The organism is Blastococcus sp. VKM Ac-2987, assembly GCF_026967805.1.
Lineage (GTDB): Bacteria > Actinomycetota > Actinomycetes > Mycobacteriales > Geodermatophilaceae > Blastococcus.
In genome coordinates this window covers 1,295,589-1,408,132 of record NZ_JAPVBG010000001.1, presented here as the reverse complement: position 1 = coordinate 1,408,132, position 112,544 = coordinate 1,295,589, and the positions used below count along the sequence as shown (strand labels likewise).

Annotated in this window: 112 protein-coding genes, 2 tRNA genes, 1 pseudogene and 1 riboswitch (2 of these 116 cut by a window edge); of the genes and pseudogenes, 64 read left to right on the top strand and 51 right to left on the bottom strand. The window is 75.1% G+C overall.

Features of this window, described 5'->3' with window-relative positions:
• Positions 1–22, top strand: the 3' end of a protein-coding gene (locus O2W17_RS07000) for a DUF6779 domain-containing protein (RefSeq protein WP_269191681.1). 1,427 nt of this gene lie to the left of the window's left edge; only the last 22 of its 1,449 coding nucleotides appear in the window; the start codon falls outside the window, past its left edge; its stop codon occupies positions 20–22.
• Positions 23–28: 6 nt separating this feature from the next.
• Here O2W17_RS07000 and O2W17_RS06995 read toward each other — a convergent pair whose 3' ends face one another.
• Positions 29–781, bottom strand: coding sequence for an SDR family oxidoreductase (locus O2W17_RS06995; RefSeq protein WP_269191680.1), 753 nt, complete (start codon positions 779–781; stop codon positions 29–31).
• A gap of 284 nt (positions 782–1,065) precedes the next feature.
• Here O2W17_RS06995 and O2W17_RS06990 point away from each other — a divergent pair, with 284 nt between their 5' ends.
• From O2W17_RS06990 to O2W17_RS06960, 7 genes are all read left to right on the top strand, one after another.
• The gene (locus O2W17_RS06990) at positions 1,066–2,025 is read left to right on the top strand and encodes a Rossmann-like and DUF2520 domain-containing protein (RefSeq protein ID WP_269191679.1); all 960 of its coding nucleotides are present in this window, start codon (positions 1,066–1,068) and stop codon (positions 2,023–2,025) included.
• Positions 2,022–2,903 (top strand): pantoate--beta-alanine ligase, encoded by an 882-nt coding sequence (gene panC / locus O2W17_RS06985; protein ID WP_269191678.1) that lies wholly within the window; start codon positions 2,022–2,024, stop codon positions 2,901–2,903. Before O2W17_RS06990 ends, panC begins: the two co-directional genes overlap by 4 nt.
• Positions 2,900–3,325: an aspartate 1-decarboxylase gene (gene panD, locus O2W17_RS06980; RefSeq protein ID WP_269191677.1), complete on the top strand. Its 426-nt coding sequence runs from the start codon at positions 2,900–2,902 to the stop codon at positions 3,323–3,325. Before panC ends, panD begins: the two co-directional genes overlap by 4 nt.
• Before the next feature lie 16 nt (positions 3,326–3,341).
• Positions 3,342–4,148 (top strand): type III pantothenate kinase, encoded by an 807-nt coding sequence (locus O2W17_RS06975; RefSeq protein ID WP_269191676.1) that lies wholly within the window; start codon positions 3,342–3,344, stop codon positions 4,146–4,148.
• Between the two features lie 11 nt (positions 4,149–4,159).
• The gene (gene lysS, locus O2W17_RS06970; protein WP_269191675.1) at positions 4,160–5,686 is read left to right on the top strand and encodes a lysine--tRNA ligase; all 1,527 of its coding nucleotides are present in this window, start codon (positions 4,160–4,162) and stop codon (positions 5,684–5,686) included.
• A 141-nt stretch (positions 5,687–5,827) separates the two neighbouring features.
• The gene (locus tag O2W17_RS06965; protein WP_269191674.1) at positions 5,828–6,181 is read left to right on the top strand and encodes a histone-like nucleoid-structuring protein Lsr2; all 354 of its coding nucleotides are present in this window, start codon (positions 5,828–5,830) and stop codon (positions 6,179–6,181) included.
• 296 nt (positions 6,182–6,477) lie between these two features.
• Positions 6,478–9,015: an ATP-dependent Clp protease ATP-binding subunit gene (locus O2W17_RS06960; RefSeq protein WP_269191673.1), complete on the top strand. Its 2,538-nt coding sequence runs from the start codon at positions 6,478–6,480 to the stop codon at positions 9,013–9,015.
• 186 nt (positions 9,016–9,201) lie between these two features.
• Here O2W17_RS06960 and O2W17_RS06955 read toward each other — a convergent pair whose 3' ends face one another.
• Positions 9,202–10,095, bottom strand: coding sequence for an A/G-specific adenine glycosylase (locus O2W17_RS06955; protein ID WP_269191672.1), 894 nt, complete (start codon positions 10,093–10,095; stop codon positions 9,202–9,204).
• 77 nt (positions 10,096–10,172) lie between these two features.
• On the opposite strand from O2W17_RS06955, the gene O2W17_RS06950 reads away from it, so the two are divergent.
• Positions 10,173–10,856: a MucR family transcriptional regulator gene (locus tag O2W17_RS06950; RefSeq protein WP_269191671.1), complete on the top strand. Its 684-nt coding sequence runs from the start codon at positions 10,173–10,175 to the stop codon at positions 10,854–10,856.
• Positions 10,857–10,886: 30 nt separating this feature from the next.
• Here O2W17_RS06950 and disA read toward each other — a convergent pair whose 3' ends face one another.
• The 4 genes from disA to O2W17_RS06930 form a co-directional block, all read right to left on the bottom strand.
• On the bottom strand, positions 10,887–11,972 hold the full coding sequence (gene disA, locus O2W17_RS06945) for a DNA integrity scanning diadenylate cyclase DisA (protein WP_269191670.1): 1,086 nt from the start codon (positions 11,970–11,972) through the stop codon (positions 10,887–10,889).
• Between the two features lie 116 nt (positions 11,973–12,088).
• Positions 12,089–13,456 (bottom strand): DNA repair protein RadA, encoded by a 1,368-nt coding sequence (radA, locus tag O2W17_RS06940; protein ID WP_269191669.1) that lies wholly within the window; start codon positions 13,454–13,456, stop codon positions 12,089–12,091.
• A gap of 99 nt (positions 13,457–13,555) precedes the next feature.
• A complete protein-coding gene (locus O2W17_RS06935; RefSeq protein ID WP_269191668.1) occupies positions 13,556–14,191 on the bottom strand; it encodes a copper chaperone PCu(A)C in 636 nt (211 codons plus the stop codon).
• A 149-nt stretch (positions 14,192–14,340) separates the two neighbouring features.
• Positions 14,341–15,192 (bottom strand): UbiA family prenyltransferase, encoded by an 852-nt coding sequence (locus O2W17_RS06930; protein WP_269191667.1) that lies wholly within the window; start codon positions 15,190–15,192, stop codon positions 14,341–14,343.
• A gap of 130 nt (positions 15,193–15,322) precedes the next feature.
• On the opposite strand from O2W17_RS06930, the gene O2W17_RS06925 reads away from it, so the two are divergent.
• From O2W17_RS06925 to O2W17_RS06900, 6 genes are read left to right on the top strand one after another with little or no spacing between them, the layout of a single operon-like run.
• Positions 15,323–15,805, top strand: a complete 483-nt coding sequence (locus tag O2W17_RS06925; RefSeq protein WP_269191666.1) for a CarD family transcriptional regulator — start codon at positions 15,323–15,325, stop codon at positions 15,803–15,805.
• Positions 15,806–15,843: 38 nt separating this feature from the next.
• The gene (ispD, locus tag O2W17_RS06920; RefSeq protein ID WP_269191665.1) at positions 15,844–16,533 is read left to right on the top strand and encodes a 2-C-methyl-D-erythritol 4-phosphate cytidylyltransferase; all 690 of its coding nucleotides are present in this window, start codon (positions 15,844–15,846) and stop codon (positions 16,531–16,533) included.
• Entirely contained in the window at positions 16,530–17,042 is a 513-nt protein-coding gene (gene ispF, locus O2W17_RS06915; protein ID WP_269191664.1) for a 2-C-methyl-D-erythritol 2,4-cyclodiphosphate synthase, read from the top strand. The genes ispD and ispF overlap by 4 nt, the downstream gene beginning before the upstream one ends.
• 25 nt (positions 17,043–17,067) lie before the next feature.
• Positions 17,068–18,474, top strand: a complete 1,407-nt coding sequence (gene cysS / locus O2W17_RS06910; RefSeq protein WP_269191663.1) for a cysteine--tRNA ligase — start codon at positions 17,068–17,070, stop codon at positions 18,472–18,474.
• Positions 18,456–19,451, top strand: a complete 996-nt coding sequence (gene rlmB / locus O2W17_RS06905) for a 23S rRNA (guanosine(2251)-2'-O)-methyltransferase RlmB (RefSeq protein WP_269191662.1) — start codon at positions 18,456–18,458, stop codon at positions 19,449–19,451. Before cysS ends, rlmB begins: the two co-directional genes overlap by 19 nt.
• A 40-nt stretch (positions 19,452–19,491) precedes the next feature.
• A complete protein-coding gene (locus O2W17_RS06900; RefSeq protein ID WP_269191661.1) occupies positions 19,492–19,959 on the top strand; it encodes a CBS domain-containing protein in 468 nt (155 codons plus the stop codon).
• Between the two features lie 12 nt (positions 19,960–19,971).
• Here the strand turns inward: O2W17_RS06900 and O2W17_RS06895 are convergent, their stop codons facing one another.
• Together O2W17_RS06895 and O2W17_RS06890 are read right to left on the bottom strand one after the other, a co-directional pair.
• Positions 19,972–21,252, bottom strand: a complete 1,281-nt coding sequence (locus O2W17_RS06895) for a DUF445 domain-containing protein (protein ID WP_269191660.1) — start codon at positions 21,250–21,252, stop codon at positions 19,972–19,974.
• Positions 21,253–21,295: 43 nt separating this feature from the next.
• Positions 21,296–22,552, bottom strand: a complete 1,257-nt coding sequence (locus O2W17_RS06890; protein ID WP_269191659.1) for a S1C family serine protease — start codon at positions 22,550–22,552, stop codon at positions 21,296–21,298.
• Positions 22,553–22,852: 300 nt separating this feature from the next.
• Here O2W17_RS06890 and O2W17_RS06885 point away from each other — a divergent pair, with 300 nt between their 5' ends.
• From O2W17_RS06885 to O2W17_RS06875, 3 genes are all read left to right on the top strand, one after another.
• A complete protein-coding gene (locus tag O2W17_RS06885; protein ID WP_269191658.1) occupies positions 22,853–23,533 on the top strand; it encodes a hypothetical protein in 681 nt (226 codons plus the stop codon).
• Positions 23,534–23,907: 374 nt separating this feature from the next.
• Positions 23,908–25,071 carry an MFS transporter gene (locus O2W17_RS06880; protein WP_269191657.1) on the top strand — a complete coding sequence of 388 codons (1,164 nt, stop codon included), beginning with the start codon at positions 23,908–23,910 and terminating at the stop codon, positions 25,069–25,071.
• A 93-nt stretch (positions 25,072–25,164) separates the two neighbouring features.
• Positions 25,165–25,237, top strand: a tRNA-Thr gene (locus tag O2W17_RS06875).
• Here O2W17_RS06875 and O2W17_RS06870 read toward each other — a convergent pair.
• Complete coding sequence (locus tag O2W17_RS06870; protein WP_269191656.1) at positions 25,237–25,635, bottom strand: DUF5313 family protein; 399 nt, start codon at positions 25,633–25,635, stop codon at positions 25,237–25,239. The genes O2W17_RS06875 and O2W17_RS06870 overlap by 1 nt on opposite strands.
• A 74-nt stretch (positions 25,636–25,709) precedes the next feature.
• Between O2W17_RS06870 and rarD the strand changes: the two genes are divergently transcribed.
• The 5 genes from rarD (at position 25,710) to O2W17_RS06845 (ending at position 32,377) form a co-directional block, all read left to right on the top strand.
• On the top strand, positions 25,710–26,627 hold the full coding sequence (gene rarD, locus O2W17_RS06865) for an EamA family transporter RarD (protein WP_269191655.1): 918 nt from the start codon (positions 25,710–25,712) through the stop codon (positions 26,625–26,627).
• Positions 26,628–26,743: 116 nt separating this feature from the next.
• Positions 26,744–27,082 (top strand): DUF3263 domain-containing protein, encoded by a 339-nt coding sequence (locus O2W17_RS06860; protein WP_269191654.1) that lies wholly within the window; start codon positions 26,744–26,746, stop codon positions 27,080–27,082.
• 11 nt (positions 27,083–27,093) lie between these two features.
• Complete coding sequence (locus O2W17_RS06855; RefSeq protein WP_269191653.1) at positions 27,094–28,548, top strand: LytR C-terminal domain-containing protein; 1,455 nt, start codon at positions 27,094–27,096, stop codon at positions 28,546–28,548.
• A gap of 77 nt (positions 28,549–28,625) precedes the next feature.
• The gene (locus O2W17_RS06850) at positions 28,626–31,493 is read left to right on the top strand and encodes an alpha/beta fold hydrolase (RefSeq protein WP_269191652.1); all 2,868 of its coding nucleotides are present in this window, start codon (positions 28,626–28,628) and stop codon (positions 31,491–31,493) included.
• Entirely contained in the window at positions 31,490–32,377 is an 888-nt protein-coding gene (locus O2W17_RS06845) for an ABC transporter permease (protein ID WP_269191651.1), read from the top strand. Before O2W17_RS06850 ends, O2W17_RS06845 begins: the two co-directional genes overlap by 4 nt.
• 152 nt (positions 32,378–32,529) lie before the next feature.
• On the opposite strand, the gene O2W17_RS06840 is transcribed toward O2W17_RS06845, so the two are convergent.
• Complete coding sequence (locus O2W17_RS06840) at positions 32,530–33,351, bottom strand: HAD family hydrolase (protein WP_269191650.1); 822 nt, start codon at positions 33,349–33,351, stop codon at positions 32,530–32,532.
• 57 nt (positions 33,352–33,408) lie between these two features.
• Positions 33,409–33,538: riboswitch (SAM riboswitch) on the top strand.
• Positions 33,539–33,550: 12 nt separating this feature from the next.
• Here O2W17_RS06840 and thrC point away from each other — a divergent pair.
• The 3 genes from thrC (at position 33,551) to groL (ending at position 37,107) form a co-directional block, all read left to right on the top strand.
• Entirely contained in the window at positions 33,551–34,852 is a 1,302-nt protein-coding gene (thrC, locus tag O2W17_RS06835; protein ID WP_269191649.1) for a threonine synthase, read from the top strand.
• A 178-nt stretch (positions 34,853–35,030) separates the two neighbouring features.
• Complete coding sequence (locus tag O2W17_RS06830; protein WP_269191648.1) at positions 35,031–35,231, top strand: cold-shock protein; 201 nt, start codon at positions 35,031–35,033, stop codon at positions 35,229–35,231.
• Between the two features lie 250 nt (positions 35,232–35,481).
• Positions 35,482–37,107 (top strand): chaperonin GroEL, encoded by a 1,626-nt coding sequence (gene groL, locus O2W17_RS06825; protein WP_269191647.1) that lies wholly within the window; start codon positions 35,482–35,484, stop codon positions 37,105–37,107.
• An 80-nt stretch (positions 37,108–37,187) separates the two neighbouring features.
• Here the strand turns inward: groL and O2W17_RS06820 are convergent, their stop codons facing one another.
• Both O2W17_RS06820 and O2W17_RS06815 read right to left on the bottom strand, forming a co-directional pair.
• Positions 37,188–37,556, bottom strand: a complete 369-nt coding sequence (locus O2W17_RS06820; RefSeq protein ID WP_269191646.1) for a VOC family protein — start codon at positions 37,554–37,556, stop codon at positions 37,188–37,190.
• A 73-nt stretch (positions 37,557–37,629) separates the two neighbouring features.
• On the bottom strand, positions 37,630–39,696 hold the full coding sequence (locus O2W17_RS06815; RefSeq protein WP_269191645.1) for a fibronectin type III domain-containing protein: 2,067 nt from the start codon (positions 39,694–39,696) through the stop codon (positions 37,630–37,632).
• Between the two features lie 231 nt (positions 39,697–39,927).
• Here O2W17_RS06815 and O2W17_RS06810 point away from each other — a divergent pair, with 231 nt between their 5' ends.
• The gene (locus O2W17_RS06810; RefSeq protein ID WP_269191644.1) at positions 39,928–40,710 is read left to right on the top strand and encodes a DUF72 domain-containing protein; all 783 of its coding nucleotides are present in this window, start codon (positions 39,928–39,930) and stop codon (positions 40,708–40,710) included.
• 46 nt (positions 40,711–40,756) lie between these two features.
• Here O2W17_RS06810 and O2W17_RS06805 read toward each other — a convergent pair whose 3' ends face one another.
• The 3 genes from O2W17_RS06805 to O2W17_RS06795 form a co-directional block, all read right to left on the bottom strand.
• The gene (locus tag O2W17_RS06805; protein ID WP_269191643.1) at positions 40,757–41,440 is read right to left on the bottom strand and encodes a hypothetical protein; all 684 of its coding nucleotides are present in this window, start codon (positions 41,438–41,440) and stop codon (positions 40,757–40,759) included.
• A 108-nt stretch (positions 41,441–41,548) separates the two neighbouring features.
• Entirely contained in the window at positions 41,549–42,379 is an 831-nt protein-coding gene (locus O2W17_RS06800) for an SDR family oxidoreductase (RefSeq protein ID WP_269191642.1), read from the bottom strand.
• Positions 42,376–43,371 carry a Gfo/Idh/MocA family protein gene (locus O2W17_RS06795; protein WP_269191641.1) on the bottom strand — a complete coding sequence of 332 codons (996 nt, stop codon included), beginning with the start codon at positions 43,369–43,371 and terminating at the stop codon, positions 42,376–42,378. The genes O2W17_RS06800 and O2W17_RS06795 overlap by 4 nt, the downstream gene beginning before the upstream one ends.
• Before the next feature lie 38 nt (positions 43,372–43,409).
• On the opposite strand from O2W17_RS06795, the gene O2W17_RS06790 reads away from it, so the two are divergent.
• Positions 43,410–43,694 (top strand): DUF4031 domain-containing protein, encoded by a 285-nt coding sequence (locus tag O2W17_RS06790; protein WP_269191640.1) that lies wholly within the window; start codon positions 43,410–43,412, stop codon positions 43,692–43,694.
• Here the strand turns inward: O2W17_RS06790 and O2W17_RS06785 are convergent.
• Both O2W17_RS06785 and O2W17_RS06780 read right to left on the bottom strand, forming a co-directional pair.
• Complete coding sequence (locus O2W17_RS06785; protein WP_269191639.1) at positions 43,651–44,292, bottom strand: HD domain-containing protein; 642 nt, start codon at positions 44,290–44,292, stop codon at positions 43,651–43,653. The genes O2W17_RS06790 and O2W17_RS06785 overlap by 44 nt on opposite strands.
• Positions 44,289–45,560: an ArgE/DapE family deacylase gene (locus O2W17_RS06780; RefSeq protein ID WP_269191638.1), complete on the bottom strand. Its 1,272-nt coding sequence runs from the start codon at positions 45,558–45,560 to the stop codon at positions 44,289–44,291. Before O2W17_RS06780 ends, O2W17_RS06785 begins: the two co-directional genes overlap by 4 nt.
• Positions 45,561–45,623: 63 nt before the next feature.
• On the opposite strand from O2W17_RS06780, the gene O2W17_RS06775 reads away from it, so the two are divergent.
• A complete protein-coding gene (locus tag O2W17_RS06775; RefSeq protein ID WP_269191637.1) occupies positions 45,624–46,349 on the top strand; it encodes a phospholipid scramblase-related protein in 726 nt (241 codons plus the stop codon).
• A 333-nt stretch (positions 46,350–46,682) separates the two neighbouring features.
• Here O2W17_RS06775 and O2W17_RS06770 read toward each other — a convergent pair whose 3' ends face one another.
• Entirely contained in the window at positions 46,683–46,928 is a 246-nt protein-coding gene (locus O2W17_RS06770; protein ID WP_269191636.1) for a DUF6458 family protein, read from the bottom strand.
• A 237-nt stretch (positions 46,929–47,165) separates the two neighbouring features.
• On the opposite strand from O2W17_RS06770, the gene O2W17_RS06765 reads away from it, so the two are divergent.
• Together O2W17_RS06765 and O2W17_RS06760 are read left to right on the top strand one after the other, a co-directional pair.
• Entirely contained in the window at positions 47,166–47,297 is a 132-nt protein-coding gene (locus tag O2W17_RS06765; protein ID WP_269191635.1) for a hypothetical protein, read from the top strand.
• Positions 47,298–47,359: 62 nt separating this feature from the next.
• Positions 47,360–50,353 (top strand): helix-turn-helix transcriptional regulator, encoded by a 2,994-nt coding sequence (locus O2W17_RS06760; RefSeq protein ID WP_269191634.1) that lies wholly within the window; start codon positions 47,360–47,362, stop codon positions 50,351–50,353.
• A 19-nt stretch (positions 50,354–50,372) separates the two neighbouring features.
• Here the strand turns inward: O2W17_RS06760 and O2W17_RS06755 are convergent, their stop codons facing one another.
• Positions 50,373–52,145: a DEAD/DEAH box helicase gene (locus O2W17_RS06755; RefSeq protein ID WP_269191633.1), complete on the bottom strand. Its 1,773-nt coding sequence runs from the start codon at positions 52,143–52,145 to the stop codon at positions 50,373–50,375.
• Between the two features lie 236 nt (positions 52,146–52,381).
• Between O2W17_RS06755 and O2W17_RS06750 the strand changes: the two genes are divergently transcribed.
• On the top strand, positions 52,382–54,571 hold the full coding sequence (locus tag O2W17_RS06750; RefSeq protein WP_269191632.1) for an HNH endonuclease signature motif containing protein: 2,190 nt from the start codon (positions 52,382–52,384) through the stop codon (positions 54,569–54,571).
• A gap of 28 nt (positions 54,572–54,599) precedes the next feature.
• A complete protein-coding gene (locus O2W17_RS06745) occupies positions 54,600–55,001 on the top strand; it encodes a hypothetical protein (protein ID WP_269191631.1) in 402 nt (133 codons plus the stop codon).
• On the opposite strand, the gene O2W17_RS06740 is transcribed toward O2W17_RS06745, so the two are convergent.
• Positions 55,002–56,687, bottom strand: coding sequence for a DNA repair helicase XPB (locus O2W17_RS06740; RefSeq protein ID WP_269191630.1), 1,686 nt, complete (start codon positions 56,685–56,687; stop codon positions 55,002–55,004). It abuts the gene before it with no gap.
• Between the two features lie 106 nt (positions 56,688–56,793).
• On the opposite strand from O2W17_RS06740, the gene O2W17_RS06735 reads away from it, so the two are divergent.
• Positions 56,794–57,294, top strand: a complete 501-nt coding sequence (locus tag O2W17_RS06735; protein ID WP_269191629.1) for a DUF1648 domain-containing protein — start codon at positions 56,794–56,796, stop codon at positions 57,292–57,294.
• A gap of 6 nt (positions 57,295–57,300) precedes the next feature.
• Here the strand turns inward: O2W17_RS06735 and O2W17_RS06730 are convergent, their stop codons facing one another.
• Together O2W17_RS06730 and O2W17_RS06725 are read right to left on the bottom strand one after the other, a co-directional pair.
• A complete protein-coding gene (locus tag O2W17_RS06730; protein WP_269191628.1) occupies positions 57,301–57,621 on the bottom strand; it encodes a DUF1905 domain-containing protein in 321 nt (106 codons plus the stop codon).
• 56 nt (positions 57,622–57,677) lie between these two features.
• Positions 57,678–59,927, bottom strand: coding sequence for a helicase C-terminal domain-containing protein (locus O2W17_RS06725; RefSeq protein ID WP_269191627.1), 2,250 nt, complete (start codon positions 59,925–59,927; stop codon positions 57,678–57,680).
• Between the two features lie 52 nt (positions 59,928–59,979).
• Between O2W17_RS06725 and O2W17_RS06720 the strand changes: the two genes are divergently transcribed.
• From O2W17_RS06720 to O2W17_RS06710, 3 genes are all read left to right on the top strand, one after another.
• Complete coding sequence (locus O2W17_RS06720; RefSeq protein WP_269191626.1) at positions 59,980–60,504, top strand: hypothetical protein; 525 nt, start codon at positions 59,980–59,982, stop codon at positions 60,502–60,504.
• Positions 60,505–60,621: 117 nt separating this feature from the next.
• Positions 60,622–60,852 (top strand): hypothetical protein, encoded by a 231-nt coding sequence (locus tag O2W17_RS06715; protein WP_269191625.1) that lies wholly within the window; start codon positions 60,622–60,624, stop codon positions 60,850–60,852.
• Entirely contained in the window at positions 60,849–62,501 is a 1,653-nt protein-coding gene (locus O2W17_RS06710) for an AMP-binding protein (RefSeq protein WP_269191624.1), read from the top strand. The genes O2W17_RS06715 and O2W17_RS06710 overlap by 4 nt, the downstream gene beginning before the upstream one ends.
• A gap of 2 nt (positions 62,502–62,503) precedes the next feature.
• Here O2W17_RS06710 and O2W17_RS06705 read toward each other — a convergent pair whose 3' ends face one another.
• Positions 62,504–63,271, bottom strand: a complete 768-nt coding sequence (locus tag O2W17_RS06705; RefSeq protein WP_269191623.1) for an endonuclease/exonuclease/phosphatase family protein — start codon at positions 63,269–63,271, stop codon at positions 62,504–62,506.
• Between the two features lie 77 nt (positions 63,272–63,348).
• Here O2W17_RS06705 and O2W17_RS06700 point away from each other — a divergent pair, with 77 nt between their 5' ends.
• Both O2W17_RS06700 and O2W17_RS06695 read left to right on the top strand, forming a co-directional pair.
• On the top strand, positions 63,349–63,915 hold the full coding sequence (locus tag O2W17_RS06700; RefSeq protein WP_269191622.1) for a hypothetical protein: 567 nt from the start codon (positions 63,349–63,351) through the stop codon (positions 63,913–63,915).
• Positions 63,912–64,520, top strand: coding sequence for a maleylpyruvate isomerase family mycothiol-dependent enzyme (locus O2W17_RS06695; protein WP_269191621.1), 609 nt, complete (start codon positions 63,912–63,914; stop codon positions 64,518–64,520). Before O2W17_RS06700 ends, O2W17_RS06695 begins: the two co-directional genes overlap by 4 nt.
• Before the next feature lie 9 nt (positions 64,521–64,529).
• Here the strand turns inward: O2W17_RS06695 and O2W17_RS06690 are convergent, their stop codons facing one another.
• On the bottom strand, positions 64,530–64,847 hold the full coding sequence (locus O2W17_RS06690) for a DUF202 domain-containing protein (RefSeq protein ID WP_269191620.1): 318 nt from the start codon (positions 64,845–64,847) through the stop codon (positions 64,530–64,532).
• A complete protein-coding gene (locus O2W17_RS06685; protein ID WP_269191619.1) occupies positions 64,844–65,203 on the bottom strand; it encodes a YidH family protein in 360 nt (119 codons plus the stop codon). The genes O2W17_RS06690 and O2W17_RS06685 overlap by 4 nt, the downstream gene beginning before the upstream one ends.
• Positions 65,204–65,346: 143 nt before the next feature.
• On the opposite strand from O2W17_RS06685, the gene O2W17_RS22290 reads away from it, so the two are divergent.
• Positions 65,347–65,742, top strand: coding sequence for a cold-shock protein (locus O2W17_RS22290; RefSeq protein WP_442864520.1), 396 nt, complete (start codon positions 65,347–65,349; stop codon positions 65,740–65,742).
• Between the two features lie 6 nt (positions 65,743–65,748).
• Here O2W17_RS22290 and O2W17_RS06675 read toward each other — a convergent pair whose 3' ends face one another.
• A complete protein-coding gene (locus O2W17_RS06675) occupies positions 65,749–66,213 on the bottom strand; it encodes a DUF2771 family protein (protein ID WP_269191618.1) in 465 nt (154 codons plus the stop codon).
• Entirely contained in the window at positions 66,210–67,736 is a 1,527-nt protein-coding gene (locus tag O2W17_RS06670) for an MFS transporter (RefSeq protein WP_269191617.1), read from the bottom strand. Before O2W17_RS06670 ends, O2W17_RS06675 begins: the two co-directional genes overlap by 4 nt.
• Before the next feature lie 65 nt (positions 67,737–67,801).
• On the opposite strand from O2W17_RS06670, the gene O2W17_RS06665 reads away from it, so the two are divergent.
• The gene (locus O2W17_RS06665) at positions 67,802–68,614 is read left to right on the top strand and encodes a DUF3027 domain-containing protein (RefSeq protein WP_269191616.1); all 813 of its coding nucleotides are present in this window, start codon (positions 67,802–67,804) and stop codon (positions 68,612–68,614) included.
• A gap of 7 nt (positions 68,615–68,621) precedes the next feature.
• Here O2W17_RS06665 and O2W17_RS06660 read toward each other — a convergent pair whose 3' ends face one another.
• A complete protein-coding gene (locus O2W17_RS06660; RefSeq protein WP_269191615.1) occupies positions 68,622–68,849 on the bottom strand; it encodes a DUF2530 domain-containing protein in 228 nt (75 codons plus the stop codon).
• Between the two features lie 105 nt (positions 68,850–68,954).
• Here O2W17_RS06660 and O2W17_RS06655 point away from each other — a divergent pair, with 105 nt between their 5' ends.
• The 5 genes from O2W17_RS06655 to thpR are packed head-to-tail and all read left to right on the top strand — an operon-like array spanning position 68,955 to position 73,364.
• Positions 68,955–70,523, top strand: a complete 1,569-nt coding sequence (locus O2W17_RS06655) for an NCS2 family permease (RefSeq protein ID WP_269191614.1) — start codon at positions 68,955–68,957, stop codon at positions 70,521–70,523.
• A gap of 27 nt (positions 70,524–70,550) precedes the next feature.
• Positions 70,551–70,985, top strand: coding sequence for a MarR family winged helix-turn-helix transcriptional regulator (locus O2W17_RS06650; RefSeq protein WP_269191613.1), 435 nt, complete (start codon positions 70,551–70,553; stop codon positions 70,983–70,985).
• Positions 70,982–72,367, top strand: a complete 1,386-nt coding sequence (locus tag O2W17_RS06645; RefSeq protein WP_269191612.1) for an MFS transporter — start codon at positions 70,982–70,984, stop codon at positions 72,365–72,367. The genes O2W17_RS06650 and O2W17_RS06645 overlap by 4 nt, the downstream gene beginning before the upstream one ends.
• 59 nt (positions 72,368–72,426) lie before the next feature.
• Complete coding sequence (locus O2W17_RS06640; RefSeq protein WP_269191611.1) at positions 72,427–72,810, top strand: hypothetical protein; 384 nt, start codon at positions 72,427–72,429, stop codon at positions 72,808–72,810.
• The gene (thpR, locus tag O2W17_RS06635; RefSeq protein ID WP_331254278.1) at positions 72,771–73,364 is read left to right on the top strand and encodes an RNA 2',3'-cyclic phosphodiesterase; all 594 of its coding nucleotides are present in this window, start codon (positions 72,771–72,773) and stop codon (positions 73,362–73,364) included. The genes O2W17_RS06640 and thpR overlap by 40 nt, the downstream gene beginning before the upstream one ends.
• A gap of 1 nt (position 73,365) precedes the next feature.
• On the opposite strand, the gene O2W17_RS06630 is transcribed toward thpR, so the two are convergent.
• Positions 73,366–74,334 (bottom strand): aldo/keto reductase, encoded by a 969-nt coding sequence (locus O2W17_RS06630; protein WP_269191610.1) that lies wholly within the window; start codon positions 74,332–74,334, stop codon positions 73,366–73,368.
• Positions 74,335–74,361: 27 nt separating this feature from the next.
• Between O2W17_RS06630 and O2W17_RS06625 the strand changes: the two genes are divergently transcribed.
• On the top strand, positions 74,362–75,198 hold the full coding sequence (locus O2W17_RS06625) for a thioesterase family protein (protein WP_269191609.1): 837 nt from the start codon (positions 74,362–74,364) through the stop codon (positions 75,196–75,198).
• A gap of 1 nt (position 75,199) precedes the next feature.
• Here the strand turns inward: O2W17_RS06625 and O2W17_RS06620 are convergent, their stop codons facing one another.
• From O2W17_RS06620 to O2W17_RS06605, 4 genes are all read right to left on the bottom strand, one after another.
• Positions 75,200–75,907, bottom strand: a complete 708-nt coding sequence (locus O2W17_RS06620) for a TetR/AcrR family transcriptional regulator (RefSeq protein ID WP_269191608.1) — start codon at positions 75,905–75,907, stop codon at positions 75,200–75,202.
• Positions 75,823–76,614 carry an ABC transporter permease gene (locus O2W17_RS06615; RefSeq protein WP_269191607.1) on the bottom strand — a complete coding sequence of 264 codons (792 nt, stop codon included), beginning with the start codon at positions 76,612–76,614 and terminating at the stop codon, positions 75,823–75,825. The genes O2W17_RS06620 and O2W17_RS06615 overlap by 85 nt, the downstream gene beginning before the upstream one ends.
• Positions 76,611–77,330: an ABC transporter ATP-binding protein gene (locus O2W17_RS06610; protein ID WP_269191606.1), complete on the bottom strand. Its 720-nt coding sequence runs from the start codon at positions 77,328–77,330 to the stop codon at positions 76,611–76,613. Before O2W17_RS06610 ends, O2W17_RS06615 begins: the two co-directional genes overlap by 4 nt.
• Before the next feature lie 61 nt (positions 77,331–77,391).
• Positions 77,392–78,345 (bottom strand): NAD(P)/FAD-dependent oxidoreductase, encoded by a 954-nt coding sequence (locus tag O2W17_RS06605; RefSeq protein WP_269191605.1) that lies wholly within the window; start codon positions 78,343–78,345, stop codon positions 77,392–77,394.
• Between the two features lie 54 nt (positions 78,346–78,399).
• Between O2W17_RS06605 and O2W17_RS06600 the strand changes: the two genes are divergently transcribed.
• Complete coding sequence (locus tag O2W17_RS06600; protein WP_269191604.1) at positions 78,400–79,206, top strand: TrmH family RNA methyltransferase; 807 nt, start codon at positions 78,400–78,402, stop codon at positions 79,204–79,206.
• A gap of 45 nt (positions 79,207–79,251) precedes the next feature.
• Here the strand turns inward: O2W17_RS06600 and O2W17_RS06595 are convergent, their stop codons facing one another.
• Complete coding sequence (locus O2W17_RS06595; RefSeq protein ID WP_269191603.1) at positions 79,252–79,725, bottom strand: general stress protein; 474 nt, start codon at positions 79,723–79,725, stop codon at positions 79,252–79,254.
• A gap of 70 nt (positions 79,726–79,795) precedes the next feature.
• Complete coding sequence (sepH, locus tag O2W17_RS06590) at positions 79,796–80,713, bottom strand: septation protein SepH (RefSeq protein ID WP_269191602.1); 918 nt, start codon at positions 80,711–80,713, stop codon at positions 79,796–79,798.
• Between the two features lie 244 nt (positions 80,714–80,957).
• Between sepH and O2W17_RS06585 the strand changes: the two genes are divergently transcribed.
• Positions 80,958–82,859, top strand: a complete 1,902-nt coding sequence (locus O2W17_RS06585; protein WP_269191601.1) for a S9 family peptidase — start codon at positions 80,958–80,960, stop codon at positions 82,857–82,859.
• Positions 82,856–84,325, top strand: coding sequence for a circularly permuted type 2 ATP-grasp protein (locus O2W17_RS06580; protein ID WP_269191600.1), 1,470 nt, complete (start codon positions 82,856–82,858; stop codon positions 84,323–84,325). Before O2W17_RS06585 ends, O2W17_RS06580 begins: the two co-directional genes overlap by 4 nt.
• Before the next feature lie 10 nt (positions 84,326–84,335).
• Here the strand turns inward: O2W17_RS06580 and O2W17_RS06575 are convergent, their stop codons facing one another.
• From O2W17_RS06575 to O2W17_RS06565, 3 genes are all read right to left on the bottom strand, one after another.
• Positions 84,336–87,008, bottom strand: coding sequence for an ATP-binding protein (locus O2W17_RS06575; RefSeq protein ID WP_269191599.1), 2,673 nt, complete (start codon positions 87,006–87,008; stop codon positions 84,336–84,338).
• 32 nt (positions 87,009–87,040) lie between these two features.
• Positions 87,041–88,153 (bottom strand): phosphoserine transaminase, encoded by a 1,113-nt coding sequence (serC, locus tag O2W17_RS06570; RefSeq protein WP_269191598.1) that lies wholly within the window; start codon positions 88,151–88,153, stop codon positions 87,041–87,043.
• A gap of 103 nt (positions 88,154–88,256) precedes the next feature.
• Complete coding sequence (locus O2W17_RS06565; RefSeq protein WP_269191597.1) at positions 88,257–89,375, bottom strand: citrate synthase 2; 1,119 nt, start codon at positions 89,373–89,375, stop codon at positions 88,257–88,259.
• A 147-nt stretch (positions 89,376–89,522) separates the two neighbouring features.
• Here O2W17_RS06565 and pdxH point away from each other — a divergent pair, with 147 nt between their 5' ends.
• The gene (pdxH, locus tag O2W17_RS06560) at positions 89,523–90,170 is read left to right on the top strand and encodes a pyridoxamine 5'-phosphate oxidase (protein ID WP_269191596.1); all 648 of its coding nucleotides are present in this window, start codon (positions 89,523–89,525) and stop codon (positions 90,168–90,170) included.
• 162 nt (positions 90,171–90,332) lie between these two features.
• The gene (locus O2W17_RS06555; protein WP_269191595.1) at positions 90,333–91,658 is read left to right on the top strand and encodes an MFS transporter; all 1,326 of its coding nucleotides are present in this window, start codon (positions 90,333–90,335) and stop codon (positions 91,656–91,658) included.
• Positions 91,659–91,774: 116 nt separating this feature from the next.
• Here O2W17_RS06555 and O2W17_RS06550 read toward each other — a convergent pair whose 3' ends face one another.
• Complete coding sequence (locus O2W17_RS06550) at positions 91,775–92,443, bottom strand: UdgX family uracil-DNA binding protein (RefSeq protein ID WP_269191594.1); 669 nt, start codon at positions 92,441–92,443, stop codon at positions 91,775–91,777.
• Positions 92,444–92,586: 143 nt separating this feature from the next.
• On the opposite strand from O2W17_RS06550, the gene O2W17_RS06545 reads away from it, so the two are divergent.
• From O2W17_RS06545 to O2W17_RS06520, 6 genes are all read left to right on the top strand, one after another.
• The gene (locus O2W17_RS06545; protein WP_269191593.1) at positions 92,587–93,504 is read left to right on the top strand and encodes an ABC transporter ATP-binding protein; all 918 of its coding nucleotides are present in this window, start codon (positions 92,587–92,589) and stop codon (positions 93,502–93,504) included.
• A complete protein-coding gene (locus O2W17_RS06540) occupies positions 93,501–94,703 on the top strand; it encodes an ABC transporter permease (RefSeq protein WP_269191592.1) in 1,203 nt (400 codons plus the stop codon). The genes O2W17_RS06545 and O2W17_RS06540 overlap by 4 nt, the downstream gene beginning before the upstream one ends.
• Positions 94,704–94,741: 38 nt before the next feature.
• Entirely contained in the window at positions 94,742–95,722 is a 981-nt protein-coding gene (locus tag O2W17_RS06535; protein ID WP_269191591.1) for a TIGR03557 family F420-dependent LLM class oxidoreductase, read from the top strand.
• Positions 95,723–95,837: 115 nt separating this feature from the next.
• A complete protein-coding gene (locus O2W17_RS06530; RefSeq protein ID WP_269191590.1) occupies positions 95,838–96,698 on the top strand; it encodes a tetratricopeptide repeat protein in 861 nt (286 codons plus the stop codon).
• Positions 96,699–96,758: 60 nt separating this feature from the next.
• Positions 96,759–99,563, top strand: a complete 2,805-nt coding sequence (ppc, locus tag O2W17_RS06525; RefSeq protein WP_269191589.1) for a phosphoenolpyruvate carboxylase — start codon at positions 96,759–96,761, stop codon at positions 99,561–99,563.
• A complete protein-coding gene (locus O2W17_RS06520) occupies positions 99,556–100,662 on the top strand; it encodes an inositol monophosphatase family protein (protein WP_269191588.1) in 1,107 nt (368 codons plus the stop codon). Before ppc ends, O2W17_RS06520 begins: the two co-directional genes overlap by 8 nt.
• A 117-nt stretch (positions 100,663–100,779) precedes the next feature.
• Here O2W17_RS06520 and O2W17_RS06515 read toward each other — a convergent pair whose 3' ends face one another.
• Complete coding sequence (locus O2W17_RS06515) at positions 100,780–102,192, bottom strand: NADP oxidoreductase (RefSeq protein ID WP_269191587.1); 1,413 nt, start codon at positions 102,190–102,192, stop codon at positions 100,780–100,782.
• 74 nt (positions 102,193–102,266) lie between these two features.
• On the opposite strand from O2W17_RS06515, the gene O2W17_RS06510 reads away from it, so the two are divergent.
• Entirely contained in the window at positions 102,267–102,575 is a 309-nt protein-coding gene (locus O2W17_RS06510; RefSeq protein ID WP_269191586.1) for a putative quinol monooxygenase, read from the top strand.
• Positions 102,576–102,588: 13 nt separating this feature from the next.
• On the opposite strand, the gene O2W17_RS06505 is transcribed toward O2W17_RS06510, so the two are convergent.
• The 3 genes from O2W17_RS06505 to O2W17_RS06495 are packed head-to-tail and all read right to left on the bottom strand — an operon-like array spanning position 102,589 to position 104,632.
• Complete coding sequence (locus O2W17_RS06505) at positions 102,589–103,419, bottom strand: hypothetical protein (protein WP_269191585.1); 831 nt, start codon at positions 103,417–103,419, stop codon at positions 102,589–102,591.
• Between the two features lie 48 nt (positions 103,420–103,467).
• Positions 103,468–104,277 (bottom strand): Fpg/Nei family DNA glycosylase, encoded by an 810-nt coding sequence (locus tag O2W17_RS06500; RefSeq protein WP_269191584.1) that lies wholly within the window; start codon positions 104,275–104,277, stop codon positions 103,468–103,470.
• 34 nt (positions 104,278–104,311) lie between these two features.
• Entirely contained in the window at positions 104,312–104,632 is a 321-nt protein-coding gene (locus O2W17_RS06495; RefSeq protein ID WP_269191583.1) for a GNAT family N-acetyltransferase, read from the bottom strand.
• A gap of 184 nt (positions 104,633–104,816) precedes the next feature.
• Between O2W17_RS06495 and O2W17_RS06490 the strand changes: the two genes are divergently transcribed.
• Positions 104,817–104,889 (top strand) — tRNA-Arg (locus tag O2W17_RS06490).
• A 16-nt stretch (positions 104,890–104,905) separates the two neighbouring features.
• Complete coding sequence (locus O2W17_RS06485; RefSeq protein WP_269191582.1) at positions 104,906–105,082, top strand: hypothetical protein; 177 nt, start codon at positions 104,906–104,908, stop codon at positions 105,080–105,082.
• Here the strand turns inward: O2W17_RS06485 and O2W17_RS06480 are convergent.
• Entirely contained in the window at positions 105,066–105,344 is a 279-nt protein-coding gene (locus tag O2W17_RS06480) for a hypothetical protein (protein WP_269191581.1), read from the bottom strand. The genes O2W17_RS06485 and O2W17_RS06480 overlap by 17 nt on opposite strands.
• 127 nt (positions 105,345–105,471) lie before the next feature.
• On the opposite strand from O2W17_RS06480, the gene O2W17_RS06475 reads away from it, so the two are divergent.
• Both O2W17_RS06475 and O2W17_RS22285 read left to right on the top strand, forming a co-directional pair.
• The gene (locus O2W17_RS06475) at positions 105,472–105,738 is read left to right on the top strand and encodes a TetR/AcrR family transcriptional regulator (RefSeq protein ID WP_269191580.1); all 267 of its coding nucleotides are present in this window, start codon (positions 105,472–105,474) and stop codon (positions 105,736–105,738) included.
• Positions 105,739–105,753: 15 nt separating this feature from the next.
• A pseudogene (locus O2W17_RS22285) lies at positions 105,754–105,969 on the top strand (SbtR family transcriptional regulator); the annotation flags it as partial.
• Positions 105,970–106,103: 134 nt separating this feature from the next.
• Here the strand turns inward: O2W17_RS22285 and O2W17_RS06470 are convergent.
• The 4 genes from O2W17_RS06470 to O2W17_RS06455 all read right to left on the bottom strand — a co-directional run bounded on the left by O2W17_RS06470 (position 106,104) and on the right by O2W17_RS06455 (position 110,151).
• Positions 106,104–106,553 carry a WD40/YVTN/BNR-like repeat-containing protein gene (locus O2W17_RS06470; RefSeq protein ID WP_269191579.1) on the bottom strand — a complete coding sequence of 150 codons (450 nt, stop codon included), beginning with the start codon at positions 106,551–106,553 and terminating at the stop codon, positions 106,104–106,106.
• 192 nt (positions 106,554–106,745) lie between these two features.
• Complete coding sequence (locus O2W17_RS06465) at positions 106,746–107,390, bottom strand: DUF305 domain-containing protein (RefSeq protein WP_269191578.1); 645 nt, start codon at positions 107,388–107,390, stop codon at positions 106,746–106,748.
• Between the two features lie 99 nt (positions 107,391–107,489).
• Positions 107,490–107,963, bottom strand: a complete 474-nt coding sequence (locus O2W17_RS06460; protein ID WP_269191577.1) for a hypothetical protein — start codon at positions 107,961–107,963, stop codon at positions 107,490–107,492.
• A 79-nt stretch (positions 107,964–108,042) separates the two neighbouring features.
• Complete coding sequence (locus O2W17_RS06455; protein ID WP_269191576.1) at positions 108,043–110,151, bottom strand: heavy metal translocating P-type ATPase; 2,109 nt, start codon at positions 110,149–110,151, stop codon at positions 108,043–108,045.
• Positions 110,152–110,530: 379 nt separating this feature from the next.
• Here O2W17_RS06455 and O2W17_RS06450 point away from each other — a divergent pair, with 379 nt between their 5' ends.
• Positions 110,531–110,809 (top strand): hypothetical protein, encoded by a 279-nt coding sequence (locus tag O2W17_RS06450; protein WP_269191575.1) that lies wholly within the window; start codon positions 110,531–110,533, stop codon positions 110,807–110,809.
• Positions 110,810–110,833: 24 nt separating this feature from the next.
• Here O2W17_RS06450 and O2W17_RS06445 read toward each other — a convergent pair whose 3' ends face one another.
• From O2W17_RS06445 to O2W17_RS06435, 3 genes are all read right to left on the bottom strand, one after another.
• Positions 110,834–111,094: an SHOCT domain-containing protein gene (locus tag O2W17_RS06445; RefSeq protein ID WP_269191574.1), complete on the bottom strand. Its 261-nt coding sequence runs from the start codon at positions 111,092–111,094 to the stop codon at positions 110,834–110,836.
• A 306-nt stretch (positions 111,095–111,400) separates the two neighbouring features.
• Positions 111,401–111,679 carry a hypothetical protein gene (locus tag O2W17_RS06440; RefSeq protein WP_269191573.1) on the bottom strand — a complete coding sequence of 93 codons (279 nt, stop codon included), beginning with the start codon at positions 111,677–111,679 and terminating at the stop codon, positions 111,401–111,403.
• Positions 111,680–111,973: 294 nt separating this feature from the next.
• On the bottom strand, positions 111,974–112,544 hold the 3' portion of the coding sequence (locus O2W17_RS06435) for a sulfite exporter TauE/SafE family protein (RefSeq protein WP_269191572.1). Its footprint extends 203 nt past the window's final position; the window shows 571 of its 774 coding nt (coding positions 204–774); its start codon lies off the right edge, out of view; it ends in the stop codon at positions 111,974–111,976.

Sequence of the window (112,544 nt, the reverse complement as noted above, 5' to 3'; positions counted from 1 at the left end):
GGCCCGGGTGCTCGGGCGCTGAGCCGGGTCAGCGCGGGCCGCGCGAGAGCCCGCCGCCGTCGATCACCAGGGTCTGGCCGGTGACCCAGCCGGCGCCGTCGCCCAGGAGGTAGGCCGCGGCCTCGCCGATGTCCTCGGGGGTGCCCAGCCGGGCCATCGGGTAGACCTTCGCGGCCTCCGCCTCGCGGCCCTCGTACAGGGCCCCGGCGAACCGGGTCTTCACCACCGCCGGCGCCACCGCGTTCACCCGCACCTTCGGCGCGAGCTCCACGGCCAGCTGGGTGGTCAGGTTGATCAGCGCCGCCTTGCTCACGCCGTAGGCGCCGATCTCCTGCGAGGACCGGAGCCCCGCCACGGAGGCGACGAACAGCACCGACCCGCCGTGCTCGGACATCCAGGCCCGCCAGGCCTCCTGCACGAGGCCCAGTGCCCCGACCACGTTGGTGTCGAGGATCTTCCGGCAGGCGTCGAGATCCAGGTCCATGAGCGGCCCGTAGGCCGGGTTGATGCCGACGTTGCCGACCAGCACGTCGAGGCTGCCGAACGTCTCCACCGCCGTGCGGACGGCGGTCGCCCGGTGCTCCGGGTCGCCGGCGTTGCCGGCCACCGCCACGGCCACCTCCGGGCCGCCCAGCGCCTCGACCGCCTCGGCCAGCGCGTCCGGCTTGCGGGCGGTGAGCACCACCTTCGCCCCGCGGTCGACCAGGCTCCGGGCGATGCCCAGGCCGATGCCCCGGCTGCCGCCGGTGACCAGTGCGGTGCGTCCCTCGAACGTGTGCACGCTGCCTCCTTCGCCGATGTGCCGGCCGTCACGGTAGGGGGACGGGTGCGCCCGCCGCCCGCCGGGGGCTCCCGAGGGGCGTGAGCCACGACACAGCAGTCAGGCGTTGCGACGGGCGCACACTGGACAGAGACTCGCCACCGGCAGGTCGCCCGCGTGACACAGACGGTTGCAGCGGACGCCGGCCGGCACGACCGGCACCACCAGCACGACCGCGATCCCCGACCGCGGAGATCGCGCCCGACGTCCGGTACCCGCCAGGGACTGGAACGAGAGGTGCACCGATGCCTGCTGCTCGCAGGACCGCCCGTCCGGTGCGGGGCCCGGCCCCCGCGCCCGCCCGCCCCTCCGACGCGCCCGCCCGCCTCCGCGTGGGCGTCATCGGCGCCGGCCGCGTCGGCGCCGTCCTCGGCGGCGCGCTCGCCGCCGCCGGCCACGACGTCGTCGCCGCCTCCGGTCTCTCCGCCGCCTCCGCCGAGCGCGCCGCCCGGCTGCTGCCCGGGGTCCCGCTGCTCCCGGCCGACGCGGTGGTCGCCGCCGCCGACCTGGTGGTCCTCGCCGTGCCGGACGACACCCTCCCCGGCCTCGTCGCCGGCCTCGCCGAGACCGGTGCCTGGCGGGCCGGTCAGCTGGCCTTCCACACCTCCGGCGCCCACGGGCTGGCCGTCCTCGCGCCCGCCGAGCAGGCCGGGGTGCTCCCGCTCGCGCTGCACCCGGCGATGACCTTCACCGGCGCACCCGAGGACGCCGACCGCCTCACCCTCGCCCCCTTCGGCGTCACCAGCCGCCCGGAGCACCGCCCCGTGGCCGAGACGCTGGTCCTGGAGATGGGTGGCGAGCCGTTCTTCGTCGCCGAGGGCGACCGCGCGCTGTACCACGCGGCGCTGGTCACCGGCGCCAACCACCTGGTCACCCTGGTCGCCGAGGCCGCCGCGCTACTGCGCACCGCCGGCGTCACCGAGCCGGCCCGGGTGCTGGCCCCGCTGCTCGGCGCCGCCCTCGACAACGGCCTGCGCCGGGGCGACCGCGGGCTCACCGGGCCGGTCAGCCGGGGCGACGCCGGCACCGTCGCCCACCACCTGGCGACCCTCGCCGAGCGCGCCCCGGACTCGGTGGCCGCCTACGTCGCGATGGCCCGGCGCACCGCGGAGCGGACGCTCGCCGCCGGCCGGCTGAAGCCGCACGAGGCCGCGCCGGTGCTCGAGGCCCTGGCCGCAGCCCGGCACGGGACCCCCCTCCGATGAGCGTCGTCGGCACGCAGCCGCCGGCCCGCCCCGCCACCGCCCCCGCCGTCGCCGAGTCGGTCGCCGAGCTACGCCGCGTGGTGGCCGGGCTACCCGGCCCGGTCGCCCTGGTGCCGACCATGGGCGCGCTGCACGAGGGGCACCGCACCCTGGTCCGGCACGCCCGGGCGCGCGCCGGCAGCGTCGTCGTCTCCGTGTTCGTCAACCCCACCCAGTTCGGGCCCGGTGAGGACTTCGACCGCTACCCCCGCACCTGGGACGCCGACCTCGCGGCGCTGGCCGAGGAGGGCGCGGACGTGGTCTTCCACCCGCCGGTGGCGGAGGTCTACCCGCCCGGCGCCGTGGGCGTCACCGTCGACCCCGGTCCGCTCGGCTCGGTGCTGGAGGGTGCGGTCCGCCCGGGGCACTTCGCCGGCGTGCTCACCGTCGTCGCCAAGCTCTTCGGCCTGGTCCGCCCCGACCTCGCGCTGTTCGGCGAGAAGGACTACCAGCAGCTGACCCTGATCAGGGCGTTGGCCCGGGAGCTGGCGCTGGGGGTGGAGGTCGTCGGCGTGCCGACCGTCCGCGAGGACGACGGGATGGCGCTGTCCAGCCGCAACCGGTACCTCGACCCGGAGCAGCGCCGCACGGCGGCGGTGGTGAACCGGGCGCTGCGGGCCGGCGCCGCCGCCGGTCCGCAGGGGCCCGGCGCCGTCCTCGCCGCCGCCCGGACCGTGCTCGCCGAGGCGCCGCAGCTGGTTCAGGACTACCTCGAACTCACCGATACCGACCTGGGGCCGTCGCCCGCCGCCGGTCCCGCCCGCCTGCTGGTCGCCGTCCGCGCCGGCAGCACCCGACTCCTCGACAACACCGCCGTCCAGCTGGGAGAGCCCCGATGATGCGCACGATGCTCAAGTCCAAGATCCACCGCGCCACGGTCACCCAGGCCGACCTGCACTACGTGGGTTCGGTGACCGTCGACGAGGACCTCCTCGACGCCGCGGACCTGCTGCCCGGTGAGCAGGTCGCGATCGTCGACATCACCAACGGCGCCCGGCTGGAGACCTACGTCATCCCCGGTGAGCGGGGCACCGGCGTGATCGGCATCAACGGCGCGGCCGCGCACCTGGTGCACCCCGGCGACATGGTCATCCTGATCAGCTACGGCCTGATGGACGAGACCGAGGCCAAGAGCTACATCCCCAAGGTGGTGCACGTCGACGGCGCCAACCGCGTCGTCGAGCTCGGCGGGGACCCGTCGGCCCCGGTGCCGGGCGCTCCGGACCAGCGGCGCAGCGACCTCGGCGTGCCGGTCCGGTGACCGGGCGGGTGCTCCCGTGCTGCTGACCGTCGACGTCGGCAACAGCCAGACCGTCCTCGCCACCTTCGACGGCGACCGGCGGGTCGGCTCCTGGCGGGTGACCACCGCGCCGCGGGCCACCGCCGACGAGCTGCGCATGCTCTGGCGCGGGCTGCTGCGTGACACCGAGGTCACCGGCGTCGCCGCCTGCTCCACGGTGCCCGCGCTGCTGCCGGCCCTGCGGCAGCTGCTGGACTCCCTCGAGGTGCCGGTGGTGCTGATCGGCCCCGGCGTGCGCACCGGCGTCCCGCTGCACGTGGACAACCCCCGCGAGGTGGGCGCCGACCGGGTCGTCACCGCCCTGGCGGCCGCCGAGCTGTTCGGCCGCGCGCCGGACGGCGGCCGTCGCCCGGTGGTCGTCGTCGACTTCGGCACCTCCACCAACGTCGACGCCGTCGGCCCCGACGGCCAGTTCCTCGGCGGCGCCCTGGCCCCGGGCGTGGAGGTGAGCCGGGACGCGCTGGCCAGCCGGGCCGCGCAGCTGCGCTCGGTCGAGCTGACCTGCCCGCCGCAGGCGATCGGCAAGAACACCGTCGCCGCCCTCCAGTCCGGGCTGGTGCTCGGCTTCGCCGGCCTGGTGGACGGGCTGGTCGCCCGGATCGCGGCGGAGATCGTCGGCCAGTTCGGCACCGCGCCGGTGGTCGTCGCCACCGGCGGGCTGGCCCCGCTGCTGGTCGACAGCTGCCGGTCGATCCAGGCGCGCGAACCGGACCTGACCGTGCACGGGCTGCGGCTGGCCTTCCAGCGGCAGCAGGCCGCCGAGCGGCGGGCGGGGGCCCCGTAGGCTCGGCCCCCGTGACGGACGTAGGACCGAACGGGCCAGGCAGCGACGACACCGGCGCCGAGGAGCTGCCGGAGCAGATGCGGGTCCGCCGCGCCAAGCTCGACCGGCTGCGCGATGCGGGCGTCGACCCCTACCCGGTCAGCGTGCCGCGCACCACCACCCTCGCCGGGGTCCGCGCCGCCCACCCCGAGCTGGAGCCGGACACCATGACCGGCGAGCGGGCCGGCGTGACCGGCCGGGTGATCTTCGTCCGCAACACCGGCAAGCTCTGCTTCGCCACCCTGCGCGAGGGCGACGCCGAGCTGCAGGTGATGCTCTCCCGCGACCGCGTCGGCGAGGAGTCGCTGGCCGCCTGGAAGTCCGACGTCGACCTCGGTGACCACGTCTTCGTCGACGGCGAGATCGGGACCTCCCGCCGCGGCGAGCTCTCGGTGTTCGCCGACTCCTGGCAGCTGACCGCCAAGGCGCTGCGCCCCCTCCCGGTGGCGCACAAGCCGATGAGCGAGGAGCTGCGGGTCCGCCGTCGCTACGTCGACCTCATCGTGCGCGACGAGGCCCGGCGCACCGTGCGCCAGCGCGCGACCGTCATGTCGACCCTGCGCGCCGGGCTGGGCTCCCGCGGCTACCTCGAGGTCGAGACGCCGATGCTGCAGACGGTGCACGGGGGAGCGGCTGCCCGGCCGTTCCGCACCCGGATGAACGCCTTCGACCTCGACCTCTACCTGCGCATCGCACCCGAGCTGTTCCTCAAGCGGTGCATCGTCGGCGGCCTGGACCGGGTGTTCGAGATCAACCGCAACTTCCGCAACGAAGGCGCCGACAGCTCGCACTCGCCGGAGTTCGCGATGCTCGAGGCCTATCAGGCCTACGCCGATTACCAGGTGATGGCGACCGTCACCCGGGAGCTGATCCAGGAGTGCTCCGCAGCACTTTTCGGTGACCACGTGGCCCGCCACCACGACGGCACCGAGGTGGACCTGTCCGGGGAATGGCCGCAGATCCCGCTGTACACGGCGGTGTCCGACGCGCTGGGCGAGGAGATCTCCCCGGAGACGCCGATCGAGCGGCTCCGGCAGCTGGCCGAGCAGCACGACGTCGGCGTCGACCCGGCGTGGATCCACGGCAAGCTGGTCGAGGAGATCTTCGAGGCACTGGTCCAGCACACGCTGGAGGCGCCGACCTTCGTCGTCGACTACCCGGTGGACACCTCGCCGCTCACCAGGGCGCACCGCTCGACGCCGGGCGTGGCCGAGAAGTGGGACCTCTACATCGGGGGGATCGAGCGGGCCACCGCCTACTCGGAGCTGGTCGACCCGGTGGTGCAGCGGGAGCGCTTCACCGCCCAGACCGCGCTGGCCGCCGCCGGCGACCCGGAGGCGATGGCGCTCGACGAGGACTTCCTGGAGGCGCTCGAGTACGGAATGCCGCCGACCGGCGGTATGGGCATGGGGATGGACCGGCTCATGATGACGCTGACCGGTCTCGGAATACGCGAGACGATCCTGTTCCCGTTGGTCCGCCCAATCAGTTCCGTATAGCCCGTATCCCCGGTGTCATCCGAATGGGCGCCATCGCCTCCGCCATTACGGAAAAGCAGTTACTCGTGCTTCAATGGACCCCGCACCCGCTGGGTGCTATTTCCGTCCGGCTCCCGGGCCGCAGCGAAAAGCGAGGAACGAATGGCGCGCAAGGTCCAGGTCATCCTGAGCGACGATCTCGACGAGAATCTCCCGGCCGACGAGACCGTGAGCTTCTCGCTCGACGGCACCTCGTACGAGATCGATCTGGCGGAGCAGAACGCCTCGGAGATGCGTGACGCCTTCGCCCGGTACGTCTCCGCGGCCCGGAAGGTCGGCCGCGGTGCCGGCCGGGCCTCCGGCGGCGGCCGGTCCCGGGCCACCGGTGGCGGCGGCCGCATGGACCGCGAGCAGGCCGGCGCCATCCGCGACTGGGCCCGCAAGAACGGCCACGCGGTCAGCGACCGCGGTCGCATCCCGGCCAGCGTCGTCGAGGCCTACGAGGCCGCGCACTGACGACGGCCTCCGCACGTCCGGCGACGGCCCGGTTCCCCACGCGGGGAACCGGGCCGTCGGCGTCCACGGGGGCGGCACGCCGTCGTCCGCTCACGGCGTAACGGGGGCGGAACACCACCTGCGCGGGGGCCGTTGCACCGAGCAGCCATCCACCGCACCGTCGCACGACGACGGGGTGACGTGGTCCGCGACTACAGTGGAAAGACCGGTGCCCCCGCGCGCCGACGGACGTCGGGTGCTCCTTCCCAGAACGGGGAGGGCAGTGCCGGACCAGCCGGTCAGAGGAGAAGCAGCAGATGTTCGAACGGTTCACCGACCGAGCCCGCCGAGTCGTCGTCCTGGCCCAAGAAGAGGCCCGGATGCTCAACCACAACTACATCGGCACCGAGCACATCCTCCTGGGCTTGATCCACGAGGGTGAGGGCGTCGCTGCCAAGGCCCTGGAGTCCCTGGGCATCTCGCTCGAGGGCGTCCGCCAGCAGGTCGAGGAGATCATCGGGCAGGGCCAGCAGGCGCCGTCCGGTCACATCCCCTTCACGCCGCGGGCGAAGAAGGTCCTCGAGCTGTCCCTGCGCGAGGCCCTCCAGCTCGGCCACAACTACATCGGCACCGAGCACATCCTGCTCGGCCTGATCCGCGAGGGCGAGGGCGTCGCCGCCCAGGTGCTCGTGAAGCTGGGCGCCGATCTCAACCGCGTCCGCCAGCAGGTCATCCAGCTGCTCTCGGGCTACCAGGGCAAGGAGCCGGCCGCGGCCGGCGGCCCCGCCGAGGGCACGCCGTCGACCTCGCTGGTCCTCGACCAGTTCGGCCGGAACCTGACCCAGGCCGCGCGCGACCAGAAGCTCGACCCGGTCATCGGGCGGGCCAAGGAGATCGAGCGGGTCATGCAGGTGCTGTCCCGCCGCACCAAGAACAACCCGGTCCTCATCGGCGAGCCCGGCGTCGGCAAGACCGCCGCCGTCGAGGGGCTGGCGCAGGCGATCGTCAAGGGCGAGGTGCCCGAGACGCTGAAGGACAAGCAGCTCTACACCCTCGACCTGGGCGCGCTCGTCGCCGGTTCCCGCTACCGCGGTGACTTCGAGGAGCGGCTGAAGAAGGTTCTCAAGGAGATCCGCACCCGCGGCGACATCATCCTGTTCATCGACGAGATCCACACCCTCGTCGGGGCGGGCGCTGCCGAGGGCGCGATCGACGCCGCGAGCATCCTCAAGCCGATGCTGGCCCGCGGTGAGCTGCAGACCATCGGCGCCACCACGCTGGACGAGTACCGCAAGCACCTGGAGAAGGACGCCGCCCTGGAGCGGCGCTTCCAGCCCATCCAGGTCAGCGAGCCGACCCTCGCCCACACCGTGGAGATCCTGAAGGGCCTGCGCGACCGGTACGAGGCGCACCACCGGATCAGCATCACCGACAGCGCCCTGGTGGCCGCTGCGACGCTGGCCGACCGGTACATCTCCGACCGCTTCCTGCCGGACAAGGCGATCGACCTGATCGACGAGGCCGGCGCCCGGATGCGGATCAAGCGGATGACCGCCCCGCCGGACCTGCGCGAGTTCGACGACAAGATCGCCGGCGTCCGCCGCGAGAAGGAGTCGGCGATCGACGCGCAGGACTTCGAGAAGGCCGCGTCCCTGCGCGACACCGAGAAGCAGCTGCTGGGCGAGAAGGCCGAGCGCGAGAAGCAGTGGAAGGCCGGCGACATGGACGTCGTCGCCGAGGTCGACGACGAGCAGATCGCCGAGGTGCTGGCCAACTGGACCGGTATCCCCGTCTTCAAGCTCACCGAGGAGGAGACCACGCGTCTGCTCCGCATGGAGGACGAGCTCCACAAGCGGATCATCGGCCAGGAAGAGGCCATCAAGAGCGTCAGCCAGGCGATCCGGCGCACGCGTGCGGGCCTCAAGGACCCGCGCCGTCCGGGTGGTTCGTTCATCTTCGCCGGCCCCTCGGGTGTCGGTAAGACCGAGCTGGCCAAGGCGCTCGCGCAGTTCCTCTTCGGTGAGGACGACGCGCTCATCCAGATCGACATGGGTGAGTTCCACGACAAGTTCACCGTGTCCCGCCTGGTCGGTGCCCCTCCCGGTTACGTCGGGTACGACGAGGGTGGCCAGCTGACCGAGAAGGTGCGGCGCAAGCCGTTCTCGGTGGTCCTCTTCGACGAGATCGAGAAGGCGCACGCGGACGTGTTCAACACGCTCCTGCAGGTGCTGGAGGACGGCCGGCTCACCGACGGTCAGGGCCGCATCGTGGACTTCAAGAACACGATCCTGATCCTCACGACCAACCTCGGTACGCGGGACATCTCCAAGGCCGTGGGTCTCGGCTTCCAGGCCGGGAACGACGACCAGTCGAACTACGACCGGATGAAGCTCAAGGTCAACGAGGAGCTCAAGCAGCACTTCCGGCCGGAGTTCCTCAACCGCATCGACGACATCGTCGTGTTCCACCAGCTGACCGAGAACGAGATCATCCACATCGTGGACCTCATGCTCGCCCGCCTCGAGACCCAGCTGAAGAACAAGGACATGGCGATCGAGGTCACCCCGGCGGCGAAGAAGCTGCTGGCGGCCCGCGGGTTCGACCCCGTCCTGGGTGCCCGGCCGCTGCGCCGGACCATCCAGCGCGAGATCGAGGACGCGCTGAGCGAGAAGATCCTCTACGGCGAGCTGACCAGCGGTCAGATCATCGTGGTCGACGTCGACGACGCCGAGGGGCCCGCGCAGAAGTTCACCTTCCGCGGTGAGGCGAAGCCGCTCGACCTGCCCGACACCCCGCCGGTGGCCCTCTCGGGCGCCGAGGGTGACGAGGAAGGTCCCGCGGCCGCGGCCGAGTAACGAGCGCAGCACCGACAGGGGCCGCTCCCACCGCGAGGTGGGGGCGGCCCCTGTCGTGTGTCGTGACATGGCGATCCTCCGGATCGCACCGCGGCCAATTGCCGTACCCCTGCTGCGACGAGCCCTTTCGTCGACCCGCGTGGAAGCCTCCGGCCCCACCCCGCAGGCCGACCCTCGCAGGGCGCCTCACGTCGGAAGGGTGAAACTTCCATCCGGTGTCTGCTCGACCAGGCCGTCGGCGAGCAGGGAGTCCAGGCAGCGGCTGCGCTGGGCCGCGTCGTCCCAGGCCGGTTCCAGGGCGGCGGGGTCCACCGGTTCCTCCGCGGCGCGCAGCACGTCGAGCAGGCGGCCGCGCACCTGCCGGTCGGTGCCGGCGAACTTCTGCACCCGGCGGGGTGGCCCGTCGTGCGCCGGCGAGCCGGCCAGCCGCCAGGCGCAGCGGTCGCGCACCGGGCACGCACCGCACCGCGGGGTGCCGGCGACGCACACCAGCGCCCCGAGCTCCATCACGGCGACGGAGAACCGCACGGCGCGGGCGTCGTCCTCCGGGGCGAGGGCCGCGATGTCCGCCAGGTCGGCGGCGCGGGCGTTCCCGGCCTCCGCACGACCGTGCACCAGCCGGGCCACCACCCGCCGGACGTTGGTGTCGACCACGGGCTGGCGACGGCCGTAGCCGAAGCAGGCCACCGCCCGGGCGGTGTACGTCCCGACGCCCGGGAGCGCCTCGAGCGCGGCGACGTCCGCCGGGACGACGCCGTCGTGCCGCTCGGCGACCGCGATCGCCGCCTCGCGCAGCCGCAGCGCCCGGCGCGGGTAGCCGAGCTTCCCCCAGGCCCGGATGACCTCCGCCGGCGGCGTGGCCGCCAGATCGGCGGGGGTGGGCCACCGCTGCATCCACGAGCGCCAGACGGGCTCCACGCGCGCGACCGGGGTCTGCTGGAGCATCACCTCGCTGACCAGCACGGCCCAGGGATCGATGCCCTCGGTGCGCCACGGGAGGTCGCGGGCAGCCGCCGCGTACCAGTCGACGATCGACTCGCCGGCCGGTGCGGAGCCGGCGGTGGAGGACTGACCGGTCACGGGTGTCCAGTGTGCCGTGCGGGCGGCGCGGCGCGGCGAGCGGACCAGTCCCGACCGGGCGCACTACCGTTCCCGGCGTGCTGCACCCGGTCGGTCCGCTGCCCGCCGCCGTCTACTGGCGGCGCCGGCTGACCGTGCTGGCCGTCCTGCTGGCCGTCCTGGCACTCCTGACCTGGCTGGTCGTGAGCCTCGTGCAGGACGACGAGGGGACCGCCACGACGCCGACCGCGGCCACCGAGCCGGTGGAGCAGCCCGCGCTCGAGCAGGTCGTCCCCTCATTCGCGCAGGTCCGGCCGCCGTCGACCGAGCGGTTGACCGCCCCGCCGCCCCCACCCCCGCCCGCCCCGGAGGTGCCGGCCGGGCCCACTCCGGGCGGCCCGTGCACCGGCGACATGCTCCGGCTGGAGGTGCGCACCCCCGGGCAGGCGGCGGTGGGCAGCAAGCCGACGTTCGAGCTGGCGGTGACCAACACCTCGACGGTGCCCTGCGTCCGGGCGCTGGACAAGCAGCTGCAGGAGCTGGTGATGGTCGACGCCGCCGGCGCCCGGGTCTGGGGCAGCAACGACTGCTTCCCGGAGAGCAGCAGCGACCAGCGCACCCTCGCGCCGGGGGAGACGGTGGTCTTCCCCGTGGTCTGGGGCGGGCTGACCAGCGAGCCGGGCTGCGCCGCCGCGCGGGTGACGCCGCCGCCGGGCAGCTACGTGCTGCGCGGCCGGCTCGACACCCTGGTCTCCGGCGACGCCCCGCTCACCCTCGGCTGACGGGCTCCGCGTCGTCGCCGGGACGAGGCGTCAGCTGTAGCGGTCGAGGATCGACGTCTCGGCCAGCCGGGACAGCCCCTCGCGGATGCCGCGGGCCCGGGCCTCCCCGACGCCCTCGACGGCCAGCAGGTCCTCGATGGTGGCCGCCAGCAGCTTCTGCAGGCCGCCGAAGTGGTCCACGAGCCGGTCGATGATGCCGGCGGGCAGCCGGGGCACCCGGGCCAGCAGCCGGTAGCCGCGCGGGCTGACGGGGGAGTCCAGCGCGTCCGGGGAGGTGGGCAGCCCGTAGCACCGGGCGACGGCGGAGAGGTCGAGGAGCTCGGTCGCAGTCAGGGCGCGCAGGTCGGTGAGGACCTGGTCGATCGTGCGGGGGCGGCGGCCGCTGGGCGGGAGGTAGTCGCGCACCAGGAGCCCACGGTCCTCCTCGACGCCGGCGAGCATCTCGTCCAGCTGGAGGGCGAGCAGCCGCCCGTCGGTGCCGAGCTCGACGACGAAGCCCTCGATCTCGTCGGCGATGCGCCGGACCATCTCCAGCCGCTGGCTGACGCTCATCGCGTCGCGCACCGTGACGAGGTCCTCGATCTCCAGCGCGGAGAGGGTGCTGGCGACCTCGTCGAGGCGCAGCTTGTAGCGCTCCAGGGCCGCCAGGGCCTGGTTCGCGCGGGCCAGGATCGTCGTGGGGTGCTCGAGGGTGTACCGCCGGCCGGCGACGTAGACGCTGATGATGTGCATCGACTGGCTCACCGAGATGACCGGGAAACCGGTCTGCACGGCGACCCGCTCCGCGGTGCGGTGGCGGGTGCCCGACTCCTCCGTGGGCACGGTCGGGTCGGGCATCAGGTGCACGCCGGCGCGCACGATGCGGGTGCCGTCGTAGGAGACGATCACCGCGCCGTCCATCTTCGCCAGCTCGCGGAGCCGGGTGGCGGAGAGGGCCACGTCGAGCGCGAACCCGCCGGTGCACAGCGACTCGACCACGCGGTCGTAGCCGAGCACGATCAGGGCGCCGGTGCGGCCCGCGAGGATGCGCTCGAGGCCGTCGCGCAGCGCCGTGCCAGGGGCGATGCGGCCGAGGAGTTCGCGCAGGGCGATCTCGGGGTCCACAGCGGCGGGCACGAGCGCTCCTGACGGTCGAGTGGTACGGCGGCTGAGTCTACGTGCCCGGAGGAGGGCCCGGGCATGCTCGGGGTGGCCCCCGACGTGGGCGCCTCCCGATACGAGACCCTATTGGCTCAGAACATCCGGTGGAAGGCCGCCCCGAGATCGGGGACCTCGATCAGCCGCATGCCGGCCGGGGCGGAGCCGGCGTCCGGGGGGACCAGGGCGACCCGGTACCCCTGGCGGGCGGCCTCGGCGAGCCGGCGCCCGGTGCCGCCCACCCGGCGGATCTCACCGGAGAGCCCGACCTCGCCCAGGGCGACCGTCCCGGCGGGCAGCGGGGTGTCCTTGGCGGCCGAGGCGATCGCCAGCGCCAGCGCCAGGTCGGCGGCCGGCTCGGCGATGCGCACTCCACCGACCGAGGCCGCGAACACGTCCGCGTCGGCGAGCTTCACGCGCCCGCGCCGTTCCACCACGGCGTTGACCATGGCCACCCGCTGGGAGTCCAGCCCGCTGACCGCGCGGCGGGGCGATCCGCCGCCACTGGTGCTCGCCACCAGGGCCTGCACCTCGGCGAGCAGCGGGCGGCTGCCCTCCAGCGTGACGGTGACGCAGCTGCCGGGTACCGGGTCGGCCCGCCGGGACACGAAGAGGGCCGACGGGTCGGGGACGCCGACGACGCCGGCGTCCCCGATCTCGAAGCAGCCGATCTCGTCGGCGGGGCCGAACCGGTTCTTGGTGGCCCGCACCATGCGCAGCGTGGAGTGCCGCTCGCCGTCGAAGGAGACGACGACGTCGACGAGGTGCTCGAGGGTGCGCGGGCCGGCGATGGCGCCGTCCTTGGTCACGTGGCCGACGAGGATCGTCGTCATCCCCCGGGTCTTCGCCACGCCGGTCAGCGCGGAGGCCACTGCGCGCACCTGGGTGGACCCGCCGTCGGTGCCCTCGACGGCGGGGGAACGGACGGTCTGGATGCTGTCGAGCACCAGGAGCGAGGGGTTGACCGCCTCGACGTGGGCGAGGACCGCGGAGAGCTCCGTCTCGGCGGCCAGGTAGAGCTGGTCGTGCAGGGCGCCGATCCGCTCGGCCCGCAGCCGCACCTGCCCGGCTGACTCCTCACCGGAGACGACCAGCGCCGGACCGTTGGCGGCGGCGACGCGCTGGGCGACCTCCAGCAGCAGGGTGGACTTGCCGACCCCCGGCTCGCCCGCGACGAGCAGCACGGCGCCGGGCACCAGCCCGCCGCCGAGCACGCGGTCGAACTCCGCGATGCCCGTGGGGACCGCGCGGGCCCCGGCCAGCTCGACCTGGGCGATCGGCCGGGCGGGGGCGCTCACCTGCCCGGCGGAGACGGCGCGGAGACCGCTCGCCGGCGCTCCGGTCTCCTGCAGCGTGCCCCAGGCCTGGCACTCGGGGCAGCGGCCGACCCACTTGGCCGAGGCGTGACCGCACTCGGTGCAGCGGTGGGCGGGGCGAGCGGACTTCACTCCGGGGGCGGGCACGCCGCCGACGCTAACCGCCGGTTCCGACACTTCCCCGCAAACGCGCGACGGCGGCTCCCGGTCGGGAGCCGCCGTCGGCGGGTGGATCAGGTGCGGAGGTCAGTTCCCCGGGTTCCCGCCGCCGGCGGACTCGGTGTCCTCGCGGTTGGCTTCCTCGGCGCCGGACTCGCCCTCTTCCTCCTCGTGGTGGAAGTCGAAGGCCTCCTCGCGCTCGATGAACTCCTCCGGGGTCGCCACCGGGGTGCCCACGGTGACCTCCCCGGCGTTCTCGAAGGTGAGGACCAGCTCGACGCTCTGGCCGGTGGTCAGCGCCTCGTCCAGCCCGGACAGGGTGATCTCCGGGCCGCCCTCGGCGCCGACGAACACCGTCGAGCGGGCCGGGATCTCCAGCTCGCCGGAGCCGGCCGTCGAGTCGGAGGCGGTCTCCCCGGCGGGCGTCATGACGGCCTCGTCGAAGCCCTCGCCGCTGACGCCGGTCAGCGTGTCGTCCTCGTTGCCGCTGTTGACGACGGCCATCCGCACCGTGGCGTCGTCACCGGCCTCGTAGGCGCCGCCGCCCTCGGGGGAGTTGACCGCCACGGCGCGCAGCGTGATGTCGCCGACCTCGGCCATCGCGCCGACCTTGTCACGCTGCTGGGAGGCGGTCTGCGTCACCTGCCCCGCGCTGCACGCGGAGAGCGCGAGCGGGGAGAGGAGCAGAACGCCCATCGTGGCGGCGCGCAGAGCGCGATTCACAGCCGTCGACCTCCAGCAGGACCGGGCCGGCCACCGCGGGATCGGTGGCACGAAGACCCCAGGAGCGTATCGGTCGCCCCCGCGCCCCGCCCGGAGGGAGCCGTCGGAGCCGCGCGTCCCGGGTTCCGGGGCCCCGCTGGACCGGGGCCTCAGGCGAGGGTCGCCCCGCCGCTGAGCAGCAGGAGCACGTCGAGGACGGTCAGCAGCAGGACGGCGGGGAAGGCCAGCCGGCGGAAGCGCGGTGCGCCGCCGGACAGGGCGGCCACGACGGCGGCGGGCGCGGCCAGCGCGAGCGCGGCCCAGCCGGCGGTCGTGGGGCGGCCCGGAGGGCCGAGGACGAGCACGAGCGACGCACCCGCGAGCAGCAGCGCCCCGGCGGCGGCCGACACCCGCGCACCGAGCCGGTGGGGGAGCCCCCGGACCCCGGTGGCCAGGTCGTCCTCCAGGTCGGGGGCGACGTTCGCCAGGTGGGCGGCGGCGCCCAGGGCGGCGCCCGCGGCGACCAGCCACCACGGGGCGGTCGCGTCGCCGGGCGCGGCGGCGACCACGCCCGCGGGCAGGGCGCCGAAACCGACGACGTAGCCGGCGACGGACCACACGGTGCGCTTGAGACCCGCGTTGTAGGCCCAGCCGCTGGCGACCAGGAGCAGCAGCAGCAGGCCGGGCACGAGGCCGAGGAGGAGGGAGAGGACGACGGCGATCCCGGCCGCCAGCAGCGCTGCCCGGCGCAGCAGCCGGGGCGTCACGTCCCCCTGCACGACCGGCTTGTCGGCCCGCGCGACGGCCCGGTCGCGGTCGGCGTCGAGCCAGTCGTTGCTCCAGCCGATGGAGGCCTGACCTGCGAGGACGGCGGCGCAGAGCAGGGCGGCCCGACCGGCCGGGACGTCGGCGGCGACCGCCAGGAGCGTCGCCACGGCGGTGACCGCCACCGCCGGTGCGGGGTGGGTGGCGAGGACCAGGGCGCGGGCCGTCGCCCCCGGTCGCGCGGCCCCCGCAGGCACATGAATCACGCTGTGTCAACCCCTCCGACTTCTCGGGTCAGGCCCCTGACCTGCATATTTACTGCCCGGGGCCGATCCGTTGGTCAGTGTGCCGTGCTAACCTTGGGGGAGCGAAAGGGGTCACATCCACATGGGCTTCACTGTCGGCGAGACCGTCGTCTACCCGCATCACGGTGCCGCGCTCATCGAGGCGATCGAGAAGCGGGTCATCAAGGGCGAAGAGAAGGCCTACCTCGTGCTGAAGGTCGCCCAGGGCGACCTGACCGTGCGCGTGCCGGCTGACAACGCGGAGATCGTCGGCGTCCGCGACGTCGTCGGTCAGGAGGGCCTCAACCGGGTCTTCGAGGTCCTGCGGGCGCCCCACACCGAGGAGCCGACCAACTGGTCGCGTCGGTACAAGGCCAACCTGGAGAAGCTCGCCTCGGGCGATGTCAACAAGGTCGCCGAGGTCGTCCGCGACCTGTGGCGTCGCGACAAGGACCGCGGTCTCTCCGCGGGCGAGAAGCGGATGCTGTCCAAGGCCCGCCAGATCCTGGTGAGCGAGCTCGCGCTCGCCGAGGGCACCAACGAGGACAAGGCCGAGATCCTGCTCGACGAGGTCCTCGCCAGCTGAGCACTCCGCGCCATCCCGGAACGAACCGAACCGCTCCCGTGCACGCTGCCGCCATCGTCGCAGCGGCCGGGAGCGGTTCGCGTCTGGGCGCCGACCGGCCCAAGGCGCTGGTCCCGCTCGCCGGGCGCCCGCTGGTCGCCTGGGCGGTCGAGGGCCTGCTGGCCGGCGGGGTCGCCGAGGTCGTCGTGACGGTGCCGGCCGCCGAGCGCGCCGCCTTCGCGGCCGCGCTGCCCGGGACGATCCGGCTGGTCGACGGCGGTCCCACCCGCACCGCGTCGGTCCGCGCCGGGCTGGCCGCCCTGACCGGCCCCGGCCGCACCGCACCCGACGTCGTCCTGGTCCACGACGCCGCGCGGCCGCTGACGCCGCCCGAGGCCGTGGCCCGGGTCCTCGCCGCCCTGGCCGCCGGTGCGCAGGCGGTCGTGCCGGTCCTCCCCGTCGTCGACACCACGGTCGTGGTCGACGACGACGGCGTGGTCACCGCGGCCGTGCCCCGTGCCCCGCTGCGCCGGGTGCAGACGCCGCAGGGCTTCGACCGGGCCACCCTCGTCGCCGCGTACGCCGCCCTGGACGACGCGGCCGAGCTCACCGACGACGCCGCCGTCGTCCGCTCGGCCGGCATCCCGGTGGGCACCGTCCCGGGGGACGAGCGGGCCGCCAAGATCACCGTTCCGCACGACCTGGCGCTGGCGGGGCTGCAGCTCGCCGACCTGCAGGTGGCGCGATGACCGCCTCGGAGCTGCCGCGCGTCGGCATCGGCACCGACGTCCACCCGATCGAGCCGGGCCGGTCCTGCTGGCTGGCCGGGCTGGAGTGGCCCGGTGCCGACGGCTGCGCCGGGCACTCGGACGGCGACGTCGTGGCGCACGCCCTCACCGACGCCGTCCTCTCCGCCGCCGGGCTCGGGGACATCGGCGGGCTGCTGGGCACCGACGACCCCCGCTGGGCCGGCGCACGCGGCGCCGACGTCCTCGCGCACGTCCGCGAGGTGCTCGACGCGGCGGGCTGGCGGGTGGGCAACGCCGCGGTGCAGCTGGTGTCCACGACGCCGAAGCTGGGGCCGCGGCGAGCCGAGGCCGAGGCGGTGCTCACCGCGGCCCTCGGCGCCCCGGTGAGCGTGACCGCCACCACCACCGACGGGCTCGGCCTCACCGGCCGCGGGGAGGGGCGGGCCGCGGTGGCCACGGCCCTCGTGGTCCGGACGGGGGAGCCGGCGGTGCGGGCGGCGCAGCCCTGACCGGGGTCTCCGTAGACTCGGCGCAGTGAGCCTCCGCCTCTTCGACACCGCCGCCCGTGCGGTCCGGGACTTCGTGCCCCTGCGTCCGGGAGAGGCGTCGGTCTACGTCTGCGGGCTCACCGTCCAGGGCCCGCCCCATGTGGGGCACGTGCGCGCCGCTCTCGCCTTCGACGTGCTGCGCCGCTGGCTGACCGCGCAGGGGCTGGACGTCACCTACGTCCGCAACGTCACCGACATCGACGACAAGATCCTGGCGAAGGCCGACGCGAACGGCGTTCCGTGGTGGGCCTGGGCCTACCGGAACGAGCGTGCCTGCACCCGCGCCTACGACGTCCTCGGTGTCCTACCGCCCACCTACGAGCCGCGCGCGACCGGGCACGTGCCCGACATGGTGGAGCTCATGGGTCGCCTGATCGAGCGCGGCCACGCCTACGCCGTCGACGGCGACGTCTACTTCGACGTCCGGTCGTTCCCGGAGTACGGCGCGCTGACCGGCCAGCGGCTGGACGCCCTCGAGCCCGCGGCCGACACCGAGACCGACGAGCGCAAGCGGGACCCGCGCGACTTCGCGCTGTGGAAGGCCGCCAAGCCCGGTGAGCCGGCGACCGCCTCGTGGCCGACGCCGTGGGGACGCGGCCGGCCGGGGTGGCACCTCGAGTGCTCGGCGATGGCCGAGCGCTACCTCGGGGCGGAGTTCGACATCCACGGCGGCGGGCTCGACCTGCGCTTCCCGCACCACGAGAACGAGCAGGCCCAGTCGCGTGCGGCCGGCGACGGTTTCGCGCAGTACTGGCTGCACAACGGCTGGGTCACCCTCGGCGGCGAGAAGATGAGCAAGTCGCTGGGCAACACCGCCCTGGTCGACGAGGTCGTGCAGCGGGTGCGGCCGGTCGAGCTGCGCTACTACCTGGTGGCGCCGCACTACCGCTCGACCATCGAGTTCACCGACTCCGCGCTGGAGGAGGCCGCGTCGGCCTACCGCCGGATCGAGTCGTTCGTGAAGCGCGCCGCCGAGCGGGTCGGCGCCGAGGCCGGGGCGCCGGTGCTCTGCGCCGACTTCAGCGCTGCGCTCGACGACGACCTCGGCACCCCCGCCGCCGTGGCCGCGATCCACGAGACGGTGCGGGAGGGCAACACCGCCCTCGCCGACGGGAACGATGCCGCCGTCGCCGGCACGCTGGGTTCGGTGCGCGCCATGCTGGGCGTGCTCGGCCTCGACCCGCTGGACCCGGGGTGGGCGGCCGGCGGCTCCGGTGACCGGCAGCTGGCCCGGGCGACCGACGGACTGGTCGCCCTCGCCCTCGAGCAGCGCCAGGCCGCTCGGGCACGCAAGGACTTCGCGGCGGCGGACGCGATCCGCGACCAGCTCGCCGCCCTCGGCGTCACCGTCGAGGACACCCCGCAGGGACCCCGATGGGAGCTGACCCACTGATGGCCGGCAACAGCCAGCGCCGCGGCCGGAGCGACGGGGCGGGCAAGAAGCGCGCCACCGCCGGCACCGGCGGCAAGAACCGCCGCTCCCTCGCCGGCCGGGGTGCCACCCCGCCGGCCGAGGCGCGGCCCGGCCACCCGGCCCAGCGCCGGGCGGCCGCCGACGCGAAGGCGCGGGCCGACCGGGCCCGTGCCCGCCAGCGCGCCGAGGAGACGCCGGAGCTGCTGCTCGGCCGCAACCCGGTCGTGGAGGCGCTGCGCGCGCAGATCCCCGCGACGGCGCTGTACGTCGTCACCGGCGACACCACGCGCGGCGGCACCGACGAGCGGATCGCCGAGGCCCTCGCGCTTGCCGCCGACCGCGGGCTGCCGCTGCTCGAGGTCGGCAAGGGCGAGTTCGACCGGATGTCGCAGGGCGCCCTGCACCAGGGCATCGGCCTGCAGGTCCCGCCCTACGACTACGCGCACCCCGAGGACCTGCTGGACATCGCGCGGGACTCCGGTCGCCCGCCGCTGGTGGTGGCCCTGGACGGCGTGACCGACCCGCGCAACCTGGGCGCCGTCGTGCGCTCGGCGGCCGCGTTCGGCGCGCACGGGGTCGTCGTCCCGCAGCGTCGCGCCGTCGGCATGACGGCGTCGGCCTGGCGGACCAGCGCTGGTGCGGCGGCGCGCCTCCGGGTGGCGCGCGCGGTGAACCTCCCGCGGGCGCTGGCCGGCTACCAGGACGCCGGGCTGCAGACGGTCGGGCTGGCCGGCGACGGCGACGTCGACCTGCACGACCACGACGGCTTCACCGACCCGGTGGCGCTCGTCGTGGGCGCCGAGGGCACCGGGCTGTCGCGGCTGGTGCGGGAGAAGTGCGACGTCGTCGTGCGCATCCCGATCGACCGCGACACCGAGTCCCTCAACGTCAGCGTCGCCGCCGGCATCGCGCTCTACCAGACCGCGCTGCTCCGCAGCGCGAACGCGGCCGGGTAGCGGCCCGCCGAGCTGACCGTTGCCCCCCGGGCCGGAGGAGGTGCACACTCCCGTCACCCCTCCCGAGGAGGTCAGCGTGCACATCAGCCAACTGCTCCGCCACAAGGGACGCGAGGTCGTCACCGTCGACGGGTCGGTCAGCATCCGCTCCGCTCTCCAGCTGCTGGCGGAGAAGGGGATCGGTGCGCTCGTCGTGTCGTCCGACGGGCGCCGGATCGACGGCATCATCTCCGAGCGGGACGTCGCTCGCGGGCTCCACGAGCGGGGGACCAACCTCCTCGCGGACCCGGTCTCCAGCGTGATGACGACCCAGGTGCACGTCTGCCCACCCGATGCCAGCGTGGACGGCCTCGCGCGGACGATGACCGACCACCGGGTCCGGCACGTCCCCGTCGTCGCCGACGGCGCCCTGGTGGGCATCGTCTCGATCGGCGACGTCGTCAAGGCGCGGTTGGACGAGCTGGAGGCCGAGCGCCAGCAGCTCGTCGACTACATCCAGACGTCCTGACGGCGCAGGGGCTCAGCCGAGCAGCTGCGCGACCGTGTAGATGACCAGGCCGGCGAGGCCGCCGACGACGGTGCCGTTGACCCGGATCCACTGCAGGTCGCGGCCCACCTGGAGCTCGATCCGGCGGCTGGTCTCGTCGGTGTCCCAGCGCGCGACGGTGCTGCTGACCAGCTCGGCCAGATCGCCGGAGAACCGCTCGACCAGGTAGCCCGCGACGCCGTGCGCGTGCCGCTGCACCAGCTCGCGCACGGTCGGGTCGGTGCGGAGCATCGTGGCGCCGTCGAGGATCAGCGCCGTGAGCCGGGTGCGCAGCTCCGAGTCGGGGTCGGCGGCGGCCGAGAGCACCGCGTTCTTGGCGTTGGTCCACAGCGAGCCCGACCATGTACGGACGGCGGGGTGCTCGAGGACCTCCCGCTTCAGCTCCTCGACGCGGGCGGCGGTGGCGGGATCGGTCCGGAGCGCGTGGACGTAGGCGCGCAGGCGGGCATCGTAGGACCGCCGCAACTCGTGCCGCGGGTCGGCGCCCACCTCGTCGAAGAAGCCCTGGAGGCCGGCGAAGACCCGGTCGAAGACGCGGTCGTCGACCCAGTCGGGCACCCAGGCGGGGGAGGCGTCGCCCAGCTGCGCCCGGAACACCAGCCGGTTCTCGTGCAGGAAGCGGGCCGTCAGGCGCAGCGCGGCCGAGAGCACCTCCTGGTGCCGGTCGCCGTCGACCACCAGCTCCAGGACCCGGGCGAGGGCCGGCGCCGCGGGGGTCTCGTGCAGCTTGCGGTCCACCAGGCCGGCGACCGCCGGCTCGAGGTCCTCGTCCCGCAGCAGCTCGGTCAGCGCCGTGACGGCGGCCGCGGCGTCCCCGGCCAGCCGCTCCGCCCGCCCCGGTGCGGCGAGCAGCCCGCCCAGGCGACCGGGGACGTCGATCGTGGTGAGCTTCTCCTCGACCACGGCGCGGGTCAGGAAGTTCTCCTGGACGAAGGCGCCGAGGCTCTCGCCGATCTGGTCCTTCTTGCGCGGGATGATCGCGGTGTGCGGGATCGGCAGCCGCAGCGGGTGCCGGAAGAGGGCGGTGACGGCGAACCAGTCGGCGAGCGCGCCCACCATGGAGGCCTCCGCCGTCGCCCGGACGTATCCGACCCAGGCGCCGGCGTCCTCGCCCACCAGCACGCACGCCAGGAAGACCACGGCGGCCAGCAGGAACAACCCGGTCGCCAGCCGCTTCATCCGGGCCAGGTCACGGGCCCGGGCCGGGTCGTCCAGCGACCCGGGGAGGGGCGCGGTCAGTCGGGGAGCGGCCACCCGGCCCAGCCTAGGGACCGGGCCCGGGGTGGCCGCCCGGGGATCAGTTGGTCTGGCCCAGGGTGACGTCGACGGAGCGGGTGTCCGAGCCGCGGCGGACGGTCAGCTCGACCGTCTCGCCGGGAGCCTGGCTGCGGATCGCCGCGGTGAGCTCCGTGGACGTGGTGACCGGGCGCTGACCGACGGCGGTGACGACGTCGCCGGCCTGCAGCCCCGCCTCCTCGGCCGCGCTGCCCGGCTCGACGGTGGCCACCTGCGCGCCCCTGCCGACCTCGCGGTTCTGGCCGTCGGCGGCGGTGCTCGCGGTCACCCCGAGGAAGGCGCGGCTCGCGGCGCCGGTCCGGATGATCTCCTGGGCGACGCGCTGCGCGGTGTTGCCCGGGATGGCGAAGCCGACGCCGATGTTGCCGCTCTGCGCCTGTCCGCCGGGGACGCCGGAGGCGACGGTGGCGATGGCGGTGTTGATGCCGATGACCTCGCCGGCGCCGTCGACCAGGGCGCCACCGGAGTTGCCGGGGTTGATCGCGGCGTCGGTCTGGATGGCGTCGAGCACGGTCGCGTCGTCCTGCGTGGAACCGGTGGCCACGGCCCGCCCGGTCGCGCTGATGATGCCGTCGGTGACCGTGTTGGACAGGCCGAGCGGGGCGCCGATCGCGACGGCGATGTCACCGATCTGCACCGCGTCGGAGTCGGCGAAGGTGGCCGGTGAGAGGTCTTCGGCGCCGTCCAGGCGCAGCACGGCGAGGTCGAAGGCGGGGTCGGTGCCGACGATCTCGGCGTCGTAGAGGGTGCCGTCGGCGGTCCGCACCTGCACGGAGCCGGAGCTCGCGCCCTCGGCGGCGACGACGTGGTTGTTGGTCAGCACGAAGCCGTCTGCGGTCAGGACGACGCCGGAGCCGCTGCCCGCGCTGGTGCCCGTGGACACGTAGACGGTGACGACGCTGGGGGCGGCCTTCGCCGCGGCGGCCGTGGCTGTGGTGGCCCGCTCCGGGTTCTCGATGGTCACGCTCTGGGCGGACGTCGAGGAACCCGCCGGGCCGGCCGGCTCGTCGAGCAGGGTGGTGACGCCGGCGCCCGCGCCGCCGCCGATGAGCGCGCCGGCGACCAGGCCGACGAGCCCGATGCGGAGCCGGCCGCTGCGCCGGGCCGGCTGCTCCGGAGCGGGCGCCGCGAGCGAGGGCAGGCCGCCGTAGCCGGGGTAGGTCGAGGGCGCCACGGGCTGCGGGGTCGTCGGCTGCTGCGGCGGCTGCCAGGCGAACTGGTGGCCCGCGCCGGGGTGCTGCTGCTGGTGCTCGCTCACTGCTACGTCCTCTCCTCGCAGCCGTCCGGCTGCTGCGTCGGTACCCACTGTCCGACTCCCCGCTGGTGCAACGCTGGAGGGACCCTGTGAGCTTCCTGGGTGCGGCACCGCCGGCGACCCGGAGCGCGGTGCCGGCCGGCCGGGGCAGCGCGCCGGGGGAGCCCAGCGGGAGGGGCCCGGCGGAGCGGGTGATCGATCCGCGACTGCGTGTGCATAGGCGCCCGCGGCGGGGTAGTGGCGCTGGCGACGGCGGGTGCTCCCCGTCGTCAGCCCCGCTCTCTCGCGCCGTGGAGACTGCCCGTGCCCGTCCGTGGTCCCTTCCTCCGCTTCCTGATCGGTCTCGGTCTGGTGTGCGCCGCCGTGGTGGCCGTCGTCGGGGGCATCGCGCTGCGCGGCCCCGGGCTGGTCGCCGTCTGCCTGTCCGGCGCGCTGGCCGGGTGCGTGGCCGCGGGGGTGGCCCGCGAGGACCCCTCGCCCGCGCGCCGCTCCGCCGTCGAGGCGGCCGGTCAGGCCGCGGCGGTGACCGTCGGGGCGCTGCTCGTCGTCAGCGGCACGGCCGTGCTCGCCGGTGGCGCGGCGGCCCTGCTGCTCGTCGGTGCCGGCGTCGCCGCCTGGGCCGTGGCGCGCTGGGCCCGCGACCGCCGGGAGGCCGCCGCCCGCCCGGCGACCGCGGCGGGCATCCACGCCGTCGCGGGCGGCTGGGCACCGCCGCCGTCCCCGGCCGTCACCGGGCTGCCCACGACGGCGCTCGGCGAGGAGTGGCTGCGCACCGGGACCGCGTTGCAGGGCTCGCTGCCTCCCGCGGCGCGGCAGCGGATCGTCTCCCGGCGAGCCCAGGTGCTCGACGAGCTGGAGCGGCGCGACCCGGCCGGCTTCGCCCGCTGGCTCGCCGCCGGGCCGCTGCACGGCGGGGACCCGGCCGGCTTCGTCCGCAGCGACCCGCCGTGCGCCGACCCGAGCACCGAGACCGAAGCCGCCTGACGGGCCGGGGCGCGGCCACTCACCGGTGCCGCCGGGCCGTCCTCCTCGGTGTCACTGGACTCAACCCGGGCCCTGTCGCACGTCCGGCCGGCGTGGCGTGGGGGGACAGCCCGGGTGACCGGCGCCTTCCGGGTGCCCGCTGCTGATTGCCAGGGTGGGTGCGGGAACGCGGACGAGCCGATCGCGGCATGGGAGTCACGGTGTCGTGGAACGCCACGCGTGACCTGTCGGTCACGTAGCACCGCCCCCGACCACCCCTGGGTAGGCCCTGATCACCGACGTGCCGGATCGTTGGGGGAGCCGGTCCACGGGGCGTCGCGTGCCCGTGAACCGGCAGAGGAGGCTGGCAGCGTATGGCGAACGAACGACCAGCCGTGAGGGTCGCCGCGTCCCCCGGTCATCTTGCGGCGGCCGGCCTCACGGCGATCGCGGTGTCGTTCGCCTTCGCCCGGTACGGGTACGGGCTCTTCCTGCCGCAGTTCCGAGAGACCTTCGGCTTGTCCACCGACACCGCGGGACTGCTCGCCGCCGGCGGCTATGCCGGCTACCTGCTGGCGTTGCTGGCCACCGGAGTGCTGGTCGCCCGGACAGGACCGCGCCTCCTCGTCCTGATCGGCACGTCGGCGGCGACCCTGGGTGCGGCCGTGATCGCCGTGGCGCCGAACACGGTGGTGCTCGCGATCGGGGTCTTCGTCGCCGCGACGAGCCCGGGTTGGTGTTGGGCGCCCTTCTCCGACGCCGTCGCCCGGCAGGTGCCTCGTGACCGGAGGCACCGCACGCTTGCGGTGATCACGTCCGGGACGACGTTCGGCGTGCTCGTCTCCGCCCCGGCGGCCTGGCTGACCACTGAGGGCTCCACCTGGCGCCTCGCGTGGGCCGCCTTCGCCGTCCTCGCCCTGGGGGCGGCGGTCTGGAACACGCTGCTGCTGGCCGGCGGACCCGACCCGCAGCGCACCGACACGTCGGTAGGCACCTCGCCGTGGCACTGGATGCGGCGCACAGGCAGCGCCCCCCTCTTCCTCGGCAGCGCTGGGTTCGGACTCACCAGCACCGTGTACTGGACCTATGCCGTCGACCGGGTCGCGAGCGCACCGGACCTGCCGGACGTCGCGGCGCCGGTGTTCTGGCTGCTCGTCGGCGGCAGCGGGATCGTGGGCACCGCCACCGGCTACCTGGTGGCCACCGGAGGGCTTCGGCGGACCTTTGCGGTCTCCTCGATGGCTCTCGGCATGGCCTCCGCGCTGCTGGTCCTACCGCCGTCCTGGCCGCTGGTGACGACCTCCGCGGTGCTCTTCGGCTCGAGCTTCATGGTGCTCTCGGCACTGCTGGTGATCTGGTCGGGCGAGGTGTTCCCGGAACGGCCGGCCACCGGTTTCAGCGCCGCGCTGTGCGCCCTGGCCCTCGGCGCGATCGCCGGGCTCTCCCTGCTCGGCGGCTACGCCGAGGCCTACGGACTGCCCCTCATGTTCGCTGTCGACGCGGCGCTGGTCATCCCGATGGTGCTGCTGCGGCCCCGGTTCGCCCGGCCGGCTGCCTGACGGTCCCCGGACGGGGGCGACGCCGTGAGCCCGGGCGCGGAGCTCGCCCGTGCGTTGTCCCTATCCTTGACCCGGGACTCGTCCCCAGGTCCCGCCGGCGTGGCGCAATTGGTAGCGCACCCGACTTGTAATCGGGCGGTTAGGGGTTCGAGTCCCCTCGTCGGCTCAGTCGAAGCTGCCCGCGCCGTCGCGCCGGTAGCGCCCCAGCCGCTCGACCCGGGTGCGCTCGACCCGCTCGGCGCGCAGCCGGGCCGCCGTCCCCGGCTCGTAGCCGGCCTTCGCCACGCGGTGCTCGATGGTCTCGACCATGTAGGCGAGGGAGAACAGCAGGCCCAGCAGCAGGCCGCCGCCCGCCGCGCTGATCCGGTACGCCAGCGGGACGGGCACCAGCAGCAGGCAGACGACGACCAGCGGCAGCAGCTGCACGAGCGCCCGCGCCAGGTGCCGCCACACCCAGGTGCTCCGCGTGGTGTCGGCCAGCACCCACGGCGCCAGTTCCCGGGGGAGCCCGCCACCGAGGGCGTACCAGACCCATTGCAGGGGGGTGGGCCGCTGTCTGCGCACGCCTCGACGGTAGGCCGCCGAGGCGTGCGGTGACGCCGTGCGGGAGCCGCGGAGCCCGGGCGTACCGTGCGCCCGTGGACGAGCGTCGCCTGGGGGTGGTCTCCGGGCTCGGCGCCTACGCGCTCTGGGGTGTCTTCCCGCTCTACTTCCCCCTCCTCGAGCCCGCCGGCGGCCTCGAGATCGTCGCGCACCGGGTGCTGTGGTCGCTGGTGTTCGTGGCGCTGCTGCTGACCGTCGTCCGCCGCTGGGGGCTCGTGCGCGCGGCGATCCGCAGCCGGCGCACGCTCCTGGTGCTGGCCGGTGCCGCGGTGCTCATCTCGGTGAACTGGCTGATCTACGTCTACGGCGTCAACTCCGGCCAGGTCGTGGAGACCTCGCTCGGCTACTTCATCAACCCGTTGGTCAGCGTCCTGCTCGGGGTCGTGGTCTTCGCCGAGCGGCTGCGCCCGCTGCAGTGGGTGGCCGTCGGCATCGCCACGGTCGCCGTGGTCGTCCTGACCGTCGACTACGGGCGCCCGCCGTGGATCGCGCTGGGACTGGCCCTCAGCTTCGGCACGTACGGCCTGATGAAGAAGGTCGTGCGGGTCGAGGCGGCGCCGGGGCTGTTCCTGGAGACGGCGCTGGTCGCCGTGCCGGCCGGCGTCGTCCTGGCCGTCCTGCACACCGGTGGGGACGGGACCTTCGCCAACGCCGGGATCGGCCACGCCCTGCTCCTGGCCAGCGCGGGGGTGGCGACGGCGGTCCCGCTGCTGCTCTTCGCGGCGGCCGCCCGGCGGATCCCGCTGTCGACCGTGGGGCTGCTGCAGTACCTGACCCCGCTGATGCAGCTGGCGATCGGCGTCTTCGTCTACGACGAGCCGATGCCGCCCGCCCGGCTGGCCGGTTTCGTGATCGTCTGGATCGCCCTCGCGGTCTTCACCGCCGACACCCTGCGACACGCCCGGGCCGGCGCTCGGAAGGCGAGCCAGGACGTCGTGGTTCCCACTCCCTGAGCGCCGGTACGACCCGGCGCGGCGCGCGGCCGGAAACGTCGGTGCCCGGCGCTACGGTCGGGCCCGAGCCTCCCGGGGGTCCCCGGGGGGCAGAGCGTGGCAGGAGATGGACCGACATGAGCAGCGACCCAACCCCCGTGGTCTCCCCACCCCGGGCCGACGGGTCAGGGGAGGGAACCGTGCAGGTCGGCGGCGCCGGGCTGTCCCGGCGCGAGCACGACATGCTCGGCTTCGAGCGGCAGTGGTGGCGGCGGGCCGGCGCCAAGGAGACGGCGATCCGCGACCTGTTCGGCACGACGCCGACCCGGTACTACCAGGCGCTCAACGCCCTGGTCGACCGTCCCGAGGCCATGGCCGCCGATCCGCTGGTGGTCCGGCGCCTCCGCCGGCTGCGCACGGCGCGGCAGCGAACCCGTTCGTCGCAGATCCTGGGCAAGGCGAATGACATGGATTAGATTCAGTCACCGTGGGCAGGCACGCCGCGTCAGGCAGTGACGAGCTGGGTCAGGGGAACGGGTCTGCGACCGCGGGGCGGCGCAGGACCGATGCCCCCGACCGTTCGTGGTCCGGTGGAGCCGCGCAGCTGAGCGACCACCCCACGGCACCCGGCCGCGAGCGCGCCGAGCGCCGCCGCGACGTCCTGCTCGACGCCTCCGCCGGCGACGGCGGCCGTCAGGTGTCGCGCTCCCGGCTCCCGCTGCCCCCGGTCCCCGTCGGGGCCCGTCCGGCCGGCGGTGCCCCCGCGCCCCGTCCGGCCCCCGCCCTCGCGCCGCAGACCAGTGCCGCCCCGTTCCTCGCGGTGCCCCACCCCGAGCCGCGGGAGGAGAGCGCGGCACCGGCCCGCGGCGCGGACGTCCTCGCTCCTGCCGCCGGCGACGCGCTGTTCGGCGCGCCCGCCGGTGCCACGGGCCGGCCCGCGTCCTCGGTGCTGGTCGACGACGGCCCCCTGGTCACCACCGGCCCGAGCGGCCTCGGCGGGCGCACTGCGGCCCCGCGCGTCCCCCGGGTGCCGCGGGTCCCGCGCCAGACCGCACCGTCGAGTGCGCCGCCGTCGTCCTACGGGGACTGGACCAAGCCCTCCCGCACCGAGGACACCGGCCGTTCGCGCATCGCAGCCGACGCCGTGGTGGACGTGCTGCGCACGCCCCTGGCCCCGGCCACCACCGCCATCCCGGAGCGGGGCACGACCACCCGCCGCGACGAGGCGCCGGCGCCCGAGGACGACCTCGACGCCGCGTACGGCGACCCCGACGACCGCGCGACCGACGACAACCTCTCCGGGACCGGTCCGGTCAAGGGCGGCCGGGCCGCCTACCGCGCCGAGCGCCAGGCCGCCGACGCCGCGCGGCGCAAGGCCGCCAAGCGCAACGGCACCCCCGAGGTCCTCTTCGACGACGAGCCGGAGCGCAAGCCCCGGCGCGTGCTCAAGGGCCTGGTGGCCATGGCCGTCGTCGCCGGAGCCGTCCTCGGCGTCTACCAGGTCACCGCCCCCGCGCCGGAGGAAGCCGCCGCTGCCCAGTCGGCGCCGGCCCCGGTCAGCACGCCGACCGTGGCCCCGCCGAGCGCCGCCCTCCCACCGCTGACCCTCGAGCCGGTGCCCGTGGAGCCGGCGGTCACCACACCCGTCCGGGTTCCCGTCACCGTGCTCAACGCGACCAGCGTGACCGGTCTGGCGGGCAAGATCTCCGGGGCCGTCGTCGCCGGGGGCTGGGAGTCGCCCGGCGTCGGCGCCTACCCGGGCACCGACGTCGCCGCCACCACGGTGTTCTTCACCGAGGGCGACGAGCAGCAGCGCCAGGCGGCGCTGCAGCTGATCGACCAGTTCCCCGAGCTCGCCGGCCCCGCGCCGCGCTTCTTCGAGGTCACCGATGTCCCGGCACCCGGCCTGGTCGTCGTCGCCACGGGCAACTGGCAGCCCTGACCCCGGCTCCCGCAGCCGTCCGGAACACGAACGGGCGCCCGGCCGTTGGGCGCTTCGTGCGCTCCCTCCGCGGGCTCGTGCGTCCTCGCCCGCGCTCCGGTGCGCGCGCGACGGCCGCTGCCCTGCTCGCCCTCGCCCTGCCCACCGGCCTGCTCGTCCTCGCTCCTCCGGCGGGCGCCGCCGAGGTGAGCACGGAGGACGCCCGGGTGCCGTCGGGCTCCGGCGAGGAGGCCGTCGAGCTCGACACCACGCTGTACCTCCCGGGCACCGGCGAGCCGGCTCCCGCGGTCGTGCTGGCGCACGGCTTCGGCGGCAGCAAGCGGTCGGTGGCCGACGATGCCGCCGATCTGGCCGACCGCGGCTACGTCGTCCTCACCTACTCGGCCCGCGGCTTCGGGGAGAGCACCGGCCGGATCGGGCTCAACGACCCGCGCTACGAGATCGCCGACCTCTCCACGCTGCTCGACCTGCTGGCCGAGCGCGAGGAGGTCGAGCTCGACGCCGACGGCGACCCGCGCGTCGGGGTCGCCGGTGGGTCCTACGGCGGGGCGCTGGCCCTGCTCGGCGCCGCCTACGACCAGCGCATCGACGCGATCGCGCCCCAGATCACCTGGCACTCGCTGACCACCGCGCTGTTCCCCGACCACACCGGCGACCTGGAGACGGGCACCGTCGCCGCCGTGCCGCCGACCGTGGACGACGGCGTCTTCAAGCAGCTGTGGGCCGGGCTGTTCTTCGGGATCGGCTCGGCAGCGGGGAGCCTGCTCGACGGGGTGGGCGGGGGACCGGCCGGAGCCCAGGGCGCCGCGGCGGCGCTCCCGCCGGAGCTGCTGGAACGTGCGGCGGCGAACCCGGAGGCGGTGGAGCAGCTGCTCACCTGCGGCCGGTTCCGGCCGGAGGTCTGCGCGGCCTACCAGTCGGCCGCGTCCACCGGCCTGCTGACGCCGGAGGTCGCCGCCGTCCTCGACCGCGGCAGCCCGGCCGGGGTGGTCGACCGGATCGAGGCACCGACCCTGCTGGTCCAGGGCACGCGGGACTCGCTCTTCGGCCTCGACCACGCCGACGCCAACGCGCGCGGGATCGCCGGCGACGGGACCCCGGTCAAGGTGGTCTGGTTCGACGGCGGCCACGACGCCTCCGCGTCGGACCGGCAGCGCGAGGAACTGCGCGAGCAGGTCGCCGGCTGGTTCGACTGGCACCTGCGGGGGGTGGGCGAGGATCCCGGCACCGGCTTCGAGTTCCCCGCGCCCACCGGCCTGGGAGCCACGGTCGGCCGCGTGCAGGGCGGCGGCCGGACCGTCGTCGCCGAGGACTACCCAGGCCTGGCCGCGGCCGAGCCCGCCGACCGGCGGCCCGTGACGCTGACCGGCCCCGTGCAGCCGGTCGTCACCCCGGCCGGGGGCACGCCCGCGGCGCTCACCACCGTCCCGGGCCTCGGCGCCCTCAGCGCGGCCCTCGGCGGCACCACCGCCGAGATCCCGGGCCAGTTCGCCGCCTTCGAGAGCGAGCCCCTCGACGCCGCGGTGGAGATCGTCGGGGCGTCGACGGTCGACCTGGTGGTCGCCTCGCCCAGCGGCTCCGCCACCCTCTTCGCCAAGCTGTACGACGTCGGGCCCGACGGTCGCACGACCCTGCCCGGCGGGCTCGTCGCCCCGCTGTCGCTCCCCGACGTCTCCACCGACCCGACGACGCCCACCCGGGTGAGCGCCACGCTGCCGGGCATCGTCCACCGGTTCGAGGCCGGCCACACCCTGCGGCTCGTGGTGTCCTCCACCGACCAGGCCTACGCGCTCCCCGACGAGGCCGCCGTGTACTCCGTCGGCCTGGCAGAGGCGGGCGCGGTCAACGGGGCGGCTGCCGGCTCGACCCAGCTGGCGGCGCCGGTGGTGGACGGCCGGAGCGAGTCCACGGGCGGCACCTCGCGCTGGTGGGTGCTGCTCGCCGTCGTCGCCGCGCTGGGTCTGCTCGGCTGGCTGGCCGCCCGCTGGTGGGGCGGCCGCAGGCGCCGGCAGATCTCCCAGGTCGAGCCGGACGGCGAGGACGTCCCGCTGCGGTTCACCGGCGTGACCAAGGCCTACAAGGACGGCTTCGTCGCCGTCCGGGACCTCTCCTTCGAGGTGCGGCGCGGGCAGGTGCTGGGCCTGCTCGGCCCCAACGGTGCCGGCAAGACGACGTCGCTGCGGATGCTGATGGGGCTGATCCGGCCGACCGAGGGGCGGATCAGCGTCTTCGGGCACGCTGCAGGCCCGGGTGCCCCGGTGCTGTCCCGGCTCGGCTCGTTCGTCGAGGGCACCGGTCTGCAGCCGCACCTGTCCGGGCGCGACAACCTCACCCTCTACTGGGCCGCCACGGGTCGGCCGGCCGAGGACGCGCACATGGACGAGGCCATCGCGGTCGCCGGCCTCGGGGCGGCCATCGACCGCCCGGTGCGCCGGTACAGCCAGGGGATGCGCCAGCGGGTCGCGATCGCCCAGGCGATGCTCGGGCTGCCCGACCTGCTGGTCCTCGACGAGCCCACCAACGGGCTCGACCCGCCGCAGATCCACGCGATGCGCGACGTGCTGCGCTCCTACGCCGCCACCGGGCGCACCGTGATCGTCTCCAGCCACCTGCTCAGCGAGATCGAGCAGACCTGCAGCCACGTGGTGGTCATGGCCAAGGGGCAGAAGATCGCGCAGGGCACGGTCGAGGAGATCGTCGGCACCGGTGGCTCGGTCCTGGTGGGCCTGGCCGACGACGCCGACACCGACCGGGCGATCGCCGTCCTCTCCGGGCTGCCGGGGGTCACGGCCGGGCGCACCGACGAGGGGCTGGTGGCCGAGCTCGACGGTGCCCGCCGGGCCGATGCCCTGCAGGCGCTCGTCGCCGCGGGGGTCGCCGTCGACGAGTTCACGCCGCGACGTCGGCTCGAGGACGCCTTCCTGGCGCTGGTGGGGGAGTCATGAGCGCGACGCGAGCGGGCGACACCGGGCACGTCCAGCCGACCGGCGCGGTCGCCGGCTACCGGCCGGAGCGGACGCTGCGGCTGTCGGTGGAGCTGCGCCGGCAGTTCAAGCGCCGGCGCACCCTCGGCGTCTTCGCGCTCATGGTCGCGCTGCCGCTGCTGCTCATCGCGGCGCTGCAGCTGGGCGCCAGCGAGGAGGCGGCGGAGAACACCCGGATCAACCTGGTCGACGTCGCGACGGCGAGCGGGCTGAACTTCACCCTCTTCGTGCTGTTCGCGACCACCGGGTTCTTCCTGGTCGTGGTGTACGCGCTGCTCTTCGGCGACACCGTGGCCGTCGAGGCCCAGTGGGGGTCGCTGCGGTACGCGCTGGCCACCCCGGTGCCGCGGATGCGGCTGCTCCGGCAGAAGTGGCTCGCCGCGCTGGTGCTGTCGGTCGCCGCGCTGCTCACCCTGGCGGCGGTGGCCGTCGTGGCCGGTGGCATCGCGTTCGGGTTCGGTGACATCCAGACGCCGGTCGGGGTCTCGATCGGCCAGGGCGAGGGGATGCTGCGGCTGGCCGGGATGCTCGGCTACCTGGCGGTGCACCTGCTGGTCGTCGGGGCGCTGGCCTTCTGGTTCTCCACGATCACCGACGCACCGCTGGCGGCGGTCGGCGGCGCGGTCTTCACCATGTTCGTCTTCGCGATCCTCGACCAGGTGGAGCAGCTGGGCTCGATCCGCGACTGGTTCCCGACGGCGGAGGAGTTCGCCTGGACCGACCTGCTGCAGACGCCGGTCGACTCCGGCGACATGTTCCGCGGCGTGATCCAGTCGCTGGTCTACATCGCGATCTTCACCGCGCTCGGCTTCCGCCACTTCTCCCGTCGCGACGTCACGAGTTGAGCTGATGCCGCGCCGAGTGGGCCCCGGAGGGGTCCCGGAGGTCTGACTGGACACGCTCAGCGCGACCGCAGGAGGGCACCTGGCGGCGGTGTCATCCGGAGGATGACGATGCCGTCGCACCTGGCCGCGGTGCGATCCGGAGGATCGCGATGTCACAGGCTGGCGCGGACCGCCTGGGCCCAGCCCTCGCCCATCGCGGCGTCGGTGACGGTGGCGTTGGGGACGGCGGCCAGCGCCGCGGCCATCCCGTCCACCGCCCCGCCGTTCGCGGTGATCCACAGCCGGCCCACGGCGGGCGCCATGTCGAGGTCGCTGATGCTGTCGCCGATCCCCACGGCGTCCTCGGGGGACAGGCCCCGGCGCTCCAGGTCCCAGGCGATCGCGGCGCCCTTGGAGATGCCGCGCGGCATCAGGTGGTAGACCCGCGGCGGTGCCGGATCGGCGTCCAGACCCATCCACGACGCCGCCGGGATCGCCCCGTTGTCCTTGAGGGTGAGCCAGCCCAGCTCCCGCTCGGCGAGCCACGCGTCGACGGCGAGCGCGTCCACCCGGCCGCGGAGCAGCGCGTCGGTGGAGTGGGTCGCGTGCCAGGGCGCGTGCCACTCGAGCCGGCCGGGGTTGGCGGCGACCAGCTCCTCGACGACGCGGAGCTCCGCCATCACGTCCATGGCCGTCCGCTCGCCGTACCCGGCGGGCAGCTCGCCGCGCAGCCGGTGGGTGTTCCGCCCGAAGCCCCAGCCGATGGTGGCGCCGAGCTCGGCGATGGCGCCGTCGGCGGCGAAGATCCGCGCGGCCTCCACCACCTGCTCGTAGGTCCGGCCGCTGACCAGCACCAGGACCACCCCGGCGCGGTGCAGGTCGAGCAGGGCACCGGCCGGTCCGTCGGTCAGCTCCCGGCCGGCGGTGTGCCAGAAGGAGCCCCGCGGGCCGACCATGGTGCCGTCGAGATCGGTGTAGACGATGCGCGCTGCCACGCGCCCATCCTGTCCGCCTCCGGATCCGGTACCGCCCGCGGGTACGATTTGCTCGTTCACTCATCCAGAGGGGCAGAGGGACACGGCCCGATGAAGCCCCGGCAACCGCCGTCCGACGCGAGAGCGCGGCGGGAGGTGCCAATTCCGTCCCGCGCGGCTCGACGGCCCGCTGCGGGGAAGATGAGGAGGTAGTCGTCGCATGACTCTCACCGCTCCCGGTTCCGTACAGGCCGACTCGTCCGCCGGTGGCCCGACCCCGCCCTGTCCGGCCCGCGGGCTCGTCTGCCGCAACTGCGGCGCCACCTTCGGCCTCATCGCCGAGCACGCCTGCGCCGAGTGCTTCGGCCCGCTCGAGGTCGACTACGACCCCGAGCTCATGCGCGCGGTGACGCGGGCGCAGATCGAGGCCGGCCCGCAGAACATCTGGCGGTACGTGGCGCTGCTGCCGGTGGGCCAGGACCCCGCCGGGCGCGTCTCCCTGGACCCCGGCATGACCCCGCTGGTGCGCGCCGACCGGCTGGCCGACGAACTGGGCCTGACCGGTGGGCTCTGGGTCAAGGACGACTCGGCCAACCCCACCCACTCGTTCAAGGACCGGGTGGTCAGCCTCGCGGCGACCGCCGCCAAGGGCTTGGGCTACAAGAAGATCGCCGCCGCCTCGACCGGCAACCTGGCCAACTCCGTGGCCGCGCACGCCGCCCGCGTGGGCCTGCCGTCGTTCGTCTTCATCCCGGCCGACCTCGAGCCGGGGAAGGTCGTGCAGTCGGCGGTCTACGGTCAGACGCTGGTCGCCGTCGACGGTTCCTACGACGACGTCAACCGGCTGACCAGCGAGCTCGCCGAGACCGACGAGTTCGAGGACACCGCCTTCGTCAACCAGAACGTCCGGCCCTACTACGCCGAGGGCTCCAAGACGATGGGCTACGAGATCGCCGAGCAGCTCGGCTGGCGCATCCCGGCCCAGGTGGTCATCCCGATGGCCTCGGGTTCGCTGCTGACGAAGGTGGACAAGGCCTTCCGCGAGCTCACCGCCGCGGGCATCGTCGAGGCCACCGAGTGGACGATCTTCGGCGCCCAGTCGGCCGGCTGCGACCCGATCGCCACCGCGTTCGACAACGGCTGGGACGTCGTCAAGCCGGTGAAGCCAACCGGGATCGCCAAGTCGCTCAACATCGGCAACCCGGCCGACGGCCCGTACGCGCTGGACGCGATCCGGCGCACCGGCGGTGCCGTGGGACGCGTGAGTGACGACGAGATCGTCCAGGGCATCCGCGACCTCGCCCGGACCACGGGTGTCTTCGCCGAGACCGCCGGTGGCGTCACTGTCGCCGTCCTGCGTCAGCTGGTGGAGAACGGGCGGCTGGACCCGGCGAAGGAGACCGTCGTCCTCAACACCGGCGAGGGGCTGAAGACCCTCGACCCGCTGGAGCCGGTCGTCGGCCCGACCCACCGCGTCGAGCCGTCGCTGAAGTCGGTGCGGGCCGCCGGCCTCATCGGCTGACGGGTGGTCCGTCGCCCGATCCGGGTGACACCGTGGTGATGAAGTGCCTGCACAGGGCGGGTGCTGCTGTACCTTCCCGCGCGGTTCCAGTTCCATGTTCGTGCTCGAACGGGCGGAAGAGGTGGACCCGGCCCTCCGATCCGGAGGGCCGTCCGCACGCACGAACGTGGGAGCACACGTGGCACAGGGCACCGTGAAGTGGTTCAACGCCGAGAAGGGCTTCGGCTTCATCACCGTGGACGGCGGCGAGGACGTCTTCGTCCACTACTCCGCCATCCAGATGGACGGGTACAAGAGCCTCGACGAGGGTCAGCGCGTCGAGTTCGAGGTCGTCCAGGGCCCGAAGGGTCCGCAGGCCGACGCCGTCCGCAGCGCCTGATCGCAGCACCTCCACGGAGGCCCGGTCCCCTGGGGGCCGGGCCTCCCGCGCGTCCGGGGGACCCCGTCCTTGCACTCGGCAGGGTCGAGTGCCAGACTCGTTTCTGGCACTCGGGGCTCCCGAGTGCCAATCAGGTCGGAACGGTGAGGCACCGGTTCGTGGGCCGACGGAGCGTCCACGTCGCTGGTGTCGTCCGTCGCGGGCGCCGAACCCGGCCGTGCAGCGTTACATGCATGGAGGACATCACCACATGGCCAAGATGATCGCCTTCGAAGAAGAGGCGCGCCGCGGTCTCGAGCGGGGCATGAACACCCTCGCCGACGCCGTCAAGGTGACGCTCGGCCCCAAGGGCCGGAACGTCGTGCTGGAGAAGAAGTGGGGCGCCCCCACGATCACCAACGACGGTGTGAGCATCGCCAAGGAGATCGAGCTCGAGGACCCGTGGGAGAAGATCGGGGCCGAGCTGGTCAAGGAGGTCGCCAAGAAGACCGACGACGTCGCGGGTGACGGCACCACCACCGCCACCGTGCTCGCCCAGGCGCTCGTGCGCGAGGGTCTGCGCAACGTCGCCGCCGGCGCCAACCCGATGGCCCTGAAGAAGGGCATCGAGAAGGCCGTCGCCTCGGTCACCGAGTACCTCCTCTCGACCGCCAAGGACGTCGAGACCAAGGAGCAGATCGCCGCCACCGCGTCGATCTCCGCCGCCGACCCCGCCATCGGTGAGCTCATCGCCGAGGCGATGGACAAGGTCGGCAAGGAAGGTGTCATCACCGTCGAGGAGAGCAACACCTTCGGGCTCGAGCTCGAGCTCACCGAGGGCATGCGCTTCGACAAGGGCTACATCTCGCCCTACTTCGTCACCGACACGGAGCGCATGGAGGCCGTCCTCGACGACCCGTACGTGCTCGTCGTGAACGGCAAGATCAGCTCGGTCAAGGACCTGCTCCCGCTGCTGGAGAAGGTCATGCAGTCGGGCAAGCCGCTGGCGATCATCTCCGAGGACGTCGAGGGCGAGGCTCTCGCGACCCTGGTCGTCAACAAGATCCGTGGCACCTTCAAGTCCGTCGCCGTCAAGGCCCCGGGTTTCGGTGACCGCCGCAAGGCCATGCTGACCGACATCGCCATCCTCACCGGTGGTCAGGTCATCAGCGAGGAGGTCGGCCTCAAGCTGGACACCGCCGGCGTCGAGCTGCTCGGCCACGCCCGCAAGGTCGTCGTCACCAAGGACGAGACGACGATCGTCGAGGGTGCCGGGGACACCGACCAGATCCAGGGCCGGGTCAACCAGATCCGCAGCGAGATCGAGCGGTCGGACTCCGACTACGACCGCGAGAAGCTGCAGGAGCGCCTGGCCAAGCTGGCCGGTGGCGTCGCCGTCATCAAGGCCGGTGCCGCGACCGAGGTGGAGCTCAAGGAGCGCAAGCACCGCATCGAGGACGCGGTGCGCAACGCCAAGGCCGCCGTCGAGGAGGGCATCGTCGCCGGTGGTGGCGTCGCTCTCGCGCAGGCCACGGCCGTCGCATTCGACAAGCTCGAGCTCGAGGGCGACGAGGCCACCGGTGCCAACATCGTGCGCGTCGCGCTCGAGGCGCCGCTGAAGCAGATCGCCATCAACGCCGGCCTCGAGGGCGGCGTCGTGGCGGAGAAGGTCCGCAACTCCGACACCGGCTGGGGCCTCAACGCCGCCACCGGCGAGTACGTGGACCTGATCGCGGCCGGCATCATCGACCCGGCCAAGGTCACCCGCTCGGCGCTGCAGAACGCCGCCTCCATCGCGGCGCTCTTCCTCACCACCGAGGCCGTCATCGCCGACAAGCCGGAGAAGAACGCTCCGGCCATGCCGAACAGCGATGGCATGGGCGGCATGGACTTCTGAGTCCAGCCCCTTCGTAGTACCAGCACTGCCCGGCAGGGGCGGTCCGTTCCGGCGGGCCGCCCCTGTCGGCGTGCGGGGCCTCAGTCCTCCGGCGGGAAGCAGCAGAACTCGTTGCCCTCCGGGTCGGCCAGCACGTGCCAGTCGATGTCGGCGCCCTGCGTCCGCACGACCCGGGCGCCGGCTGCCACCAGTGCGTCCCGGTCGCCGACGACGTCGAGGTGCATGCGGTTCTTCACCCACTTCGACTCGACCACCGGGTTGAACCAGATGTCGGGCCCGGCCCCCGACGGGTCGACGATCAGCGCGGGCCAGTCGCGTTCGCGCACGGTGCCGTCGTCGAGCACGTCCTTGCGGACGTAGCCCAGCGCCGCGGACCACCAGTCGGCCATCGCGTGGTGGTCGCGGGCGTCGAGGCAGAGGTCCTTGAAGCGGGCGGGGGCGTCGGCCATGCCCCGACCTCACCACATCCCGGGCAGACCGAGGGCCCGCCACCGGGTGGTGACGGGCCCTCGACGGGTGGGCTCAGCGGACCTCGACGGGGAACGGCCCCGAGACGCTGCCCTCGCTGGACTTGATCCAGATCTCCGCCGGTGCCGTCGCGGGTGCCGGGTCGACGGTGATCTCCCAGGCGCCCACGTTCTCCGGGGCCTCGATGGCGCCGACGACACCCGTCGGGTAGCCGGCGAGCGGGGTCGCGACCGGCCCGGTGCCCGCGGCGTTGGTGCGGTGCACCGTGATCGTCGCCCCGGGCACGGTGCCGGATCCGGAGATGCGGAACTCGTCCCCGGTCCGGAACTGGGCCAGCCCGATCGCGACGTCGTCACCGACGACCCGGTGGTTGACCCCCGCCGACAGGGTGCTGTACGCGGTGGCGGCCGGGGTCCGGGACTGCACCCGGAAGACGTACCGCTGACCGTCGGCGCTCTTCGGCAGGCCGGTGACCTGGGCCGTGGTACCGGTCACGACCACGTCCCGGTCGGGCTGGAGCACGACCGTGGCCGCGTCCGTCGCCGTCGCGTCCGTCCGCAGGAACACCCGGACCCGGTAGCCGGTGGCGTCCGGCACCGGGTTCCACGCGAGGTCGACCCGTCCCTGGGGCGCGGCCGGGTCCGGTCCGGCGCCGGCCGTTCCGGTGATCGCCAGACCCGTGGGCGCGACGGCCGGGGCAGCGGGCGCCGGCGACACCACACCGGAGCCGTGCGTGGCGTTGCCGGCCGCGTCGATCGCGACGTAGTTCACGGTGGTGTCGGCCGTGGTGACGGGGATCGGCGCCGTGTAGAGCGTCGCGGTGGCCGACGGGACGTTGCCGCCCTCCACCGTCGTCACCGGGCTGCCGTCGGTCGTGTAGTAGAGAGTCCCCTCGTCGGCGGCCAGCGTGAGGGACGAGGTCACCACCGCCGTGGTGCCGGTCAGCTCGGGGGTCGTGGTCACCACGGGAGCCGTGGTGTCTCCCGAGCCGTCCTCGTTGGGCGGCGCGATCGTCCCGGCCAGGGCGAACGGAGCGCCGATCTCGCTGCCGACCATCGAGCGGACCTCGATGGTGTACAGGGCACCGCCGGTCAGGCCGTCCAGGACGACCTGCGTGGTGCTCGCGCCCACCCGGTAGCCCTCCTGCCGCTGGGTGGCCTGGTCGATGGCGGTGACGCTGTAACCGGTGACCGGCGCCCCACCCGCGACCGGAGCCGCGGACGCCCAGGTGACCGTGGCTGCGGTGCCGTCGGCGTTCCACACCGTGGAGTACTCACCGACGGGGGGCTCGGCGCCGTCCGGGCCGGGGGGGCACCCGGGTGCGCCACCGCTGGCGAGCCCGTACTCGGCCAGGGTCAGACCGAGCTGTGCCTCGACGGTGGTGGCCTCGGCCATCCAGCTCAGCGCCACCGCCTGTCCCTCGAACACCAGTTGCTGGTCCGACGGCGACAGGTCGTCGAACGTCACGGAGAACTCGCCGTTCGCCGCGGTGCCCGAGACCGTGTAGCCGGTCGGGACCTCGTCGGGCACCTCGTTGGGGCTCCAGCCGATCGCCCGCTCACCGATGGCGCCCTCGTCCCGCATCGCCGGGTTGACGACCTCGACGGCGAACCGGTCCAGGTTCACGTCGGCGCCGTAGCTGCCCGAGAACGTCACGGAGTTGACGTTCCCCTCGGCCGGGTCGCTGGCGGTGACCTGCGTGATCGCCGCCGAGCCGACCCGCATGCCGTCCACCAGCGGGGACCCGCTGAACGACAGCGACACCTCGTCACCGGCCCGGAGGTCGGGCGTGACGCCGGTGAAGCAGCTGGCGGAGTCGTGGTTCCACTCCCGGAAGCCGGTGTCGTCGACGACCCCCGTGGCGGTGCCGACGGTCTGGCCGCCACGGGTGACGGTGAGGGTCGCGGTCTGGCCGGCCTGGGCGGTGTAGCCCTCGATGGCGATCATGTCGCGGTCGGGGAAGACCTCGATGTTGCCCGGCCCGCTCGGCGGGTTGCCGGCAGAGGCGCTCGTGGCGACTCCGAAGAGCCCGGCGGTGGCGGTGATGGCCGCGAGGCCTCCCGCCACGGCGCGGCGCTTCCGGCTGGGGGCGTGGAGCAGTCCGGTCGCGGAGGTGGCCACCGGTCCGGCTCCTCTCCCGCGACCACGCCCGGTGGTCGGTCCTGTTCTGGTCATGGCCTTCTCCGCAGTTCGTGTCCGGTCGCCTCGATCGAGGGAACGTGCACACGGTCGTCGAGCGGAGCGGCGGGGAGGCAGCCGAGGTGTGGGGTACCGGGACCCCCCAAAAGGGGAGGGGCCGGCTCCGGACGCCGGGAACGTTCACCCGTGGTCCCGCCGGGTAGGCGGCTGACCGTGACGGTGATCATCGGGACGTCGGGGTGGCAGTACCGCGACTGGCGCGGTGCCTTCTACCCGCAGAAGCTCGCCCAGCGGCTCTGGCTGGAGCACTACGTCGAGCACTTCGCCACCGTCGAGAGCAACAACGCCTTCTACCGGCTGCCCGAGCGCGAGACGTTCGTCCGCTGGCGCGAGCGGACGCCGCCGGACTTCCGGTGGGCGGTCAAGGCCAGCCGGTTCCTCACCCACATCAAGCGGCTGCGCGAGCCGGAGGAGCCGGTCGCCCGGCTGATGGGCCGCGCCGAGGGCCTGGAGGGGAAGCTGGACGCGATCCTGCTGCAGCTGCCGCCCACGCTGAAGGCCGATGCGGAGCTGCTGCGCAGCTGCCTGGCCCAGTTCCCCGGCGGCACGCGGGTGGCCGTCGAGCCGCGGCACGAGTCGTGGTGGACCGACGAGATCCGGGCGCTGCTGGAGCGCTACGGGGCGGCGCTGTGCTGGGCCGACCGGATGGAGCAGCCGGTCGCGCCGCTGTGGCACACCGCCGACTGGGGGTACCTGCGCTTCCACACCGGCCTGGAGAACTGGCGCTACCGGCCGGAGACGCTCCGGCTGTGGGCCGACCGGCTGGCCGCCACGTACGGGGGCGGCGACGTGCTCGTCTACTTCAACAACGACCCGGGGTGCGCCGCGGTCATCGACGCGTGCCTGTTCGCCGACGCGGTGCGCCGGGCAGGGGGGACGCCGACCCGCGTGCCCACGGCCGACCAGGCGACCGGGCTGGCCTGGGCGTCGGCCTGAGACCGGCGGCGGCCGGGGCCCGCACGGGGCCCCGGCCGTCCGGGCGTCAGTTCCGGCCGGCGGCGCGCTCGGCGTCCTCGCGGGCCTGCTCGGCGGCCTCCTCGGCAGCTTCCTCGGTCTTCTCGGCGGCCTGGTGGGCGGCCTTCTCGGCGTCCTTCGCGGCCCGCTCCTGGGCCTTGGCGGCGTCGCGGGCGGCCTTCTCGGCTTCCTTGGCGGCGTCGCGGACGGCCTTCTCGGCCTCCTTGGCGGCGTCCCGGGTGGCCTTCTCCGCGTCCTGGGCCGCCTGGCGGGCCTGGGCGGCCTGCAGCGCGTCCTGGGCGTGCTCGTCGGCGTGGGTGACGGCGTTGTCCAGCCCGCGGAGGTCGCTGTCGTCGGCGCCGTCCTCGGTGCCCTCCTCGGAGGGCTCCTCGGTCTCGGTTCCCGTCTCGGTCTCCGACTCGGACTCGGTCTCCGACTCGGTCTCGGTCTCGGTCTCCGTCTCCGTCTCGGACTCGGTCTCGGTCTCGACGACCGCCACCTCGGTGGAGTCGTCGGAGCCGGCCATGTCGAACGACGTCACCGACTCCACGGTCGCCGAGACGGCGTCCTGCACGGGGGCCGGGAGCGCGCCGGCGGCACCGGCGCCGGTCACGCCGGCAGCCGCGATGCCCAGGCCGGTGGCGACCTGCGCCGCGGTGCCGGCACCGGCGATCTTGGCGACGACGGCGGCGAGTCCTTCGAGCAGTGCCATGGGTGGGTCCTCCCGAACCGTGGGCCGCGGGCGCGGCCTGTTCGGACGGATATCGGCAGCCGACGGCGGCGGCTGTAGCCGGACGGGTGGAATCACCCGGTCGTGGGGTCAGCCGGTGGGGCGGTCGGCCAGGTGCTCGGCGACCGTGCGCGGCGGCCGGCCGAGCAGGCCGGTGAGCACCCGCGGGCTGCCGGTGAACCCGTGCGCGCGGTACCAGTCGAACATCGTGGTGCGGCAGCGGCCGGCGTAGGTCCCGTCGTCGTCGGCCCGGACGTCGACGGCGGTGACCGGGCGCCCGGAGCGGGCGGACAGCAGCGCGGCGACGTCGGGCGCGGTCAGCTCCTCGGGGCCTACGGCCTCGAAGGTGCCGCTGTCCAGGCCATCCGCGGTGAGCAGCACTGCCGCGGCCACGGCGACGTCGCGCAGGTCGACGAAGGACTGCGCCCGCTCCAGGCCCCAGGGGCTGCGCAGCTCGCCACTCCGCACGGCGGCGGCCAGCTGCCCGTCGAGGTTGTCGGCGTAGGCGCAGGGCTGCAGCACCCGCCACCGAGCCGCCGTCCCGGCGACCGCGCCGTCGAGCGCCTCCTCGACGCGGTCCTTCGCCGCGTGGTGCGGCATCGCGCGGGCCTGGGGTCGCAGCACCGAGTGGTAGACCAGCCGGCGCACCCCCGACCGGGCCGCCTGCGCCAGGACCTCCGGTGCACCGGTCGCCTCGCCCGGGTCGAAGTTGGGCCAGATCAGGTACAGCGCGTCGGCGCCGGCCAGGACGGGGGACAGGTCGCCGGTCAGGTCCCCGACGACCACCTCGGCGCCGAGCCCGTCCAGAGTGGGGCGCGGGCGGCTCGACGGGACGACCGCGCGCACCTCCTCGCCCCGGGACAGCAGCGTCCGGACGACGGCGGTGCCGGTGACCCCGCCGGCGGCGGTCACGACGATCACAGGACGTCGACCGCCTCCGCGTGCCGCACGCCGAGCTGCTCCGCGGCCCGGTCGAGCACGTCCTGCACGACGAGCGTGTCGGCCAGCGGCATGACGGCGCTCTCGCTCCGGCCCGCGCGCAGGCACTCGGTGACCTCGACGAGCTCGTGCGCGTACCCGGTGCCGGTCTGCGGGCGGGTGATCGTCTCCGGCTCGGCGCCGGCGCGGTGCAGCACGATGGTGTCCGGGTGGTGGAAGCGGGGCAGGACGTCGATCCAGCCGGTCGTCCCGAACACCCGCGCCTGCCCGGGCAGGGCGTTGCGCAGCGAGGTGGTGAGCGAGGCCGTGCGGCCGTCGCCGAAGTCGAGGAGCAGCGAGGCGTCGGCGTCCACCCCCGACGGGAACAGCGAACCGGCGGCGACGACGCGCTGCGGCGTGCCGAGCAGCATCTGGGCGAAGGAGACGACGTAGACGCCCAGGTCCAGCAGCGCGCCACCGCCGAGCGCCATGGCGAAGAGCCGGTCGGCCGGGTCGTACTCGCGGGCCACGCCGAGGTCTGCCTGCACCGAGCGCATCTCGCCGATGGCGCCGTCGGCGATGAGCTCGCGCACCGCGACGACGGCCGGCTGGAAGCGCGTCCACATGGCCTCCATGACGAAGACGCCGGTCTCCCGGGCCAGGTCCACCACCTCGACCGCGCCCGCGGTGGTGGCGGTGAACGATTTCTCCACCAGCAGCGCCTTGCCCGCGCGGAGGGCGGCCAGCGCGAGCGCGTGGTGCTGCGGGTGCGGGGTGGCCAGGTACAGCACGTCGACGTCCGGATCCGCGATGATCGCCGCGTAGGAGCCGTGCGCCCGGTCCAGCCCGTGCCGGGAGGCGAAGGCGTCGGCCCGCTCCTGCGAGCGCGACGCGACCGCCACCGGCCGCGCGTTCGGCACGTGCGCGAAGTCGTGCACCACGTTCTCGGCGATGCGGCCCGGACCGACGACTCCCCAGCGGATCTCTGCGCTCACCCGGCAGACGCTAGTCGGGGCGCGGCAGACTGCTCCCCGTGGCCGTGCTGATCGACTCCCCGGTGTGGCCGTGGCGCGGCCGCCGCTGGTCCCACCTGGTCAGCGACGTCAGCTACGCGGAGCTGCACGCCTTCGTGGCGGCCGAGCTGGGCATCCCGCGGCGGGCGTTCCAGGGCGACCACTACGACGTCCCCGAGGACCTCTACGACGTCGCGGTGGCGGCCGGCGCCCAACCGGTCGAGTGCCGGGAGCTGCTGCAGCGGCTGCTCGCCGCCGGGCTCAGGCTCCGGAAGCCCCGCCGGCCCGCTGCCTCAGCAGGGTGAGCTCCGCGCCGAGGTTGGCGCGGGCCAGCGGCTCCCACTCCTCCGCGGCGGGCAGCCGGTAGAGCCGGGGCAGCGCCAGCAGCTGCTCCAGGACGGCGATCCGCCCGGCGGTGAACGTCTCGTCGTCCAGGTGCCCGTACTCGGCGCGGACCGCCGACGCGTAGCCGGCGTAGGCCGCCGGCGGGCTGGCCAGCACCGCGAGGTCGGCGTCGCAGAGGGCGGCGCCGTTCGCGTCGCCCGGTGCGGCGTCGTGCCCGGCGGTGAGCAGCACCAGCCGCACCACCTCGTCGACCCGCTCGTCGGGGACCAGCCCGCGCAGACCGGCGCGGGCGCGGTCGGCGCTGACCTGCTCGTTGTCCGCGCGCCGTGGGTCGTAGACGACGTCGTGGTACCAGGCGGCCAGCCGCACGGCGGCGGGATCGGGGACGTCGGGGGCCAGCCGGTCGACCAGGCCCAGGACCGCCGCCAGGTGTGCCAGGTCGTGGTATGTGCGGTGCGGCTCGCTCCACGCCGCGACGACGGCGGCCCACTCGGTGCGCGAGGTGGGGGAGTCCCCGGCAAGCGCGGTCCAGGCGTCGAAGCCGACCGGGCCGCTCACCGGACCCCGCAGCTGCGCAGCGCCAGCAGGGCGAAGGCGCGGGCGGCGGTGACCAGCTCGGCCACCGGCACCGACTCCTGCGGCCCGTGCGCGAGGTGCAGGTCGCCCGGGCCGTAGTGCAGCGTCGGGATGCCCGCGGCGGCGTAGAGCCGCAGGTCGGTGCCGGCCGCGATCGCCCGCTCGGTGGGCTCGTCGCCGCCCGCGTCCACCACGGCGGAGCGCATCGCGGGCAGCAGCGGTGAGCCGGCCGGCAGCTCGCCGCTGGCGAAGGCGCCGCCGGTCCAGGTCAGCCGCACCGGGTGCGCGGCGAGCCACGGGTGCGCGGCGCAGACGTCGGCCAGCCGGGCCTCCAGCGCCGCCCGCGCCGTCTCCACGGGTTCGCCCACCCGGACCCCGTACCGGCCCTCGGCGACCAGCCGGTCGGGCACCGAGCTGGCCCAGTCGCCGGCCTGCACCCGGCCGATCGAGATGCCGTGCGGAAACCGGGCCTCGCCGAAGCGGGGATCGGCGTCGCGCTGCCGCTCGGCCTCGAAGGCGATCAGCTCCCCGTGCACGTGCGCGAAGAGTTCGACGGCGGAGACGCCGCGGTCGCGCATGGCGGCGTGGGCGGCGTGGCCGCTCACCTCCAGCCGGAAGGTGAGGGCCCCGCCGTGGGCGGTGACGACGGCCCGGGCGGTGGGCTCGGGGATGACGCACAGCTCGCCGGTGTGCCCGCGGCGCAGCGTGGCCCAGGCGCCGAGGCCGCCGTCCTCCTCGCCGACGACGCCGTGCAGCGCCATCGGGCGGGCCAGGCGCACTCCCGCCGTCCGCAGTGCGTGCACCGCCGCCAGCGCGGCGACCACCCCGGCCTTCATGTCGCAGGCACCGCGGCCGTGCACGGCCCCGCCGGCGATCCGGGGGACGAACGGGTCGCCCGCCCACAGGTCGCGGTCACCGGGCGGGACGACGTCGGTGTGCCCGGCCAGCACGAGCGCCGGCGTGCCGCCGTCGGCGCCGTCGACCGTGCCGACGACACCCCACGCCTCGCTGCGCACGACCTCCTGGCCTGGGGCGCCGGGGGCGCTCGCCGCCTCCGCGAGATCGATCGGCCACCGGTCGGTGGTGCAGCCCAGCTCCTCGAGCCAGTCGCCGAGCAGGTGCTGCACCTCGCTCTCGGCCGCGCTTCCGCCGACCGACGGGACGGCGACCATGGCGCACAGCCGCTCCACCGCCCACCGCTCGTCGACGGCGGACAGCACGCGCTCCTCGACGGCGGTGAGGTCGGCCATGCGCGGGAGTCTGGCACGCGTCGCCGACCGGCCGGGACGGTGCGGACGGCTAGCTTGTCGGCCGTGAGCCAACCCCCGCCCCCGCCCGGCTGGTACCCCGATCCGGGCGGCGGTCCGGGCGCCCGGTGGTGGGACGGCCAGGGCTGGACCGAGCACGTCCAGCAGGCCGCGCCGCCGTCCCCGCCCGCCGGCCCCTCGCTGTACGACCAGCCGGTGCTCCTGGTGAACCAGAAGACCAAGCTGATCGAGCTCACCAACGAGTACGCGGTGCTCGACGGGGGTGGCCAGCGAATCGGCGCCGTCGTGCAGGTGGGGCAGAGCTCGCTGAAGAAGGCCGTGCGGCTGGTCTCGAACCTCGACCAGTTCCTGACCCACCGGCTCGAGGTGCGCGACGCCCGCGGGCCGGTGCTGGTGCTCACCCGGCCGGCGAAGCTCGTGAGGTCACGGGTGGTGGTGCAGCGGCCCGACGGAGCGCCGGTCGGGGAGATCGTGCAGGCCAACGTCTTCGGGAAGATCCGCTTCGATCTGGTGGCCGGTGGTCAGCCGGTCGGGGCGATCCAGGCCGAGAACTGGCGGGCCTGGGACTTCGCGATCACCGACGCGGCCGGCGTCGAGGTCGCGCGGATCACCAAGAAGTGGGAGGGGCTGGCCCGCACGATGTTCACCACCGCCGACCGCTACGTCGTCCTGGTGCGCTACCGCCTGCCCGAGCCCCTGGCCAGCATGGTCATCGCCTCGGCCCTGACGGTCGACACCGCGCTCAAGCAGGACGAGCGCGGGTTCAACTGAGACACCGCGGTCCTCCGGACCGCACCGCGGCCAGGTGCCGTCCCCTCCTGAGCGGAGCCGGATCGTCGCCCCTGCGCGGACCCTGCGGGCCCACTCGGGGCGACATGTCCGACCGTCCGCGGGTAGCCTCGTAGCTGTCCGGGCCGGGTGCATCGTGCCCCCGGGTGCCATTTGGTTACGCCTTCACGGACTACCGCCCCGACCTCGGTCGGGGGCCTGGAGCCGCGTTGTGCATCTCGCCGCGAGGCGGCCGTCATCCGGTCCGGACCCCATCCGCAGGAGAGCCCCCGCCCGTACCGGGCGGGGGCTCCCGCGTCCTCCGAGCGGATTCGCTCAGTAGCTCTCCTCGGTGGTGCTCCGGCGGACCGGGGCGCCGGCCGGGTCGCCGTACGCGTCGGTGCGGGTGACCCGGCGCTGCCGGCGGCTCCGGACCGCCAGCTCCAGGACGATGCCGAGCGCACCGACGGCCATCAGGATCCAGCCGACCACCTGCAGGTCGACGCCGGTGGCGTCCACGCGCACGGCGAAGGTCAGGATCGCGCCGAGCGCGAGCAGCACGATGGCGGTTCCGAGTCGCATGGCGAACTCCTCCTGTCGCGGTTCCCAGGGAGGGGACCGGCGGCGCTCGCCGCGGGCGCAGCGGTTCCCGTGCCGCGGGCCGTGAACCACCGCAGGACCCCGATGTCACCCTGACGGGTGCGTCTGAGTCCCCCTTAGGCCGAACTGCGGGCCCCGGACGGCGTGGTCGCCCGATGCCCGGGCGCCCGCCTCAGCACGAACGTTCCTCCCGTCACCGACGACGAGGAAGGAACGGCCATGACCCTGCACTACCCGAACCCCGGCCTGGAGGCCGAGCTCGCCTACCGGCGCGAGGTGCTGCAGTCGCTCGGCCGCGGCACCCGGAGCCGGCCGGGACCCTGGGTGCGGCTGCGCCGGCGTTCGCGCTGAGCGCAGCTGGACGGGGCGGCGACGCGGTGGTCCTGTCGCCCCCGCATGCCACGATCCCTGCCGTGTCACGCTGGGACGATGCCCCGCTGGTGGGCCGGGCCGACGAGCTCGCCCGCCTGCTCGCGCACGTCGACCGCGCGGTCGCCGGGCGCGCGTCGGCCGTGCTTCTCGCCGGCGACGCGGGCGTGGGCAAGACCCGGCTGCTCGACGAGCTGGCCCGCCGGGCGCGCGACCGCGGCGTCCGGGTGCTCACCGGCCACTGCGTCGACCTCGGCGACGTCGGCCTGCCCTACCTGCCCTTCGTCGACCTGCTCCGCCCGGTGGTCGCCGATCCCGAGCTGGTGCCCGTCGCGCGGGAGAACCCGGTGCTCGCCGGGCTCATCGCCGGCCGGCCCGGCGCGGTCGTGCCGGTGCGGCCGCCCGCGGAGGGTCAGGACCTCGGCAGCCCGCTGCCGCACCGGGCGGCTCCGCAGCCGGTCGACGACGGCCGACTCCAGCTGTTCGAGTCGGTCGCCGGGCTGCTGTGCGAGCTGGCCGCGACCGGCCCGCTGCTGGTGGTGCTCGAGGACGTGCACTGGGCCGACCGGTCCAGCCGCGACCTCCTGCGCTACCTGCTCGCCCGGTTGACCGACGAGCCGGTCGTGGTCGTCGCCTCCTACCGCGCGGACGACCTGCACCGGCGGCACCCGCTGCGCCCGCTGCTGGCCGAGCTGGTGCGGCTGCCCGGGGTGGAGCGGGTCGAGCTGCCCCCGCTCCCCGATGCGGCGGTGGGGGACCTCGTCCGCGGGCTGGCCGCCGAGGCCGGCGGCATCCCCGAGGGCACGGTCGACGACGTCGTCGCGCGGGCCGAGGGCAACGCCTTCTACGCCGAGGAGCTGCTCGCCGCCGGCCTGCAGGGCGAGGTGCTGCCGCTGGGGCTGACCGACGTCCTCCTGGCGCGGGTGGAGCAGCGGTCGCCGGCGGCGCAGCGGGTGCTGCGGGTGGCCGCCGTCGCCGGCCGGCGGGTGCGCCACGAGCTGGTCGCCGCGATCGGCGAGCTCGCCGCGGACGAGCTGGACCGGGCGTTCGCCGAGGTCGTGCACCACCACCTGCTCGTGGTCTCCGACGACGGGCGCTACCGCTTCCGGCACGCGCTGCTGCGCGAGGCCGTCCTCGCCGACCTGCTGCCGGGCGAGCGGGTGGGACTGCACGCGGCGATCGCCGCGTACCTGGCCGACCGCCCTGACGCCGGCACCGCGGCCGAGCGGGCGCACCACGCGCGAGGCAGCAACGACCTGCCGGCGGCGCTGAGCGCGTCGCTGGAGGCGGCGGCGGAGGCGTGCCGCGTCGGGGCACCGGCCGAGCAGCTGCAGCACTTGGAGGGCGCGCTCGCGCTGTGGTCGGCGGTGCCCGACGCCACCGGGCGGGCCGGGCGCGATCAGGTGGCGCTGCTGACCGAGACGGCGGCCACCGCGCGCACGGTGGGGGAGCTGCACCGCGCCGTCGCGCTGCTCCGCTCGGCCCTCGAGGTGCTCGGTCCCGACGGCGACCCGGCGCGGCGGGCGCGGGTGCACTACACGCTGGCCCAGACGATGGCGCGGGTGGAGAACGTGCACGGCGCCCACCAGGAGAGCGCCGCCGCGCTGAGCCTGGTGCCGGCGGAGCCGCCCTCCGAGGTGCGGACGTGGGCGGCGGCCACCCATGCGCGCACCAGCTACTCGCTCAACCTGCTCGCCGAGGGCGACGCCGCGGCCGAGGAGGCCCTCGCCGCGGCCGACGTGCTCGGGCTGGACGGCGCGTGGTCGGACACGGCGGTGTCGCAGGTGCGCGCGCACCCCCCGCCCGACGAGGAGACCGTGCGGCAGCGGCTGGCGGAGGCGCTGGCCCGGGCGCAGCGGTCGGGGGACGTCGACGTCGAGATGCGGGTGCTGTTCAACCTGGCGACCCTCGCCTTCGAGGGCGGGCGCATCCCCGAGACGCTGGCGTGGACGGGGCAGGCGACGGCACGGGCGCGCGACCTGGGCATGGAGTGGGCCTTCTACCCGGCCGAGCTGCGGCACCTGCAGGTCACCGCGCTGTACATGGCGGGGGAGTGGGACGCGAGCCTCGCCGAGGCGGACGCCCTCGCGCGGGTGCCGGAGATGGCCTCGCACGTGCGGGCCGCCGGCCTGCTGGTCCTGGTGGGACGGGGGGAGGCGGCGGCGCGGGAGCGGCTCGGCTGGGCGCGGGCGCTGATCCCCCGGCTGCGCGAGCACGTGCTGCTGGGCCTGGTCACCGCCGCGTCGGAGGTCGACCTCGCCGGCTGGGCGGGCGATCCGGCGACGGCGGCGGCGGTCGCCGGCGCGGCGTGCCGGCGGCTGCGCGAGCAGTGGCCGGAGGACCACCTGGCCGTGCTGCGCATCGCCGCCGGTGCGCTGGGGCCGGTGGGCGACGCCGTGGCCGCGGCGCGGCTCGTGGACGACGGAGCGGTCGCCGAGCACTGGGTCGCGGCCGGCGACGGGCTCGCCGACGCGGCGCGGTACGCCGTCGACGTCTACCGCCGGGAGGTGACTCCGGCGTTGCAGGTCGAGGCGGCGGCGTGGCTGGCGCGGGTGGAGGCCGAGGTCGCGCGGCTGCACGACCGGGCAGAGCCGGAGCTGTGGCGGGCCGCCGTCGCGGCGTTCGAGCCCTGGCACCGGTACGAGATCGCGCGGTCCCGGTGGCGGCTGGCCGAGGCGCTGCTGGCGACCGGTGACCGGGTGGGCGCCACCGAGCAGGCGCAGCTGGCGCACGAGGTGGCGGTCGGGCTGGGGGCCGGACCGCTGCGGGCCGCGGTGGAGGCGCTGGCGCGGCGGGGACGGCTCGACGTCGCCGGGATCCGCACGCCGTCGGTCTCCGCCGTCCTCACCCCGCGCGAGGCGGAGGTGCTGCGGCTGCTGGCGCGGGGGCGCACGAACCGGCAGATCGGCGGCGAGCTGTACATCAGCGAGAAGACCGCGAGCGTGCACGTCAGCAACATCCTGGCCAAGCTCGGCGCCAGCGGCCGCACCGAGGCGGTCGCCGTCGCCGCCTCGCGCGGCCTGCTGACGACGTCCTGACCCACCGGCCCGGAGCGCGTCAGAGCATGGTGCGGAGGCGCTCCCGGCGGGCGCGGAGCACGTCGACCGACGCCGATGCCGACGGCGGGCCGGGCACCGACTGGCGCAGCTGGGTGTGCACCACGGCCTGCGGCTGCGAGGTGCGCGCAGCGACCCGGTTGACCATACGGTTGATCTCCCGGCGCAGCTCGGCGGCGTCGCGCCACGAGCGGCCGGCGTCGTCCTCGTCGGGGTGGTCCTCGACGACCATGAAGTCGTCGCCGTCGTTGCGATGGCTCTGCGCGATGCGGATCCGCAGCTCGTCGTCCCGCTTGGCCAGCAGTGACGCGGTCTGCTCCGGGGTGAGCAGGCCGGGGATGCCGAGGAAGTCCTCCTCCTCGGGGGCCACCAGCGCGGGGCGTCCCTCACCGGTGTGCGCCGTCCCGCTGCTCAGCACGTGGGCGAAGCGGGCGTCGGCCTCGAGGGCCTCCCACTGCTTCATCTCGCCCTCCTTCGGCTCCCGCGGCGGCAGGTCGAGCGCCTCCAGCTCCTCGTCCGGCTGGGTCTTCGGCGGCGGCATGACGTGGTTGCGCTGTTCCTCCATCGACGCGGCCAGCGACAGCAGCGGGCGCACGGCGGGGAGGAAGACGGTCGCCGACTCGTGTGGCGTCCGGGCGCGCACGACACGGCCGACGGCCTGGGCGAAGAACAGCGGGGTGCGGTAGGAGGTCATCCAGGCCAGGACGGCGGCGCGCGGGACGTCGACGCCCTCGGAGACCATCCGCACGCAGACCGCGATCCGGGCGCCGCCCTTGTTGAACTTCTCGATCTTCTTCGACGCCTTGGGGTCGTCGGAGAGGATCAGCTCGGGCGCCTTGCCGGTCACCCGGCGCACGATCTTGGCGTACTCGCGGGCGTCGTCCTGGTCGCTGGCCAGCACCAACCCGGCGGCGTCGGGCATGCCGCCCTCCTCACGGAGGTGGGTGATCCGGTCGTCCATCGCCGCGATCACGTGCGGCACCCACTGGCCCTTGGGATCCAGCGCGGTGCGCCACGCCTGCATCTCCACCGACCGGGTGCCGGCCTCGCTCAGCGACGCGGCGACGACCTCACCGGCGGAGTTCCGCCAGCGGGACGTGCCGGTGTAGGCGGCGAAGACGACGGGGCGGACGACGGCGTCGGCCAGCGCCTCCTTGTAGCCGTAGGTGTAGTCGGCCCGGCTGACCAGACCGCCCGCCTCGCCTTCGAAGGTGTCCTCCTCGTACCGGACGAAGGGGATGCGCTCGTCGGGCTTGGTGCGGAACGGCGTCCCGGTGAGGCAGAGCCGGCGCGCGGCCATGCCGTAGGCCTCCTCGACCGCCTCGCCCCAGGAGAGGCCGTCGCCGGCGTGGTGCACCTCGTCGAGGATCACCAGCGACTTGACGGCGGTGGACCGGGCGGCGTGCAGCATCGGCTTGCCCGCCACCTGCGCGTAGGTGGTGACGTAGCCCTGGGTGCCGGCGCGCACCGGTCCGACGGCGTTGGTCAGGTTCGGGTCCAGGACGATGCCCATCGCGTCGGCGGCCTCGGCCCACTGCAGCCGCAGGTGGTCGGTCGGGCAGACGACGACGACGCGGGCGACCTCCCGGCGGGACAGCAGCCGGGCGGCGAGGGTCAGGGCGAAGGTCGTCTTGCCGGCGCCCGGCGTAGCGGTGACCAGGAAGTCCTTGGGGGAGGCCTCCTCGTACTGGCCGAGGGCGGTCTGCTGCCACGCCCGGAGCGGTCGGCTGGTCGTCTGCGGGCCCGAGGCCTCCGCTCGCAATGCACTCCCCATGTCGCGGCCCATTCTGGTCGGCGGCGGGGCAACACGCCCAACGGGGGCCTACCGCGCGCCTCGGCCGTCGCCGCGTATGGCGAGCCGGGGACGGCTCGCTGACCAGCAGGTTCGCTCGTGATCCAACGAGGTGTGGCGATCGTCATGCCGCGAACGGACCGTCTCGTCACGCCCCGCCGGTCACGCGCATCCCAGGCGCACCGGAACTGTCAGAGGTCGAACATACGATCGACAGCATGATCGACGGCGGGCAGCGTGAGGGTGTCGCGCAGGCGGCCGCGCCCGCCGCCGGATGGGCGTCGGGCCCGCTCGGTGCCGTCCAGGCCGCCGACCGCGAGATCGCCCGCCAGACCGCGCTGCGTGCTCGGGCGGTCGCCGAGTTCGCCGCCACGCGCCCCGCGTCGGCCGATCGGCCACCGGGCGAACCCGGGGCCATGAGCGCCGAGCGACGGGCCGCACGACCGGAGGTCCTGGCCGACGTCAGCGAGTGGGCGGTGCAGGAGCTGGCCGTCGCGCTGTCCAGCTCCTCCCAGGCGGCGCAGACGCTGCTGGTCCGCTCGCTCACCCTGGTGCACCGGTTGCCCCGCACCCTGGCCGCGCTCGAGTCCGGAGCACTGCACGTCGGCCACCCGTGGCCGTTGCTGGAGAAGGTGGCGCCGATCAGGGAGGCGGCCGTGAGGGCCCGGGTGGAGGCCGACCTGCTGGCGTGGGCGAGGGGTCGGGTCACCACTCCTGCCCAGCTGGGCGCGAAGGCCCGCCGCATGGTGCTCGCCCGTGACGCCAGGGACGCCGCCGGGCGGCTGAGCGCGCGGTTGCGGGAGCGGGGCGTCTTCGTCCACCCGGACGCCACCGAGGGGATGGCCGTGGTCAGCTCGCTGCTCACGGTGCCGGAGGCGCAGGCGCTGCTCGACGCCCTCGGTCGCTACGCCGACGCACTCGGCGACCCAGAGGACCAGCGCACCCGCGGCCAGAAGATGGCCGATTGCCTGCTCGACTGCGTGCTGCGCCCGGGGGAGACGGATCTCCGGCCCGTGCAGGCGCAGCTCACCGTGGTCGCCGGCGTGACCACGCTCGCCGGCGGGGACGAGCCGGGCGAGATCGGCGGAGAGCCGGTGCCGGCCGAGATGGTGCGTGCCCTCGCCCGCGCCCTGGGTCTGCTGCCCGGAGCCGCAGCCACTTCCGATGCTGTGGACGGCGAATCCGTGCCCGCCACGCCCGCGACGGCGCGGCCGACCGCGACACCCGTCGCGCCCGCCTCGGCTCCGCTGCCTCCGCCCCTCCTGCCGCCTCGGCCCGTCGCGCAGCCGGTGACCGAGGAGCGCGCGCTGGAGGAGTGGTGGGCCGAGACCGAGGCGCGCGTGCTGCTCGAGCAGCGGGGTGGGGGTGAGAACCCGCCGCCCGAGGAGTGGGGTGGGGGTGACGACCCGCCGCTCGAGGAATGGGGTGGGGAGGAGGACCCGCCGCCCGAAGAGCTCGCCCGCTACTGGGCGGAGCAGGCCCGCTGGCAGGCGATGCCGTCGGCAGCGGACGTGCTCTCGTCGTCGCTCGATCCCTGGCCGGCTGCCGCACCGGTGACGGACGTTCTGCCGACGACATGGGCCGACGCCGATCGAGCCGTCACCACAACCGGCGCCGCGTTGCTGGAGCTGGAGCGTGCGCTGGGCCGTGCCGGCGAAGCGGTGCGATCCGCGGAGATCGCCGACGTCGTGGACGCCGGCAAGCTCACCGTCGCCGCCGACGGGATCCACGCCGCCGACGCCGACGCCGGCGACGACGCGGTGGGCTCGGCCGATGCGGCCGGTGCCGTGGACGCCGGCGGGCCCGCGGACCAGGATCCCCGGCGGTCGCGCCGCGGGGAAGGAGCCCCGGCGGTGCCGGAGGCGTTGAGCGCTCTGGCCGCCGTGACGGACGAGCAGCGCGCGGCGCTGGCCGACCTGCTCGACCGGACAGGCGGGGGGCTGGTCGACCGGCCGAGGGTCGCGCTCGTCGATGCCCTCGACGGGGCGCTGCTGGCGCTGACCGACAGCCGGGAGCTGCGCCGGCTGGCGCACTGCGGTGCCGACGCCTGCCGCCGCGATCCCGGTCGCTGCATCCACGACCTGCAGCACCGAGCAGGCCTGGGGCCGCCGCCGGAGTCACCCGGCTACCGCCCCGGCGCGGCACTGGACCGGTACCTCAGGGCCCGCGACCGCCGATGCCGGTTCCCCGGCTGCCGCCGGCCGGTGCCGCGCGCCGGCGAGCTGGACCACGACCGGCCCTGGCCCGATGGACCGACCAGCGCCGCGAACCTCGCCGGCTACTGCACGCCGCACCACCGGGGCAAGCACCAGGCCCCCGGGTGGCAGCACGAGCTGGCCGCCGACGGCACCCTCTCGGTGACCACCCCGACCGGCCTGCTGTCGTGCACCTCGCCGCCGCCCTACTGAGGCGCGAGCGGCACCACGGTCCAGCCGCATGACGCGGTTCGTGATCGACGCGCCCACGCTGCTCCACCTGGTGGCCGAGGGCGTCCCCGTGGCGTCCGGTCACCAGCTGGTCGCGCCGCACGTGCTGCGGTCGCAGGCGCTCGACCTGCTGTTCACCGCCGTCCGCCGGGGCGAGCTGACCGAACGCGAGGCCCTCGCGCGGCACGACGCGATGACCCGCGTGAAGATCCGCTCGCTCGGTGACCGCGTCTCCCGTCAGGTCGCCTGGGAGATCGCCCGCGACCACGGCCTGGACTCGACGACCGACGCCGAGTACCTGGCCGTCACCCGGCTGCAGGCCGACCTCTTCGTCTCCGTCGACCCGGCCGCACGGTCGCGCGCCGAGGGGATCGTCCCGGTGGGAACGTTCGACCAGGTGGCGGCGCCGTGATCAGTCCGCGGGCTCGTCCACCCAGTCGGGGCCGTTGACCTCGCCCGGGCCGGCCAGGTCGGCGGCGTCGACGATCGTGTACGCGTACCCCTGCTCGGCGAGGAAGCGCTGCCGGTGCGCGGCGTACTCGCTGTCGAGGGTGTCCCGGCTGACCACCGTGTAGAAGTGCGCCTGGCGGCCGTCGGCCTTCGGGCGCAGCACCCGGCCGAGCCGCTGGGCCTCCTCCTGCCGCGAGCCGAACGTCCCGGACACCTGCACGGCGACCGCGGCCTCGGGCAGGTCGATGGAGAAGTTGGCGACCTTCGAGACGACCAGCGTCTTGATCTCCCCGACGCGGAACGCCTGGAACAGCCGCTCCCGCTCCTTGTTCGTCGTCGACCCCTGGATGACCGGGGCGTCGAGCGCGGTGCCGAGCTCCTCCAGCTGGTCGAGGTAGGCGCCGATGACGAGCTTCTGCTCCTCGGGGTGGCGCTCCAGCACCCGCCGGATCACCGGCAGCTTCGACTGCGCGGTGGCCGCGATCCGGTACCGCTCCTCGGGCTCGGCGACGGCGTAGGTCATCCGCTCCTCGTCGTCGAGCGACACCCGCACCTCGATGCACTCGGCCGGGGCGATGTAGCCCTGCGCCTCGATGTCCCGCCACGGGGCGTCGTACCGCTTCGGCCCGATCAGCGAGAAGACGTCGTCCTCGCGCCCGTCCTCGCGCACCAGGGTCGCGGTGAGCCCGAGCCGGCGGCGGGACTGCAGGTCCGCGGTCAGCCGGAAGATCGGCGCGGGCAGCAGGTGCACCTCGTCGTAGACGATCAGGCCCCAGTCCTGCGCGTCGAACAGGTCCAGGTGCCGGTACTCGCCCTTCCGGCGGGTGGTGATCACCTGGTAGGTCGCGATGGTGACCGGCCGGATCTCCTTGCGCTCGCCCGAGTACTCGCCGATCTCCTCCTCGGTCAGCGAGGTGCGGGCGATCAGCTCGCGCTTCCACTGCCGCCCGGCGACGGTGTTCGTCACCAGGATCAGCGTGGTCGCCTTCGCCTCGGCCATGGCGGCCGCGCCCACCAGCGTCTTGCCGGCACCGCAGGGCAGCACGACGACGCCCGAGCCGCCGGCCCAGAACCCCTCGACGGCCTCCTGCTGGTAGTCGCGCAGGTGCCAGTCGGCCTGGTCCAGCTCGATCGGGTGCGCCTGGCCGTCGACGTAGCCGGCGAGGTCCTCGGCCGGCCAGCCGATCTTGAGCAGCGCCTGCTTGAGCCGACCGCGCTCCGACGGGTGCACGACGACGCTGTCGGGATCGATCCGCGCGCCCAGCATCGGGGCGACCCGCTTCGAGCGGACGACCTCCTCCAGCACCGCTCGGTCGGTGGTCGTGAGCACCAGCCCGTGCACCGGGTTCTGCGCCAGCGTCAGCCGGCCGAAGCGGTCCATGGTGTCCGCGACGTCGACCAGCAGCGCGTGCGGCACCGGGTAGCGGGAGTACCGCACCAGGGCGTCGACGACCTGCTCGGCGTCGTGCCCGGCCGCCCGGGCGTTCCACAGCGCGAGCGGCGTCACCCGGTAGGTGTGCACGTGCTCGGGCGACCGCTCCAGCTCGGCGAACGGCGCGATCGCCGACCGGCAGTCCCGGGCCAGCGGGTGGTCGACCTCGAGCAGCAGGGTCTTGTCCGACTGCACGATGAGCGGACCGTCGTTCACGCAGCACTCTTTCCGTCGGGGGAGGTGCCCGGGCGCGAACCGCCGCGCCGGACCACCCACCGTAACCCCGCCCGGGCTCGGTACCTTCCCGCCTAGGTTGATCCCCATGGGGAGCCCGCGCACGTGGTTCGCCGCCTCCGTGGCGCTCTACGCCGCCGTCTGGGCGTGGTCGTGGAGCCGGCTGCCGGAGCGCGTGCCCACCCACTTCGGCGCCGGCGGCGACCCCGACGACTGGAGCAGCCGGGCCGCGGCGCTGTGGTTCACCGCGCTGCTGGGTCTGGGCCTGGTCGCGGTCTTCGCCGGCTCGGTGTGGCTCGTGCGCCGGGCGGGCCCGGACCTGATCAACGTGCCGAACCCGCACCACTGGAAACGGCCGGAGAACATCGACCGGGTCCGCGCGCTGATCGCCGCGGACGTCTGGCTCCTCGGCGCCTGGACGATGCTGCTGCTCGCCGCCGTCGACTGGCTGGTCGTGCGCGCCGCGACGGCGGCGGACCCGGCGCTGGGCCCCTGGCCGCTCGTGCTGCTGGCCGGTTACCTCGTGGTCGTCCTCGCCCGGGTGTGGTGGACGTGGACCCGCCGGTACGCCGTGCCGCCGTCGGGGTGACCGGCCTCAGCCGGCGCCCGCGGGCCCGGCGACGGTGAGCTCCACGCGCACGTGGTCGCCGGCCGCGAGCCGCTCAGCAGCCCGCACCGACTTCCTGACCGGCAGCAGGTAGGACCCGCTCCGCGCGTCGGGGAACACCGAGGTCTGCCACGAGGTGCTGCCGACCGTGGCGTGGACGCGCACGGAGCCGAACCCGGCGCGGGCGGCGGCGCCGCGCTCCCGGACCTCGTCGGCGACCTCGGGCGGCAGGGTGAGGAAGTGCCACCCGGCCGGCCCGTCGTGGACCCACAGCGCGGCGGTGAACGAGGCGGTCGGCGGTCCGGGCACGGGGGCACGGTAGGGCCGGGCACCGACGGAGCGGGGCCTCACGACCGCGCGGCCGGTCAGCCCGCGTCGGGCTCCACGAGGGCGATCGAGGTGATCCGGTGCACGGCGAACGTGCGGTTCTCCCCGCGCCGCTCGTCGTAGCCGGACAGGAAGCCGCCGGCCAGCGACACCGGCTGCACCACCCGCTGGCTGCCGCTGCCCTGCGCGTCGACGTAGCCCAGCCACACCGGCACGCCCTCGCGCACCGCGCGGGAGAGCAGCTCCAGCGTCGACGCCGTCGTCACGCCGGGCACCTGGCGCACCGCCTCCCCGCGACGGGCGGCCAGCGCGGCGTCGCCTGCCCGGATCTCCCGGACGGTGGCGTCGAGGTCGTCGGCCGAGAGCGCCCGCGGCGCCGGGTGCGACTCGCTGCCGGGCCGGCGTCCGGCCGCCCGGGGCCGGGCCGGCGGCCGGGTGAGGACGGCGCCGCCCGGGTTCTCGCCGGCCGGCGCGTAGCCCGCCTCCCGGAGCACTGTGAGCACCTCGTCGGCACCGAGCCCGCTGACCAGCACCCCGGGAGCCAGGCGGCGCAGCTCCGCGGCGGCGGTCCGCCGGTCGTTGAGCACCTGGGACAGCAGCCCGTGGTCGTCGGAGCGCACGTAGGACTCGATCGCGCCCACCCGCAGCCGCCCGTGCTGGCGCGCGACGTCGTCGACCAGGTAGTCCAGGGCCTGGGGCACCGGGGTCCGCGACGCCTTGGCGAAGAAGTCGTGCAGGTCCGTCGCCGACCATCCGGCGTCCAGCGCGCGGCGGACCGAGGACTCCGACACCCGGAACACCGTCGCCCCACCGGAGGACTCGACGTCGGCGACGACGGCCAGGGTGTCGGCCAGCTCCGCGACCAGAGGGCCGGGGGCGATCAGCGAGAGGTCGGGCTGGGCGAGCACGTGGTCGACCGGCTCGGGCAGCAGCCCGCGCATGCCGTCGGCGGCGCCGTCCTCACCCGCGGCGAGCAGCCCGCGGCCCGCGGCGGAGAGGACGCCGGACACCAGGACGCCGAGCCGCGCGGCCTCGGCGAGCATGTCGGGCACCGGCGCCAGCCGGTCGGCCCGCCGCGGCGTGCGCCAGCGCAGCAGCGCGGTCAGGTCCTCCGGCGCCAGCCCCGAGCCCGGCGGCCGCTCGGCCAGCACGGCCAGCGCGGAGCGGCGGATCGCCGGCGCGGTGTGCCGCACCAGGTCGGGGGAGAGCGCGTTGGCCGCCTTGCCCGCGAGGTCCCGCACCCCGACCAGCGAGGGCAGCCGCACGCCGTCCAGCCAGCCGGCGGCCAGCACGGCCCACCGGTCCGCGAGGTCCTGCTCCCGCCAGACGTCGTAGCCGCGGGTGGGCAGCCACTCGTCGCGGTGCGGCCCGCCGACGTCGAGCAGCCCGGAGGCGAACGCCAGCTCCAGCAGCCAGGCAGCCTCCGGCTCGGGGACGTGCAGGGCCTTCGCCAGGCGCTTCTGGTCGCGCACGCCCACGCCGCCGCTGCGCAGCAGCCCGGCGGGCTCCTCCTCGAGCAGCGCGAGCAGCTCGCCGATCCGGCCGACGGTCTCCAGCGCGGCCCCGGCGGCCCGGCGGTCGGCCACCTGCGGGTCGCGCGTGACCACCGCGGGTTCGGGACGGCGCCGCGGCGGGCCGTAGGGGGAGCCGCCGCGCAGCAGCACGCCGATCTCCCGGGGCAGCTCGACGTTCAGCGCGTCGATGCGGGCGAGCAGGCCCCGCTGCAGCAGCCGGCGGGCCGGCGTGGCCGCGCCGTTGGCGGGCGCGTCGGGGAGGTGCCCCACCGGGCGGTCCCCGGCGAGCCTCTCCAGCACAGCGCGCTCGTCGGGGGCCAGCTCGGCCAGGGCGGCCGGGAGGTCGGCGGGCAGCTGGACGCGCAGGTCGAGCGCGCGGCGCCCCAGGCCGGCGGGGTGCCGGACGGCGCGGCGCACCGGGTCGGGGGCGTGCAGCACGTCGTCGCCCCACAGCAGCGCCCGGGTGGTGAGCGTCCCGACCGCGCCGGTGAGGACGTCGTCGGGCACCTCGGGCAGCGCGGCGACCAGCGCGTCCGGGGCCATGCCGTCGGTGGGCGCGAGCAGCACCACGTCGAGCACCTGGAGGGTCGCGGCGTCGAGCTCGTCGAGCGCGCGGTCGACGGAGACCGGCACCGCCAGGCGGCTGGCCAGCGCGACGACGTCGGAGGGGGCGGGGCGGGCGACGTCGGGCCGGGCCACCAGCAACGCGCGCAGCTGCTCGTCGCTGCGGGTGCGCAGCCAGGCGGCGAGCGTCGCAGGGGGTTCCGTGGACATCCGGTCCACGCTACGTCGCCGATCGCGCCGGTGCTCCTGCCAGCATGGGCGCATGCACCCGGCGAGTGACGACCCGCAGACCAGGACGGCCCTGGCCGCCCACCAGGTGGGTGCCCTGCGCTGGCTCGGTGGCGGCCTGATCGCCGTCGTCCTCGGGATCCTGCTCGGCGTCGCCGCCGTGGCGGTGGCCGGTTCGGGCGGCGGCCGGCTGCCCGGGGCCGGGCTGGGCGTCGCCCTCCTGGTGGTCGGCGGGCTGGCCGGCGTGGCGGCGGGGGCCGGCGCCCTGCTGCGCACCCGGCGGTGGGAGCGGGCCCTCGCGGGCACCACCTGGCGCACCGGCAGGCTGCGGATCGCCGGCCCGGCGCTGCTGGCCTTCGAGCCCGACGGCTTCGACGAGCTGTCCGACGAACCGGTGCGGCTGCGGCTGCTGAGCACCGCCGTCTGGCGCACCCGGGCCGTGCAGGCCCTCGACGGCGGCGCCGTGCGGGCCGCGCCCGTGGGCGGGGACCGGTGGGTCCTGACCGCGGACGGGGCGGGCACCGTCTACGGCGCCCGCGAGGTGACCCGGGCTCGCTGAGCACGACAGCGGGCCGACCCGCCCGGGGCGGTGGCGTGCGCCCTCCGGGCGGGATCGGCCAAGATGGACCGGAACGGTGCACCGCGCGGTGCACCCGGTACCGCACACGGAGGCGTCATGGCCAAGCGCAACGAGAAGCACGCGCACCTCGTGGAACCCACCTGGGGCGAGTCGGAGGACGGCGGACCGCCGCTCACGGAGCTCTCCGCCTCGGTCGCCGGCGGGCTGTCGCCCTTCGGGCAGGACCACGACTTCCCGCTCCCGGCCGACCGGCTGCGGTACGCGCACCCCACCGACAAGCCGAACCGGGCGGGTGTGCAGACGCCCGAGGGGCGGCGTCGGCGGTGACTGCTGCGCTGCCGTCCTACAGCAGCGGGACCTCGACCACCCCCCTGCTCGGGGACACGATCGGGGCCAACCTCGATCGGACGGCGGCGCGGGTCGGCGACCACGAGGCGCTCGTCGAGTGCGCCACCGGTCGCCGCTGGTCCTACCCGCAGCTGGTCGCCGACGTCGACGCCTGCGCGCTCGGCCTGGACGCCCTCGGCGTGCGGAAGGGCGACCGGGTCGGCATCTGGGCGCCCAACTGCGCCGAGTGGGTCTTCGTGCAGTACGCCACCGCGAAGCTCGGCGCGATCCTGGTCAACATCAACCCGGCCTACCGCACGCACGAGCTCGCCTACGTGCTCAAGCAGGCCGGCATCTCGGTGCTGGTCAGCGCACCGGACTTCAAGACCAGCGACTACCGCGCGATGGTCGGGGAGGTGCGCGGCGACTGCCCCGAGCTGCGCGAGGTCGTGTTCCTCGGCTCCCCCGAGTGGACGCAGCTGATGGACCGCGGCCGCGCCGCCGACGGCGGCCTGCTGGTCGAGCGGGCCGCGGAGCTGTCGGCCGACGACCCGATCAACATCCAGTACACCTCGGGGACGACGGGCTTCCCCAAGGGCGCCACGCTCACCCACCACAACCTGCTCAACAACGGCTTCTTCGTGGGCGAGGGCTGCGGCTACACCGAGGCCGACCGGGTGTGCATCCCGGTGCCCTACTACCACTGCTTCGGCATGGGGATGGGCAACCTCGGCGCCACCTCGCACGGCGCGACGATGGTCATCCCGGCGCCCGGCTTCGACCCGGCGCTCACGCTGCGGGCCGTCCAGGACGAGCGCTGCACCTCGCTCTACGGCGTCCCGACGATGTTCATCGCCGAGCTTGGCCTGCCCGACTTCGCCGACTACGACCTCTCCAGCCTGCGCACCGGCATCATGGCCGGCTCGCCCTGCCCGGTGGAGGTCATGAAGCGCGTCGTCGCCGAGATGGGGATGACCGAGGTGACCATCTGCTACGGCATGACCGAGACCTCACCGGTCTCCACCCAGACCGGCGCCGACGACGACCTCGAGCGCCGCACCGCCACCGTCGGGCAGGTGCACCCGCACCTGGAGGTCAAGGTCGTCGACCCGGTGACCGGGCTGACCGTCCCGCGCGGGACACCGGGGGAGTTCTGCACCCGCGGCTACTCGGTGATGCTCGGCTACTGGGACCAGCCGGAGAAGACCGCGGAGGTCATCGACGCCGCCCGCTGGATGCACACCGGCGACCTCGCCGTCATGGACGACGCCGGCTACCTCAACATCGTCGGCCGGATCAAGGACATGGTGATCCGCGGCGGTGAGAACGTGTACCCGCGGGAGATCGAGGAGTTCCTCTACACCCACCCCGACGTCGTCGACGCGCAGGTGATCGGCGTCCCCGACGAGCGCTACGGCGAGGAGCTGATGGCCTGGGTGCGGCTGCGCGAGGGCGCCGAGCCGCTCACCGCGGAGGCGCTCCGGGAGTTCTGCGCCGGCAAGCTGGCCCACTACAAGGTGCCGCGGTACGTGAAGGTCGTCGACGAGTTCCCGATGACGGTCACCGGCAAGATCCGCAAGGTCGAGATGCGGTCGGTGTCGGTCGAGGAGCTGGGCCTGCAATCCGCCGCTGCCGTGCGCAACGCCTGAGGTCAGGCCGCCTCGACCGGCACGACGAGCGCCCGGTGGTCCGACAGCGGCAGCTGCACGGCCTCGGCCGGCCCGCCCGCGCGGAGGGCGCCGCGCACCAGGACGTGGTCGAGCTGCCGGGTCGGCCGGGGCGCCGGGAACGTGGCCGCCGTGCCGATCGGCGTCAGGCCGCTGTGCCGCGCGGCCGCGCGCTGCTGCATGTTGAGGTCCCCCATGAGCACCAGCGGCTCCCGGGTGCCCGCCAGCGAGCGCACCAGCGTGCGCAGCTGCCGGGTGTTCCAGCGCGGGATGAACGACAGGTGGGTGTTGCAGACGGTGAACTGACCGGAGGGGCCGTCCAGGACGGCGGCCACCGCCACCCGCGGCTCGTCGCGGGCCAGGAACGGGCGCCGTGACTGCGGGGACCACAGCGGCACGCTGACCTGCAGCGGGTCCAGGCGCACGACCCGCCAGGAGACGACGGGGTAGCGCGACAGCAGCGAGATCCCGTAGCCGGCCGACCCCGGCTGCTCGTCGCCGGTGGCCGCCATCCAGGTGCCCCCGGGTGTCCCGGACAGGGCGGCGACGAACTGCGAGTCCACCGCGCCCATCGCCTCGGCCGCGACGGCGGTGAGGTCCGCGCCGAACGACCGCGGCTGGTCGCGGTCGACCTCCTGCAGGCCCAGGACGTCGGCGTCCAGGGTCTTCACCGCCGCGGCGAGCCGGTCGACGTCGACCCGTCCGTCGTCGAGCGAGCGGCCGTGCAGGAGGTTGAAGGTCGCGATGCGCACCCGACCCCTGTGCCCCGCCCGGTGCCGGATCTACCCCCGGCGTGCGTGCTCGCGCACCCAACGGGTAGCGACGCCCCGTGGAGCCCACCCCGCGCGACCAGGTGCGCGACCTGATGAAGCGGACCGCCGTCGCGCTCAAGCAGGCCGAGGTGCCGTTCGCGCTGTGCGGTGGCTACGCCGCGTGGGTCCGGGGTGCTCCCGAGCCCGACCACGACGCCGACTTCGTCGTGCCGGCCGCCGAGTCCGAGCGGGCGGCGAAGGCGCTGGCCGACGCCGGCCTCCAGGTGGTCGAGCCCGCCGAGGACTGGCTGCTCAAGGTGGTGCAGGGCGAGGTGTTCGTCGACGTGGTCTGGCGGACCTGCGGCCGCCCCGCGGGGACCGATCTGCTGGAGCGGGCGGAGACCCTGCCGGTCCTCTCGGTCCAGATGCCGGTGCTCGGGGCCACCGACGTCGTCGCCGCCAAGCTCATGGCCCTGGACGAGCACTACTGCGACTTCGGCCGGCTGCTGCCGGTGGCGCGCGCGATGCGCGAGCAGGTGGACTGGCCGCAGGTGGCCCGCGAGGTGGCCGGCAACGACTTCGCCGTCGTCTTCCTGGTTCTGCTGGACCGGCTGGGCGTCGTACCCGAGGCCGGACCGCGATGAGTTCCGACGCGAGCGACCTGCAGTCGTGGGTGGCGGGGACGTACGACGGCCTCGCCGGCCTGCTGGACACGGGGCCGGCCGAGACCTGGGACGCCCCGTCGCTCTGCGCGGGGTGGCAGGTCCGGCACGTGGTGGCGCACGTGACCATGCCGGTGCGGCTGTCGGCCGAGCAGTTCGGCGCCGGGATGGCGGCGGCGGGCGGCGACTTCACCCGCTTCTCCGACGCCGTGGCCGCCCGCGACGCCGCCCTGCCCACCGCCGAGCTCCTGGCCGGCCTGCGCTCGCCGGTGCTGCACGGGTGGCAACCGCCCGGCGGCGGGGCGCCCGGTGCGCTCAGCCACGCCGTCATCCACTCCCTCGACGTCACCGTCCCGCTGGGTCGGCCGGCGGCGGCACCGGCCGACGCCGTGGTCGCGGTGCTGGACCGGCTCACCGCCGCGGACGGCGCGATCTTCGGGATCGACCTGGCCGGCGTCCGCCTCGAGGCCGAAGACACCGCCTGGAGCCGGGGGGACGGCGACGTCGTCCGCGCGGACAGCGGGCGGCTGGTCGCGCTGCTGAGCGGTCGCACGCTCCCCGACGGCCGGGTCCTGCGCCGCCGGTGACGGGCGCCCTCAGCCCGGGACGAGGACGGCGACGGCGGCGGCGAGCGCGGTGAGCACCACCACGGCGGTCACCGCCCGGGCCGGCGCGGGCGTGGTCACCGCCCGGCCGCCGGCCACCCGGTCCCGCACCTGCCGGTAGCGCGCCGGGGCGAGACCGCCCAGCACGCCCAGCCCGAGCAGGGCGGTGAGCCCGGCCGCCACGAGCAGCGCCGGGCGCCCGGCCCCGAGCGCCCGGTGGCCGAGCAGCGCGGCGACGGCCAGCACGCCCAGCCCGGTGCGCTGCCAGGCCAGCGCGGTGCGCTCGGGCTGGGTCTCCACCGCCGTCACCCGCGCATCACCTCGATCCCCACGAGGACGCCGACGACCACCACGACCGCGGCCACCGCGGCGGCCACCGCGGGGACGACGGGGCTCGACGGCAGCGCCCGCCCCGCGGCGATCGCCGCCTCGTTGCCCCGCCACCGGCGGTAACCGGCCAGCGCGGTGCCCAGCCCGATCAGCACCAGGGCCAGGGAGACGGCGGCGCTGCCCCAGCGCACGCCCAGGTCGGGGGCGTAGGTGGCGACGGCGACCCCACCGGCCACGAGGGCCAGGCCGGTGCGCAGCCAGGCCAGCAGCGTGCGCTCGTTGGCGAGGGTGAACCGGTAGTCGGGATGGTCGGGGCCGTCCGCGGGCTCGGGCACCGGCCCAGGGTAGGGACGACCGGCGCGCCCCGGAATCGCGAGGTCGGGGAAGCGTGGCGGCGGCTAACCTGGTCGACGAGCAGCGCTGTCGTCGTCCGACCGGCCCGCGGGCCGCGCCACACCGAGAACTGAGGGATCCCACCGTGCCCACCGGCAGAGTGAAGTGGTTCAACGCGGAGAAGGGCTTCGGCTTCCTCTCCCGCGAGGACGGGCCCGACGTCTTCGTGCACAAGGACGCCCTCCCGGCCGGCAGCGGCGACCTCAAGCCCGGCCAGCGCGTGGAGTTCGGCATCGTGGCCGGCCGCCGGGGTGACCAGGCGCTGCAGGTGCGCGTCCTGGACCCGCTCCCCTCGGTGGCGGCCACCGTGGCGGCGAAGAGCCGGAAGAAACCCGACGAGCTCGTCCCGATCATCGAGGACCTGATCAAGCTGCTCGACGACGTCGGCGAGGGGCTGCGCCACGGGCGGCACCCCGACCGCGCGGAGTCCCGCAAGGTCGCCTCGGTGCTGCGCGCGGTCGCCGGCGACCTGGAGGGCTGAGCCCGCTCAGCCCGGGAGCTGCCCGCCCGCGCGCAGGAAGCCGATCGGCCAGGCGCCGGTGAACTCGCCGCAGTCGCCGCCCTTGTCCTCGACGACGACGAGGTAGAAGGCGGGCGGGACGACGTCGGAGGAGCTGATCTCCGCGAACGACTCCGTGCCCGCCGGGACGTCGACCTCGCCGATCACCTCCTGCAGCGACTCGTCGAACACCTGCACCTGCCAGCCGCGCTCGGCGATCCGCTCCGGCACGGTCAGCGTGATGGCGGTGTCGGGGGAGACCTCGACCAGCGGGGGCGTGACGTCGTAGCGCTGCCCCTCGCCGTCCAGGCAGTACTGGGTCGGCCGGGCGGTCACGTCCTGGCTCCCGGCCTGCACCCGGACGTCCCCGGGGGTGTCGGGCTCGCCCGCGCAGGCGGCCAGCGAGCCGGCGGCGCAGAGGGCGAGCAGGGATGCGGTCGCGGGCCTTCTCACGTCCACGACGGTCCCATCGGCGTCGTCGGCGCGTCCGGGGACCCCGTCGGGGCGGCCGGGGTGCGGCTGCGGGAGAGGGTCCACAGGAGCAGCCCGACGGCGAGCGCGAGCAGCGCGGCGGCGACCGTGAAGCCGATCCAGCCGGTGGGCGGCAGCGCGATGCCCAGCGCTCCGCCGACCACCCAGGCCAGCTGCAGCATCGTCTCCGACCGGGCGAAGGCCGAGGCGCGCAGGCTCTCGGGCACCTCCCGCTGGATGATCGCGTCCAGCGACACCTTGCCCAGCGCGTTCGCCACGGCGGAGACGGCGGCCACCAGCACCGCCATGCCGAAGCCGTAGAACACCGCGGCCAGGACGGTGACGACCGCCGCGGCCGAGGCGGCCCAGAGCACCAGCCGGTCGGGGGCGGCGGTGTGCAGCCGCGACCCGACCGCCGTCCCGGTGAAGCTGCCGGCGCCGGCCGCCACCGCGAGCGCCCCGAGGGCCAGCGTCGCCTCCCAGCCGTCGGCGAAGGTGGCCTGCACCAGGAACGCCATGAAGATCGTCAGGAACCCGCCCAGCCCGCGCAGGGCCGCGTTGGCCCGCAGCGCGAGCACCACGTGGGGGGTGACCCGGCGCCGCCGGCCGGGCAGCGGGATCTCCGCGGTGGTGAGCACGTCGGCCGGCTCCTCGCCGGCGGGGACGTCCACGTGCGCGGGGAGCCGGACGGCGAGCACCGCGCCGGTGAGGAACACCGCGGCGGTCGCCCACAGCTCCCAGTCGAAGCCGATGTACGCGGCCACCCCGGCGCCGAGCCCGCCGGCGACACCGGCGGTCGCCAGCCCGAACACCGACAGCCGGGCGTTCGCCGAGGTCAGCGACATCGCGCCGGGCAGCACGCGCGGGACCACCGCCGCCCGCAGCACGTTGTGCGCCTTGGAGAGCACCAGCACCCCGAGGGCCGCCGGGTACAGCCAGAGGTCGTCGAAGTGCGCCGCCATGACCAGCGCCAGCACCGCCCGGCCGCCCAGCGAGACGGCCATGGCCCACCGCCGGCCGCGCTGCAGCCGGTCCAGCACCGGCCCGATGACCGGGGCGAGCAGGGCGAACGGCGCCATCGTCACCAGCAGGTAGAGCGCGACGTTGCCGCGCTGGGCGTCGCCGGCGGCCGCGAAGAACAGCGTCCCGGCGAGGGAGACGGCGATCATCGCGTCGCCGGCCATGTGCAGGGCGTTGACCCACAGCAGCTGGGTCAGCCCGCTCTCGCCGGCGCCGTCGGCGCGGCTGGCGGTCCGCACCCGGCGGGCCGCGGCGACGGTGAGCTCGCGGCTGCGCGCGGCGGCGACGCGGGTGACGGTCAGCTTGGCCGGCGCGGCCGCCGGGCCCGGCGGCGGGGTCGCCGACGGCAGTGGCCGGGTCTGCGGCCGCCCGACGTCGAGCGGTGCCGTGTCGACGCGGTCCGGGCCGGTCGGCACCGACCGGCGGGACAGCCGCGCCCGCCGGTGAGCACCGGGCGGACGGCGGGAGGCGGGCACGCCGACCATGGTGCCGCACCGGGCCGGGAGTCCGGTCGGAGCCGGACGCCGGGTCGTCCGCCACAATGGGGGGCGTGTCCGAGTCCTCCGCAGCCGTCCGGCCCGCCTCCGCCGCGGTCGACCCGCTGACCGCCGCGATCGAGCCGGCCCGCGCGGCCGCCGTCGAGACGGCCGGCGACGCCGACGCGGTCGGCGAGCACCTGGGCGCCACGCCCGAGACCGTGTCCGCCGAAGGGGCCGCGGCCCACCTCGGCGAGGTGCTCACCCACACCTTCGCCAGCCGGCTGCCCGGGTACGTCGGCTGGCACTGGGCGGTCACGATCGCGCGGGTCCCCGGCGACGAGCGGATCACCGTCGACGAGGTCGTGCTGCTGCCCGGCGACCAGGCGCTGCTGGCGCCGGCCTGGGTGCCGTGGCACGAGCGGCTGCGCCCGGGCGACCTCTCGGTCGGCGACGTGCTGCCGGCGACCGAGGACGACCCGCGGCTGGCGCCGGCCTACACGGTCGACGACGACTCCGCCGACGACCCCGAGGGCCGGATCGTCGCCGGCGAGATCGGTCTGGGCCGGGAGCGGGTTCTGTCCCGGGAGGGGCGGTCCGAGGCGGTGGCCCGCTGGACGGCGGGGGAGTTCGGCCCCACGGCACCCATGGCCCGGCAGGCCCCCGGGCCGTGCGCCTCGTGCGGCTTCTACCTCCCGCTCGCCGGCTCGCTGCGGCAGGTGCTCGGCGCCTGCGGCAACGCCTACGCGCCCGCCGAGGGCCGGGTGGTCACCGCCGACTACGGCTGCGGAGCGCACAGCCAGGCCACGCTCGTCGTCGTCCAGGACACCGAGGTGGTCACCTCGGCCCGCTACGACACCTCGGAGTACGACGTCCTGAGCGACTGACCGCGGCTCAGCCGCGGTCTCGCGGGCCCAGCTGGCCCTGCAGCTTCATCACGCCCAGCCCGAGCAGCGCCAGGCCGATCGCGGCGACGCAGGTCCAGGTCCACATCCGGTCCACCCGGTCGCCGAGGACCAGCAGCACGACGAGGGCCACCGCCCACACCGCGATCCCGGCCAGCACCACGCGGGCGGTGTCGACCTGCAGCGGCGGCGGGGCCTGCTTGGGTGGACCGGGCACGAGGGCACCCTAGAGCGCGGCCCGGTCACGGGTCGAGGGGCCCGATCGGGGCGTGTGGCACGCTGTCGCCGCTCGTTGGTCACCCGCACCGCCCGGAGAGTCCGCATGCCGCAGCAGTCCCGTCCCTCCGGGGGCGCCAGCGCCTCAGGTGGTCCGGTCTCCACCGGAGACACCCCCGCCGACGTCTCGGCGGGCACGCCGCCCACCATCCCCCGCCGGAGCGAGGGCCCGCGGCCGCGCCCGAAGAACGGGATGGACCGCTACTTCGGGATCAGCGCCCGCCGGTCGACCGTGGGCCGCGAGGTGCGCGGCGGGTTCACGACCTTCTTCACGATGGCCTACATCGTGGTGCTCAACCCGATCATCCTGACGAGCATCGCGGGGCCCGGCGACGTGCCCGGTGCCGACGTCGAGGGCACGGTGCTCCCGTTCGGCTCGATCGCCGCCGTCACCGCCCTGCTGGCCGGTGCGCTGACCATCCTCATGGGCGTCGTCGGCCGCTACCCGTTCGCGCTGGCCACCGGGCTGGGCATCAACGCGATCGTCGCCGTCTTCGCGGCCACCCAGCTGTCCTGGCCGGAGATCATGGGCCTGGTCGTGCTCGAGGGACTGCTCATCACGGTGCTGGTCCTCACCGGCTTCCGGCGGGCCGTCTTCGAGGCGATCCCGCCCCAGCTGAAGACCGCCATCGCGGTGGGCATCGGGTTCTTCCTCACGATCATCGGCCTGGCCGACGCGGGGATCATCCGGCCGGGGAACCCGCTGATCAGCTTCGGCGTCGGCGGGCAGCTGGCGGGCTGGCCGACGCTCGTGTTCGTCGTCGGCCTGCTGCTCATGGCCGTGCTCGTGGTCCGCAAGGTCAAGGGTGCCCTGCTGATCGGCATCGTCATCACCACGGTCCTGGCGATCGTCGTGGAGGCGATCGCCGGCATCGGCCCGCGGTTCGGGGACGACGGCGAGAACCCGCGCGGCTGGTGGCTGCAGGTGCCCGCGCTGCCCGACGACGTCGTGAGCACCCCGGACCTGTCGCTGCTCGGGAACTTCTCGCTCTTCGGCGGCTTCGAGCGCATCGGCATCCTCGCCGCCCTGCTCATCGTCTTCTCGATCATGATCGCCGACTTCTTCGACACCGTCGGCACCGTCACCGCCGTCGGCGCCGAGGGCGACCTGCTGGACGAGAAGCGGAACCTGCCGAAGTCCCAGCCGGTGCTGCTCGTCGACTCCCTCGCCGCCGCCGCCGGCGGCGCGGGCAGCGTCTCGTCGAACACCACCTACATCGAGAGCACCGCCGGTGTGGCCGACGGTGCGCGGACCGGGCTGGCCAGCGTCGTCACCGGCCTGCTCTTCCTGGTGGCGGTGTTCTTCACCCCGCTGGTGGCGGTCGTGCCGGCGGAGGCGGCCGCCCCCGCGCTGGTCATCGTCGGCGCGCTGATGGTCACCCAGATCCGGTACCTGTCGTGGGACGACATGTCCCTGGTCATCCCGGCCTTCCTGACCATCGCGCTGATGCCGTTCACGTACTCGATCACCAACGGCATCGGAGCGGGCGTGATCAGCTTCGTGCTGCTGCGCCTGGTCGTCGGCCGGCGCAGGGACATCCACCCGCTGATGTGGGTCATCGCCGTGATGTTCCTGGTCTACTTCGCCCTCGAGCCGCTGCAGCAGCTCTTCTGACCGACCTCCTGAGTTAGGCTAACGACGGTGAGCCGGACGACGCTCGACACCGCCGCGCTCGCGCACGAGCTGCGGCTGGCGGTCATGCGTTTCTCGCGGCGGCTGCGCAACCAGCGGGTGGACACCTCGGTGACGCTGACGCACCTGGCGGCGCTGTCGACGCTGAAGCGGCACGGCCCGATGAGCCCGGGAGAGCTGGCCAACCACGAGCGGGTGCAGCCGCCGTCGATGACGCGGGTCGTCGTCGCCCTGGAGAGCGCCGGGCTGGTGACCCGCACCCCGCACCCGACCGACGGGCGCCAGGTGATCATCGAGCTCACCCCCGCCGCCGAGGAGATGCTCTCCGCGGAGGCCCAGGCGCGGGAGGCGTGGCTGGCCGGCCGGCTCCAGGAGCTGACCGCCGAGGAGCGGGCGGTGCTGCGCGAGGCGGCCGAGATCATGGACAAGCTCGCCAGTGGGTGACCTGCACGAGCACTGACCAGCGGACGCCGTCCGAGCCGGGCACGGGCATGTTCCGCGCCCTCCGGGTGCGGAACTTCCGCCGCTACGCCTCGGCCAACCTGGCGAGCCTCACCGGCACCTGGATGCAGCGCATCGGCCAGGACTGGCTGGTGCTGCAGCTCTCCGACGGCAGCGGTGTCGCCCTCGGCCTGATCACCGCGCTGCAGTTCGGGCCCGCGCTGCTGCTGAGCATGTACGGCGGCGTCCTCGCCGACCGCTACCCCAAGCGCCGGCTGCTGCTGATCAGCCAGGCGCTCATGGGGCTGCTCTCGCTGGCCCTCGCGCTGCTGGTGGCCACCGGCGCGGTCGAGCTCTGGCACGTCTTCCTGCTCGCCGGGGCGCTGGGGTCGGTGTCGGCGCTGGACGTGCCGGTCCGGCAGGCGTTCGTCCCGGAGATGGTCGGCCCCGAGCTGATCACCAACGCCGTCAGCCTCAACTCGACGATCTTCAACAGCGCCCGGCTGGTCGGGCCGGCGCTGGCCGGGCTGCTGATCGGGGCGGCGTCGGGGAACACGGCGCCGGCCTTCTTCATCAACGCGGCCAGCTTCGCCTTCACCATCGTGGCGCTGGCCGGCATGCGCACCGACGAGCTGCTGCCCAGCCCGCCGGTCGCCCGGGGCCGGGGCCAGCTGCGCGCCGGGCTGGCCTACACCTGGGCCCACCCCGACCTGGTGCTGGCCATGGGCCTGGCGTTCGTGATCGGCACCTTCGGCTTCAACTACCAGGTCACCATCGCGCTGATGGCCCGCGAGACGTTCGGCCTCGGGGCCGAGGCGTTCGGGCTGCTGTCCACCGCCTTCGCCGTCGGCTCGCTCAGCGGGGCCCTGATGTCCACCCGGCGCAGCGTCCGCCCGCGGCAGCGGTTCCTGGTCGGCTCCGCGGTGGTCTTCGGCGCGAGCACCGTCGTCGCCGGCCTGATGCCCGGCTACGTCAGCTTCGCCCTGCTGCTGGTGCCGACCGGCGCGGCGGCGCTGGTCTTCAGCGTGGCCAACAACAGCTTCGTCCAGCTCGGGGTCGAGCCGCAGATGCGCGGGCGGGTCATGGCGCTGTACTTCATGTGCTTCATGGGCGGCACCCCGGTCGGCGCACCGCTGGTCGGCTGGGTGTCGGAGCGCTTCGGCGCCCCCTGGGGCCTGATCCTCGGCGGTGGGGTGTGCGTCGTCGCCGGGCTCGCGGCGGCGGTGCTGCTGGCCCGCCACCGGTCGGTCCGGGTCCGGCTGGACCGGGCGCCGCTGCGCGTGCGCGTCCTGGTCGGCCCGCAGCGGCCCGCCGTCCCGTCCCCGCAGGTCCGGGCCGCGGAGGAGGAGATGGCCGCGAAGGCGCCGGGCCAGCAGCTGCGCTGACGTCGTCCGGCGCGCGTACCGTCGGCGCCACCGGTTCCGCACGTGCGCGGGAGCTCACCATGGCCGCACTGATCCACCTCGTCGCGCTGCTCGCCGCGTTCATCGCGGTGATCGCCCTCTTCGGCCCGCTGACCCGGCGGGTGGAGGAGTGGTCTGCCCGGCGCCGGGCCGCCCGGCACCCCGCGCCCTCCGCCCGGTCGCTGCACCTGGTGGCGGCCGACCTGCGCCGGCTGGGCCGCCAGGTCGCCGTCGTCCCCGCCGGGGTGCCGATGGTCCGCCGCCGCGGGGTGCAGGCGGCCTACGACGACGTGCTGCTCGAGGCCGCCGCGATGCTCGGTGAGCCGTCGGAGCTGGCGGGCCTGCGCGACGACCGGGCCCGCGAGATAGAGCGGCTGCGGCTGATCTGCGCGCTGCGCCGGGCCGGCCTGCAGGTGCCCGTCTGAGCCCGCGCCGGCTGTTCTTCGCCGTCGAGCCACCGGCCGACGCCTGCCGGCACCTCGACCGCGTGCTCGCACCGCTGCGCGCCGCGCCGGGGGGCCCGCGCTGGAGCCGTCCCGAGCGGTGGCACCTGACGCTGCTGTTCCTGGGCGCGGTGCCCCACACCGCGGTGCCCGGGCTGGTGGCCGACGCCGCGCCCGCCGTCGCCGGGACGCCGCCGATGACGCTGCGGCTGGCCGGGGGCGGGCGGTTCGGGCCGCTGCGCCGGCCGCAGGTCGCGTGGGCCGGGCTCGACGGCGACGTCGCCCCGCTGGTCGCGCTCGCCGGGCGGCTGGGCGCGGTGGCCCGCCGCCTGGGGCTGCCGGTGGAGGACCGCCCGTTCCGCCCGCACCTGACCCTTGGTCGCTGGCGGCCGGGCCACCCCGCCGACGGGACGCTGACCGACCGGCTGGCCGGCTACCGGGGGCCGGAGTGGCCGGTGCACGAGGTGCGGCTGGTCGAGAGCCACCTCGGTGCCGACGCCCGCCACGAGACGCTGGCCACCTGGCCGGTCGGCTGACTCACCAGGCGTACTCCATGGGAGCGGCCCGGTAGCCGGGGAAGATCTCGTCGAGCCGGGCCAGCGCCGCCTCGTCCAGCCGCACCTCCAGCGCCCGGAGCGCCCCCTCGAACTGCGCCATGGTGCGCGGGCCGACGATCGGTGCGGTGACCGCGGGCTGGTGCAGCAGCCAGGCCACGCCGACGTCGGCGGGGGAGTGGCCCAGGTCGCGGCAGAGGGCCTCGTAGGCCTCCAGCGCGGGCCGGTGCTGCTCGATCCGCTGCTGCGTGCGCTCGTCGTTGCGCCGTCCGCCGTCGGTCTTCTCCAGGACGCCGGCGAGCAGCCCGCCGGCCAGCGGGCTCCACGGGATGATGCCGACGCCGAGGTGCTGCGCGGCCGGCAGCACTTCCAGCTCCACGTGCCGGGTGAGCAGGTTGTAGTGCGACTGCTCGCTCACCAGGCCGGTGGAGTGCCGGCGCTCGGCCACCGCGTTGGCGCGGGTGATCTGCCAGGCGGCGTGGTTGGACGAGCCGACGTAGAGCACCTTGCCCTGGGCGACGAGCGTCTCGCAGGCCTGCCAGATCTCCTCCCACGGGGTGCGCAGGTCGACGTGGTGGAACTGGTAGAGGTCGATCCAGTCGGTGCCCATCCGGCGCAGCGACCCCTCGCAGGCGCGGACGATGTTGCGGGCGGAGAGGAACGTGTCGTTGGGCCAGTCCGACATCCCGCCGTAGACCTTGGTGGCCAGCACCGTCTTCTCCCGGCGTCCCTCGCCCCGGGCGAACCAGCTGCCGAGCACCTCCTCGGTGCGGCCCTTGCCGGCGTCGAACCCGCACAAGTTGGCGGTGTCGAAGAAGTTCACGCCCTCGGCCAGCGCCCGGTCCATGACCGCGTGCGAGTCGCCCTCCCCGGTCTTCCAGCCGAAGTTCATCGTGCCCAGGCACAGCCGGGAGACCGAGAGGCCGCTGCGGCCGAGGTGGGTGTAGTCCATGACGGCCACCCTGGCACCCTGTCGGACGTGCCGCAGGACGATCAGCTCGCCACCGCCGACTCCGAGTTCGACCGCGCGACGACGGTCCACCGCGCCGAGGCCGGCGGGTACGCCGCCGATCTCCGGCCCGGCTGGGACGTGGGCAGCGGCATCCTCAACGGCGGGTACCTGCTGGCCGTCGCGGTTCGGGCGGCCGTCGCCGACAGCCCGCACCCGCACCCGGTGGCGGTGTCGGCCAGCTACCTGCGGGCGACGCCGCCCGGCCCGGCCACCCTCGCCGTCACGCCGGGCCCGGCCGGGCGCACCCTCGCGCACGCGGGCGTCGTCCTCAGCGGGGCCGAGGGGCCCACGCTGAGCGTGCAGGTGACGACGGCGACGCTCGCCGGCGACGAGCCCGTGCACTCCTCCTCTCCCGCGCCGGAGGTGCCGCCGGCCGAGGAGTGCCTCGACGCGCAGCCGGGCGCCGACATGGGCGGGCGTCCCGTGCCCGCGGTGGGGCTGCGGCACCGGGTGGAGACCCGACTGGACCCGGCGACCGCCGGCTGGGCGCTGGGCACCCCCTCGGGGGAGCCGGTCATGCGCGCCTGGATGCGGCTCGCCGACGGCCGGGAGCCCGACCCGTTCGCGCTGCTGCTCTTCGCCGACGCGCTGCCACCCACGATCTGGTCGATGGGGTTGATGGGCTGGGCGCCGACCATCCAGCTCCAGGTGCTGGTGCGGGCGCTGCCCGCCCCCGGGTGGTGCCTGGCCGAGTCGCGGGCCACCGAGATCGCCGGTGGCTGGCTCGACGAGGAGTGCCGGATCTGGGACTCCACCGGACGGCTGGTCGCGCAGAGCCGCCAGCTGGCCCGCGCTCCCCGCTGAGTCACCGGAGGGGCAGCTCCACCTCCCCGGTGAGGTAGCGCTGCACCGTGGGGCCGATGGCGGCGACCAGCGACTCCGGCGTGGCCGAGGCCAGCGGCTCCACCTTGAGCACGTACCGGGCCATGACCAGGCCCATCAGCTGGGAGGCGGCCAGCGCCCCCCGCGCCTCGCGCTCGGCCGGAGGCAGCCCGAGCGTGCCCACCACGCGCCGCAGGATCTGGGTGACCAGGAACTCCCGGAGGAGCTTCGCCGTCCACTCGCTGCCCACCGCCGAGCGGACCAGCGCGAGGGCGGCGGGCCGGGCCGGGCCGTCCCACACACCGAGCAGCATCCGGACGATGCCTTCGCCCAGCGCGTCGGGGCCGCCCGCCAGCACCTCGGGGAGCAGCTCGGCGGGGTTCTCCGGGGCGTCGATCGCGGCGAGGAAGAGCTGGTCCTTGCTGCCGAAGTAGTGGTGCACCAGGGCCGGGTCGACCCCGGCCGCGGCGGCGATCCCGCGGATGGTGGCGCCGTCGAAACCGCGCTCGGCGAACGCCTCCCGGGCAGCCGCCAGGACGGCGTCCCGGGTGTCGGGGTTCCCGGGGCGCCGTCCCGACCGTCGTGCGCGAGCGGGTTCTGCGCTGCTCAGGCTGTCCTCCTCCGCAGGGTCGCCGCCGCCAGGGCGAGGGCGAGCAGGGCGACGCCGGACACGATCCCGACGTCGGCCCACATCGTGCCCGTCGCCTCGGCCGACCGCCCGACCTCCTGCAGGGCCTCGACGGCGTAGGTGAGCGGCAGGACGTCGCTGACCGCCTGCAGCCAGCCGGCCATCTGCTCGCGGGGGACCAGCAGCCCGCACAGGAAGAACTGCGGCAGCACGACCACCGGCATGAACTGCACCGCCTGGAACTCGCTGCGGGCGAACGCGCTGGCCAGCAGCCCCAGCGCCACGCCCAGCACCGCGTCGGCGACGGCGATGAGCACGACCAGCCAGGTCGAACCGGTCACGTCGAGGTCGTAGAGCGTCGTCGCGACCGTGACGGTGACCACGGCCTGCAGCGCCGCCGCGAGGCCGAAGGCCGCCCCGTAGCCCAGCAGCAGGTCCAGCCGAGCCAGAGGGGTGGTCAGCAGCCGCTCGAGGGTGCCCGAGGTGCGCTCCCGCAGCATCGCGATGCTGGTCACCAGGAACATCACCACGAACGGGAAGATCCCGAGCATCGTGAGCCCGACCCGGTCGAAGATGCCGGCCTGGCCGGGGAGCGTGGGGACGTCCTTCCACAGCAGGTACAGCAGGCCCAGCAGCGCGCTCGGCAGCACCAGCATCATCGCGATGGTGCGGTGGTCGTGCCGCAGCTGGCGGAGCACCCGGCCGGCGGTGGCGGCGGTGAGCCGGGGGCTCAGGTGGGTGGGGGCCGGGCGGTCCAGGATCGCGGTCACGCCGCGACCTCCTCACGGGCGCGGACGACGTTGAGGAACGCTTCCTCGAGGTCCTCTGAACGGCCGTCGGCGCGGAGCTGCGCCGGCGTGGAATCGGCGATGAGCTCGCCGTCGCGGAGCAGGAGGAGCCGGTCGCACCGGCCCGCCTCGTCCATCACGTGGCTGGAGACGATCAGCGTCGTCCCGGCCGCGGCGAGTGCGTGGAACCTCTCCCACAGCTCGACGCGCAGCACGGGATCGAGCCCGACCGTCGGCTCGTCGAGGACCAGCACCTCGGGGCTCCCCACCAGGGCGCAGGCCAGGGAGACGCGCCCCTTCTGGCCGCCGGAGAGGTCGGCGACCAGCTGGCCGGCGGCGTCGGCCAGTCCGACGCCGGCGACGGCCGCATCCGCCTCGCGGGCGCCGGCCCCGTAGAGGGCGGCGAAGTGCCGGGCGTTCTCCCGCACGGTGAGGTCGGGGTAGACGCTCGGCGCCTGGGTGACGTAGCCGACGCGGGAGCGCAACCCGGGGGAGCCGGCCGGCTCGCCGAGCACCGTGACGGTGCCGGAGCGGATGCGCTGCACGCCGACGAGGGCGCGCATCAGGGTGGTCTTCCCGCTGCCGCTGGGGCCGAGCAGGCCGGTGACCTGCCCGGCCGGGACGGTGAACGACAGCCCGGGGAGCACGCGACGGCGGCCCCGGTCGATGACGAGATCGGTGACGGTGACGGCGTCCATGACGCGCCCTCCAGAACTCAACGGCTGATGAACTCAACGCTAGATGAGTTCATTTCCCCCGTCAACGGACCAGTGCACGGCCCAGTGCGGCGCCGGAGGACCAGGCGCTCTCGACCTTCGCGGGGGCGTGCCAGCCGTCCCCGCAGAGGCCGATCCCGTCGACCAGGCCGAACGGCTCGTCCCGCGGAGCTGCCGGCCGGGCGAACGTCCAGCGGTGGACCTCCGTCCAGTCGGGGTCCCCGTCGATGCCGAGGGCGGACCGCACGGCCGCCACCACGGCCGGCACGGCGGCCGCGGGGTCCTCCAGGTGCCCGGCGGCCAACCCGGCCGTCGTGTGCGCGACCAGCACGGGTGCGGCGTCGCCGCGGCGGTCGCCGTCGTCGGCGATCCACTCCACGGCCGGGTCGTCGTGCACGAAGGCGCCGTGCAGGTCGGCCGGCCACCGCCGCCCGGCCCAGCCGAGGACCACCGCCAGGGCCGGCTGCCACGTCTCCGCGGCCGCCAGGTGCCCCGCCGGGCCGGCCGGGTCGAGCAGCCGCGCGGCCTGGGGTCCCGGCATCGCGAGGACGGCGGCCGGCACCGCGCGCCCGTCGACGGCAGGGCCGGCGGTCACCTCCCGCACGGTCGTCCCCGTGCGGACCGTCAGCCCGGTGGCGAGGTCGGCGGCCAGGCTGCGCGACCCGCGCGGGGTCCCGTACCGCAGCGGCCCGGACTTGCGCTCCCGGTCCCCCTCGGGGCCGATCACCGCGAAGGTGTCCGTCCAGGGGCGGGCCAGCCCGCGGTCGACCCAGTCGGCCACCACGGCGGCGAACGGGGAGCCGTCGCCGGCGGTGAGGTAGGAGGCGCCGAGGTCGACCGGGCGGCCGCGCACCGTGCGCGAGGACAGCCGCCCGCCCGGAGCCCGCCCCCGGTCCAGCACCTCGACGTCGCGGCCGGCGTCCTGGAGGGCGCGGGCGCAGGCGAGGCCGGCGATGCCGGCGCCGATGACGGTCACGGGAGCGTTGTCGGGAGCCACGGCTCGATCCTGGGGGCGGCGAACCGTCGGCGCCCACCCGGCAGAATCGGCGGCATGCCCGCTCCCGTCGTCATCACCGATCCGCACGACGAGCGGGTGGCCGACTTCCGCGACCTCAAGGCCGGTGACCGGCCGGAGGGCACCCCCCGGTGGGGCGGGCCGGTCATCGTCGAGGGCGTCCCCGCCGTGCAGCGGCTGCTGGCCTCGCCGTACCGGGTGCGCGCGGTCTTCGGGGTGCCGGGGCGGGTGGCCGCGCTGGACCTGCCGGAGGGGGTCCCCGCCTACGAGGCGGACAAGTGGGTGCTGTCGGAGGTGATCGGCTTCCGGCTCACCCGCGGGGTGATCGCGTCGGCCGACCGGCAGCCGCCCGCGGACCTCGACGAGCTGCTGGCCGGTCCGGATCCCGCGGCGCCCCGCCGGCTCGCCGTCCTCGAGGCGCTCAACGACGCGGAGAACCTCGGCTCGATCGCGCGGTCGGCGCTGGCGCTGGGGATCGACGGGCTGCTGCTCGACCCGCGCTGCGCGGACCCGTTCTACCGGCGCTCGGTACGGGTCTCGATGGGGCACGTCCTCGCGTTGCCGTTCGCCGTCCTGCCCGACTGGCCGGCCGACCTCGACCGGGTGCACGACGCGGGGTACACGACGGTGGCGCTCACGCCCGCGGCAGACGCGATCGACCTGGCCGACGTCGACCCGCGTGCGCACCCGCGGACGGCGGTGCTGCTGGGTGCCGAGGGCCCGGGGCTCACCCCGGAGGCGCAGCAGGCGGCGCGGGTGCGGGCGCGCATCCCGATGCGCGCCGGCGTGGACTCCCTGGGCGTCGCCGCCGCGGCGGCGGTCGCCTTCGCCTCGCTCCGCTGAGCCTTTCCGCGGAGAGTGCGAGGAGCCCCTCCGCGGAAAGTCGGGTCAGCCGCGCAGGGAGAAACGGGCCAGCATGGCCCGGGCCTCCTCGGCGTGGGACGGGTGGCACATCACGTCGTAGCGGCTCGCGGTGATCTTGTTGGTGCTGGTGAAGTCGCGCCGGCCACGGGTGGCGGCGTAGCCCATCCCGCCGAAGGCCGCGCCGAACGCCAGACCGATCAGCAGGCCGGTGAGGACCGAGCCGATCCAGTTGCTGCCGTCGGGGGCGAAGATGCCCAGCAGCAGACCGACGAACAGACCCCACCAGGCGCCGGCGGCCGCGCCGGCGGCGACCGCCCGGCCCATGGTCAGCCGGCCGGTGACCGTCTCGATCATCCGCAGGTCCGTGCCGATGATGGTCACGTTCTCGACCGCGAACTTCTCGTCGGACAGGTGGTCGACCGCCGCCTGCGCCCGCTCGTAGCTGTCGTAGGACCCGACCTGCACGCCGCCCAGCGGCATCGACACCGAAGCACTCATGCCTGGTCAACTACCCAGCCCGGCGAGGTGTTCCACCCGGACCCGGCTGTCGGCCTCCGCGGTGCGACCGTCAGCGGTTGCGGCGGACCCCGAACACGATGTCCTCCCACGCCGGGATCCGGGCGCGCGGGTCCTCGTCGTCGTCGGAGCCGTCGCCGCCGCCCCGGCCGAGCACGACCGTGTCGTGCTCGGCGACCTCGTCCAGCAGCGCGGTCATCGCCTCGTCGTCCTCGGGCGAGCCGTCGGGTGCGTGCACGTCGCGCACGAGCGCGTCCTCCTCCGCCGGGAGGGCGGGGGCGGGCTCGGGAGCCGGCTCGGGCGCCCGGACCACCGCGACCGGGCGGCTGCGGGGGAGCGGCGACGGCAGGCCGGCGGGCACCTCGGGGACCACCCGGACCAGGCGGGTGCCCTCGCTGAAGTCGGTCGTCGCGGCGTCGGCCGGCGTGACGGTGCGGGAGGGCAGGTCGTAGTTCCACCGGGCGGTGCCGGACTTCGCGCCGGCGCGCCACGCGCCGGTGACCACCCAGGTGCCGTCCTCGCCGCGGAAGGCGTCCCACTCGACGGCGTCGATGTCGGTGTCGATCAGCCGCAGCCGCTCGACCATGAACTGCTGGAGGACCGCGCCGGGTGCGCCGTCGGTCAGCCGGACCCGGGCCTCGCGGGCCTGCCCGGCCACGCGCTCGCGCTCCTGCAGCACGGGGTGCGCGAAACGCATGATCCGCTCGACCCGCGCGCCGGTGGCGATCGCGACCTGCTCGGGCGTCTCGCCGGAGCGGATGCGGGACTGGATCACCCGCGGCGGCAGCTCCGTGCCGAGGTCGACGTCGATCTGGGTGAGGCGGCGGGCGTCCCCACGGGCGGCTGCCCGCAGGCGGTCGTCGATCGGGAGCTCGAACCGCTCCCCGCCGTCGGGGGCGTCGGGGCCCTCCGCGGTGAGGATGAGACTCTTCCCGTCGTCGGAGAGCGCCACGAGGCGCAGCGTGCGCATGGCGACCTCCTGCAACCGGTGCGGCGGGCCCGGACGAGAGCCCGGTTCCCGAGGCTATCGGGGTCCGGCGGGCGCCGCGCGCAGGCGGCCCGGCGTGGCGCGCACGCGGTGCCCGGGCCGGCTCCCCCCGCCGGGGGGTGCCGGTGCGGTGTTTCCACGCCGATGACAGCCCTGACACACGACCGCAACGCGCCCCCGGCACAGTCGGGGTCCGCCAGCGCTCGACACGAGCCGAGGAGGAGCGATGGCCAGCCCGGTGACCGACCAGTGGACGGCCGCGCCGGCGGGATTCCCCGCACTGGAGTCGCTGGCACCGCCGGAGGCGCTGCCGGCCGCGGTCCGCCGCGTCATCGCCGGCGTCGCCGGCGCCGCGGCCGCCTGGTGCCCGGCGCCGTCGCCGGACGGCGCCCGGATCGCCTACGTCACCGACCGCTCGGGGCTGCCCCGCCTCGAGGTGGCCACGCTCGACGGCCGGACGCCCCCGCGCCAGGTCTCCGGAGCCGACCAGGAGGTCGTCTCCGTCGCCTGGTCGCCCGACGGCGCGTGGCTGGCCTACCTCGTCAGCCCCGGCGGATCGATCTGCGCCGAGCTGCACGTCGTCCGCCCCGACGGCACCGATGCCCGGCTGCTCGCCGGCCAGGACCCGCGCGCGACCGTCGTCCCCGGCGCCTGGAGCGGGCCGGGGCACTACGTCTGCTCGATCGCGAACGGCGCGGGTCCCGACGCCGACGTCGTCCTGGTCGACGTCGCCACCGGCGAGCTGCGGACGCTGGCTTCCGGCGGCTTCCTCTCCGTCACGGCGCTGTCCGCCGACCGCCGCACCGTCCTCGCCCGGCGCGGTCCCCGCGTCTTCCGGCACTCGGTCGTCATCGACGTCGCCACCGGGATCCAGCGCCGGGTGCTCCCGCTGGACGCCCCCGGCGGCATCGCCTCGGAGGACGGCCGGTTCTCCGCGGACGGCCGGACGGTGCACGTCCGCGCCGCCCTCCCGGGACCGCCCGGCGCCGACCGCGCCGGCCTGGTCGCCGTCCCCCTCGACGACGACGGCGTCCCCGGCCCGGGGCGCACGGTCCTGTACCGGGCGGATGCCGACCTCGACGGCTACGCGGTGCGCCCCGACGGCACCGTCCTCGCGCTCTGGAACGCCGACGGGATCAGCCGGCTGTGGCTGCACGCCCTCTCCGACGGCGCCGTGGTCCGCAGGATCCCGCTGCCCGAGCCGGTGCTCACCGGCTGGGCTCCGGCCGTCGGCGCCGACGCGCTGGTCGCCGAGCTGTCCGGTCCGCGGGCGCCGCGCGGGCTGTGGTGGGTGCCCCTCGACGGCAGCGGTGCCGCCCGGCCGCTGGCCTGCTCGCCGGAGCGCCCCGGCCCGCGCGGGCTGGTCGAGCCCGTGCTGCACCGGTACGTGGCCCCCGACGGGGTCGTGCTGTCGGGCTGGCTGTACACGCCGGCGGGCAGCCGGGGCCCGAACCGCACGGTGGTGAGCTTCCACGGCGGCCCGGAGGGGCAGGAGCGCCCCGGCTGGTCGCCGATCACGCAGAGCATGGTGGCCGCGGGCCTCACCGTCTTCGCTCCCAACGTGCGCGGCTCCGGCGGGTTCGGCCGCGCCTTCATGACCTCCGACGACGGGCCGGCGCGCGAGTCCTCCTTCGCCGACGTCCGGACGACGGTCGACGAGCTGGTGACCGCCGGCATCGCCGCGCCCGGGCAGGTCGGCGCGCACGGGTGGTCCTACGGCGGGTACCTGACACTGATGGCGCTCACCCGGTGGCCGGATCTCTTCGCCGCCGGCGCCTCGCTGGCCGGGATGAGCGACCTGCGCACGTTCTTCGCCGGCACCGAGCCGTGGATGGCCGCGGCGTCGGTCACCGAGTACGGCGACCCCGTCGCCGACCGGGACATGCTGGCCGCGATCTCGCCGATGACGGCCCTGGACCGGCTCACCTCGCCGGTGCTGCTGGCGCACGGGGACCGCGACACAAACGTGCCGGTCGCCGAGTCGGTGCAGGCGCACCAGGCGCTGCAGGCGCGGGGTGCGTGCGTCGATCTGCTGCTGTTCGCCGGCGAGGGGCACGCCATCGTGGGCCGCGACCACCTGGTCGAACTGGGCGAGCGCCTCGCCGCCTGGTTCGATCGGTGGCTGTGAACGGGGAGCTGTTCGCCGGATACTCCACCGCCCGCACCGACGAGGCCGTCGGTCCGGGCGGCCGGCTGCGCGCGGGATGGGCCGGGCCGATCGCTGCCCTGGAGCAGCTGGGGCCCGACGGGCTGACCGACGCCGCCCGGCACCTGGCGGCCTGGCGGGCCGAGCACGGTGTCGCCGTCTCGGCCTGGGTGGACGGCCGGCAGCAGGTGCACCCGGTGCCCATGGACCCGGTGCCCCGGCTGGTCGACGCGGGCACCTGGGCCGTGCTGGCCGCCGGCGTGGCCCAGCGGCACCGGGCCCTCAACGCCTTCCTCGCCGACGCCTACCGCCCGGCCGGGCGGCGACGGGGCGACAGCGACCGCGCGCCGGAGGTCGTGCGGGCCGGCGTGCTGCCCGAGTGGGCGGTGGCGCACGCGCCCGGTCGCGATCCGGACGCGGTGGCCCGCGCCTGGCCGGGCCAGCCCCGGGCGACGGTGGCGGCGGTCGACCTGGTGCGCACGACCGGTGACCGCTGGGTGGTCGTGCGCGACGACCTGCGGGCGGCCTCGGGGATCGGGTACGCGCTGGCCGACCGGGCGAGCGCGCGGGCGGCCGTACCGGAGCTGTTCGCCGGCCGGCAGCCCCGGGATCCGGCGGACGCCGTCGCGCTGCTGGCTGCCGCGCTCGCCGCCGCCGCGCCGCCGGCGGCGTCCCGGCCGCCGCGGATCGCCGTGCTCACCCAGGGCGAGAGCGCCGGCACCTGGTTCGAGCACCAGGTGCTGGCCGAGGCCCTCGGGGCACCGCTGGTGCGGGCCGGTGACCTGTGGCCGCGCAGCGACGGCGGGGTGGAGGCCGCCGTGGACGGCGGCCGGGTGCCGGTCGACGTCCTCTACCGGCACTTCGGCGACGCGCTGCTCGGCGCCTATCCCACCGGGCCGGGCCTGCCCCTGGACGTGGCCCTCACCGAAGCGGTGCGGGCCGGCCGGCTGGGGATCGCGAACGTGCCCGGGAACGGGGTGGCCGACGACGCGGCGGCCTACGCCTGGGTGCCGGCGCTGATCCGCTTCTACCTCGGCGAGGAGTCGTTGCTGGGCTCGGCGCGGACCTGGGTGCTGGCCGATCCCGCCGCGGAGGCCGCCGTCCGGGACCGGCTGCACGAGCTCGAGGTGCAGTCGGTGGCGGGGTACGGCGGCCGGGCCGTCGTCTCCGGTCCGGCCTGCTCGGCGGGTGAGCTGGCCGCGCTGCGCGCCGAGATCGCCGCGGCGCCGCACCGGTTCGTCGCCCGGGAGCCGGTGGCGCCCTCGACGGCCCCGACGATGGTCGACGGGGAGCTGCGCCCCCGGCCGGTGGGCCTGCGGCTGTTCTCGGTGGCCGGGGCGACCACCACCGCCCTGCCCCTCGCCCTGACCCGGGTGGCCGCCGGGGACGGGCCGGACCTGCCGGGCGCCCCCGGCGACGGCAGCAAGGACACCTGGCTGCTGCGCTGAGGGGCCCGGGTCAGGCGCCGGCGAGGCCCGACCGGATCCGCACCGTCGTGCCGCGGGGGCTGGGCACGGCCGTGACGTCGCCGAAGGCGCTCATCAGCGTCGAGCCGCGACCGCGATCCATGCTGGGCACCCGCTCCCGCCACTGCCCGTAGTCGCGGATCGTGATCTCGACCAGGTCGCCGCCGACGGCGGCGGAGACCTCGACGAACGGCTCGGCCGGGTCCTGGGCGTGCTCGATCGCGTTGCTGGCCGCCTCGCACGCGGCCAGGAGCAGGTCGTAGGCGTGGTCGGGGTCGATCCCGGCGTCGGCCAGCAGCGCCCGCAGCCGGCGGCGCACGACCGGGATCGACGCCGGCTCCGACGGCAACCGCCAGTGCGCCCGGTGGGTACCGGCCGGCGCCGGAGCGCTCCGCGGCGCCGGCGCCGGGTCCGGCCGGCCGGCCGGGGGGGCCGGGGGCGGCGGGAGCGGTGGTGGTCCCGGCGTCCGGACGGGCGCCGGACCGGGTGGGCCGGCGGGACCCGGCCCGCGCCCGGCGGCCCGCTCGAGCGCCACACGCACCCGGGCGAGCAGCTCCGCGGCGCGGAACGGCTTGGCCAGGTAGTCGTCGGCGCCGGCCTCCAGGCCCTCGACCGAGGCCTCCTGCCCGGCCCGGGCGGTCAGCATGATCACCGGGATGTCCCGGGTGGCCGGGTCCGCGCGCAGCGCCCGCAGCAGCTCGAAGCCGTCGATCCGCGGCATCATCACGTCGGTCAGCACCAGGTCCGGCGCCCGCTCGGCGACCGCGGCGAGCGCCTCCTCGCCGTTCGCCGTCGTGCGCACCGTCCAGTGCGGGCCGAGCAGCCGCGTGAGGTAGGCGCGCATGTCGGCGTTGTCGTCGACGACCAGCACGTCGGCGCCGCCGACCGCGCCCGGGGTGTTGCCGGACGGCCGGGAGGTCTCCTCCTCCCAGCTGGCCGCCTCGCCGTGCGCGGCCTCGGACGGGACCGCGGTCGGGCCGGCCGGCGCGGCGTCGGGGCGGCCGGAGGGGAGCGCCACGGTGAACGTGCTGCCCCGTCCCGGCTCGCTGGTGACCGTGACGGTGCCGTCGTGCAGCGCAGCCAGCTCCTGCACCAGCGCCAGGCCGATGCCGGTGCCCTCCCGGGTGCGCGCGGCGGACCCGGCGACGCGGTGGAACCGCTCGAACAGGTGCGGCAGCTCCTCGGCCACGATGCCCACGCCGGTGTCGGCGACGGTGAGCACGAAGTCGTCGCCGGTGCCGCGCAGGGCGACCTCGATGCCGCCGACGAAGGTGTACTTCACCGCGTTGGCCAGCAGGTTGACGACGATCTTCTCCCACATCCGCGGGTCGACGAAGGCCGGCCGGTCCAGCGGCGGGCAGTCGACGGTGAGCCGCAGGCCGGCCCGCTCGGCCGCCGACCGGAAGATGCCGGCCAGCTCCGCGGTGAACGTGGCGACGTCGGTCTCCACCCGCACCGGGGTCGCGCGCCCCGCCTCGATGCTGGCGAAGTCCAGCAGGTCGTTGACCAGCCGCTGCAGCCGCTGCCCGTTGCGCACGGCGAGGGTGAGCTGCTCGCGGACGTCGTCGGTCAGCGGCGGGTCCGCCTCGTCCAGGACGTCGCGGAGCGGCCCCAGCAGCAGGGTGAGCGGTGTGCGCAGCTCGTGGCTGACGTCGGCGAAGAAGGTGGTCTTGGCGCGGTCCAGCGCGGCGAGCGACTCCGCGCGCTCCCGCTCGCTCTCGAACGCCCGGATGTTGACCAGGGTGCCGGTGAACTGGCCGGCCACCAGCTCGTGGAAGGAGCGGTAGTCGTCGTCCAGGGCGAGGTTGGGGCTGATCCCCAGCACCAGGCGGCCCAGGGGTGCGGAGTCGCGGCCGGTCGCCAGGGGGATGACCGCCGCGGCGGTGACCGGGTCGTCCCACGGGCCGCCGGTGGCGCCGAGCGGGCCGACGGCTCTGCGGAGCTCGTCCTCGTCGTCGGTGCTCGCGGGGAGCAGGCCGGGCTCGCAGCCGGCGGTGGCCACCCGGTGCAACCGTCCGTCGGCGGGGTCGTCCAGGTAGACGGCGGCGAACGGCACGTCGAGAGCGTCGCTGAGGAGGGTCCGGCACATCACCGACAGCGCGTGCTCGACCCGGTCGCCGAGCTGCCCGCCCACGGTCGCCACGTCCCGCAGCACCCGCTGGCGGCGGGCGGCGACCAGTTCGCCGGTGACCTCGGTGCAGACGGCGTGGATGCCGGCCACCCGCCCGTCGTCGTCGAACGCCGGTGCGTGGGAGACGGTGAAGTAGGTCTCCTCGCGGTAGCCGGCCCGCTGCAGCGGCAGGAGCAGACCCGGCATCCACGACGCCTCGAGCGTGGTCATCGCCCGCTCGATCGGTGGCCCGAGGGCGGCCCACGTCTCGGGCTGGGTCAGCCGGATGTCCTTGCCGATCGCCGGGTGCTTCGCGCCGATCACCGGTGCGTAGGCGTCGTTGTAGAACTGCAGCAGGTCCGGTCCCCAGCACACGATCATGGGGAACCGGGAGACCAGCACCTGGCGGACGACGACGCGCAGGCTGAGCGGCCACGTCTCGACGGCGCCCACCGAGGTGCCGGCCCAGTCGAAACCGGCCATGATCCGGCCGGCCTCCCCGCCGGCGGCGAAGAGATCGCCGCCGTCGGGAGCCGACGACCTACCGGGGCCCACGCCCGCCTCCAGCGAAGAAGCCGGCAGCTCGTTCAGAGACGTTCCGCCACGTAGTCGATGCAGGCGGTCAACGCGGTCACGTCGTCGGGGTCGACGGCGGGGAACATGCCGACGCGCAGCTGGTTGCGGCCCAGCTTGCGGTAGGGCTCCACGTCGACGACGCCGTGGGCGCGCAGCGTCGTCGCCACCGCGGCGGCGTCGACCGAGTCGGCGAAGTCGATGGTGCCCACGACGTAGCTGCGGTGATCGGGGTCGGCGACGAACGGCGTCGCGTAGGACGACTTCTCCGCCCAGCCGTAGAGGCGGCCCGAGGACTCGCGGGTCCGGCCGACGGCGCCCGAGAGCCCGCCGAGGGCGAGCATCCAGTCGATCTGGTCGGCCAGCAGGAACAGGGTGGCGACGGCCGGGGTGTTGTAGGTCTGGTCCTTCGACGAGTTGTCGACGGCGATCGAGAGGTCGAGGAATCCGGGGATCCAGCGGCCCGACGCCTTGATCTCGGCGATCCGCTGCAGCGCGTCGGCCGACATGAGGGCGACCCACAGGCCGCCGTCGGCGGCGAAGGACTTCTGCGGCGCGAAGTAGTAGACGTCGGTCTGCGAGACGTCGACCGGCAGGCCGCCGGCGCCGCTGGTGGCGTCGATGAGCACGAGCGCGTCCTCGGTGCCCGACGGCCGGGCGATCGGCGCCATCACGCCGGTCGAGGTCTCGTTGTGCGCCCAGCCGTAGGCGTCCACGCCCTCGGTGGCGGGGGGCAGCGCCAGCGACCCGGGGTCGGCCGTCACGATCAGCGGGTCGCCGAGGAACGGGGCCTCCCTCGCGCCGGAGGCGAACTTGGCCGAGAACTCCCCGTAGGTGCCGAAGGCGGCGCGGTCGCGGATCAGCCCGAAGAGCGCGGCGTCCCAGAAGGCGGTGGTGCCGCCGTTGCCGAGCACGACCTCGTAGCCGTCGGGCAGGTCGAACAGCTCGGTGAGCCCCTCCCGCACCCGCCGGACCAGGTTCTTCACCGGCGCCTGGCGGTGGGAGGTACCCATGATCGCGGCACCGTCACCGGCCAGGGCCCGCAGCGCCTCGGGGCGCACCTTGGACGGACCGCACCCGAACCGGCCGTCGGCGGGCAGGAGCTCGGCGGGGATGGTGATGCTCATCCGTGGGAAGCCTTCCGGTTCACGTGGGTCGGGCGTAGCGCCCGACGACGACGGCCCGGGTCGCATCGTGCGGCCGGGCCGTCGTCGTCGGGAGCGGTGGTGCTCAGATCGCGGCGGCCTCGGGGTTGATGGTGTCCCAGCCCTCGACCTCCTGGGGCTTGCGGGGGTCGGGGCCGATGTACCGGGCCGACGGGCGCACGAGGCGGCCGGTGTTCTTCTGCTCCAGGATGTGCGCGCACCAGCCGGCGGTGCGGGCGCAGGTGAACATCGAGGTGAACATGTGGCTCGGGACCTCGGCGAAGTCGAGGACGATGGCCGCCCAGAACTCGACGTTGGTCTCGACCGGCCGGTCGGGACGCCGCTCGCGCAGCTCCTTGAGCGCGGCGTTCTCCAGGGCGAGGGCGGCCTCGAAGCGGGGGGCGCCGAGCTCCTCGGCGGAGCGGCGGAGCACGCGGGCCCGCGGGTCCTCGGCCCGGTAGACGCGGTGACCGAAGCCCATCAACCGCTCCTTGCGGTCGAGCAGGTCCTTGACGTACTTCTCGGCGTCGCCGGTCTTCTCCACGTCGTCGAGCATGTGCAGCACGCGGGAGGGGGCGCCGCCGTGCAGCGGGCCGGACATCGCGCCGATCGCGCCGGACATGGCGGCGGCGACGTCGGCGCCGGTGGAGGCGATGACGCGGGCGGTGAACGTCGAGGCGTTCATGCCGTGCTCGGCGGCCGACGTCCAGTAGGCGTCGACGGCGGCCACGTGGCGGGGGTCGGGCTCGCCGCGCCAGCGGACCATGAAGCGCTCGACGATGGTGGAGGCCTCGTCGATCCGGCTCTGCGGGACGGCGGGGGTGCCGATGCCGCGGGCGGACTGCGCGACGTAGGACAGCGCCATGACGGCGGCGCGGGCGAGTTGCTCGCGCGCGGTCTCGCTGTCGATGTCCAGCAGCGGGCGGTAGCCCCAGAAGGGCGCCAGCATGGCCAGCGCGGCCTGGACGTCGACCCGCACGTCACCGCTGTGCACCGGGATCGGGAACGGCTCGGCCGGGGGGAGCCCGGGGCCGAACTTGCCGTCGACCAGCAACGCCCAGACGTTGCCGAAGGTCACCTTGCCGACCAGGTCCTCGATGTCGACGCCGCGGTAGCGCAGCGAACCGCCGTCCTTGTCGGGTTCGGCGATCTCGGTCTCGAAGGCGATGACGCCCTCCAGGCCGGGTACGAAGTCGTCGGCCATCTCGCATGCTCCTCTGCGCGCGGACCCACGTGCGCGCAGGGGACTGCCGCACGATTGCCAGTCGACCCTAAGGCCGTCGGCCCCGTCCTGGCACGCGGGGGGCGGTGCGCCCGCGCTCCGGGGCCCCCGTGGTGTCAGCATGACTGCGTGCCCGACCTGACCCGCATGCGCCACGACTACACCCTTGGGCGGCTGAGCGAGGACGAGCTCGCCCCCACCTGGGTCGAGCAGTTCGACCGCTGGTTCGGCGACGCCGTGACCGCGGAGATCCCCGAACCCAACGCCGTCGTGGTGGCGACGGCCGACGCCGACGGCGCCCCGGACGCCCGGGTCGTGCTGATGAAGGGCTACGACGCCGCAGGCATCGTGTTCGGCACCAGCTACGCCTCGGCCAAGGGCGCGCAGCTGGCCGTCAACCCCCGCGCGGCGCTGGTCTTCCCGTGGCACGCGCTGCAGCGCCAGGTGCGGGTGACCGGCCGGGTGGAGCGGATCGGCGACGCGGCGTCCGACGACCTGTGGGACCCGCGGCCGCGCGGCTCGCAGGTGGCGGCCGCCGCCTCGGTGCAGTCGACGGTCGTCGACTCGCGGGAGGAGCTCGAGGAGCGCGTGCGGCGGCTCGACGGGCAGACGCCGGAGGGCAAGCTGCCCCGGCCCGCGGCGTGGGGCGGCTACCGGGTGGTCCCGGAGCGCGTGGAGTTCTGGCAGGGCGGGAGCGACCGGCTGCACGACCGGCTCCGCTTCGTGCTCGACGAGGCGGAGGGCGGGGGCTGGCTGGTCCAGCGGCTCGCGCCGTGAGCGGGCAGGTGCGTGAGCATCGCAGCGAGCGCCGGCGAGCGAGGAGCGGAGCGCGCCGCGGGAGCGGACCGGTGACGCCGTGAGCGGACAGGTGCGTGAGCATCGCAGCGAGCGCCGGCGAGCGAGGAGCGGAGCGCGCCGCGGGAGCGAACCGGTGACGACGTGACGTCTCCGGTCGATCCGGCGGAGGGGGGCGCACCGGTCGAGGAGCCGGTCCCGGAGCGGGTGCGCCGGCGCGGGTGGGCGATCGACACCACGCCGTTGCGAGACCCGGGCTACCGGCGCCTGTTCTGGGGGATCGCCACCACCACGATCGGCCAGCAGATGACGCTGGTGGCCGTCCCGTTCCAGGTCTACGCGCTGACCGGGTCCTCGTTCATGGTCGGCGTCACCTCGATGGTCGCGCTGGTCCCGCTGATCGTCTTCGGGCTGCTCGGCGGCGCGATCGCCGACGCCATGGACCGCCGCCGGCTGCTGGTGGTCACCTCCGTCGGCGCCGCGGTCACCAGCGCGCTGCTCGCAGCCCAGGCGCTGCTGCCCGGCGGCGGGAACCTGGCCCTGCTCTGGGTGCTGACCGCCGCGGTCTCCGCTTTCACCGCGGTGAACTCCCCGGCGCGCTACGCCGTCATCCCGGCGCTCGTCGGGCCGGCCGGCGTGCCGGCGGCCAACGCCCTGGCCATGACCGTCCGGCAGATCGGCGTCATCGTCGGCCCGCTGCTGGCCGGCCTGCTGATCGGGCTGGGGTCGCTGTTCACCGCCTACGCCATCGACGCCGTCGGCTTCCTCGTCGCCGTGCTGCTGCTGCGGGGGCTGCCGCCGCTGCCGCCGGGGCGGGACGCCGGCCCGCTCCGGCTGGGGTCGACCCTGCAGGGGGTGTGGGAGGGCTTCGCGTTCCTGCGCACCCAGCCGGTGCTGCTCATGACGTTCGTCGTCGACATCATCGCCATGCTGTTCGCCTGGCCGCAGGCGGTCTTCCCGGAGCTGTCCCAGACCCGGTTCGAGGGGTCGCCTAACGCGCTGGGCTGGCTGTTCGCCGGCATCTCGATCGGTGCGCTGGCGATGGGCCTGACGTCGGGGTGGGTGTCCCGGATCGACCGGCAGGGCGCGGTGGTGATCGTCTCGATCGCCGTCTGGGGCGTGGCGATCATCGGCTTCGGCTACGCCCCGACGCTGTGGCTGGCGGTGCTCTGCCTGGCCGTCGCGGGCGCCGGGGACATGGTGAGCGCGGTGCTCCGCTCGGCGATGCTGCAGCTGGCGGCGCCGGAGGAGATGCGGGGCCGCATGCAGGGCGTCTTCATCGTCGTGGTCACCGGTGGCCCCCGGCTGGGCGACCTGCGCGCCGGCGGGCTCGCCAGCGCCGCCGGGGTCACCTTCGCCATGGCGTCCGGCGGCGTCGTGGTGGTGCTCGCGATGGTCGCCGTCGCGCTGCTGGTGCCCTCGTTCTGGTTCTTCCGGGCCTCGCGGTCGGCGGTGGACGAGCGGTCCTGACGACGGTGGGGCCCGGCCGGCCTCGCCCGCCCCCGAGAGTGGCGAGACCGGCCGGACCCCGGCCTGCATATCCGATCCGGCCCGGTCCTACTCGCCGGTAGTGGATCGGATCGGGCTCAGGCCAGTGCGCGGGCGACAACTCCCAGGTCGGCGACGAGCGCGTCGTAGGCGGCCGCCCGGGCGTCGTCCGGGGTGCGCAGGATCGCCGACGGGTGCGTGGTCGCGACGATCCAGGTCTGGTGCGGGGCGTCCTCGTCGTCGTCCTCCGTCGGCGCCGGGGCGCCCGGTGGTGTCCAGGGCAGCAGCTGCCCGCGCTCGCGGGTGATGCGGAACGACGGCGAGATCAGCGCCTTGGCCGCCGTCGCGCCCAGGGCCACGACGATCTCCGGTTGCAGGACGGCGAACTCCGCCTCCAGCCACGGCCGGCAGGCCCGCAGGTGCTCCGGCCGGGGTGTCTGGTGGATCCGCCGCTTGCCCTTCACCACGTGCCCGAAGTGCTTCACGGCGTTCGTCACGTACGTGACCGAGCGGTCGAGGCCGGCGTCGGTCAGCGCCCGGTCCAGCAGCCGCCCGGCGGGGCCGACGAACGGCTCGCCCCGCCGGTCCTCCTGGTCCCCGGGCTGCTCGCCGACGAACACCACCCGGGCGGTCTCCGGGCCCTCGCCGAAGACCGTCTGGGTCGTGTCCTGCCACAGCTCGCAGGCCCGGCATCCCGCCGCGGCCTCGCGGAGCTGGTCCAGCCCGGCACCCGGGGGCGGCTGCGCTCCGCCGTCGCGCTCGCTCATGCCCCGATGACACCGCACCCCGGCGCCGCCCGCGAGGCGGGCCGGCGCCCAGCGTTCACCTGCCGTTCCGGGTGCGCCCGGCTCCGCTGAGATCGTGAGGACCGCTACGGTTCTCGCGGCAGTGCTCGACGGCAGGAGGACACGTGCTCGAGTTCGACGGGCTCCGCAAGAGCTTCGGCGACATCCAGGTGCTCGACGGGGTCGGGTTCAGCGTCCGCCCGGGCTCCATGTTCGGTTTCTGCGGCTCCAACGGCGCCGGGAAGACGACCACGATGCGGATCGCGATGGGGCTGGTCGTGCCGGACGCCGGCGAGGTCCGCTGGCAGGGCCGGCCGCTGGACCAGCAGCTGCGGCGCCGGGTGGGCTACATGCCCGAGGAGCGCGGCCTCTACCCGAAGATGAAGGTCGGCGAGCAGGTCACCTACTTCGCCCGGCTGCACGGCCTCGATGCCGCCGCGGCCGGCCGCGCCTCCGCCGAGTGGGTGGACCGGCTGGGCCTGGGGGAGCGCCGGGGCGACCCCGTCGAGAAGCTGTCCCTGGGCAACCAGCAGCGCGTCCAGCTCGCCGCCGCGCTGGTGAGCCGGCCGGAGGTGCTGATCCTCGACGAACCGTTCTCCGGCCTGGACCCGGTGGGCGTCGACTCGCTGGCCGAGGCGCTGCTGGACCAGGTCCGCACCGGCGTGCCGGTCGTCTTCTCCAGCCACCAGCTCGACCTGGTCGAGCGGCTGTGCGACTCCGTCGGCATCCTCGCCCGCGGCCGCATGGTGGCGTCGGGCACCGTCGACGAGCTGCGCCGGCGCGAGGCCGGGCGGGTGCTGCGGGTCGTCGTCCCCGACGCGGCCCCCGGCTGGGCCGCCGCGCTGCCCGGCGTCCGGGTGGTCTCCGAGCAGGCCGGCGACACGCTGCTGGACCTCGGTCCGGGCACCGACGACCAGACCGTCCTGGCGGCCGCCCTGGGGACCGGCCGGGTCACGCACTTCGCCTGGCGCGAGCCGAGCCTGGTGGAGCTGTTCCGCGAGGCCGTCGCCGCCCCGCGCACCGACGAGGAGGTGGCGGCGTGACCGCCCCGACCCGCACCCCCGAGCAGACGCCGGGCAGCACCGCGCTCGTCCGGCTCGTCGCCGGCCGGGAGATCTCCACCCGCCTGCGCGACAAGAACTTCATCGTCGGCGTGGTCCTGACGGTCGTCCTGCTCGTGGGGATCCTGGGCTTCCAGGTGGCCCTCAACTCCGGCGGCGGCGAGGAGAGCCGGCTCGCCGTCGTGGGCGACAGCGCGCAGCTGGGCCCGGCCGTCGAGGCGCAGGGCGAGGCCGTCGGCCTCGACGTCGCGGTGGTGGAGCTCGCCGACGAGGCGGCCGCACGGCAGGCGCTCGAGGACGAGGACGTCGACGGCGCCCTCCTCGCCGGCGCGCGTCCGGAGCTGCTGCTCAACGACCGCGACTCGACGATGGAGGCGGTGGTGGGCGCCGCGGTCAGCGGCGTGGCCATCAGCCAGCAGCTGGCCGAGGCGGGGGTCGACCTCAGCGCCGTGCCGGAGGTCGAGGTGACGTCCCTGCAGGGCGACGACGACGCCGCCGAGCAGCAGCAGGTGCTGGTGGCGATCATCGGCGTCGCGATGCTCTACGGCCTGCTGATCCTGTTCGGCCAGTTCGTCGCGCAGGGCGTGGTCGAGGAGAAGGCCAGCCGCGTGGTGGAGCTGCTGCTGGCCACGATGCGCCCCTGGCAGCTGCTCGCCGGGAAGATCATCGGGCTGGGCGTCCTCGGGCTGGCCCAGATCGTCCTCATCGGCGCCATCGCCGTGGGCGGGGCGCTCGCCTTCGACCTGGTCGCCGTGCCCGGCGACCTCATCGGCACCGTCGTCTCGGTCATCGCCTGGTTCGTCCTCGGCTACGCCCTCTACGCGGCGGTTTTCGCCATGGCGGGGTCCCTGGTCAGCCGGCAGGAGGACCTCGGCAGCGTGCTCACGCCGATGATCCTGCTGCTCGTCGTCGGGTTCTTCATCGGCATCCAGGCCGCGGCCGAGCCGAGCGGCACGCTCGCCGTCGTCACCTCCTACGTACCCGGCCTCTCCCCGCTGGTCATGCCGGTCCGGCAGGCGGCGGGCGAGGCGGCGGTGTGGGAGGTGGCGCTGGCGGTCGTGCTCATGCTGATCGCCATCGCCGCGGCGGTCCGGGTCGGGGGCCGCATCTACGCGGGCGCGCTGCTGCGCACCAGCGGCAAGACCAAGCTGCGGGACGCGATGCGGGGCGGGCGCGGCTGAGCCGGTTGGCCGCAACCGGGCCGGGGTAGCGGCGCGGCATGGCGATGCAGTTGGGCTACACGATGATGACCGAGCAGGCCGGCCCCAGGGACCTCGTGGGGCACGTGGTGGGCGCCGAGGAGGCGGGCTTCGACTTCGCGGTCAGCAGCGACCACTACTTCCCGTGGCTGACGGAGATGGGGCACTCGCCCAACGCCTGGGTGACCCTCGGCGCGGTGGCGCAGGCAACCAGCCGCATCCCGTTGATGACGTACGTGACCTGCCCGATCTTCCGCTACCACCCGGCCGTGGTGGCCCAGCAGGCGGCGACGCTGCAGATCCTGTCCGGCGGCCGGTTCACCCTGGGCCTCGGCGCGGGCGAGAACCTCAACGAGCACGTCGTCGGAGCCGGCTGGCCGCCCGCCGACGTCCGGCACGAGATGATCATGGAGGCGCTGCAGATCATCAGCGACCTGTTCGACGGTGAGGGCCACACGAACTTCCGCGGCGAGCACTTCGACGTCGAGTCGGCCAAGCTGTGGGACCTGCCGGACAAGCGGGTGCCCATCGGCTTCGCGGCCGGCGGGAAGCAGGCGGCCACGATCGCCGGCGAGCTGGCCGACGTACTCGTCGCGACCGACCCGCTGTCCGAGCTCGTCGAGGCGTTCGAGGCCGCAGGGGGTGCGGGCAAGCCGAAGGTCGCCCAGATGCCGATCAGCTACGGCACGGACAAGGCCGCCGCCGTGACCCGCGCCCACAGCCTGTTCCGCTGGTTCGGTCTCGGCTGGAAGGTGAACGCCGAGCTGCCCGGGCCGAGCGCCTTCGACGCGGCGAGCTCGTTCGTCCGCGAGGAGGACGTCGAGGGCAGCATCCCGTGCGGGGACGACGTCGAGGCGGTGATCGCCGGCGCGAAGGAGTACGCCGACGCCGGGTTCACCCACCTGGCGCTCGTCCAGATCGGCGGGGACCAGCAGCAGCCCTACCTCGAGTGGGCCCAGCGCGACCTCATGCCGGCCTGGCGCGAGGCGTTCGGCAGCTGATCGCCGGCCGGGGGCAGCCGATCGGGTGACCGGCGCCCCCCGGGCCGATCCCTTGGGGTGAGGTCCGCGCGCACAGGGGCGCGCGACCGGTCGTGCCGCCACGATCATCGGCGGCATGACCGAGGACCTGGACGGGCGGCTGCGGCGGCTGCTCGCCTCCGACGACGCCGACGCGCTGATCGACCTCGGCTGCGACCTGGCCGACGCCGGCCGGCAGGAGGACGCGGAGCGCTGCTTCCGCCGTGCCTTCGACCTCGGCGACTCCGTGGCCGCGTACAACCTCGGCAACTCCCTCGCCGCGCAGCACCGCTGGTCGGAGGCGGTGGACGCCTACGAGGTCGCGCTGCGCCACGGCGAAGCCGACGCCTGGCGCAACCTCGGCCTGGTGCTCGAGGACCTCGGTGACCTGGCCGGCGCGATGCGCGCCTACCGGGGGGCCGCGGCCGCCGGCGACCTGGAGGGCGGGCTGCAGCTGGCCTTCCTCCTCCGCGAGCAGGGCGAGCGCGAGCAGGCGATGGCGGTGGCGGAGGAGTTCGCCGCCGCCGGTGACGAGGAGGCGGCGGCCGTCGTCGCCTGCTGGCGCTGGTGCTCGACGCTGGACCCGGCCCTGGAGGACGACCTCCGGGCCGGGCAGCACCACTTCCCCGCGGCCCGCGCCGACCTCGCACACCTGCTGCGCGAGACCGGCCGCCCGGCCGAGGCCCGCTCGGTGCTCGAGCGCGGCGCCAAGCTGGGGGAGCAGGTGGCCTGGCTGCCGCTGGGCAACCTCTACCGCGAGGAGCTGGGCGACGAGGAGGCCGCCGAGGAGGCCTACCGCAGCGGGATCGCCGCAGGTGACCCCTACTGCCACCAGAACCTGGCGGTGCTCCTGGCCGACCGCGGCGACCTCGAGGGTGCGGTGGAGCAGTTCCGGCTCGGCGCCGCCGCCGGCGACCAGCTGGCCGCCCAGTGCCTGCGGGAGCTCGAGCTCGACTGAGCAGCCGGTCCCCGCGGCCGTCGACATGAGGGCGTCACACGGTGCGGCGATACTCGGGCTGTGTCCGAAGCCACGGTCGACGTCGCCGATCTCCGCCACCACGGGTCCACCGGTCCCGGTGACCGCGCCGACGACGAGCCGCTGCGCGCCGACATCCGGCTGCTGGGGCGCGTCCTCGGCGAGGTGATCGGGGAGCAGGCCGGCCCCGACGTCCTGGAGCTGGTCGAGTCCACCCGGGTGGAGGCGTTCCGCATCCGCCGGTCGGAGGTCGACCGGGCCGACCTCGCCCGCCGGCTGGCCGGCCTCGACGTGCGGTCGGCCAACCACGTCATCCGCGCGTTCAGCCACTTCTCCGTGCTGGCCAACCTCGCGGAGGACATCCACCACGAGCGGCGCCGCCGGCACCACCGGCGCGCCGGGTCGCCGCCGCAGCAGGGCAGCCTCGCGGCGTCCTTCGTGCTGCTCGACCAGGCGGACATCCCGGTCGACACGGTGGCCCGCGAGCTCGCCGGCGCGCTGGTCTGCCCGGTGGTCACCGCGCACCCCACCGAGGTCCGCCGCAAGACGGTGTTCCAGGTGCAGCGCCAGGTCACCCAGCTGATCCGGGAACGCGACCGGGCGGGCGACGGCGACGTCGACGCCGCCTGGTCGGCCCAGCTGTGGCGCTCGGTGCTCACCCTCTGGCAGACGGCGCTGCTGCGGCTGTCCCGGCTGCGCCTGCAGGACGAGATCGACGAGGCGCTGCGCTACTACGAGCTGTCGCTGTTCGACGTGGTGCCGGCCATCAACGCCGAGCTGCGGCAGGCGGTGGAGCAGCGCTGGCCCGGTGCCGGGGTGCTGCGCCGGCCGATGCTCATGCCCGGCTCGTGGATCGGCGGCGACCGCGACGGCAACCCCTTCGTCACCGCCGAGGCGCTGCGCCGGGCCACCACCCGGCAGGCGGAGACCGCGCTCGGCCACCACCTGGCCGAGCTGGCGGCGCTGCGCAGCGAGCTGTCCATGTCCGACCGGCTGGTCACCCCCACCCCGCAGCTGTACTCGCTGGCCGAGGCCTCGCGCGACGACTCCCCGTTCCGCGCCGACGAGCCCTACCGGCGGGCGCTCACCGGGATCTCCGCCCGGCTGGCGGCCACCGCCGCGCGCGTGCTGGGGTCGGTGCCCGGTGGCGGTGAGGCCGGCGCGGTGCTGCCGCCCTACGACAGCCCCGACGAGCTGCGCGCCGACCTCGACGTCGTCGACGCCTCGCTGCGCAGCCACGGCGCCGGGCCGCTCGCCGACGACCGGCTGCTGCGGCTGCGCGAGGCGGTGGAGGTCTTCGGCTTCCACCTCTGCGGGCTCGACCTGCGGCAGAACTCCGCCGTCCACGAGCAGGTCGTCGCCGAGCTGCTGGCCTGGGCCGGCGTGTGCGAGGACTACGCCGCCCTCGACGAGGCGGCCCGGGTGGAGCTGCTGGCCGGGGAGCTGAGGCTGCGCCGGCCGCTGGTGCGCCCGGACGCCGAGCTGTCCGAGGAGACCCGCAAGGAGCTCGACGTCCTCCTCGCCGCTGCCGAGCGGGTGGCGCTGCTCGGGCCGCGGACCATCCCGAACTACGTGATCAGCATGTGCGAGTCGGTGAGCGACGTGCTGGAGGTCGCCGTCCTGCTCAAGGAGGTCGGCCTGCTCGACCCGGCCGGCGACGACGGCCCCAGCTGCCCGGTGGGCATCTCACCGCTGTTCGAGACGATCGACGACCTGCAGGCCGCGGCCACCACGCTCGGCGCCGTCCTCGACCAGCCGCTCTACCGCTCGCTGGTCGCCGCCCGGGGGGACGCGCAGGAGGTCATGCTCGGCTACTCCGACAGCAACAAGGACGGCGGCTACCTCGCCGCCAACTGGGCGCTGTACCGGGCCGAGCTGGACCTGGTGGAGGTCGCCCGCCGCGAGGGCATCCGGCTGCGGCTGTTCCACGGCCGGGGCGGCACCGTCGGCCGCGGGGGCGGCCCCAGCTACGAGGCGATCCGGGCCCAGCCCCCGGGCGCGGTGGCCGGCGCGCTGCGCCTCACGGAGCAGGGCGAGGTGATCGCCGCGAAGTACGCCGACCCCGACCTCGCCCGCCGCAACCTGGAGGCGCTGGTCGCCGCCACGCTGGAGTCGACGCTGCTCGACGTCGAGGGGCTCGGCGACGACGCCGACGAGGCCTACGCGGTGCTCGACGACCTCGCCGCCCGCGCCCGGCAGGCCTACGTGGAGCTGGTGCACGAGACGCCCGGGTTCGTGGAGTGGTTCCGGGCGGCGACCCCCATCGGGGAGCTGGCCGAGCTCAACATCGGCAGCCGGCCCCCCTCGCGGAAGGCCGGCGACTCGATCGGCGACCTGCGGGCCATCCCGTGGGTGTTCAGCTGGTCGCAGACCCGGATCATGCTGCCCGGCTGGTACGGCACCGGGTCGGCGCTGGAGTCGTGGGTGGGCGGCTCCGACGAGCGGCTCGAGCGGTTGCGCGACCTCCACCGGCGGTGGCCGTTCTTCCGCACCGTGCTGTCCAACATGGGCATGGTGCTGGCGAAGACCGACCTGGGGCTGGCCGCCCGGTACGCGGAGCTGGTGCCGGACGAGGAGCTGCGCGCCCGGGTCTTCGACCGGATCGCCGAGGAGCACGAGCGCACCTGCCGGATGGCGCTGGCCATCACCGGCGACGACGCCCTGCTGGCCGACAACCCGGCGCTGGCCCGCTCCATCCGGAACCGGTTCCCCTACCTCGAGCCGCTGCACCACCTGCAGGTCGAGATGCTGCGGCGCCGGCGGAACGGGGAGGACGACGAGCTCACCAGCCGCAACATCCAGCTCACGATCAACGGGATCGCGACCGCGCTGCGCAACAGTGGCTGAGCACTGGTTCCTGCGCCGGCGGTCGGCCGCGGACGGCGACCTCCGCGTGGCGGTCAGCGGCGCCGACGTGCGGGCCGCGGCGCTGGCCCTCGGGCTGTCGCCCGGTGGCCTGGCGCCGGCGGTGCACGATCCCCGGCTGCGGGTGCTGCTGGGCGACGGGCAGGCCGCGCTGGTGCGTCGGCAGTGGCACCTCGACGGCCACGCCGAGGCGGTCGTCCTCCGGCGCACGGGTGTTCCGCTGGACCACCCGGCGGTGCACGCCCTGGCCGCCGGCTGGGGCTGCGAGCGGGCCCGGCACGGCAGCACCGACCGCTCCGTCGCCGTGCCGCTGCCGGGCCCGGACGCGACCGAGGCCGACCGCTTCCGGCACCTGGCCGCACTGGCCGCCACCCGGGTGGAGATCGCCGTGGCGCTCGCCCGAGACAGCGGCGAGGAGCGCACCAAGGGCGACGGCAGCCCCTCGATCGCCGCCGACGAGGCCGCGCACGCCGCCGCGGTCGAGGTGCTCGCACCCCTCGGGATCGTCGTGCTCAGCGAGGAGCGGCTGGACCGCGCGGTCGGCCCCGGCGAGCCGTGGATCGTGCTGGACCCCCTGGACGGCACCGGCAACTTCTCCGCCGGGCTGCCGCCGTGGGCGTTCTCCGCGGCGCTGGTCCGCGACGGCGTACCGGTCGCCGGCCTGGTGGCCGACCTCGCCTCGGGTCGGCGGTGGACCGGGGTGGCCGGGGCGGGCGCCGAACGCGACGCGGTGCCGATCGCCCCGCGCCCGGGCAGCACCGTGGTGGTGCCCAGCGGCCCCGGCGGCGGGGCGGTCGCCGTCCCCTCGACGGCGCGGCGGGTGCGGATCACCGGCTGCACCGCCGTCGACCTGTGCCTGGTGGCCGACGGCGCGGCCGCGGGTTGGCACGACCTCGACCGGGCCGGCACCCACGTGCACGACGTCGCCGGCGGCCTGGCGGTGCTGTTCGCCGCCGGCGGGGTGGCGCTCACCGCCGCGGGGGAGCCGCTGCTGCTGGACCCGGACACCGAGGGGCTGATCCGGTTCGCGGCGGCAGCGGACGACGCGGCGGCCCGGGAGCTGATCGCCGCCGTCGGGTGACGGCGGCCGCCGGGAGCTGCCGGGCGATGTGCGCCGGGGGCGCGTCCGTCGGCCCCGAGGACGCCATGGACGCACATCGCTCCCGTGTGCGGCACCCCGTCCGCGGCGCCCCGGAGGTCAGCGGGCGGTGGCGGCCCGGATGGCGGCCATGAGCGCCTCCCGTTCGTGCAGCGTGGTGCGCGCCCGGCCGCGGGTGGCGCCCAGGGCCTGCTCGGCGGCGTCGATCGCCCGCCAGTCCTCGAGCAGCACCGGCTCGGCGCCGCGCGCCTGCAGGGTGTGCACCAGGTCGTCGACCGGCCCGCCCGCGCGCAGCGTCCCGTCCCCGGCGTCGGCCAGGAGCCCGGCGACGGTCTCCCGCGCATCGTGCTTGTTGGTGCCGACCACCCCGCTCGGCCCGCGCTTGATCCACCCGGCGACGTACTCGCCGGCCGACGTCCGGCCGTCGCGCAGCACGCGCCCGGTGCCGTCGTGGGGAACCGTGCCGGTGCGCCGGTCGACCGGCAGCCCGGGCAGCGGCGTCCCGAGGTAACCCACCGACCGCACCACCAGGTCGGCCGGCAGCACCTCGAACCGGCCGGTGCCGATCGCCCGGCCGTCCCCGTCGACGGCGGTGCGTTCCACCTCGACGCCGGTGACCCGGTCGGTGCCCAGCAGCCGCACCGGCCGCGAGTAGAAGCGCAGCCGCAGCCGGGTGCGGCCGGGCTCGGGCGCGTGGTGGGCCCAGTCGCGCAGCACCGCGAGGTTGCGGGTGGCGTTCCGGTCGGTGGCCGCGCGTGCCTCGGCGTCGGCGTCGAGCTCGAGGTCGGCGGGGTCGACCAGCACCGTGGCCGCGGCCAGCCCGCCGAGCTCGCGCAGCTCCTGGGTGGTGAAGGTCGCCTGCGCCGGACCGCGGCGGCCGAGCACCGTCACCTCCTGCACCGGTGCGGCGGCCAGGACGTCGATGACGTGCTGGGGCATGTCGGTGGGCTCGAGCTCCTCGGTGGTGCGGGCGAGGATCCGCCCGACGTCGAGCGCGACGTTGCCCACGCCGATCACCACGGCTGACCGGACGCCGGTCAGGGCCGCCTCCACCGTGGCGCGGTCCGCGTCGGGGTGGCCGGTGTACCAGGCCACGACGTCGGTGGCGGGCAGGCTGCCGGGCAGGTCCTCGCCCTCGATGCCCAGGCGCCGGTCGAGCGCCGCGCCGTAGGTGTAGACGACCGCGTCGACGTGCTTCCGGAGCTCGGCCAGCGAGAGGTCGGTGCCGACCTCCACGTTGCCGACGAACCGGACCAGCGGGTGGTCGAGGCTGCGGTGCAGGGTGTCGCGGATGGCCCGCATCTTCGGGTGGTCGGGGGCGATCCCGTGGCGCACCAGGCCGAACGGCGTCGGCAGCCGGTCGATGAGGTCGATCGCGACGGGGATGTCGCTCTGCCGGGTCAGCGCGTCGGCGGCGTAGATGCCGGCAGGGCCGGCGCCGATGACGGCGACCCGCAACGGGGACCGGCTGCTCGGGGGAGGGGGAGCGCCGTCGTCGACCACGACTGGCATCCTGACCCGGCCGGGGCCGCTCCACCAGAGCAACCGCCCGGGCCGTTCCGATCCCGCTGCCCCAGGAGGCCCCCGTGTCCGTCGTCGTCGTCGCCACCATCACCCCGAAGCCGGACGAGGTGGACGCGGTCCGCGAGGCGATCCTCGCCGCCGTGCCGGAGGTGCACGCGGAGCCCGGCTGCGAGCTCTACGCGCTGCACGAGGCCGACGGTGTCTTCGTGATGGTGGAGCGGTGGGAGAGCCCCGACGCGCTGCGCACGCACGGCAAGGCCGAGGCCCTCACCACCCTCGGCGCGGCGCTGGCCGGCAAGCTGGCCGCCCCGCTCGACGTGAAGCGGCTGACCGCCGTCCCGGCGGGGGACCCGGACAAGGGCGCGATCTAGCCCCGGCAGCCGCTCAGCGGCAGGCGTGGTTGTGGTCGAGGTCGTCCTCGACGTACTGGACCATCGCCACGCTGCCGCCGGCGACCAGCGGGTCGTCGTCGCAGGCCTGCCGCGCGTCCGCGCGGTCGGTGGCGCCCGCCAGCCAGCTGTCGAGGTCGGCCAGGTCGCTGCCCCCCGGCACCTCGCCGACGATCCGGCCCCACTGGTAGCCGGTCGAGTACAGGCCCACCCGGCCGTCCCGGTCGGTGAGGTAGTCGGTCATGCCCTCGAGAGTCGCGCGGTTGCGGGCGAGCGCGTCGTCGGACCCCGACTGCCAGGTGTTCATGGTCTCGACGTCCAGCCACCAGGTGTAGTGCTGGGGCCGGCTGTCCAGCTGCACCGCGCGGGCGGCGGGGCGGAAGAACGACTGGACGCTGGCGCGTGCCCGTTCCCAGCCGTACTGCCAGCTGCAGGCCATCGAGTTGGTGCCGTCGCAGCCGCCGTAGGGCGTGTCGCCGGCGGACGGCCACGTGGTGACCAGGCCGCGCACCTGCCCGGGGTTGGCGGTGTTGAGGTACAGCTGCAGCGGCGGCTGACCGGAGACGTCGCCCGACGAGCCGGCCGCCCACTCCAGCTGCGCCGCCAGGCAGGGGTTGGTACGCGTGGCCAGGCCGCCGTTGACCCCGACGACGGCGAACGCGGCGTCGGCGGGCAGCTCGGTGCCGCACTGCGGGTGGGAGACGTCGTACCCGACGGTGCTGGTGCGGTCGTCCCGCTCGGCGGGCACGGCAGAGGCCGCGGCCGGGACGCCGATCAGGCCGGCGACCGCCGTGAGCGTGACCGCCCATCGGAACCGGTGCCTCATCCTTCCCGAGGGTACACGCGGGACGGGCTGCCGAGGTGGACGTGCAGGTCAGACGGCCTGGCAGACCGGGCACCAGTAGAGGTTGCGCCCGACCATCACCTGGGTGCGGATCTCGGTGCCGCAGAGCCGGCACGGCAGGTCCGTGCGGCGGTAGACGTAGTGCGCGTCCTCCCGGCGGACCGCGCCGCTGCGGCGGGAGCGGTCCTCGGGCCGGGTGGTGATGATCCGGCCCATCCGGACGCCGGCCCGCAACAGCGTGACCAGGTCCTGCCACATCGAGCCCCACGTCCCGGCGTCGACCTGCCGGCCGGGCCGGAACGGCGAGACGCCGTGCCGGAAGAGCACCTCGGCCCGGTACACGTTGCCGACGCCGGCCAGCACCGACTGGTCCATGAGCAGGGCGCCGATGGCGGTGCGGCTGCCGGCGATGCGCCGGTGGGCGAGGGTGCCGTCGGCGCGGGGACGCAGCGGGTCGGGGCCCAGCCGGTCGAGGATGCGGTCCACCTCGGGCGCGGCCAGCACCTCGCACGCGGTGGGGCCGCGCAGGTCGGTCCACACCCCGGCGCCGTCGGGCCCGTCGGCCTCCCAGCGCATCCGCAGCGCCCCCTTCGCCGGGGGTGGCGTGCCCGCACCGGTGGTGAAGCTGCCGTAGAGGCCCAGGTGCACGTGCAGGCTGTCGCCGCCGAAGCGCGCGAACAGGTGCTTGCCGTAGGAAAAGACCTCGTCCAGCTCGCGGCCGTCGAGCAGCGCGGCGCCGGCCTCGAACCGACCTTGCGGGCTGGTGACGTGCACCGGGCGGCCGGCGAACAGCAGCTGCTGCTCCCGCGCCAGGCGGAACAGGGTGTGGCCCTCGGGCATCCGCGCAGCCTAGGTGGCCGCTGTCCGGCGACGGTCAGCGGTCGGCGGTCTCCAGTCCGAAGTGCGGGCGGTCGTCGACCGCGACCAGGTCGACCAGCTCGGGGTGCTGCTGGATGTAGTGCCGGATGAACGAGCAGTACGGCAGCACGGTGAGCCCGCGGTCCCGGGCCGCGGAGAGGACCTCGGCGACCAGCCTCGTCCCGATGCCCTGGCCGCCGACGGAGGGATCCACCTCGGTGTGCGGAAGGGTCATCTGCCCGTTCTCGACGTGGTAGCTGGCCAGTCCGACGACCCGCTCGCCCTGCCGCACCTCGAAGCGTCCCCGCTCGGGGACGTCGACCACCGTGGTCTCCATCGTTGTCGTCCACCCTCCATGACCCCGGCGCCGTTGCCGGAGCTCGGTATGTGCCCCAGCACGGTAACCCGCTGGAACCGCGCCGTGTCTCCTCCGTACCGACGAGTCGGGTGCAGCGAGGGTTCCGCGGGGTCACCCGTTAGCCTCTCCGCGAAGGTCCGGGCGCGGGGAGAACCGCCCCGAGGCCCCCGTAGCTCAGGGGATAGAGCATCGGTTTCCTAAACCGTGTGTCGCAGGTTCGAATCCTGCCGGGGGCACTGGCTGGACCTCACCGTGCCCGACGACCGCCTCGTCGCCTCCATGCTGCTGCAGAGTGCGCATCCCGGGGCGGCGGTGTCCGTCGCGACCAGCGACCTGAACCTGCAGACGAAGCTGGCGGCGATGGCGCTGCCGTTCGTGGAGCCGCCGGACGAGGCGCCGGAGCGCGGCACCGCTAGCTGTGCGCTGTGAGTCCCTGGGAGGCCGCGCGGCTCTGTGGGGCGGGGCGCCCGAAGCGGGTCACCCCGCGCGGCGTGTAGACCGCCAGCGCCGTCGCGCCGAGGAGGACGAGCAGCGCGGCGGTCGCGTCGACGACCAGCCGCACGCGCATGCCGTCGAGGGCGGACCCGAAAGTGCCGCCAGCGGCCGCCCCCGAGCCGAGGTGGCCGATCGGCTGGGTGTGCAGCAGCAGGAGTGCGGTGGCGACGACGGTGAGCGCCAGCTTGACCACCACCCACAGTGCCGCACCAGCCCCCAGGACGTGCCCACCGACTGCACGACGCCGGTCAGCAGCGATGCCAGAGCCAGCGGCACGATCACCGCCCAGGTGATCACGTCGGTGGCGATGTAGCTGCCGCGCCGTGCACGACGCGGCCCTGGACGCGACCGCCGCGCTGGTCGCCGAGCACGGCCCGGCCGCGGTCACCATGTCGCAGATCGCGCAGCGGACCGGTATCGGCCACGCCACCCTGTACCGGTACTTCCCCGATGTCGAGGCGCTGCTGACGGCCTGGCACACCCGGCAGGTCACCAGCCACCTCGAGCACCTGGTCCAGGTCCGGGACGCCGCCGGCCCAGGTGACCGGCTGGAGGCGGTGTTGCTGGCCTACCTGGGGATGTCCGGCTAGCACGCGGGCTCCGAACTGGCGGTCCGGCTGCACCGTGGCGCCCACGTCGATCACGCGCGACGCCACCTGCGCGACTTCCTCCGCGACCTGCTCGCCGAGGGCATCACCGCCGGCGAGCTGCGCGGCGACGTGTCCCCGGACGAGCTGGCCGGCTACGTGCTCGGCGCGTTGTCGGCGGCCGCCGACCTGCACTCCGACGCCGTGGTCCGGCGGCTGGTCACCATGACCCTGGCCGGGCTGCGCCGGCCGGACTCGGTCACGGCCACCACGCGCAGGCCACCGCCGTCGTCGGCGGCCGCGGCCACGGCGTGCGGCGCCGCCAGCTGCGCCCGCTGCTGCCAGGTGCCGGCGGCGTCGGTGCTGATCTACACCACGCCGTCGGGGGTGATGCCGACCGCGGCGGTGCCGTCGTCGGTCCAGGCGACTGCCTGCAGCAGCGGAGCGCCCTGCACCGGCACCCACGTCGTGCCGGCGTCGGGCGAGCGCAGTAGGCCGGTACCGGTGGTGGCCAGTACCTGGCCGTCGGCGGCGGCGGTGAGCGTGTGCGGTTCGGCGGGGATGGCCAGCTGCTCCCAGGTGGTTCCGTCGGCGGTGCGGCGCAGTGTGCCGTCGTAGCCGAGAGCTACCCCGCCGGGCAGGGCGGTGAGGGCGTGGAAGTCGGACTCCCCGGCGCGGGACAGCGGTGTCCAGGTCTCACCGCCGTCGGTGCTCGCGATGAGCCCGACCGGGTTGGGCAGGTCGGTGCGCAGGCCCGGATGGCCGGAGGCCAGGTAGTGGTCCGGCCCGGCGACGGCGAACCCCATCAGGTCGATCACCGGACCGACCGCGGCCGTCCGGCCGTCGTCGCCGACCGCGATCAGCCGGTCAGCAGGGCCACCAGGGCGGTGCCGGCCAGTGTGGAACGGGTGGTGCGGGACAAGCGCATGCGAGAACTCCGGATGGCCCAGTCACGGAACAGGCAGGCGGTGCGGCGGGGCGGGCGGTCGGCCCGCCCCGCCGCGGCTGGGTCAGCCGCCGAGCTCGGTGAGCAGCTGCTGCATCTCGGCGATCTCGGCGTTCTGGCTGTCGCGGATGGATGCGGCCAATGCGATCGCCTCGTCGTTGCGCCCGTTGGCGGACTCCTCGACGGCCATCTGTACCGCGCCCTGGTGGTGGGCGATCATCCCGGTCAGGAAGAGGCGGTCGAACTCCGGACCGGTGGCGGCCATCAGGGCCTGCATGTCGCCCTCGGACATCATTCCGCCCTCGCCGTGGTCCATGCCGCCCATGCCGTCGTCCATGCCGTCGTTCATGTGGCCGGCGTCGGCATCCCAGTCCTGCAGCCAGCCGGTCATCATCTCGATCTCGGGGTCCTGCGCGGCCTGGATGCGGGCGGCCAGGTCGAGCACCCGCGGGTCGGCGGCGCGAGTCTGGGCCAGCTCGGACATGGCGATCGCCTGCCGGTGGTGGGGAATCATCTCGCGGGCGAACGCGACGTCGGCGTCGTTGAACTCGGCCTGCTCGGCCGACGAGCTGGTCGAGGAACTTCCGCCGTTCATCATCGAGCCGTGCCCGGCGGCGTCGGAGTCGTCGTCGGCGCAGCCGGCGAGGACGAGAGCGCCGGCGATCAGGGCGGCGGTGAGGACGGTCAGGCGTGTCGTGGTGCGGGGCATGGCTGGGATCTCCTGGCTGCGGGGGTGGACCGGTGGGCGTGCGCGCACACCGCCGCCGGGCCAGCGCGGGGCTGGGGTGGGGCGGTGGTGGCGGTCGGCCTAGGTCCGCAGCAAGCAGAGGGCGTGCAGGTCCGGCGGCCGGAGCGGTGCCAGGCCGGCGGGCAGTCGGGGGCGTAGCCGTGCCCGGGGCGGGCCGGGCAGCGCCGGGGTGCGGGGCAGCAGCAGGGTGAGCAGCACGGCCAGGCCGGCGGCGAGCACGGCCAGGCACAGCGTCCACAGGTGCCCGCCCTGATCGGCCGGCGTGCTGTCGTGCCCGGCGGCGAGCAGGCCTGCCACGGGAGCAGCAGCGGCGACGATCATCGCGCTGATGTCGCGGTGGGCACCGTGCGCGTCGGTCGGAGTGCTCGCCGCGCTGGTGTGCGCGCCGCCGTCGAGCAGCCCGGCAGGGGCCACGGCGACCGTGGCGGCACCGTGTCCGGCCGCGTGATCGGTGCCGGCGGCGGTGCACTGAAGGCCGTGCATCGCGAAGACGGCGGCCAGCAGCAGCAGCGCCGTCCATCCTCGTGCCGCCATCCCTACCCCCCTTTCCGTCCGAGGCTACGACGGCCCAAGCGACCGCCTGCCACCTACGCTGCCCGGGTGTCCGGACCGCTCAGTGCCGGCCGGCGGCGGCCGGCTCGGCGTCCGTGGCCGCACCCCGGGCCCGGCCCGTGTGGCCCGCGGTGACCTCGGCGACGCTGGCCTCCGGCCGCAGGTCCAGCCGCCGCAGCAGCTGGGCGTTGGACGCCACGACGACGGTGGACAGGCTCATCAGCAGCGCGCCGACCTCCATCGGCAGGATGAAGCCGATCGGGGCGAGCACTCCAGCGGCCAGCGGCACCGCGAGCAGGTTGTAGCCGGCCCCGGCCCACAGGTTCTGCTGCATCTTGCGGTAGCTCGCCCGAGACAGCCGGATGACCGACAGCACCGCGCGGGGGTCGGAGGAGGCCAGGATGATGCCGGCGGAGGCGATCGCGACGTCGGTGCCCGCCCCGATCGCGATGCCGACGTCGGCCTGGGCGAGCGCGGGGGCGTCGTTCACGCCGTCGCCGGTGAACGCGACCGACCGCCCCCGGCGCTGCAGCTCGGCGACCTTCTCGGCCTTGTGCTCCGGGCGCACCCCGGCGAACACCTGGTCGATGCCGAGCTCGGCGGCGATCACGCGGGCGACCGGCTCGGCGTCGCCGGTGATCATGGCGACCTCGATGCCCAGGGCTTGCAGCGCGTCGACGGCCTCGCGGGACTCCGGCCGGACCTCGTCGGCCAGGCCGAGTGCGCCGACGATGTGCCCGTCGACCAGCACGTGCAGCACCGTCGAGCCGGTCTCCGCCCACGACCCGGTGTCCGGCAGTGGGGTCAGGCCGTGCTCGGCCAGCAGGTGCGGCCCGCCGACGGCGACGGTGCGCCCGTCGACGGTGGCAGTGACCCCCACGGCGGCCGACGCGCGGAACTCGGTCGCCGGCGCAACCGTCAGGCCGCGGTGGCCGGCTGCCGCGACGATCGCGCGGGCCAGCGGATGCTCGCTGTCGGCCTCCGCGGCCGCGGCCAGCGCCAGCACCTCGTCCTCGGCCAGGCCGGCACCGGCGATGTGGTTGACCGCCGGCTCGCCCTTGGTCAGCGTCCCGGTCTTGTCGAACAAGACCGTTCCGACGGTTCGCATCCGCTCCATCGCGCCGCGGTCCTTGACCAGCACCCCGCCGCGGGCGGCCCGCTCGGTGGAGATCGACACGACCAGCGGGATGGCCAGGCCGAGTGCGTGCGGGCACGCGATGACCAGCACCGTGATGACGCGGGTGAGTGCGTCCTCCGGGGTGCCGTAGACGGTCCAGATGACGGCGGTGATCGCGGCGGCGGCGATGGCGAACCAGAACAGCCAGCCGGCGGCTCGGTCGGCCAGCAGCTGCGCGCGGGTGGTGGAGGACTGCGCCTCGGCGACCAGCCGCTGGATGCCGGCCAGCGCGGTGTCCTCACCGACCGCGGCGACCCGCACCCGGATCGCGGTGTCGGTGGCGACGGTGCCGGCCACCACGGCGTCCCCGGGGCCGCGGCGCACCGGCTTGGACTCCCCGGTGATCATCGACTCGTCGACGTCGGCGGTGCCGTCGACGACCTGCCCGTCGGCCGGCACCCGCCCGCCCGGGCGGACGATGACCACGTCGCCGAGGGCCAGCTCGGCCGGCGGCACGGTGACCACCTTGTCGCCGACGACCTTCTCCGCCTCGTCGGGCAGCAGCGCGGCGAGTGAGTCCAGCGCCGAGGAGGTCTGCGCCAGCGACCGCATCTCCAGCCAGTGGCCGAGCAGCATGATCACGATCAGCAGCGCCAGCTCCCACCAGAAGTCCAGCTCGTGGGAGAGCAGGCCGGCCGTGGAGCCCCAGGAGGCGACGAAGGCCACGGTGATGGCCATGCCGATGAGCAGCATCATCCCGGGCTTGCGGGCTCGGATCTCACCGATCGCGCCGGTGAGGAACGGCCGGCCACCCCAGACGTAGATGACCGTGCCCAACACCGGAGAAACCCACATCAGGCCGGGGACGTCGGGCAGCGAGTAGCCCACGATGTCGGCAAACATGCCGCTGAGCAGCACCGTCGGCACCGCCAGCGCCAGCATCAGCCAGAACAGCCGCCGGAACATCGCCACGTGGTCGCCGCCGCCGTGACCGGCGTGAACGCCGTGGTCGGGAGACGCGGCCTGCATCGGGTCCTCAACGGAAAGGCGCATGTCGCCGGCACCGTCACCGACCGGCATGCCCTGCCCGTGGGTCGACCCGTGATCGTGCCCGGCCGCGGCCGCGGCCGCGTCGGAGTGCCCCGTGTGGTGGGAACCAGAACGGCTCATGGGATCTGACATGGTCTTCCAACCCTCGCGTCGAACGGCCTGATCCCTACCCCGGTGGGGGCGGCTCAGGTGGCGTCACCGGACCGTGTGCCATTGCCAACGCTATACCCCCCGCGGGTATACCTGCTAGTGCTGGCGGACTCAGCAACGACCTGGTGGCCACGGGTTGCGACCGTCGGGTCATCAACTGGCGCCGGGCGCGGCTGCGGCCACCCCGCTGCCAGCGCGATCAAGGGTCGGCGTCACCGGCGTCGACGCCCGCGTGCGCAACCACGTCGGCCGCGGCTACCGGCTGGTCGCGCAGTGGGTGGGCCTGGACCACGACGCCGCGCTGACCGCCGAGCGGGCGGTGATCACCCGCTGGCGGGCCGCCGGCGTCGAGCCGGTGGCGACCGCGCCGCGCAACGGGGTCACCGAGACCGCGCCCGCCGCCCTGCTGGCCGGTACCCGGGCACACCTGGGCCTGCTCCTCGGAACTCCCACCGGGGACACCTCCTCCGCCTGGAGCCCCGGCGACGCCGCCCTGCGACTCGTGGCGTAGCCCCACCACTGCCGGCCGGACCGGTCAGGGGGTTCGTGCGCCGGTGTCGCGCAGCGTGGTCAGCTGCTGCCGGAACTGCTCGTCGCTGAGCTCGCCGCGGGCGAACCGCTCGGCCAGCAGCTGCTCCGGGGAGCGGACCGGCTCAGCCGGGCGGTCGGCCTGCCGGGTGGCGCTGATGAGCAGCATCCCGCCCAGGACGAGTAGGGCGATGAACAGCAGGCTGCCGAGGGTCATGCCGGCCCAGCCCCAGCCGGTCATGTGGTCGCCGTCGTACCAGTCCATCATCGCTGTCTCATCTCCGCGCACCAGCCGCGTCCGGGTCGCTCCCGGTCCGCCGGCTTATCGTCAGACTCCGCCGCCGTCGGCCGGCCCCGCATCGAGCGAAAGTCACCGCCAGCAGGGCCGTCGGCCCTCAGTGGCACGTCACGGCCCGGATCCCCAGCGAGACCAGCGCGGCAGGCTACGAGTCGCACGGTGCACTGAACGCCGCCGCCGACCGCAAGCAGCTGTGGCGTCCCGGCGTTGGAGCACCACGAGGCGGTCCTCGCCCGCGACCTGACAGACGCAGCGTCGCAGCCGGCGCCGACCCGACTACAGGAGGCGGGAGACCGCGGCCAGGTCGGCGGCGCTGAACCGGATCGTGGCAGTGAGCTCGCGCGCCGCCGACGCGTCCCACAGCGGGTGGAAGTTCCAGCCGACCTCGTAGCGCCAGTGGGCCCCATGAGTCTGGATCCACCCGTGCCCGTCAGGCCCCACCGGCGCGGTCGCATCGCCGAGCACCCGCGCGGCGAGCTCGTGGTCCGCGGCATTCAGCGCGAGCTCGGCGAGCGCAGCGGTGGCGCCGGCCGGCGAGGTCGCCGACGGGAACATGACAGGGGGTGGTCGGCCACGATGTCGGCGTCGGAACGAACGAGGGGACTTCGGTGGTCTGGTGGCCGATCGACAGGGACGAGCAGCGTGGGCAGCGGTGCCGGGCGTGCGGTCGCACGGAGGGGCTGTCTCGTGACGGCGAGGGGCGTGTCCTCTGCCCAGACCACCGGGACTTGCACGACGCCTGAACGGCCGTAGCTGCTGGTGTGTAAGAAATCCGCCGAACCGCCCGCTTCGCCGCTGGTCAGAGCAGCGGTTGGCACCCCACTGGCACGTCCCGCGCGGTGACGTCGGTCATCCGAGCAGGGCCGCGGTGATCTGGACGAGGATGCCGGCAGCGACGACGAACACCAGGTAGGCGAACCAGCGGCGCAGTCGCGCGGTGTCCAGCCGGGTGGCGAGCCGGCCGGCGGCCAGCGCGGTGACGACGGCGGCCGCGGTGAACGCGACGGTGACCGGTACGTCCAGGGGTGCGCCGCCGGCGTGCGCGGCGAACCCGGCGGCGGAGTTGACGGCGACGACCAGCAGGGAGGTGCCGATCGCGACCTCCATCGCCAGGCCCAGGACGACGACCAGCACCGGGATGATCAGGAAGCCGCCGCCGACGCCCAGCAGGCCGGTGAGAAACCCGACGGCGAGCCCGCCGGCCAGGGTGCGGGGCAGGCAGCGGCGCCAATCGACCCGGCCGCCGTCGGCGGCGCAGGCGGCGCCGGTGGTGGGCTTCTCCGACAGCATCCGGACACCGGCGCCGACCATCAGGGCGGCGAACAGGCCGAGCACGACCTCGGGTGGGAGGAGCCGGTTGACCGCGGCGCCGGCGAAGGCGGTGGCGATGCCGGCCGCGCCGAACAGCAGCGCGATCCGC

Excerpts from the sequence above, each read along its gene's own strand:
- O2W17_RS06990 (WP_269191679.1), top strand. The coding sequence starts at position 1,066 with ATGCCTGCTGCTCGCAGGACCGCCCGTCCGGTGCGGGGCCCGGCCCCC.
- panC (WP_269191678.1), top strand. The coding sequence starts at position 2,022 with ATGAGCGTCGTCGGCACGCAGCCGCCGGCCCGCCCCGCCACCGCCCCC.
- panD (WP_269191677.1), top strand. The coding sequence starts at position 2,900 with ATGATGCGCACGATGCTCAAGTCCAAGATCCACCGCGCCACGGTCACC.
- O2W17_RS06965 (WP_269191674.1), top strand. The coding sequence starts at position 5,828 with ATGGCGCGCAAGGTCCAGGTCATCCTGAGCGACGATCTCGACGAGAAT.
- O2W17_RS06960 (WP_269191673.1), top strand. The coding sequence starts at position 6,478 with ATGTTCGAACGGTTCACCGACCGAGCCCGCCGAGTCGTCGTCCTGGCC.
- O2W17_RS06925 (WP_269191666.1), top strand. The coding sequence starts at position 15,323 with ATGGGCTTCACTGTCGGCGAGACCGTCGTCTACCCGCATCACGGTGCC.
- ispF (WP_269191664.1), top strand. The coding sequence starts at position 16,530 with ATGACCGCCTCGGAGCTGCCGCGCGTCGGCATCGGCACCGACGTCCAC.
- rlmB (WP_269191662.1), top strand. The coding sequence starts at position 18,456 with ATGGGAGCTGACCCACTGATGGCCGGCAACAGCCAGCGCCGCGGCCGG.
- O2W17_RS06860 (WP_269191654.1), top strand. The coding sequence starts at position 26,744 with ATGAGCAGCGACCCAACCCCCGTGGTCTCCCCACCCCGGGCCGACGGG.
- O2W17_RS06845 (WP_269191651.1), top strand. The coding sequence starts at position 31,490 with ATGAGCGCGACGCGAGCGGGCGACACCGGGCACGTCCAGCCGACCGGC.
- thrC (WP_269191649.1), top strand. The coding sequence starts at position 33,551 with ATGACTCTCACCGCTCCCGGTTCCGTACAGGCCGACTCGTCCGCCGGT.
- groL (WP_269191647.1), top strand. The coding sequence starts at position 35,482 with ATGGCCAAGATGATCGCCTTCGAAGAAGAGGCGCGCCGCGGTCTCGAG.
- O2W17_RS06820 (WP_269191646.1), bottom strand. The coding sequence starts at position 37,556 with ATGGCCGACGCCCCCGCCCGCTTCAAGGACCTCTGCCTCGACGCCCGC.
- O2W17_RS06805 (WP_269191643.1), bottom strand. The coding sequence starts at position 41,440 with ATGGCACTGCTCGAAGGACTCGCCGCCGTCGTCGCCAAGATCGCCGGT.
- O2W17_RS06780 (WP_269191638.1), bottom strand. The coding sequence starts at position 45,560 with ATGGCCGACCTCACCGCCGTCGAGGAGCGCGTGCTGTCCGCCGTCGAC.
- O2W17_RS06770 (WP_269191636.1), bottom strand. The coding sequence starts at position 46,928 with ATGCGACTCGGAACCGCCATCGTGCTGCTCGCGCTCGGCGCGATCCTG.
- O2W17_RS06765 (WP_269191635.1), top strand. The coding sequence starts at position 47,166 with ATGACCCTGCACTACCCGAACCCCGGCCTGGAGGCCGAGCTCGCCTAC.
- O2W17_RS06755 (WP_269191633.1), bottom strand. The coding sequence starts at position 52,145 with ATGGGGAGTGCATTGCGAGCGGAGGCCTCGGGCCCGCAGACGACCAGC.
- O2W17_RS06750 (WP_269191632.1), top strand. The coding sequence starts at position 52,382 with ATGATCGACGGCGGGCAGCGTGAGGGTGTCGCGCAGGCGGCCGCGCCC.
- O2W17_RS06745 (WP_269191631.1), top strand. The coding sequence starts at position 54,600 with ATGACGCGGTTCGTGATCGACGCGCCCACGCTGCTCCACCTGGTGGCC.
- O2W17_RS06735 (WP_269191629.1), top strand. The coding sequence starts at position 56,794 with ATGGGGAGCCCGCGCACGTGGTTCGCCGCCTCCGTGGCGCTCTACGCC.
- O2W17_RS06725 (WP_269191627.1), bottom strand. The coding sequence starts at position 59,927 with ATGTCCACGGAACCCCCTGCGACGCTCGCCGCCTGGCTGCGCACCCGC.
- O2W17_RS06720 (WP_269191626.1), top strand. The coding sequence starts at position 59,980 with ATGCACCCGGCGAGTGACGACCCGCAGACCAGGACGGCCCTGGCCGCC.
- O2W17_RS06715 (WP_269191625.1), top strand. The coding sequence starts at position 60,622 with ATGGCCAAGCGCAACGAGAAGCACGCGCACCTCGTGGAACCCACCTGG.
- O2W17_RS06695 (WP_269191621.1), top strand. The coding sequence starts at position 63,912 with ATGAGTTCCGACGCGAGCGACCTGCAGTCGTGGGTGGCGGGGACGTAC.
- O2W17_RS06670 (WP_269191617.1), bottom strand. The coding sequence starts at position 67,736 with ATGGTCGGCGTGCCCGCCTCCCGCCGTCCGCCCGGTGCTCACCGGCGG.
- O2W17_RS06655 (WP_269191614.1), top strand. The coding sequence starts at position 68,955 with ATGCCGCAGCAGTCCCGTCCCTCCGGGGGCGCCAGCGCCTCAGGTGGT.
- O2W17_RS06640 (WP_269191611.1), top strand. The coding sequence starts at position 72,427 with ATGGCCGCACTGATCCACCTCGTCGCGCTGCTCGCCGCGTTCATCGCG.
- O2W17_RS06630 (WP_269191610.1), bottom strand. The coding sequence starts at position 74,334 with ATGGACTACACCCACCTCGGCCGCAGCGGCCTCTCGGTCTCCCGGCTG.
- O2W17_RS06610 (WP_269191606.1), bottom strand. The coding sequence starts at position 77,330 with ATGGACGCCGTCACCGTCACCGATCTCGTCATCGACCGGGGCCGCCGT.
- O2W17_RS06600 (WP_269191604.1), top strand. The coding sequence starts at position 78,400 with ATGCCCGCTCCCGTCGTCATCACCGATCCGCACGACGAGCGGGTGGCC.
- O2W17_RS06595 (WP_269191603.1), bottom strand. The coding sequence starts at position 79,725 with ATGAGTGCTTCGGTGTCGATGCCGCTGGGCGGCGTGCAGGTCGGGTCC.
- sepH (WP_269191602.1), bottom strand. The coding sequence starts at position 80,713 with ATGCGCACGCTGCGCCTCGTGGCGCTCTCCGACGACGGGAAGAGTCTC.
- O2W17_RS06585 (WP_269191601.1), top strand. The coding sequence starts at position 80,958 with ATGGCCAGCCCGGTGACCGACCAGTGGACGGCCGCGCCGGCGGGATTC.
- serC (WP_269191598.1), bottom strand. The coding sequence starts at position 88,153 with ATGAGCATCACCATCCCCGCCGAGCTCCTGCCCGCCGACGGCCGGTTC.
- O2W17_RS06565 (WP_269191597.1), bottom strand. The coding sequence starts at position 89,375 with ATGGCCGACGACTTCGTACCCGGCCTGGAGGGCGTCATCGCCTTCGAG.
- O2W17_RS06550 (WP_269191594.1), bottom strand. The coding sequence starts at position 92,443 with ATGAGCGAGCGCGACGGCGGAGCGCAGCCGCCCCCGGGTGCCGGGCTG.
- O2W17_RS06535 (WP_269191591.1), top strand. The coding sequence starts at position 94,742 with ATGGCGATGCAGTTGGGCTACACGATGATGACCGAGCAGGCCGGCCCC.
- O2W17_RS06530 (WP_269191590.1), top strand. The coding sequence starts at position 95,838 with ATGACCGAGGACCTGGACGGGCGGCTGCGGCGGCTGCTCGCCTCCGAC.
- O2W17_RS06515 (WP_269191587.1), bottom strand. The coding sequence starts at position 102,192 with ATGCCAGTCGTGGTCGACGACGGCGCTCCCCCTCCCCCGAGCAGCCGG.
- O2W17_RS06505 (WP_269191585.1), bottom strand. The coding sequence starts at position 103,419 with ATGAGGCACCGGTTCCGATGGGCGGTCACGCTCACGGCGGTCGCCGGC.
- O2W17_RS06500 (WP_269191584.1), bottom strand. The coding sequence starts at position 104,277 with ATGCCCGAGGGCCACACCCTGTTCCGCCTGGCGCGGGAGCAGCAGCTG.
- O2W17_RS06495 (WP_269191583.1), bottom strand. The coding sequence starts at position 104,632 with ATGGAGACCACGGTGGTCGACGTCCCCGAGCGGGGACGCTTCGAGGTG.
- O2W17_RS06465 (WP_269191578.1), bottom strand. The coding sequence starts at position 107,390 with ATGCCCCGCACCACGACACGCCTGACCGTCCTCACCGCCGCCCTGATC.
- O2W17_RS06460 (WP_269191577.1), bottom strand. The coding sequence starts at position 107,963 with ATGGCGGCACGAGGATGGACGGCGCTGCTGCTGCTGGCCGCCGTCTTC.
- O2W17_RS06455 (WP_269191576.1), bottom strand. The coding sequence starts at position 110,151 with ATGCGCCTTTCCGTTGAGGACCCGATGCAGGCCGCGTCTCCCGACCAC.
- O2W17_RS06445 (WP_269191574.1), bottom strand. The coding sequence starts at position 111,094 with ATGATGGACTGGTACGACGGCGACCACATGACCGGCTGGGGCTGGGCC.
- O2W17_RS06440 (WP_269191573.1), bottom strand. The coding sequence starts at position 111,679 with ATGTTCCCGTCGGCGACCTCGCCGGCCGGCGCCACCGCTGCGCTCGCC.